Genomic DNA, 115,343 nt, shown 5'->3' on the forward strand with positions numbered 1-115,343 from the left:
TTTAGCTAATGATACTGAAGTTAAAATTTCTGATGATAAAAAAAATAGCTCTGAAAGCAAAAATAATGTTAATGTTGATAAGTCTGAAACAAATGAAAAAGAAGAAATAAAGACTAGTAAATCTTCATTCGATATTAATAAGAAAAAGGAAACGTCTCAAGAAAATACTTGCCAACCAAAAGAAACAGAAGATTCAACAGACGTATCAAGTGACGATAATTCAAATCAATCGGATTTAGCTAATGATACTGAAGTTAAAATTTCTGATGATAAAAAAAATAGCTCTGAAAGCAAAAATAATGTTAATGTTGATAAGTCTGAAACAAATGAAAAAGAAGAAATAAAGACTAGTAAATCTTCAAACAAAAAGAACGACAAAGCTTATAAATTAGGTGAAAAAGACTCCGTTACAACAGTTGAAATCAACAAGACTACTGACAAAACAAATTCACCTAATAAAATTGATAAAAGCAGAAATATTAAAGGTAATGCGATTAGAAAAAATCAGCATATATTACCAAAAGCTGGGAATATTAGCGAAATCTTAATGATGTCGGCAGCAGGATTTATGTCAGTAGCAGGTGCATTCTTTGGATTTAAGAAAAAAGACAAAAACGAAGAGAAATAATAGTATAGCAATACAAAAGTTTTAGTTTTTAAGATTAAAAGAGTGTGAGATAATTTGCGTATCAACTCTTACCAGAGACTGTGAAATAGTTTGTGTATAGAATCCTCCTGATATAATAGTAATCAGGAGGATTTTAAAATGCCAAGAAAAAGACCAGAAACAAGACTCAACAAAATATCCAAGATGTTAATTGAAGAATATCAACCAGAAACAGTACAAGATTTACAAGAAGCTTTGAAAGATCTTCTAGGAGACACAATGGAACAAATGTTAAAAGCAGAGTTAGATGAACATCTAGATTATGAATATGGTGAAAAACCACTGTCATTAAACACAAGAAATGGATCAAGTAAAAAAACAGTTAAATCATCATACGGAAACATAGACCTAAACATCCCACGAGACAGAGAAGGATCCTTTGAGCCACAAGCATTGAAAAAATATCAAAAAGACATATCAAACATAGAAAACCAAATAATATCTATGTATGCAAAAGGAATACCCTCGCCTAATAATATCATAAACTCATTTCATTCGTTGGATATTATTGGCTGGGGCAGGCCCTGACAACAAGAGACATATCAACACACATAAAAGAAATCTATGGATTTGGAATATCAGAATCCATGGTAAGCAAAATAACAAATAAAATACTACCAACTATTTAAGAATGGCAAAATAGGCCACTAGAAAAAGTATATCCATTTGTATTTTTAGATGCAATACACTATCATGTAAGAGAAAATAACATAGTAGTAAAAAAAGCAGTATATATAGCACTAGGATACAATACAGAAGGATACAAAGAAATACTTGGAATGTGGGTAGGAGAAAATGAATCAAGTAAATACTGGCTATTGGTATTAAATCAATTAAAAGAACGAGGATTAGAAGATATATTAATAGTCTCAACAGATAATTTATCAGGATTTAGCCAAGCAATAGAAAGTGTATATCCAAAAACAGAAATTCAAAAATGCGTAATTCATCAAATAAGAAATTCAACAAAATTCGTATCATATAGAGATATAAAAGAGCTAATGAAAGACTTAAAAACAGTATACAAAGCATCAACAGAAAAACTAATACTAAGTAATCTAGATATATTTGAAGAAAAATGGGGCAAAAAATACCCAATGTGTGTAAATTCATGGAGAAACAATTGGGCTGAATTAGCAACGTATTTCAAATATCCAGAAGGAATAAGAAAACTAATATATACAACAAATAGCATAGAAAACTTTAATAGACAACTTAGAAAAGTAACAAAAAACAAAACAATATTTCCAAGCGACTACGCCCTACAAAAAAGCTTGTATCTAGCGATGGTAGATGCTTCAAGTAAATGGATGAGTAGAATAAGAGGATGGGATCAAATATTGTCACAATTATCAATATTTTTTGAAGGCAGAATCTAAATTTTGCCATAAAGATAATAAAAAAGGTAGATTTTGAAAAATCTTGACCTTTTAGTTTAATTGTGCCAAAATTATGTTACAAATATCTGAACTTTCAGATTTTAGTAATAAAAGTATATTTTAAAAAAATATCAGCTCACAACCTATCAGGAGGATCTGATATACAAAACTTTTCACATACCCAAAATATATTAAATGGTACAATGAAGATAGGATTAAAACAAAATTAAACGGAATGTCCCCTGTTATGTACAGATTACATTACGCTTAAAATATTATTAAATTATTCCGTGTTTACGGGTTCAGGTCATAGTTTTTTTCTTCTAATTTCTTTATTTTTTATTTTAATTGTGCCTGTGTTAATGAATTATCTTCTAAATTTTTCTGATAAATATTTATATGATATGCTAGATTTTAAATATTCTTTTGCTACTTTTACTTTAAATTATGTTCTATATTTTGCCATTAAAAACTGACCTCCTTAAGTTAGTTTTTAGGTCAAACTTTTGAGGTCAGTTCAGATTTTATACATAAATTATTTTGCTATTAAATTTATTCTGTTATATCTTCGCCGTTGTAAGCGTGAGTATATATCATTTTTACTATTTCTGGATTTGATTCACGTGGATTTGTCAAAGTACATGGATCTTCGTAAGCATTCTTGCTCATTTCATCCAATACAGCGTCAAATTTTTCTTTGTTAAATCCGAATTTTTCTTCAACTTCTTTCAATGTTGGTGGAATGCCAACTTTCTTAGCTAATTCTCTAACAGCAATTGGATAATCTTTTACGTTTAATTCTTTTTCAATCCAATCAACTTTATTAGTAGCTTTTCTGTTAAATTGTGTGATGTATGGAAGTAGAATTGCGTTAGCAAGTCCGTGAGTAATTCCAAATTCGCCACCAATTTTGTGTGCTAATGAGTGAACTAAACCAAGTGAAGCTGATGTAAATGCAATACCTGCCATTGTTGATGCATTATGCATTTTTTCACGAGCTTCCATGTCGTCTGGATTTTCGCAAGCTTTTGGTAAATATTCAAATACCAATTTCAATGCGTGAATTGCAAGTGCGTCAGTATAATCGTTAGCGATATTAGATACTAATGCTTCTGTAGCGTGTGCTACAACGTCCATACCAGTATTTGCTGTAACTGATTTTGGCATCTTAGATGGTAGAACAGGATCTACTATAGCGATGTCTGGAACAATGTGATCAGATACTAATGGATATTTGATGTGTTTTTCAGTATCAGTGATAACTGAGAATGCAGTAATTTCACTTGCAGTACCTGAAGTTGATGGTATACCAACGAATTTTGCTTTTTTACGAAGTTCTGGAAGAGATCCTGGTTCAATGATATCTTCGAATTTTAATTCAGGATGTTCATAAAAAGCCCACATGCATTTTGCAGCGTCCATTGCAGAACCGCCACCTAATGCGATTATCCAATCTGGTTGGAATTCTTGCATTTTCTTAGCGCCTTCTTCAACAGTTTTAACTGATGGATTTTCTTCAACGCCATCAAAAACACATACTTCCATATTTGCATTCTTCAATTCTTCACAAGCTCTATCTACGAAACCGTTTTTCTTCATAGAATTTCCACCTGTAACTATAATTGCTTTTTTACCTTTCAATTCACTTAATTTTGAAAAAGTTCCTTCTCCGAAATAAATGAAACCTGGAATATGAAGTACTCCGTTTGCCATAATAAATCACTCCTTTTGTAAGTTGTACAAAAACAATATGTTTCTGTTATAATAATATTATAACAATATTTGGATCGTTTAGTCAAATAAAAAACGAAATTTTTAACAGATAAATAGTATCATATTAAAGTGTTTTATCGTGATGAATAACAACGATATTTTAAAACGTAGTTTTATATTTTGGAAAGCGTTTCACAAAAATTTGGACAAATAAATAAGGAGAGTAAAATGTCAGAAGAAAACAAAACGAAAAATATAAAAAAGAAAATATGGATAATTTTAATAGTTGTACTTATTTTCTTGGCATCATGCAGCGCATTAGTTTTTAAATCAGCAGGATTCCAAAGATTTAAGAAAAATGTAAAAAGTGAGTACAGCGGTGGAATAAAACGAGAAATCATAATCTACAATGCAGAAGGAAAAGAAATTTTCAAAAAAGAAGGCAAATTCGATTTTACTTACGATGACAAATGCATTGAATACATCGACACGCAAACTAATTTAAAACACAACGTTTTTGCGGGAGATAATTCAACGGTAATTATTAATGAATTGAAATAATAAAATTTTGGTATTAAATTTTAGAAATAGAGAGTTTAGCGACTCTCTTTTTTTTATATTCAAAATCAGACTTGAATATGCAACAAACTGTATAAAATCAGTGCAGAAAAATTCTTACCGAAAGTTTTACCGAAAAATTTTGAAAAAACTTGAGATATTTAGGCAAAAATACTGATGTTTAAAAACAAAAAAGCCCATTTATCAACGTTTTGAGTTGTAATGAGCTAATTTAAAATTATATGGTGGAGATGAGGAGAATCGAACTCCTGTCCAAAAATATATCCCTAAGAACTTCTCCGAGTGCAGTCAATTAATTTTTATTCGTCGATCAAAATTTAACTGACAAAACTATGATCGATATATCCTCTTAAATAATCTCATATACCAGAGGAAAATATACGAGATGTTCCTGCTCATTAGTTGAGATTCAAAAAGAAAACGCAGGACGATTTTCTAGTTTTTGAATCGGCCGCCGTTATTAGGCAGCTAATGCGAAGTTATTATCTTCAGCGTTTATATTTAGTTGTCCCTTTTTAACGTTTGTAGACGAAAACGACTCGCTATTCAAACTTCAATATCCCTGTCGAAACCAAGACATCCCCATATTTTTACAACTATATTTTACCACAAAATGTGTAATTCTTCAAATAATTGATAAATATATGAACATATTATAAAATGTAGGTAATAATATATTTGGAGGTTTTTATGAAAATAGCAATAGCAGCCGATCACGGTGGATTTGAATTAAAAGATTCAATGGTTGAATATATAAAAAGTTTGGGAAATGAAGTTGTGGATTTGGGAACAAATTCAGCAGATTCAGTAGATTATCCAGATTATGCAAAGAAAGTTTGCGAAGAAATCCAAAAAGGAAATTCTGATTTGGGAATTTTGATTTGTGGAACAGGTATTGGCATGAGCTTGGCTGCGAACAAATTCGAAGGAATAAGAGCGGCTTGTGTGTCTGATGTGTACAGTGCGAAAATGAGCAGAAACCACAATAATGCAAATGTGCTTTGTATCGGAGCGCGTGTAATTGGAGATGAGGTTGCTAAACTTATCATCAAAACTTTCTTGGAAAATGAATTCGAAGCTGGTCGTCACCAAAGAAGAGTTGACAAGATAATGGCTTTCGAAAAAGAAAACAAGGGATTATAAAATGTCAAAAAAAGCTTTAATTATTGACGGTTCATCTCTTTTATTCAGAGGTTTTTATGCTATCAGAGATTTGACAACAAAAGATGGAATTCACACTAATGGTGTGTTTGGATTTATGAATATGTATTATTCTGTTATGGGAAAAATCAATCCAGATCTTGTAGTTGTGTGTTTTGATAGAAAAGAACCAACTTTCAGACACGAAAAATATTCTGAATACAAGGGAAATCGTCAAGAAACTCCAGAAGAATTAATCGGCCAATTCGATATGTTAAAAGAATTGTTGAAAGCGATGGGGGTTTCATACATTGATTTGAAAGGATATGAAGCAGACGACATCGCAGGAACATTGGCAAAACAAGCTTCATCAAAAGATTACGATGTGTATTTGTTGACTGGTGACAAGGATTATTTGCAACTTATTGACGACAACACAAAAGTTGTCCTTACAAAAAGAGGAATCACCGAAACAAAAATCTACGATGTAGATGCTTTGAAAGAAGAATACGGAATTACGCCTAAACAAATGATTGATTTGAAAGGTTTGATGGGAGATAAATCGGACAATATTCCAGGAATTGATGGAGTTGGAGAAAAGACTGCGCTTAAATACATTCAAAAATATGGAAGTATTGAAGGATTGTACGAGCATGTCGATGAAATTTCCGGCAAGAAAACTAAGCAAAAAGTCATTGATGGAGAAGACATTGCATATTTGAGTAGAGAACTTGGAACGATTAATACAGATGTTCCTGAAGATTTAATGGGATTTGGAATCGAGGATTGTACTATAAAAGAAGCTGACAATGATCATCTGATTGAAGTCCTTACTAAACTTGAATTCAACAGTTTTATCAAAAAACTTCCAAACGAAGAATCCAATGAAAAGTTCGAATATGAAAACTTAGATGGAAAAGTAGATGAAATTAAAGCTTATATTAAAGAGAACAAAAAGTTTACTTTTGCATTGTTCAATGATGATTATTATGTGGACAATGAGCCTGTGATTTTTGCTATTTACACTGACAAGGTGTACATTACAAGAAACGTAGATCTTGTAGAATTATTCAAGGAAGAATTCGAATCGAAAGATATCAACAAGCTTTCATTTGATATAAAACCATGTATTTATCATTTGATGCGATATGGTATTGACATTTCGTACAATTATGATGATGTCGTTATAATAGAATACTTGCTCGATCCATCCAAGACAAGTTATAGCATGGAAAGATCTGACCCTAAAGTTATCGGATATGATTTCAAGCCGCTTGAAGATATTACAGGAAAAGGCAAATCCAAGAAGACTATTTTGGAATCTGACGAGAAAGAAATCGACAATTACGTTGTGAAATACATGATGTTCACGAACAAATTATACGAAAAGATTTCGGAAATAGAAGAAGAAGATATGATGCATCTGTACAGAGATGTTGAAATTCCTTTGATAAAAGTGTTGTGCGACATGGAATTTACAGGAGTTTGTGTCAAAAAAGAAACTTTGGTTGAGATGGGAGAACTTTTCGAAGACGAGATAAAATCAATTGAAGACAGCGTTGAAGAACTTATCGGAAAGAAAATCAACATCAACTCATCAAAGCAATTGGCAGAAGTGTTGTTTGAAGATTTAGAGCTTCCTGTGATAAAAAAGAACAAGACAGGCCCATCGACAGACCAAGAAGTTTTGGAAGCTTTAAGTGGAAGACACGAAATCATCGACTACATTTTAAGATATCGAACAATTACGAAACTTAAAACAACATATATCGATGGAATGGTGGATTTAATCAAGGAAGACGGCAAAATCCACACGACTTTCCAACAAACTATCGCACAAACTGGAAGAATTAGCTCTACTAATCCTAACTTGCAAAATATTCCTATAAGAACTGAAGAAGGAAGATTAATTAGAAAAGCATTTGTTCCAAGCGAAGGAAATATGCTGTTGGATGCGGATTATTCACAAATTGAGCTTAGAGTGTTGGCTGATTTGGCAAATGATGAGGTTATGATTGATGCATTCAAGCATGGTGCAGACATTCACAGAAAAACTGCCAGCGAAGTGTTCAAGGTTGATTTTGATAAGGTAACATCACTTCAAAGATCCAACGCAAAGGCTGTAAACTTCGGTATTGTTTACGGAATTGGAGATTATTCTTTGAGTAAAGATTTGCACATAACTAGAAAAGAAGCCAAAGAATACATCGAAAATTATTTGGACACTTACAAAGGTATCAAACAATACATGGAAGATATAGTTGCAATTGGCAAGGAAAAAGGCTACGTTGAAACTATTATGAACAGAAGAAGATACATTCCAGAATTGAAATCCAAAAACTACAATGTTAGAAGTTTTGGGGAACGTGTGGCACTTAACACGCCAATCCAAGGATCAGCAGCGGATATCATCAAAGTTGCAATGGTCAAATTCTACAATAGATTGAACGAAGAAAAACTTAAAGCAAAATTGATTTTGCAGGTTCACGATGAGCTTATTGTTGATTGTCCAAAAGACGAACGAGAAAAAGTTCTTGAAATAATGAAAGATGTCATGACACATGCTGTTGATTTGAAAGTCGATATGAAGATTGATGTAAACAGTGCAGATAATTGGTATGATGCAAAATAAAAAAATCATCGTAGTTTGTGGAAATATCGCAAGCGGGAAAAGTACGGTGTGCAGAAGAATTAGAGAAAAAGGCTTTGTTGTAATAGATTTGGATGAGATTACTCACCAAATCTATGAGCAAGGTACAGATCTTTATTACAAGCTTATTGATGAGTTTGGAAAAGGAATTTTAGATGAAAATTCTGACATAGATAGAAAAAAACTTTCCAAACTTGTATTTAATTCAAAAACATTATTAAAAAAGCTTGAAGAATTGACACATACTGATATAATATTAAGAGTAGTAAAAAGAATTAAGAAGGAAAAGTCTGATTTGATTTTTCTAGAAATTTCTATGTATTTGGAAAGCAAAAATTTGGTTGACAAATATATCAACGTCGATGAAGATTGGGTAGTTGTAGCTGATAGGGACATTAGAATTCAAAGAATAATCGATAGAAACAACTTTGATTACGATACTGCGGTTACAAGAATTAATTCTCAGCTAGATTATGAGAAAAGAATTAATGAATTTGACGAAGTTATTGTAAACAACACGTCTGAATCAGATTTAATACTCAAAGTTGACGAACTAATAGATAGGAAAAAATTATGAAATTTATTAAAAGATTTTTAATCACGATTATTTCTATTATTGTGATTGTGTTTTTAGTTGGATTTGGCGTGAGCGCTTACTCTACAGTGACAAGGCCAGTTAAATATGTCGATTTAGTTAATACATACTCAAAAGAATACAACGTTGATCCACTTTTGGTTATGAGTGTCATTAAAGTTGAATCTAACTTTGATCCAAGTGTAAAATCAAAGGCTGGAGCTTTGGGGCTTATGCAATTGATGCCAGACACTGCTGAAAGTATTAACAATATGAGAAATACTTACTTTACAGTGGATGATTTGAAAAAACCTGACAAAAACATCGAAATGGGTACTGCATATTTATCGTACTTGTTGCATCATTTCAAAAACCACGATTTGGCGATTGCAGCTTACAATGGTGGGATAGGAAATGTAAAAGAATGGTTGTCGAACGAATCTTTTTCAAAAGATGGTCAAACTTTAGACGATATTCCATCTTCTGAGACGAAATATTACGTTGTAAAGGTTGAAAACCAATACAATATTTACAAAATTTTCTACGAAGATACTAAGCTAGAAGAAAATATGCACAAAAGTTTCAAGGTTTGGGCGAAAAACTACATTAAATTAATCAAAAATATTATTAATAAATATTAAAAGGCCTTTTTATAAAGGTCTTTATCACGCAGGGGTGGTGGAATGGTAGACACGCTGTCTTGAGGGGGCAGTGGGAGTAATCCCGTAAGAGTTCAAGTCTCTTTCTCTGCACCATTTTTTATTTTATTAAAGGGGTGAAAAAATGAGTTTAGAAAATCTGACTTTTAAAGGCGGATTTCACATGGATGACCATAAATCCTACACTCAAAATTGTCCTTTAGATACAAATTTTGAACCTAAAATGGTTTACATCCCATTGCATCAACACATTGGTGCGCCTTGTACACCTATAGTAAAAGTAGGCGACGAGGTTAAAGTGGGCCAAAAAATTGGTGAATCTAAAGCGACTATTTCAGCGCCTGTTCACAGTTCAGTTAGTGGAAAGGTTATGAAAATTGAGCAAATGGTATTGTCAAATGGTCAAAAGGGTGAAGTCGTAGTAATCGAATCAGACGGTTTAAACGAGTTAGGATACACTGAAACAAATGATGATTTTACACAATTATCAAAAGAAGTTATCCTAGAGAGAATAAAAGAAGCTGGTATAGTAGGTTTGGGTGGAGCAGGATTCCCTACACATCTTAAGATGAATAAAAAACCCGATGTAAAAATCGAGCAAGTTATCTTAAACGGGGCAGAATGTGAACCTTATTTAACTAGTGACCAACTTAACATGGAATTATATCCTCAAAAAGCTATCGGTGGATTGAAAATTATCATGAAATTGATGGATTGCGACAAAGGATACATAGGGGTTGAGGATAACAAACAAAAAGCTATCGGAATTTTGAAAAATGCCGCTAAGGATGAGAAAAATATTTCGATTTGCTCTGTTAAAACAAAATACCCACAAGGGGACGAAAGAAGACTTATCAATGCAATTACTGGTAAGAAGATTTCGAAAGCTCAAAGATCAAACGAAAGAGGAGTTCAAGGTTTGAATATTTCAAGTGCTATGGCGATTTACGATGCTGTAGTTCATAGTATTCCTTTGACTCATAGAATTGTGACAATGACAGGTTCAGCTATCAAAGAACCTAAAAATATATACGTTCCAGTAGGTACTAAATTCAAAGATTTAGTAGATTATTGCGACGGATTCAAAGAAACACCATATAAGATTGTAGTTGGTGGACCTATGATGGGTGCTTGCCAATACAATTTGGAAGCTCCAACTGTTAAAACAACAGGTGGAATTATTTGCATGAACGAAAAAGATGCAACTCTTGCTTCTCCAGAACCTTGTATTAAATGTGCTAAGTGCGTGGATGTATGTCCTATCGGCTTATTACCATTGTTCTTACAATTAAAATCATTGAATGGTGATTTTGAAGGAGCAGAAAAAATGCATTTGAATGATTGTATCGAATGTGGTACTTGCAGCTATATTTGTCCATCAAACAGACCATTAGTTGAAGCAATTGTACACGCAAAGACTCAATTAAAAGCACAACAAAGGAAAAGGGGATAGTCTATGGAAAATAAAGAAATTATACAAAAAGAATACGACTTATCTCATTTAATCGTAGAAGCTGCTCCTCATCAAAGAAGTGCAGTATCTATTCAAAGAATTATGCTTGATGTTATCATCGCTTTAATTCCTGCTTTGATAGTGAGTGTTTACGAATTCGGAATGAGAAGTTTAGTTTTGGTATTATCAGCAGTTATAGCTTGTGTATTATCAGAATATTGTTATCAAAAAATAATGAAACAACCTTCTACAATTAGCGATTTATCAGCTGTTGTAACAGGTATGCTTTTAGCTTACAACGTTCCAGTTACTTTGCCAATTCCAATGATCATCATAGGATCGGTATTTTCAATCATAATTGTAAAACAATTATTTGGAGGAATTGGTTCAAACTTCATGAACCCTGCATTAGCAGGACGTGCTTTCTTGATGGCAAGTTGGGCACAAGCAATGAGTAACTACACTGCTCCACTAACACAAAAAGCAGTGGACGCTGAAAGTTATGCGACAGTTTTATCAGGTGGTCAACCAGTTGGTTTTATGAATGCCATCATAGGACACATGGGTGGTACAATCGGGGAAGTAAGTGCAATAGCATTACTTATCGGTGTAGCTTATCTATTATACAGAAGAGTAATCAATCTTAGAATTCCATTAGTTTACATCGCAACAACATTTGTTACATTACTTGTTTGCGGCGTGGGAATTCAAGATGCTTGCATGAACATATTTATTGGTGGTTTAATCTTGGGTGCATTCTACATGGCTACAGATTATTCAACTAGTCCAGTTACTCCAAAAGGACAAATTATATTTGCAATTGGTTGTGGTTTCTTTACAGCGATCATAAGACAATTTGGTAACCTTCCAGAAGGTGTATCTTATGCGATAATCTTCATGAACTGTGCTGTACCATTTATCGATCAATATACAGTTCCAACACCAATTGGTAGAGGAGGTAAACAAGGAATATGAGAAGTTCAATAAATTTAGCTATTAGATTGTTCGTAATAACAGCAATAAGTGCGTTAGTGCTTGCATTTGCAAACCAAGTTACAGAACCGATTATCGAAGCTAAGAGATTAGAAAATTATAAAAAATCTTTGAAAGTAGCTTTTCCTGAAGCGGAATCTTTTAAACCACTTGATGAAGCAAAAATTAAAGATTTGAAAGCAAAAGACGAAAATTTAGATGACGTACAAGAAGCTATCAAAGGTGGAAAACCTGTAGGTCATGTATACAAAGCAATTGGAGCTGGTGGATATTCAGGAAATGTTGTTTTCGTAGTTGGTGTAGACAATGAGAACAAAATCGTTGGATATTCAATTCTTGAATCACAAGAAACTCCAGGAATTGGAAGTAGAATTGGAGATCCAGAATTCGTAGATTCAGTTATTGGGAAATCTATGGAAAAAGAAATATCAGCTGTGAAAAAACCTGAAGCTGACAACGAAATTCAAGCTCTAAGTGGTGCGACTTATTCCACTACAGCAGCCAAAAACGCATTGAACGTATCTCAAAAAGCTAATGCGGGATTAAAATAGGAGGGAAATTATGGAAAAAGGTAAAGCGGCTAAAGTTTTCAAAAGCAGCATTCTTAAGAACAACCCAGTTTTAATCCAATTGGTAGGTTTGTGTTCTGTACTGGGTGTATCAACATCTGTAGAAAATGCAATTGGTATGACTGCGGCGTTCGCATTTGTTTTGATTTGTTCAAACATAGTAATATCATTACTTAGAAATTTTATTCCGGATAAAGTAAGAATTCCGGCATATATAGTTGTAATCGCAACATTCGTAACATTAGTTTCAATGATGCTTCAAGCATTTGTTCCAGCATTATACACTTCATTAGGAGCATTCGTTCCTCTAATCGTTGTAAACTGTATAATCTTAGCGAGAGCCGAATCTTTCGCATCTAAAAATGGCGTATTCTTATCATTGTTAGATGGTATCTCAAATGCATTGGGATATGGTATTGTAATCGTATTGGTTGCATTCATCAGAGAGTTATTAGGTTCAGGAAAAATCTTAGGTAAACTTGTAATAGGAGATATTCCTCCAATTGGTATTATGTCAGCAGCTCCAGGAGCATTCATAGTACTTGGAATATTGTTAGCTACTTACAATTCTTTCTTATCAAGACAAGAAAGAAAGAAGAACAATATGAGAGGTGAAGACTAATGTTAGCAAATATATTTAAAATAATAGTTCTTTACTTATTAGTAAACAACTACATATTTGGTCAATTCTTAGGACTTTGCCCATTGATAGGTGTATCTTCAAAAACAGAAACAGCTATTGGTATGGGTATGGCAGTATTCTTTGTAATCACAATAGCATCTGTCGTTACTTACGTTCTACAAATTCAAATACTAGAAAGATTTCACATTGAATACTTACAAACGATAGTGTTCATATTGGTTATTGCGACATTGGTACAATTCGTAGAAATGGCATTAAAGAAAATGAGTCCAAACTTGTACTCCGCACTTGGTGTGTTTTTGCCTCTTATAACTACAAACTGTATAGTATTGGGTGTTGCATTAGCAAACGTAAAAGAAAAATACAACTTAATTGAAACATTAGCAAGTGCTATTGGTGCTTCACTAGGTTTCATTTTAGCGATAACTTTATTAGCTGCAATCAGAGAAAGAATCGCATTGAACAAAAATATTCCTGAAAGTTTTAAAGGTGTACCAATCGCATTTATTACTATTGGATTAATGGCGATGACATTCTTCGGATTCGGCGGATTGGTATAGGAGGTAATAAATGACAATTTTAACTCCATTTATAATCTTAGGAGCACTAGGAATTTTATTTGCATTGCTTTTGGGTTTTGCATCTAAAAAATTCGAAGTTCAAGTTGATAGAAGAGTACTTAAAGTAAGAGAAATGTTACCTGGCGCAAACTGTGGTGCCTGTGGATTTCCAGGTTGCGATGGACTTGCAGATGCCATCGTAAACAAAGGAGCACCTTGTAATTCTTGTCCAGTTGGTGGAAAAGAAACTGCCGACAAACTAGCAGCATTCATGGGAGCTGATGCAGTAGATTCTGCAAAGCAAGTTGCATGTGTAATGTGCCAAGGAACTCCAGAATACGCTACTGAAAAATTCAAATACAAAGGTATTATGGATTGTAGAGTTAACCACAATCTTCAAGGTGGAAGCAAAACTTGTCCAGACGGATGTTTGGGTTGCGGAAGCTGTGTAGATGTGTGTGAGTTCGATGCGATTCACATTGTAAATGGCATTGCATTAGTAGATAAAGAAAAATGCACATCTTGTAAAAAATGTATTGAAATCTGTCCAAGAAATATTATTAAACTTGTTGACTACGATCAAGACGTTTATGTAAGATGTAACAGTCACGATAAAGGTAAAGATGTAAGACAATACTGTAAAGTTGGATGTATTGCTTGTGGAATTTGCGCTAAGATGTGTCCAGATGGATTCAGCGTTGAAGATAACTTAGCTCACTTCAACAATGCTGAAGGATTAGATCCAGAACAAGTTCAAAAAGCAGTAGACAAATGTCCTACAAAAGCTATTTATCCAGGACTTAAAATAAAAGAAGAACAAGCTAAAGCAAAAGCTCAAGAAGCTCCTGCTAAAGAAGCTTAATATTTTACAGACCGTAAGTTTTACGGTCTGTTTTTTTTGAGATTAATTATTATAAATTTAACGAATAAAAATAATGCAACAGCGAAATTGAAAACATAATGTAATTAAAAGTTTAAAATAAAAAAGTATCGGGTATAATCTTAAGAAGCTAAAATCTATTTGGCTAATAAAAATTAAGGAGTAAAGTATGGGAGAATATTTAGTTTTCATAGGAATATTAATTATTGTCGTTGGATTCGCACTAAAACTAGATGTTTTGGGAATAGTTCTCTTAGCAGGTCTTGTTACAGGTCTTGCAGGAGGTCTCGGATTAACAGGCACTTTGAAAATTATGGGAGAGGGATTTGTCAATAATAGACTGATGAGTTTGTTCTTGATTTCATTCCCTGTTATCGCGATTATGGAACGATACGGACTAAAGGAAAAAGCTAGAGATTTTATATCGAAATTCAAAATGGCTAGCGCAGGTTCTGTTTTGTGGATTTACTTGTTCATTAGATGGATTGCAGCTGCATTTTCTTTAAGACTTGGTGGACATGTTCAATTTATTCGTCCATTGATTTTACCTATGGCAGAAGGTGCTGCAAGAAAGAAAGTTGATTTGACAGAAGTTAGACTAGACGAATTAAAAGGATTAGCTGCTGCTGTTGAAAACTATGGTAACTTCTACGGACAAAATATATTTCCATTGGCATCAGGCGTGCTTTTAATGCAAACTACATTGAAAGATGCAGGTTACCCATTGGATACTGCAGACATTGCCAAGTGGTCCATATTTGCAGGTGTTAGTATGTTGATTATTGCACTTATACAATGTGCTGTTTTTGAAATGAAACTTAGAAAGGATATAAAAAATGTTTGATTTTTTTGTAGATAACCAAGTTGTTCTTGATGAGATAGCGTACATCTTATGTGGAGTTATCTGCATAATGACAGGTATCCGTGCAAGATTCAACAAAGAAGCAAAGATTGGTACAATGCTTTTTTGGATATTACTGGGAGTATTGTTTGCTGGTGGAGGATTTTTGGTAAGAAATGTAGAATCTGGTGGAATAATTGTAGGTGTTATACTTTTATTCTTAGGAGTATTATCAATTGCAAATCAAATCAAGCCAGCAGAATTTAAAGAACTAACAGAAGAAGAAAGAATGAAAAATGCTGAAAAAGTTGGAGGTAAGATTTTTATTCCAGCTTTAGTAATGGGAATTAGTGCGATGCTTCTATCGCAATTGAAATCATTTAAGATTCCGTTGAAAAACACAGAAGGAATATTCTCATTGTCGGCTGCACAAGTTCTTACTATTTCATCATTATTGGCTTTGATTATTGCGATTATTATCGCAAAACCAAAAGCAAAAGAAACTGCAGAAGACACTACAAAAATGCTGATGCAAGTTGGATCTTCATCATTACTACCACAATTATTAGGTGGTTTGGGAGTTATATTTGCATCTGCTGGGGTAGGTAAGCTAATAGGTAGCTTGGCTGTTGGAATTGTAGGCGATGCGGGAGTATTTGCAGCAGCTGTTGCATATATTGTTGGAATGGTTGTATTTACGATGATAATGGGTAATGCATTCGCTGCATTTACCGTTATTACTCTAGGAATTGGTGTTCCATTGTTGATGGCAAAAGGAGCAAATCCCGCTGTTGTATCATCACTTGGTATGACTGCTGGTTACTGCGGTACTTTAATCACACCAATGGCGGCAAACTTTAATATAGTCCCTGCTGCAATCTTAGAGATGAAAGATAAAAACGGAGTTATCAAAGCGCAACTTCCTGTTGCTTTAGCTCTAGTAGTTGTTCATGTTGTATTATTAATGATATTAGCATTTTAGGAGGTAAATTTATGAAAATTTTAGTTTCTGGATTCGATCCATTTGGAGGAGAAAAGATTAACCCTGCTATTGAATCAGTTAAGCTATTACCTGATGAAATCAAGGGAAATGAAGTTATTAAAATAGAAATTCCTACAGTTATTGGAAAAAGTGTAGATAAATTAAAAGAAAAAATCGCAGAGGTTAAACCAGATGTTGTTATATCAGTTGGACAAGCTGGTGGACGTGAAGACATCACTGTCGAAAGAGTTGCAATCAATGTTGACGATTGTAGAATCAAAGATAACGAAGGAAATCAACCAATCGACGAAAAAATCGCGGAAGATGGTCCTGACGCATATTTGTTGACATTGCCAATTAAAGCAATAGTTGAGAATATTAAATCAGCAAACATTCCAGCATCTGTTTCAAATACTGCGGGAACTTTCATCTGTAACCACGTTGCATACGGAATGGCTCATGTAAGAGCTACTGAATATCCTAATATGAGAACTGGATTTATTCATATTCCATTTTTGCCAGAACAAGTTTTAGATAAACCACACACTGCTTCAATGAACTTGGATACAATTGCAAAAGCATTGGAAAAAGCAATTGAAGCTGTAATAGACAATGATGAAGACATCAAAGTTACAGGTGGAAAAACTCATTAAAACAAAATATGATTTTAAATCATAAAAATTTTGATTGAAGAACTTCGAAACATTTGAGTTTCGAGGTTCTTTTTTTATTTGGAAATGAATTTTCATTTTTGTTTAATCTTGAAAAGATACACGATAAAATGATAAACTATAAGGTAGTTTAAAGGAGAATTTAATGACTAAATACGATAAAATTTTGATTGGATTTTTGTTGTGTTTTTCAGCTGTATTGTTTGTGATTTTAAATATTAATAACGTAAATTCACAAGACAAATACGTTTCAATTCAAGTGAATGGAAAAGAAATCAAACAAATTACACTTCCAATCGATAACTATGATTATAAAATCGATAATAAATACGGTCACAACGTTGTTCATATTAATGGATACAGCGTTGCAGTTACTGAATCCGATTGTCCGGAGAAGTTGTGTATGTTAAAAGGAAAGATAGATAAACCAGGGGATGTTATTGTTTGTTTGCCTAACAAATTAGTTGTAGAAGTGAAGGCTAACAAGCAAAACAAAGATGATATTGATGTGGTGAATTATTGATGAAAAGATTACATATTCCTATTTTAACGGCAGTTGCATTGGTAGTAAGCTTGATTGAGTCAATGATTCCACTTCCAATCGTAATGCCTGGTGCAAAACTTGGGCTCAGCAACATTGTAATACTAACATGCTTAATTGTTTTTGGTTTTAGGGATTCTCTTGTAATAGGAATCTTAAAATCATTTTTACTAATGCTAATCACAGGGGCTGTTATAAGCTTTTTCTATTCATTGGCAGGGGCTGTAAGCTCACTTGTTGTAATGTATTTGGTCAACAAATATTTGAGAAAATATTTTTCGTTGATTGGTGTTAGCTTGTTTGGAGCTTTTACCCACAACTTATCGCAAGTTTTGGTGTGTGCAATTATGCTGAACAATCTTAGAATTTTGGTTTATTTGCCAATTTTGGTGTTTTTGAGTATATTTACAGGTGTATTTGTTGGACTTACTTCAAATTACCTAACAAATGCACTTTCTAAGCAAAAAAATTATTTGTTTAATAACAGGAGATAACAATGAGAGTTAAGGAAATGAATGAGTCCCTAAGACCTAGAGAAAAAATGAAAATCAATGGTATTTCTTCAATGAGTGATGAAGAATTGATGCAAATCATATTGAAGACTGGAATCAAAGAAGAGGGAGTAGAAATTCTCTCGAAAAGAGTCATTGATTATATTAATGAAAATGATTATAAGGATATTTGCGTTGAGGATTTAATGAAGATAAAGGGAATTGGGATGGCAAAGGCTACATCAATCTTAGCTGGAATTGAAATAGGAAGAAGACTTGCCTTGAGAAAAGCCATGGACAGTTTCAGTCTGAACGATCCAGATAGCGTTGCAGAGATTTTTTGTAACGAGATTGGAAGTTGTGATGTGGAAAACTTCTACGCACTACTTTTAGATACTAAAAACAGAATTATTTCCAAAGAGCTTATTAGCAAAGGTACTATAAATCAATCTATCGTTCATCCTAGAGAAGTTTTCAAATCTGCTATTAAAAAGGGAGCGAATTCGATTATTTTGGTACATAATCATCCTTCGGGATCTCTTATTCCATCAAGTGCGGATATTGAAGTCACAAAAAGGTTGGATAAAGTGGGAGATTTGGTAGGAATACAAGTGTTAGATCATATTATCGTTAGCTCAAACGATAGTCTGAGTATGAGGAAAGGAATGTATTTTTAAATGAAATTATTTAAATTTCAACAAGAGGGTTTGGGGATTGATTTGGGAACTTCTAATTCCATTATTTCCGATGAAAATGGAAAAATAATAATTAACGAACCTAGCGTTGTAGCTATAGATATAAATAACTACGAAATTGTTGCAGTGGGTACTGAAGCGAAAAGTATGATTGGAAAAACCCCTGACAATATCGTGGCGATAAGTCCAATTGAAAACGGCGTTATAGCTGATTTTGAATCGACTGTTAGTATGCTTTCGTATTTTATAAAAAAAGCGAGACCAAATTTTTCGGTTTTTCAACCAGAAGTGTGTGTTTCGGTGTCTGCATCTTTGACGGATGTTGAGAGAAGAAGCGTGGAAGATTTGGCGCTAAATTCTGGAGCGAGAAGTGTAAAATTGGTTGAAGAAAACATCGCTTCTCTTAAAGGATTGGGTATCGATGTAGATGAACCAACGGGACACATTGTTTTAAACATAGGCGCAGGTACAATCGAAGCTTCTGTGATTAGTTTGGGTGGAATTGTTACAAGCTACTGCATCAAAAGCGGTGGAGAAGATATTGACCAAGAAATAAAACAAATTTTGAAGAAAAAATTTGGAGTTAACATCGGTATTTCAACAGCAGAAGCGATTAAGTTTAAGATTGCGACATTGAATTCTGACAGGGAAAACAACACGATGATTGTCGGGGGAACTGATGTGATATCCACGATGCCAAAATCTGTTGAGATTAGGGCGAAGGATATTACACCAGCAATTGTGCCGATAGCAGATATGTGCATCGAAGCGTTGAGAAAAGTTTTGGAGAAAACTCCACCGGATATCGCAAACGACATTATCGCTGAAGGAATTTACATTGTAGGTGGTGTTAGTCTTATCGACTACATTCATGAATACATCACAAATGTTTTGGGAATTAAAGTGTTGAAAGTGGACAGTCCGATGGATTGCACGGGAATTGGTATTGGCAAATTCTTAAAGAAGGGAGACAAATAATTGGCTAAGTTTGGATATAATAAAAAGCTTAGAAAAAGATTGTTCTTCTTCTTTGTTACTTTGATTCTCATATTGACGATTGAAATATCAAATAGCAATAAGGAGTATATGTCTATCGGAGAAAATGCTATAGGAACAGTGATTTCTCCTGTAAACAAAGTGTTTTATGTGATTGGATCCAAATTCAAAGAATCTTTTAATTATGTTTTTGGAACTAAAAAAATGCGTGAAGACAATCAAAAACTTATTGTAGAAAACGCAAAGTTGAAAAAAAACGTAGATAATTTGAACAAAGTTATAGGTGACAAGAGATATTTGCAAGAAGAATACGAACTTTTGAGTAAGGATAGGACTATAAAAACAAAAGCTTTCATAACAGGAAAAGATCCTGGAAATATTTTTACGAGATTTAGTATAGATAAAGGCTCAATGGATAAAATCAAAAAAGGTGACATCGTGATAGAGGCTGTGTCTTCAAATGATGGAATCGAAAAAGGTTTAGTTGGAGTTGTAACGGAGGTTGGACTTAACCATAGCAAAGTGGACACTATTATGAATAGTGGAAACAACGTAGGGTTTAGACTAGCAAAGAGCGAAGACGTTGGGATTTTGAATGAAAAAGAAAATGATATTTTAAAAGGATATATGTACGATTCTAATGCTGATGTAAAAGTTGGAGATATTATCACAACATCGGGACTTGGAGGAGTGTATCCGAGAGATATCAAAATCGGAGAAGTAACAGAAGTTATCAAGACAAAGGATAATTTCACCAAAATTGTAAAATGCAAATCCCAAATCAACTTCAACAATATGTACCGCGTTCTTATAGTTGATGGACAAGGAGTGAATTAGATGAACAAATTAAAAATATTTTTGATAGTTTTGTTGGACATCATAATCCAAGCGACACTTCTTTCCAGAATTTCAGTGTTCAATGTGTACACGAATATTTCCATACCGATAGTAGTGTTATTGTCCATTGGGTTTGGTGCATACACAGGCTCGTTAAACGGTATGATAATTGGGCTAATTGAGGATGCGATATTCAGTCCAGTTATTGGAGTAAGAGCGTTGATTTATTTTACATCAGGGTTTTTGATTGGAAATAGCGAAGCAGGAATTAACAAAGAAGATCCAAGAAGTGGTATGATACTTACGTTTTTTGTGACTTTGTACTACACTCTCGTTCATTATTTTGTACTCTATATTACAGGAAATGGATTCAATAAAGCTTATTTAAAAGGACCGATTTTAATAGAAATGATTTTAAATGTTCTATTGTATTATGTTTTGTTCAAATTGTTCAAAAAGATATTTAAATTTCCAAAATTTAAGTTTATTTGAGGTACAAAATGAAGAAATTTGACAATAAATTTTTAAAAAAACTTGAAAAATACGATAGATTTACGATAATTATTGTGATATTGGCGATAATGATGGCCGTACTTATTTTGAAATTGATGAATTTGACATTAATTAAAGGAAACTACTACAGGGATATTGCCAAGAATAATAGACTTCGTGAAGTCAAAATCCCTGCTCCTAGGGGAAATATTTACGACAGAAACGGAGAATTGTTAGCGACGACGAAAAATGTGTACGTTGCTAATTTGTACAAAGATCAAATCAAACAAATGAAGCTTGACGATAGTAATGACGCATTGTTGAATTTATCGAGAATTTTGGAAAAAGATGGTTCAATGAACACTGAAGATTTTCCAATCGCACTTAACGCTTTTACTTACAGAAATACAGACGATTATTTGAAAGAAGATAAATCACCGCTTGACAAAGTGGCATCAATTGTCATGGATAAAAACATAATGGCAAATCTAATCGACAAGACTTACTCACAAGAAACTAATCAAGGAATTTATAAGAAAACAGTCTTGGATTATTGCTTGAATGCACTTCGTTCAAAAGGTTTGACTTTGAAATTGGATCGTAAAGATAATACAAAGTTCGATACAAATGACAAAGAAACTGTGAAGTTACTAAAAAAACACGGATTAAAGGAAACTTCAGATGTTAATTCTGCTATTGCTACGATAATTCAAAAAGACAAATCAATTATCAGAAAACTTTTGAACGACAGTGTCATTAGGTCGATGGTTTACAAGGAATTGGAAAAGGAAAATCTTCAAGATAATATCGTTCTTAAAGATATGGAACTTAAAGACAACCAAAAACTTTTGGAGAAAAAAGTTGAAATGATGAAGTTGTCCAACAAAATTGATTTTAAAACAGAAGCTGCTGACGATTTTGTAAATATTGTAAAAGACAATACTATAGTTGAGCTTTTGAAAAAAGTAGATGTAGAAGATGACAAGAAAACTGTAGTGTTGGAAAAAGCCCTAAACTTACTCAAGAAAAACGGAATACAAACAAATGTAGAGTTTAGCTTGGATGAAAAAGACAAGCAAAATCCAAAAGTTAAGGCTAAGTTTGTCACAGAAAGTAAAAAGTCTACAGATCCATACAAACACGTTGCAGATTTATTGAATTCGAATAATTTATCATACAAGTTCATCACAGACGATGATATAAAACTTATTGCTCAATCGGTAAACACTGAAAACAACATCAATCCTTCGATTAGTGTTAATGATTGGAAGTACATTTACGAAAAAAATATGGAAGATTTCTACAAGAGTTACGACAAGGAAATAAATTCAGATGTTAAGCTTTTGTATGAAGAAATTTTGAAGAATAATAAATGCGAAAAATATTCAAAATACGATGCGTACAACATCGTAAGTATTTACAATCAATTAAAAAACAAAGGACAAAAAGGTTATGAGCCAATCGCTCTAAGCTACAATTTAACGGAAGAATCTGTGAGTAGCATCGAGGAAAGATTTGGAAAGAACCAAGGAATAGAGGTAGCGACAAGGTCAGTTAGATATTATCCTAATGGTGAAGAACTTAGCCACGTATTGGGATATATCGGAAAGATTTCTACTGAGAAAGAAATTGAAGAATACGTAAAACAAAAAGGCTACAGCAAGGATGCTTTGATAGGTAAAACTGGAATTGAAGAAAGCAAGGAAGATGCATTAAAAGGACAAGACGGATCTTTAAGGGTTATGGTCGACAGCAAAGGAAATAGAACTGAAACTTTGTCCGAGAAAAAAGCAATTCCTGGCGACAATGTGTATTTGAGTATTGACACTAATGTTCAAAGAGTTGCCGAAGAATCTTTGAAAAAATCTATAAAAGCCGTAAGCACTGGTGGAACTTATGTATCTGAATGGGGCGACAAAACTTTAGCTGGATATAAAAATGCAAAAAGTGGTGCAGCAGTTGCAGTAGATGTTGAAACTGGAGAAATACTTGCAATGGCTTCATTCCCATCTTATAATCCAAATTTGTTTTCAACGGGGATTTCACAAACTGATTGGGAAAGTTTACAAGCAGAAGATCCGAAAGATCCAATATCTCCAAGACCTTTGTATAACATACCAATGCAAGCGGCGATGCAACCAGGTTCTATTTTCAAACTTAACACTTCTCTTGCAGCATTAGAAGGTGGGTTTGATCCTTATCACGAAATAAAATGCGGAGGATACGTCGATGTTGGAGGTTCAATATTTGGTTGTTGGATATGGAATGAACATAAAGGAACTCACGGTAGCGACAATGTGATGAAAGCACTAAGAGACAGTTGTAACTACTATTATTATTCTCTAGCGCTTGGAAAGGATCAAAGACGTTCCAGGGATTTGGGATATCAATTGAGTGTTGACGAATTAGTGTCTACTGCAAGAAAACTTGGACTAGGCAGTAAAACAGGAATAGATATAAATGTTCCAGTCGAAAGTACAGGAACGGTTCCAGATCCATTAATAAAAGAAAATAACTTTAAAGCAATATTCAGAAGATTTTTGGAAAAAAACGCTGATAAATACGTTAAAGAAGGAGAAGTATTTACTGCAAAGGAAATGAAATCCAAAATCGACAAAATAATGTTACTTGCAGACGACAAAAATCTTCAAACTAGAAATAATATTATAAGCACATTGGATAGTTTGGGATTTGATGCAGAAAAGAAATTGGACGGAGAGAGAAATTCGTTCGCCGATAAAATCAAATTCGATTATTTGAGCCAATCAAAGTGGAATATCGGTGATATGTTGAACGTGGTTATAGGTCAAGGACAAAACGCATACACGCCACTTCAAATGGCAAGATATATGTCTGCATTTGCAAATAATGGATACTTGAACAAGTTATCGCTTGTAAATGAAGTAAAATCCAATGACAATTCCACATCGCTATTTAAAAACGAAAAGAAAAGCGAAAAAATCAAATTGAAAAATTACGAAAATTTGGAATATATCAGAAAAGGGCTTCACTTGGCTACGACTGAAGGCTACGAAAAAAATACTTTTAAAAACTTCCCAGTTTCTGCTGGAGTGAAGACGGGAACAGCACAAGTTGGTGTCAATCCAGTAACTGGAGAGACATATGATAACCATGCATGGATGATTGGATTTGCTCCAGTTGAAAATCCTAAAGTTGCAGTGGTAACAGTTATTATGCAAGGTGGAACGAGCACGAATAATGGACCAATGACAAGAGATATAATGGCAGAAGCGTTGAAATTAAAAAAAGAAAAATACGAAAAACAAGAAAATACTGAGAGTGAGAATGATATGCATGAAAACAGTACTCGTTAATTCACAATTACAAAAAAAGGCTTTGTTGATACAAAGCCTTTGTAATTTATTAGATGGAAAAATTTTAATAGTAAATTCAGAAAATTCAAGACAAATAGAATACGCATTAGGGGTGGAGGATTACTGCGTTTATGACACACTGGATGTCTTGAGTCAGGTTGTTGATTATAAGAAATCCATGGTCAAAATCACAGAAGATAGATACATTATACCTTCAACCATAAAACCTGAAAAATATTCTGCGTCAAATGAAGATTACGAAAATTTGCTAGACAATTTAAGTGAGTTTGACATTGTAATATTCACTGAAGATATTGGAATAGAATTTGATGAAGAAATAATGTGGGGAAATGAAGAAAAATCTCACGCAAAAAAATTGTATCAAATCACGGATTCATCATTTAAAAGGAAATCTGATTACAAATACATTGGAAAATTAGAGTTCACAAAAGAATACGAGAAGAAAATTAATTCCTATTCTGGAAATGTCGATGAAAAACTAACTGAAATTATCCAAAATTACAAACAAGACAAAGAAGCGAAAATCGGATTTTTCGATAGGATTTTCAAAAGATGAAATATCTATTCATAGACAAAAACACTTGGGGATATTATGATGATGAGCTTAAATTATTGGGAGATTACGATAGTGAACTTGGAAACATTTATGTAGCCAAAATCACAAAATACGATAAAAAACTCGACGCGTTTTTTATAGAATACGACAAAAAGAAAACAGGATTTCTGAATAATACAAAGTTCACCAAAAATTTGAAACCATCTGACGAAATAATAGTTCAGATGACAAAAGAATCAATAGGTGACAAATACCCCAAATTCACAACGAAAATTACGATTGAAACAGAAAATTTGAAATACACAAACGGCGACAAATTAACATTTGAAGGAAAACAAAAATACAAAGATATCGATGATTTCAAGCAAAAACACATATTTACAGGAATTGTCAAAGAGAATTTCTTCAAACAAGAAAATTCTCAACAAGAAAAAGAAATGAATTTCATTGTAAACAAATTACACTACATTGAAACAGAGAAGAAATTCCTTCCGATTCCTAAACTTTTGTACAAGAAAAATCCTGTAGACAAAATAATTCAAGAAGAAGATGTAGATTATTTGATAACTAATGACAGAATATTGTACAGACAGTACAAGGGGATTTTAAATGTAAAATTTGATGAAAATTACGATTATCACTATGATAATTTGATAAGTCGTGATATAATAGATAAAAATTCAGAAATAATAAAACTGGACAATAACGCAGAAATTGTCATTCAAAAAACAGAGGCAATGTGGGTTGTGGATGTGAATTCTTCGCAAATGATAATGAGTGAGGATTATTTTCACGAACTAAACACAAAAGCTTTGAAGAAAATTCATCAGATGATTTATTTGAAGAAAATGGTGGGAATGGTTATTGTGGATTGTGTCAGAGAAGGTGACAACAAAAAGTTATCAGATTTTATTGAAAATGAATTTTGTGAACCGAATATAAATTTCCATGGATTTAGCAATTTAAATCTATTAGAATTCACAGTAAAACTTGACAAATAAATGAAATTACTGTACAATTATTTGGTGTGTAACCGCTCGAATCGGGTTTTCAAACTTCAAAAGTACCTTGATTTGGCGAGTCTTAAAAATGAGGAGGTGCACTAAATGTTCGCAATTATTAAAACTGGTGGAAAACAATACAAAGTTTCTGAAGGAGATATCATTAAAGTTGAAAAAATCGAAGCTGAAGCAGGCGACAAAATCGAATTTGATCAAGTATTAATGGTAGCTGGAGACGATGTTAAAGTTGGAAGCCCTGTAGTAGAAGGAGCTAAGGTTTCAGCTGAAGTTTTGGATCAAAAGAAAGACAAGAAAATTGTTATTTTCAAGTTCAAAGCTAAGAAAAACTACAGAAAGAAAAAAGGTCACAGACAACCATATACATTAGTTAAAATCGAAAAAATTGATGCTTAATGGTAACTGTCGATATTTTTAGAAAAGACGAAAAATTTGTAAAAGTCAAATCAACAGGTCACGCTGATCATGGATCCTATGGAAATGATGTGGTGTGCAGTGCTATCAGTGTTTATTTGATTAATACTGTCAACACATTTACTGAAATACTTAAGCTTGGCTCTGATAAGTTGAAATTTCATTTTGAAAGCGGAGATGCTTCATTTGAAATAAACTATGACTTACTAAATGAGACTGAAATGATTCAGGTGGATATTTTGATGAAATCATTGGTATTCGCTCTGGAATCAATACGAAACGAAAATATAAAACACTTGAAAATTAACTATCGGGAGGTGTAATGATGATAAAATTAGATTTACAATTATTCTCTAGTAAAAAGGGAGTAAGTTCTACTAAGAACGGTCGTGATTCCGAATCCAAAAGATTAGGAACTAAAAAAGGTGACGGCCAATACGTTCTAGCTGGTAACATATTAGTTAGACAAAGAGGAACAAAAATACATCCAGGCAACAACGTTGGAAAGGGTGGAGACGATACACTTTTCACTAAAATTGACGGAGTAGTTAAGTTCGAAAGAATTGGTAAAAACAGAAAGCAAGTTTCTGTATATCCAAAAGAAGCTTAATTTTTTAGCAACACCTTTGTTATGATTATAAATTGGATTTCCTTTTTATAATCGTAAGGTGTTGCTTTTTTAGTGGGAAATAATGTAAACTTACAAGTATAGTGAGCATTAATAAAGAGGTGAAAAATGTTTATAGATGTAGCGAAGATAGAACTAAAAGCTGGAAAAGGTGGAGACGGTTCTGTTGCATTTAGAAGAGAAAAATACGAACCATCAGGAGGCCCTGCAGGTGGCGACGGCGGAGATGGCGGTAGTATTATAATTGTCGCAGACAAAGACATTAAAACTTTGATGGATTATAGTTACAAATCCATTTATAAAGCTGAAAATGGTGGCGACGGCAGAAACAAAAAACAATTTGGTAAAAAAGGTGAAGATTTAATTCTTAAAGTTCCAGTTGGAACTTTGATAAAAGATTACGATACAGATACGGTTATCTACGATGTAAAACACGACAAGGAAGAGTTTGTAATTTGCAAAGGCGGCAAAGGCGGAAAGGGAAATGTTCATTTTAAATCATCTATAAGACAAGCGCCAAGATTTGCAGAGCCTGGAGCAAAAGGTGAAGAAAAAACAATTAAGTTAGAATTAAAACTCTTAGCTGATGTTGGATTGATTGGTCTTCCTAATGTTGGGAAATCTACACTGTTGTCTATAATGTCAAACGCAAGACCTAAAATTGCAAATTATCACTTCACAACACTTGAGCCAAATCTTGGAGTGTGCAAAGTAGGAGAAAAAAGTTTCGTGCTTGCAGATATTCCTGGATTAATTGAAGGAGCAAGTGAAGGGCTGGGACTTGGTCACGATTTCTTAAAACACATTGAAAGAACTAAAATTTTAGTTCATGTGTTGGATATTTCTGGAAGTGAAGGAAGAAATCCAATCGAAGATTTTGAACTTATCAATAGTGAATTGGCTTCATACAATATCAAATTGAACGACAAGAAGATGCTCGTGGTTTTGAATAAAACTGACCTAGGGGCAGAAGATAATATAAAAGAATTTAGGGAAAAATATTCTGACAAAGTTGTTGAAATCGTAGAAATAAGTGCTGCTACAACTGAGAATGTGGACAAACTTATGTATTTGATTGCAGATACTTTGGATAGTATAGAAGATGATTATTCTACATTGGATGAACAATACGTTTACTTTGAAGAGGAAAAAGAACCTGATTTCAAAGTTCGAAAAGAAAACGAAAACTACATTGTCGAAGGTCCGTTGATTGAAAACTTAATTTACAGAACAAACTTTGAAGTGTACGAATCTGTTAACCACTTGCAAAAAGTTCTCGAAGACAAGGGAGTTATCCAACAATTAAAAGATCTTGGAATTCAAGATGGAGACAACGTAGTTATCGGTGATGTAGAATTTGATTTTTACGAATAGGAGATAAAATGATAACACCAAAACAAAGAGCGAAATTAAAAAAGATTTCTCACGGTTACAAACCACTTGTAAATATCGGCAAAGGTGGAATTTCAGAAAATACTTTGAAACAAATAGATGATACTTTGAACAAGAGAGAAGTCATGAAGATTAAAATTCTCAACAATAATTTGGACGATAGAGATATGTTGATAGATGAAATATTGACAAAACTTGACTGTGAATTTGTCAGATATATGGGAAATATTCTAACAATTTACAGAGAATCTAAAAACAAGGTAATAGATTTAGATGATTAAAGTCGGAATAATGGGTGGGACTTTTGATCCCATTCATATAGGACATTTGATATTAGCTATGGAAGCTATTAATTACAAAAATTTGGATGAAGTGTGGTTTATTCCTACTGGTAATCCGAATTTTAAGCAAGATAAAAATGTAACAGACAAACAAAAAAGATTTGAAATGGTGAAGATTGCCACACAGGATAACAAGAAGTTTAATGTATGTGATTATGAAATCAACAAAAATGGCGTGACGTATTCATGGGAAACTATGAAATATTTGAGAGAAAATTATGACTATGATTTTTATTTCATAATGGGCGAAGATTCGCTAATGAGTGTGGAAACTTGGGAAAATGCAGAAGATTTTTTAAAAAATACTAAGATTTTGGCTTGTATTAGAAGACAAGAAGAGATGTCCAAAATATATATAAAAATCGATGATTTAAAATCAAAGGGATATTTTGTGGAGAAAATTCCCACAAGTTTTATAGATATTTCTTCTACAAAAATCAGAGAGAAAGTTCAAACAAATCAGGATTTTAGGTATTTCGTGCCAAATCAAGTTTTTGAATATATTGTGAGAAACAAATTATATGAAAGTTAAAGAAATAGAAAATAATTTGAGTAAAATGCTCAAAAAAACAAGATACGAACACGTTTTGAGAGTGAGGGACAAAGCTATTGAATTAGCAAAGCTTTACAATCAAGATTCTGTAAAAATAGAATTAGCGGCGCTTCTCCACGACTGTGCAAAAAACAACGAAGAAATGTATTTGGATAAGTACAAGAAAGAATTTGAAGAGCTTAGAGATTTGAGAGGGAAAAATTCTGATATGGATAATCCTAAGTTGTTGCATTGCTATTTGGGTAGAATTGTCGCTAACAAAGAATACGGCGTGAATGACGATGAAATTTTGGATGCGATAGAATTTCACACAACTGGAAGAACTAATATGACTGATTTCGAAAAAATAATTTACTTGGCTGATAAGACCGAAGATAAGAGAGATTATGATGACGTTGATGAAATCAGAAGATTATCCAAAATAAATTTGAATAAAGCAATTGTCAAATCACTAGATGATACGATAAAATATCTTATAGAAGGTGAGAGGGAAATATCTATCACTAGTGTTAATGTCAGAAATTATTTATTGAAGGGAGTATAGATGACTGAATTAGAGTTAGTTCAAAAAGCAATAGACGATAAGATTGGAAAAGACATTGTAACTTTGAAATTAGATTCAGCTGTTGCAGATTATTTTGTGATTGCAACTGCCAATGCACCTAACCACGCTCAATCTATTATTGATGAAGTGGAAAAAGTGTGCGACGAAAATGGTTTTGAGATTTTAGGAAAAGAAGGTTACAGCGAAGGTAACTGGATTTTGCTAGATCTTAATGATATTATAGTACATGTATTTACAGAAGAAGCACGTTCTTTCTACGATATAGAAAGATTGTGGAATTAGGAGGACAGTATGAAATTTTTACATTCAGACAAAGCACCTGCTGCAATTGGACCATATTCACAAGCAACATCTGCTAACAAAACAATTTATGTATCAGGACAACTTCCAATCGTTGATGGAGAGTTACAAACTGATATAAAAAAAGCTACAAAAGCATCATTAGATAATATTTTACATATTATCGAAACGGAAGGCGGAAAAGTAGAAAACATCGCAAGAGTTGGCGTGTTTATGCAAGATTTATCACAATTTTCTGATATGAACGAAGTTTATGCAGAATTTTTTGGAGATCACAAACCAGCAAGAAGTGCAGTTCAAGTTGCAGCTCTTCCAAAAGGAGCAATAATCGAAATAGAAGCGATAGCTGAATTAGACTAAGAATTTTTCCTCTGGGTAGATTTTACTCAGGGGATTTTTTTTGCTTAAATCGTATTAAATTGTTAAGCAATTGTATTAATTCGTTTTGAATGTCAACAATTATCAAAATTGATACCATTTTGTAACTTTTTATGATATTATGTATGTATATTAGGAGGTTGTATCTATGAAGAACTTAAAAGATATTGCTAAGGTATCGTTTGTCGCACTGTCTGTGTCATTAATGATCTCAACAGGATCTATGGCTCAAACAGAAAATGATAAGAAAGATGTAGAAAACGAGCTTAGTGCCAAATATACATCAATTAGCACACACAATCAAAGTAAGTTGACTAAGAAAGCTAAATTGGGATACGCTAACGTAGACAACTTACAAAATGAAAAAAAGGAAAATGATGATTTGAATCGCAAAGATTTAAAATCAACAGATTCAAATAAAGATATTAAGGAAAAATCAGAAAAAAAAGAAGCTTTAGAGTCTACAAAAGATGAAGAAGAAACTGAAAAAGAAGTTGTATCTGAAAAATCAGATATAAAAGATACAGAAGAAGTCTTAGAAGATTCGCCTATTAAGACTGAGAAACCTGTATCAAAGGAAAATTCAGAAGAACAAGTTTCTGAAGAAACTGATGACAAAAAAGCGCAAGATGAAGAAGTAAAAGCATTAAATTCTTCTGGACAAATCATTCCTTCTAGAATTGCAGGTCAAAACAGATACGAATCTGCTGCACAAATTTCAAGAGAACAATTCACTAATGCTAAGAAGGTTATTGTTGTTAATGCACAAAAATACGCCGATGCATTGAGTGCAACGACTTTGTCTGATGGAAAATATTCTATTTTGTATACAGAAAAAGAGTCTCTTCCAACAGCTACAAGAAATGAAATTCAAAGACTTAACCCTGTAGAAGTGTATCTTCTTGGTGGTCAACAATCCATTAGTTCTGGAATTGAAAACATATTAAAGAAATACTCAAATAAAGTTACTAGAATTGCCGGAAGAGACAGATACGAAACTAGCGCAAAGGTAGCAGCTATGAGTAAGAAAAAGAACGTAGTTATTGCAAGTGGAGAAAACTTCAGTGACCCACTTTACGCATCTTCTTACGCTTATTCAAATAACGCCAAGATTTTGTTGAGTTCTGGAAAAACTTTGTCCAGACAAACAAGAGATTATTTAGCTAGAAATAAATCTAGTATTGGAAAAGTGACAGTTGTTGGTGGAGGACAATCCATCTCATCAGCTACAGTTAAATATATTCAATCAGTCACTGGCAAAAATGTTAGTAGAATTAGTGGCAGAAACAGATACGATGGATCGGTAAAAGTGGCTAATTCTATGAACAAGGACAAAGTGTTCATCGCAAGTGGTGAAGATTTTGCAGATGCACTTGCTATAAGTCCGTTGGCCCAAAAATTAAATGCACCGATTTTATTAAGCTCAAGAAGTAAACTAGACACAAGTGTAATTGCTTTTTTGAATAATTTCAAGAATTCAATCAAGGATGTATTTATTGTTGGTGGTTATAGAACAATTGATAACAATGTGTATGGTACTGTTCAAAATGTTTTGAAAAAACAAATTGCAAAACCAAAACCACAACCAAAACCACAAGCAAAACCAAAACCACCAGTTGTCAAAGATGAAGTATCAGATATAATTGAAGAAGATAAAGCGATAGGTTTGCACGATTTCGTGGTTGCCAAACACTCAACAAAACTTTACAATGATGCAAATAGTTCTGCAAAATCTGTGAGAAATATCAACACTTCAACAGTTATGCAAGTTATAAATATTTTAAATAATGGATGGATGCAATTGGATATAAATGGATTTAAAGGATATGCAAAAATTGATGATTTTGGAATGTTTAATCCTAACAAATACAGATTAGTATTTCAACAAGGAGCAGATCTTTCAAAATTCAACCGCAATGTAAATATGAAACTAGCTAAGCAAAACGGAATGGATTTTGTAATATTAAAAGCAGGTTCCGGATACAGTGGTGAAGATCCAAAATTCCAACAAAACTACAGAAATGCAAAAGCAGCTGGATTGAACGTTGGAGCATATTGGTATTCATACGCTGTAAATGTTGAAGAAGCTAAGGAAGAAGCTGTAAGATACTTGAAAATATTGGGCAAAAAACAATTTGAATACCCAGTATATTTGGACTTCGAAGATCCTTCACAACTTAGAATTCCAACGAAAACAAAAACAGATATGGCGATTGCCTTTATGAGTATTCTTGAAAAGAATGGATACTACACAGGATTGTACAGCTCGGGATCTTGGATTAACAATCAATTTGAAAGAAATAGATTGAAAGATTACGATATTTGGATTGCACATTGGCACGTTACATGTCCTAACTGCTTCACACCTGATTATGGAATGTGGCAATTTACAAATAAATCAAAAATAAAAGGCGTTCCAGATACCGGAGAAGGCGGAGTAGACATGAACTATTCCTACAAAAACTATCCAAAGATTATCAAAAATGCCAAACTAAATAATTTTTAAATTAGAGCTCTGAAAAAGGGCTCTTTTTAAATGCGTATAATTTACAAAAAATATGGTATATGGTAAAATTTGAGTTAGTTAAAAGGAGTGAATGATATGAAATTAGGTATTGTGGGGCTTCCAAATGTAGGAAAGTCCACACTTTTTAATGCGATAACAAAAGCAGGTGCAGAAATGGCGAATTATCCATTCTGTACGATAGATCCTAACATCGGACTTGTAAATGTTCCTGATGAAAGAGTGTATAAATTAGCAGAACTTTTTAATTCCAAGAAAGTTATTCCAGCGACTATCGAATTTTACGACATTGCGGGTCTTGTAAAAGGCGCAAGTAAGGGCGAAGGTTTGGGAAATAAATTTTTGGAAAATATTAGAGAATCCGATGCGATTGTAGAAGTTCTAAGATGCTTTGAAGATGAAAACATAGTTCACGTTGATGGTTCAGTTGACCCACTTAGAGATATTGAAACTATAAATTACGAACTTATTTTGTCTGATTTGGAAATGGTAGAAAGAAGATTGGAAAAATCCAGAAAAGCTTTGAAAGGTAATAAGGATTTGAAGGAAGAAGTGGATCTTCTTGAAAAAATCTACGACGTTTTATCAGAAGGAAAATCAATCAGAATCTTGGATTTGGACGAAGATGAAATGAAACTTATGAGAAGCTTCAATCTTTTGAGTGTAAAGCCAATAATTTACGTGTGCAATGTAAGTGAAGACGAAGTAGCAGATGCTTACGAAAACAACGAAATGGTTCAAAAAGTTAAAGATTTTGCAAAATCAGAAGATGCAAAAGTAGTTGTAATCTCTGCGCAAATTGAATCAGAAATTTCTGCGTTGGATAGCGAAGAAGACAAGAAGGAATTTTTGGAAGCAATTGGACTTGAAAAATCAGGGATTGATGATTTGATTACACAAAGTTACGATTTGCTTGGACTTATGAGCTTCTTGACAACTGGTGAAGATGAAACTCGTGCATGGACTATCAAGAAAAATACTCCTGCAGTACAAGCAGCTGGTAAAATCCACACAGACATTCAAAGAGGATTCATCAGAGCAGAAATCGTAAATTACGATGATTTGATCGAATTAAAATCTATGCCTGCAGTCAGAGAAAAAGGACTTATGAGATTGGAAGGCAAGGAATATTTGATGCAAGATGGAGATGTAGTTCATTTTAGATTTAACGTTTAAAATAAAAACACATATAAGTATCAAAAACCAGTTAAAGGGATTGGTAATATATTAGAATATAAATCAAAACCGTATTAGCTAAGAATATCATTCGTAAAAAATAATTACAAATTCTAGCGAAATGAAGCGTTAAAAAATCTCATTGTTTGAGTGCGTAGCACGAGTTTGAGATTTTAGCTTCATAAGCTTTGAATTTGTTTATTTTGGGAGACAGATATTTGTGCTAATTGGTTTTGGTTTTTTTATTAGCATAATTTACAAACTAGGTATTAATTCACCTAGTTTTTTTGTTAGCGTGAAAACAAACATCGTTATTTTTTGTGATATAATTATTATAACTACGAGGAGGTAATTTATGATTACAGAAAGATTAGAAAAGCTAAGAAAAAAAATGAGTGAAAGAAATATCGATGCTTATGTTGTATTATCGAGCGATCCTCATACATCTGAATATTTAGCAGATTATTATAAGACTAGAAAATATATTACTGGATTTAGTGGTAGTGCAGGAACTGCTGTAATTTTGAAGAAAAAAGCGGCTTTGTTTACTGACGGAAGATATTTTATTCAAGCTGCAAAAGAACTTGAAGGTTCTACTGTAGATTTGATGAAAATGGGAGAACCTGGCGTTCCTACTTTGATTGAATATTTGAAAGAAAATGTTCCTGAATGTGGAAAAATCGGCGTTGACGGACTTACTTTGGACTATAACGATTATTATCAATGGTTAGAAAAATTAGGCGACAGAATGATAATCACTGATGTGGATTTTGTTGGTGATATTTGGGAAGATCGTCCTGAAAAGCCAAACTCAAAAGCTTATGCATTTGATGTAAAATACTGTGGAAAAGATACTAAGACCAAATTAAAAGAGTTAAGATATTTTATGGATTCTAACGATTGTGATTACAATTTTATAGGCTCTTTGGATGATATTTGCTACCTTTACAATATTAGAGGTAACGATGTTTTGTACAATCCTGTTATCATAAGTTATGCATTGGTTGGAAAAGATTTTGCTAATTTGTACATTGATGATGAAAAAATCGACGATGATTTGATTGAATTATTAAAAGAACAAGGTGTTACTGTAAAAGGTTACGAAAAAGTGTTCGAAGATTTGAGTGAGCTTCCAGGAAAAAGTGTTTTATTCTTGGATCCTTCTAAGACAAATGTAAGAATTTACAATTCAATTAATTCAAATATCAGAATTTCAAAAGGAATTCAACCTACAACTTTGATGAAGGCTCACAAAAACGAAACAGAAATTAAAAATCAAAAGAATGCTTACATCAAAGATGGTGTTGCGTTGGTTAAGTTTTTCAATTGGGTAGAAACAGGTACTCCAACTGGAAATGTTACTGAAATGAGTGCAGCAGATAAGTTGAGATATTTCAGAGAACAAGGCGATTTGTTCATGGATTTAAGTTTCGGTACTATATCTGCATACGGAGAAAATGCGGCACTTCCTCATTACGAACCATCAGTTGATCATCCAGTCACTTTACAACCAAAGGGATTGTATTTGGTTGATAGTGGTGCGCAATATTTGGATGGAACTACTGATATTACTCGTACGGTTGCTCTTGGTGAATTGACTGATGATGAAAAACTACACTATACTTTAACATTAAAATCACACATCAATTTGATGACTACAATCTTCCCTAAAGGAACAAAATCATCGAGCTTTGATCCAATTGCAAGAAGACCTATTTGGCAAGAAATGTTGGATTTCAGACACGGCACAGGTCACGGTGTGGGATTCTACCTTGGAGTTCACGAAGGTCCACAAAGAATTGCATCAGTAAATAATGATATCGACATGGACGAAGGAATGGTTACTAGTGACGAACCAGGAATTTACATTGAAGGTTCACACGGAATTAGAATAGAAAATATTATGCACTGCATCAAAGTTGGAGAATCTGAATTTGGAGAATTCTTGGGATTTGAATCATTGTCTATTTGTCCAATTGACACAAGACCTGTTATCAAAGAAAAGTTACTTCCTTTCGAATTAGAATGGTTGAACAATTACAATAAAGAATGCTACGAAAAATTATCACCATACTTGGAAGGATCTGACTTAGAATATCTTGAACAACAAACAAAAGCAATATAGAAATGTTTGATATAAAAAAAGAACTGCAAAAAGTACCTCACAAACCAGGCGTGTACATTATGCACGATAAAACAGACGATATAATCTACGTTGGCAAGGCGATTGATTTGAGAAGACGTGTGGGTCAATATTTTGATTCATCAAAAAAACTCGCAAAGGTTGCTGCAATGGTAAGTCACGTAGAATATTTTGAATATATTATCGTGAATAATGAATGTGAAGCTTTGGTTCTGGAATCAAACTTAATCAAGAAAAACAGCCCGAAATACAACATCGTTTTAAGAGACGATAAGCAATATCCATACATCAAAATCACGAACGAAAAGTTTCCAAGAGTCTTGAAAACTAGACGTGTTTTGAAGGATAAGGCAAAGTATTTTGGGCCTTTTCCTAATGCTTATGCAGTTAATGATATTATAGATTTAATTCATGAAACGTACAAAATCAGAACGTGTAATTTGAATTTTGACAAGGGTCAAAAGCTTAAGAGACCTTGTTTGAATTATTATATCAATCGTTGTGACGGAATGTGCGTTTATGATGTTAACGAAGAAGATTACAACAAAGAATTGTTAGAAGTGGAAAATTTCTTGAATGGTCGTGAAGATGACTTGACTAAGAAATTGACCGATAAAATGATGGCTGCATCCAAGAATTTGAACTTTGAATTGGCAGCGAAACTCAGAGATTCTATCGCAAATATTCAAGTGATTTTGGAAAAACAAAACATTACCAACACCAAGGGGTTGGATTTGGATATGATATCTATGGCTAGAGAAGCGGAGACTGTATGCGTTCAAGTATTTTTCATGAGAAATGGCAAAATCATCGAAAGACAACATTTCATTATCGACAATAAATACGAAGAATCAAACGAACACATTGTAGGAGAATTTTTTAAACAATTCTACATTGATTTGACTTACGTTCCGAAGCAAATCCTAACCGATATTGAAATCGAAGACAGAGAGCTTATCGAAGAAATGCTAACTGAGAAAAAAGGTTCCAAGGTCGAAATTAAAATTCCTAAAAGAGGTAACAAGACTGATCTCTTGGAAATGGTTCGAGTAAACGCAAAAGAAGTACTGGACAAATACATTTCCAGACATTTGAAAAGAGAACGTAATCGTGAGAACGCAATCTTAGATTTACAAGACATCACAGGGGTTAAACCAATTGATAGAATTGAATGCTACGATATTTCCAACACAAGTGGTGTAGATTCTGTGGGAAGTATGATTGTGTTCAAAAACGGGGCTAAATCTTCCAAAGATTATCGTAAATTTAAAATAAAAACTGTAGAAGGTGCCGATGATTATGCATCGCACAGGGAAGTATTGACGAGAAGATTCAGAAGACTTTTGGATTCTGATAAAAGAGACAACAGCTTTGATGAAATGCCTTCTATAATTTTGATGGATGGTGGCAAAGGTCAAGTCAACATCGCAAAAGAAGTGTTGAACGAATTCAACTTGGATATCCCGATTTTGGGTCTTGTAAAAGACGATAAGCATAGGACGCGTGGAATAATTTACGAAAACGACGAAATCAGGTTGAAAGTGAACACTCCTTTGTACAGGTTGTTGTTTGCGATTCAAGAAGAAACACACAGATTTGCAATCAATTATCACAGAAAACTTCACGAAAAAAACTTCAAGAAATCTGAATTGGACAATATAGCTTTAATAGGAGAAAAAAGAAAAAAAGCTTTGATGAAACATTTTAAAACTATTGACAGAATAAAAAAAGCCAGTGTAGAAGAGCTTTGCGAAGTTGATGGAATGAATGAAAAAGCAGCAGAAAATATAGTGAATTATTTTAAGCAATAATTTGCTATATTTTTTATTGTAAAGAAATATTGATTGATGGTAATATATAAGGTAGTGAAGGATGGATGGTTTATGACAAGAAAAAATTCTACTTTAATTAAAATGATAATGCTTTCAATATTTGTAGCAATAGGAGTTGTTATATCTCCAATTTTGAGAGTGGTTGGATTTTGTCCGACACAACATTTTGTAAATATCGTGTGTGCGGTATTTTTGGGACCATGGTATGCACTTTTGTGTGCTACGTTGATTGGGATAATCAGAATGTCACTAATGGCAATTCCACCGTTAGCGCTGACTGGAGCTGTGTTTGGGGCGTTTTTATCAGGTGTGCTATATAATAGAACGAACAAATTAATTATGGCTTGTATCGGAGAAGTTATTGGAACTGGAATAATTGGATCGATAGTAAGCGTTCCTGTTATGAAGTTTTTCTTCGGAAAGAGCAATTTGACGTTGTTTTTCTACACGCCATCATTTGTGCTTGCGACTTTAATGGGAGCGACTGTAGCATTTGCATTTTTAAAGGCTATGCAAAAAAATAAAATGCTAGATAAATTAAAGGACAGTATCAATGGATAATTTAGTTCAAAAAATGTCAGAGATTTACTCTGATTTGTACAACAGTAATAATCTAATTCATTGCCTTACGAATGCGATTTCTATCAATGATATGGCAAACGCTGTACTAAGTATAGGCCAAAGTCCATTTATGGCAGATAATCCACGAGAAGTTGAAGATGTTACTAGAAATTCTGATTCCCTGTTGGTAAATTTAGGAAACATTACGGATTATAGGATAGAGTCCATCAAAAAATCAGTAAGAATTGCAAATGAAAACAACATTCCAATTACTTTGGATTTGGTTGGAGTTAGTGCATCAAAATTAAGACTGGATTTGACTTTAGATATTTTGAAAAATCACACAATAACTTGTATTAAAGGAAATTACAGCGAGATAAAATCACTGTTTATTAAAGATTTAAGTACAAAAGGTGTGGATTCCAAAAAACTGGAAGTAGACGATGTGATTAATTATTGTAAGAATTTACACGGAAAATACGATTCGATAATTGTGGCAACGGGGCAAACTGATATTGTGTGTTCAGATGAGATTTATCTGCTTAATAATGGCGATGAAAGGCTATCAAAAATCACTGCGACAGGTTGTGTTGTGGGAAGTTTGATAGCGTGTACACTTAGCGCATCCCAATCGATAGAAGCATGTGTTCTAGCAATTAGCATGATGAATATTAGCTGTGAAATGGTGGATAAAAGTGTTGGACTTAGTTCTTTCAAAATCGGTTTGTACGATAATTTATCCAAAATAAAATGGGAACAAATAAAGGAGAATATAAATGCGAGAAAAGTTGAATCTTAGCTTGTACTTGGTTACTGATAGGACAAATGTTAAAGATGAGGAAGATTTTTTAATAAAAATTGAAGATTCTCTTAAAGGTGGAGTAACATTGGTACAACTAAGGGAAAAAAATATCTCTACAAGAGAATACATAGACTTGGCGAAAAAAGTGAAGGTAATTTGTGACAAGTTTGATGTGCCGCTTTTAATTGACGACAGAATTGACGTTTGCTTGGCAAGCGAGTGTGCAGGAGTTCATCTTGGAGATGAAGACATGGAAATAAAAGATGCAAGAAGAATTCTTGGAGATAATTACATTATTGGCGCAACTGCAAAAAGTGTTGCCAGAGCTATACAATGTGAAAAAGAAGGCGCAGATTATCTTGGAGTTGGGGCGATTTATCCGACGAAAACCCACGTTAAAACGAAAATAACATCGGTTGAAACTCTAAGAGATATCAACAATAGCATAAGCATAAAAACTGTCGCTATTGGCGGTTTAAATGAGGATAACATAGATGTATTAAAAAACAGTGGTGCAAGTGGGATAGCAGTCGTAAGAGCGTTGATGAATGACGACAATCCACAAGAAAAAGCGCACAGATTATTAGAAAAATCAAAACAAGTTTTAGAATTGAGGTAATTATGAAAAACAAATTTAAATTAGTATTGTTAGTTATGGTGTTGATGTTGGTTATGGTATCTTGCAAAAAAGCAAATCCAATCACACTTCCAAATATAGATGATTCACAAGTAATCACAGTTACAAAAATCGAAGAAAACAAGGAAGGACCAACAGCATCCATCACTTCGAAAAAAGATATCGTAGACACAATTAAATTGATAAAAGAAAAAGCAAAACCAACTAGAAAAAAATCAAACAACGACACACCTGCGAATACAAAAGATTTTAGAAAAATGGAAATCTACTACGGAAAAGACGAAAAAATGACGTTGTATTTGTATCAAAACAAAAAATACTACATTGAAAAACCATACGAAGGAGTGTGGGAAATCGACAAGGATACGTTTAACAAATTAATCGGTGCAATGTAGTTTTATAGAAGAAATTTATTGTGTAGATAAACCATCATACACGAATATCTAGACTTCAAAAATTGTTGATTTCTAAATCTCAAATTCCTAAAATTGCAAACTCGTTTACACTCAAACAATGCAATTTTTAACGGATTTATCGATTTGAAATCAAATCAATTTTTTCCGTATGATATTCTTAGTATGATTGGTTTACTACTAAATACGAGTAATGATTTAGAGTGCATTTCGATGCGCTCTTTTTTCTTTGAAAAAATATTGCATCTGTGTCTAATTTGTATTATAATAAGTAATACAAGGAGGGCAGAATGATTAACATAAATACGACGAGTGATGTTCCAATTTACACTCAAATTCGAAACGAGATTATTAGAGAAATTGCCAATGGGAACTTACAAAATGGCGACGAACTTCCTTCTGTTAGACAATTTGCAAATGATTTGGGAATTAATCCTATGACGATTAGCAAAGCTTACAATATTTTGAAGGACGAAAAAATAATTGTAATAGATAGAAGAGTTGGTGCGAAGATTTGCGTGGACGAAGGTTATTCACGAAATTCATTTGAAGATGAATTGAAACTACTGTTAATGGAAGCGAAAATTCGTGGCAAATCACAAAAGGATATTAAAAATATAGTGGAGGAAATTATAAAATGATGTTGCAATTTATTTTATTTTTTAGTTTGGTGTTTATTTTGTTTATCATGCGAAGATTTAACATATATACATTGAAAATAAACGATACATTTATGTTGTTTACAAATTTTCCAAGAGGTCATGAAGATGATGAGTTCATCGTCGATTTGCTGGGAAAAACTAAGAAAAAATTGAATATTTTATTTGCAGTGAGTATTGTTTTATCTTTAATTGTGTTACTTGATTATGATTGGATAATGCTTGTGTATTACAATTTAATAGTCGTTTATCTTGTGAGTGCAAATATTATCGAATACAACGCAATGAAAGTAATACGACAATACAAAAAGGACAATAATATATCGACTGAGAGTAGTATTTTGACGTATGATTTGAAGACTTCAAGAGATATTGAAAAAAAGAAAATCAAACTAAAAGCCTGGATAATTCCGCTGGTAGTTCAAATCGTATTGTTGGTAGCTTTTTTCAAAAACAGCGAGATGTTCTTCGTCTACATTTTGTTGCTAGTCGCAATGAGTGTGAGTACAATATTAACGGGATGGTTTTTGGGAAGGAAAAACACCAAAGTTTATTCGACTAATTCTGAAGAAAACTTAAAGTTGAATGAAGAAAGCATCATAAAAGTGCAACAAACAATGTATGCGATATATATTATGTTTATAGTTTTGGGGTTTGTTGTAGCTTATTACTCATCAAAAGACATTTACAAGATATTTCCAATATTTTCGTATATTGTTTTGTACACGTTAGCGATAATATTGGCTCTTTTTAAATATCAAACCATAGCAAAAAACTTAACTGCGATTAATAGCGACTTGTACAATGGGGACTTCTTTGATCCGTGGGGTTATTATAATCCGAAAGATGACAGGCTTATGGTTGAAGATGTAAGCGTAAGAAATGGGAATATGACATTTAATAGGGCAAAATTATCAGGCAAAATACTATATGCATTGACTGCTGTATTATTGATTTCAGTTGAATTTTTGATGATAAATATGAGTTTACCAAAAACGTATACTGTAGATAACACGCCAAGCACTCTTACAATCACTGAATCTATTTATACTACTGTAATCGACAAAAAATCAATCGAAAAAGTTGAGCTAATCGAAGATATCAACAAAACAGATGGCGTTAGATTAAATGGAACATCATTGAAACACTATTCCTATGGGAAATTTAATATCAAAGGAATAGGAAATTGTGATGTGTACATTCATAACGACACTCCAAAGGCTATTTGGATTAAGACTAAGGATAACAAAAACCTTGTGTTTAATTTCCCAACTGTAAAAGAAACTGAAAACTTTTATAAAAACTTACGCTAAGATTTGTATTTGTGGTAAAAAAGTTTACTAAAAAATAGGCAGAATAGGTAATAAAAAAGCAATGATTCTCCGTGAATCATTGCTTTTGAATTTAACCTAATAATCTTCTTGCTGTAACGAATGTTCTTAGGTAATAGCTTGAGTTGATATCTGATAAGATAACTCCTGTTGATGGTGTAGAAGCGTGTATTAATTTGTTGTTACCAACGTAAATTCCAACGTGACTTATTCCGCCACCACCTGTTGCAAAGAACATCAAATCGCCTTTTTTCAAGTTTGATTTGGAAACTTTGTGTCCATAAGAAACTTGTGCTCTTGAACTTGGGCTAATTCCTATACCATAAGCTTGTTTATAAAGGTAAGATGTAAGTCCTGAACAGTCGAATGATCTAGGGCCGTGAGTTCCCCAAACGTAAGGTTTACCTAATTGTTTGTAAGCAAGATTTACGATTTTGTCTAATTTACTAGTTTCTTTTTGAGGTTGTTTTTTAGGCACATTTACTAATGCATCTACTTTTGGTTTTGCTTGTAGTGATTTACCAGCTAACAAATCTTTAATTCCATTTACTACGAAATTATCTATAGTGTTTTTGCCGCCAAATACCATTGTGTACATGATGTTTGATTTGTTTTGTCTGAAGAAAGATTCCACAGAGTTTGATTTTTGTTCTTGTGTTTTGTAATCTTCGTTTCTTGGAACGTCCATCTTCTTAACCAAAACAATTGGGGCGTTGTATTTTTGAGCTACAGGAGATGCAGCAAGTACATCTACAAATTTTTCTCCACTAGCTACGATTGTTCTTTCAGAATTTACACCTACTTGTTTTGCAACTTTTACAGATGTTTGGTATCTGTCAGATCCTGCAATTCTAGTAACTTTTGCAAGTTTTGAAAGTTCGTTTTCAACAGCTTTTGAAACAGAATTTTCTCCACCTACTATAGTGATGTCTCCCAAAAGGCCTTTTTTGCTAAAAGAATTTAAGTATTCTTTGATTGATTTTGGCACTTCATTCTTTTTAACTAAAAGAACAGGAGCGTTCTTTTTCTTAGCTAAAGAAGTTGAAGAAATAGAATCTGCAAAGTTTTCACCAGATGCGATAACTACGTTTTGTTTCTTGTTAGAAACTGGGTGAGATGTAGTAGCTGATTTTGCATTAACTTCGTATCTGTCTTTGCCTTTAACTCTGATGACTTCAATTCCCAAACCATTTAATTCTTTAACTACTTTTGAACTAATAGTTTTTTCGCCACCAGTTATGTAGACTTTTTTGACACCTTTCAAAGCTTCTTTTGTCAAGTTGTCTAGTTTGTTGGAATCAGTGTAAAGAATAGGTGATTTACCATTTGAAATGTTTGTTGCACTGATTGAATCCGAAAATTCGTTTGAATTAACAACTACAGCAGTGTCTGCGTTTTTGAATTCTTTTTCTTTGATTTTCTTAGCTGTTTCAAATCTGTTTTTTGCGTCTATTCTTTCTGTTTTTGCACTTTTTTGTGATTTAACTTCAGCTTCTTTTTTTTCTGTATTATTTTGATTTTTATTAGATATTACTTTATTATTTTCATCTAGCTTTACTTGTATTTTGATTGCTGTTTCAGTTTTACTTGAATTATCTAATATAGCTTTAACGTTTGTTTCTGACTTGTTATTTTCATTATCTGCAAATGAAATATTTGCTCCCAAAGATAATGATACAGCCAAAGTCATAACAAGAAGTGGCTTCTTAAAATTATTCATGTATCCTCCTAATATACTTCAATGAGCTAATTTTAATTGCTCATTATTTTTGTAACCGATTTGTAACTTATTCAAATTACTCTAATAGTTTACAAGAATTTTTCATAACTTTCAAACAAATTTGACATTTATTGGTTTAATTTGCACAATGTGCTAGATTTTATGTAAAATTTGCTCAAAACTATTTACAAATTGAAAAATTTGTGAATTGCTTGAAAATCATACTTCCCATAAAATAGGGAATAGTTTGTAACCAATTTGTAACTTTTAGGGGAAAATATGAAATGCGCCACTCAAAAGCTTAATTATTTAAAAAATGTAACAATTGCTGGTTTTTATGAAAAATCGCTTAAAATTTATTTGGTAACGACTGAAAACAGACATTATTTCACAAAATCATTGTAAAAAATTACATAAAAAAAGCACTGATACATCAGTGCTTAGTAGTTTATATTATAAGATGTAGATTTTGACGTTTCTAACTCCCCAGTTACGAGATTGAGCTCTAGTATCCATAACTACATCAATTTTATTTCCTTTAATAGCTCCACCAGTGTCTTCTGCTGTAGCAAATCCATATCCTTCTACATATACTCTTGTTCTCAAAGGAATAACTCTTGGGTCTACTGCTATAACACCGCGTCTAATTTTAGTTCCGATTGCTGTTACATTCCATCCACCGTTTTCTCTAGGATCAGAAGTGTAAGCTGTGGATCTTACTGTAAATACTCTTTTTGCTTTTGCAAGTTGAGCTTGTAATGAATCTACAGGTTTTTTAACCTTTTTAGATTTTTCAGTTGTACTTTTTCTTAGTTCAGCTTTTTCTTTTTTGTATAATGCATCTGCTTTTGGTGCAGTTTTAAGATTTTTACCTGCTAACAAATCAGCGATTGATGATGATACGAAATCGTGTACGGAATGATTTCCTTCACAAACTATAACTTGGTCTATCGATTTGTTGTTCTTAAAGAATGCTTCCATAGTAGAGCTTTTGTCGTTTGAAGAATAATCTTTTGCTCTTGTTACATCGTTAGGTTTTGTCAATATTAAAGAAGCATTTAACTTTGTAGCAACAGGTGACATTAATAATGCATCGTTATAACCATTACCTTCAGCTACGATTACTCTTTTTGCGTTAGGGTTAACTTGTTTTGCAACTTTTACGTTAGTAGTGTATCTGTCATGACCAGCAATCCTACTTACATTGTTGCTAAAAGTTCTTAAGTAAGATTCTACTTGTTGAGATACTGATAAGTTACCACCAACGATTGTTATACTTCCTATAGCATTGTTTCTCTTTAAAGATAACAAATAACCTTTTATAGATGTAGGAACTTCATTTTTTCTAACGAAAAGTATAGGAGCTTTTTTGTTTTGAGCTAAAATAGCAGATGATATAGCGTCACTATGATTTTCGCCTGAAGTTATAAGTATATTTGTTTTTTGTTTTGTATTTGGATTATGTGTTTTTGCTGCAACTTTAGAATTAACTTCATATCTATCATGTCCAGCAATTCTTTCAACAATTATTCCCAAACTTTTAAGTTGATTTACTACAGAATTGCTAACGGATTTTTCTCCACCTAAAATGTAAACTTTTTTAGGTTTGTTAGCTTTTAGGTTTGCTAATGTTTTACTATCTAATGAAGATTGGTTAGTAAATAATATTGGAGTGTTACCTCTTGATAGTGAAACAGCAGATAGTGAATCTACAAATGTTGAGCTATTTGTCAAAATAACTGTATTTGATTTTGAAAAATATTCATTTCTTATCTTAGTAGCTGTTTCAGACTTACTTGATGAAGTGATTTTCTTCACATCGGCTCTTTTAACTGCTTTTACTTCAGCAGGTTTTTTCAAAAGTTCTTTTGAATCTTCAAAGCCTTCTGTCAAATCTTCTTTTGTAGTTTCTTTTTTATCTTCTTTTTCAGTATTTTCAGTATTAACTTTTTCAGTTTGTTGTGTACCATTGGATTTGATGGAATCCTCTGTATTCACATTTTCTTGATCTTTAATTGTATTTTGCAAATTTGTAGTGTAATTTAAAGCGTCGTGTTTTACTTCTTCTACAAGCTTTGTATTGTCAACATCAGCAAATGAAGAAGTTGCATTTAAAGCAGAAAAGGTAAACATTAATCCCATCACTAACAATGGTTTTTTTAGATTGTTCATTTTTCCTCCTAATTTTACGATTAAAAGTTTTTAATCTGCAAATTTAATATAATATATTGTAACACATTTGTAACTTGTTGTAACTTTTTTGTAATAAATTAGGTTAAAAAAACGTTAAATATTACAAAAACGTAACAATTAAGTTGTGATTTCGTCATTTATTATCGAAGATTGTTTGCTTATATACAGATTAGATAATAAAATATAATAAGGAGGGAACTTATGAAAACAGTAAAATTAAGTGCGGTTGTTAAAAAATTAGATTTGCACGTTGTAAGGACAAGTTCTGATTACGAAACAATTGAGATTACAAATTCTGAAATAAACAGACCAGGGTTGCAATTATCTGGTTTTTTGGAAGAATTTCCATACAAAAGGATACAGTTGTTCGGAAAAGCTGAGCTTGCGTATTATATGGCGATGGATATGGAGCTTAGAAAAGAAAGAATAAGAGCAATGATGGAATATGATATTCCTTGTATAGTGTTTTCTCATTATGCTCAAATTCCTGATGAAGTTAGAAAATTAGCTGAAGAATACGACAAAACTCTATTAATTTCTGACAGAACAACTACCAGACTTATCTCAGCATTGGATGAAGTATTAGAATATTTCCTAAGTGAGGAGGACACAATACATGCTTCTTTATTAGACGTATTTGGTATGGGAGTTTTATTGATGGGAGACAGTTCTGTAGGCAAAAGCGAAACGGCTTTAGATTTGGTTACTAGAGGTCACAGACTTATAGCCGATGATGTTGTCGAAATAAGAAAAATTGAAAAAGGTTTGTTGGCACAAGCTCCTCTTAACATCAGACACTATTTGGAAGTAAGAGGTCTTGGAATTTTAGATATTCAAAGATTATACGGCACAGGTTCTGTAAGATTGACTACCTTTATAGATTTGGTTATCAGACTTGAAAAATGGCAAGACGACAAAGAATACGACAGGATTGGACTAGATGATCACACTACTGAACTTTTGGGGGTTGAACTTCCGTATCTTGAAGTTCCAGTTAAACCCGGAAGAAATATCGCTATGATTGTAGAGGTTGCAGTTAGAAATCAAAGACAAAAACTTTTGGGCTATAATGCCGCACAAGAGTTAAATGATAAGTTAATTGCAAATATGAAAAAAGATACTGAAGAACACAGAAAAAAGTTAAAAAATAACAAAAATTAATTTCGCAATAAAATTTTTTGATGAAGTTTGTTATTCTTGCAATGAGGATTTTATTGAGTTATAATAACTCATAGAGCGGAGTTCGTCCGTTTTAAATTAAACAATTTATTTATTTATATATAGGGGGTTAAATAAATGGCAAAACACATGAAAACCATGGATGGAAATACAGCCGCTGCTCACGTAGCTTATGCATTTTCAGATGTGGCAACTATTTATCCAATTACTCCATCATCACCAATGCCTGAAGCAATTGATGTATGGGCAGCAGATGGACGTAAGAACTTATTCGGTGAAACTGTACAAGTAACTGAATTACAATCAGAAGGTGGAGCAGCTGGTTCAGTACACGGGGCTTTAGTTGCAGGGGCTTTGGCATCTACATTTACAGCATCACAAGGTTTATTGTTGATGGTTCCAAATATGTACAAGATTGCCGGAGAAAACTTACCTGGCGTATTCCACGTATCAGCAAGAGCTTTAGCATCACATGCGCTTAGCATTTTTGGTGACCACCAAGACGTTATGGCAGCAAGACAAACTGGTTTTGCATTGTTATGTTCAGGTTCAGTACAAGAAGTTATGGATTTAGCAGCAGTAGCTCACCTTTCTTCTATTAAAGGTAAAGTTCCATTCTTACATTTCTTCGATGGTTTCAGAACAAGTCACGAAATTCAAAAAATCGAAGTTATGGATTATGAAGACTTAGCTAAGATTGTTGATTGGGAAGCTATTGATGAATTCAGAAGAAATGCTTTAAATCCAGAAAACCCTAAGACTATGGGTACAGCTGAAAATCCAGACGTTTATTTCCAAGGTATGGAAGCATCTAATACATACTATGAAGATATCGTTGGTATTACTGAAAGCTATATCAATGAAATTAACAAGATTACAGGCAGAAACTACGGATTATTCAACTACTATGGTGCTGAAGATGCTGAAAATATTATAGTAGCTATGGGTTCAGTAACTGAAACTATTGAAGAAACTGTTGATTATTTAGTTTCTAAAGGAGAAAAAGTCGGAGTATTAAAAGTTCACTTATACAGACCATTCTCTAAAGAACATTTCTTAAATGCTATTCCAAAAACAGTTAAGAAGATCGCAGTTTTAGATAGAACTAAAGAAAAAGGTTCATTAGGAGAACCTCTATATCTTGACGTTAGAGATTGTTTCTATGACGAAGAAAATAAACCAGTTATCGTTGGTGGTATCTACGGTTTAGGTTCGAAAGATACAACTCCAACACACATTAACACAGTTTACGAAAACTTAAAACAAGATCAACCAAGAACACAATTTACTATCGGTATAGTAGATGATGTTACTCACAGATCATTAGAAGTAAAAGATACTATAAATACTTCACCTGAAGGAACTATCAGATGTAAGTTCTGGGGATTCGGTTCTGACGGTACAGTAGGTGCTAATAAATCAGCTATCAAGATTATAGGTGATGGTACTGACATGTACGCTCAAGGTTACTTCGATTATGACTCTAAAAAATCTGGTGGGGTTACAATGTCTCACTTAAGATTTGGTAACAACCCAATTCACTCAACTTACCTTTTAGATGAATCAGATTTCATTTCCTGTTCAAAACAAGCTTATGTATATCAATACGATTTATTAAGAGGTTTAAGAAAAGGTGGTACATTCTTACTAAACTGTATCTGGAATGAAGAAGAATTAGACACTCACCTTCCAGGTAAATTAAAGAAATATATCGCTGAAAACGACATTAAATTCTACACAATCAACGCTTCTAAGATTGCAGCAGAAGTAGGATTAGGTGGAAGAACTAACATGATTATGCAAGCTGCATTCTTCAAATTATCTAAAGTATTACCTATAGATGAAGCTATTAAGAAATTAAAAGAATCTATAGTTCATAACTACGGTAGAAAAGGTGAAGACATTGTAAATATGAACTACGCTGCAGTAGATCAAGGTATCGATCAACTTGTAGAAATCAATGTTCCAGCTGAATGGAAAAATGCTGAAGAAGACGTTGAAAAAGACGCTAACGTTCCAGAATTCGTAAGAGAAGTTGCAAGTGTAATGAACGCACAACAAGGTAATGATTTACCAGTATCTGCATTCAAAGACAGAGCAAATGGTGAATTCCCAATGGGAACTTCAGCTTATGAAAAGAGATGTATCGCTCTTAACGTTCCAGAATGGCAAATGGATAAATGTATCCAATGTAACCAATGTGCTTATGTATGTCCGCACGCAGTTATCAGACCGTTCTTATTAAACGAAGAAGAAAGAAAGAACGCTCCTGAAACATTCGAAAGCAAAAAAGCAGTTGGTAAAGGATTTGAAGATTTAACATTCAGAATCCAAGTTTCACCAGCAGACTGTACAGGTTGCGGTAACTGTGCTGATGTATGTCCAGCAAAAGAAAAAGCATTAATAATGAAACCTTTCGAAGAACAACATCTTGCACAAAAAGACAACTGGACTTACGCTGTAGAAAAAGTTGGATACAAAGAAGACTTAATGCCAGCAGAAAAAACAGTTAAAGGTTCACAATTCAAACAACCATTATTTGAATTCTCTGGAGCATGTGCTGGTTGTGGAGAAACTCCATACGCTAAATTAATCACTCAATTATACGGAGATAGAATGCTTATAGCTAACGCTACAGGTTGTTCATCAATCTGGGGTGCAAGTGCTCCTTCAACTCCTTACTGCACAAATGCTGAAGGTAAAGGACCAGCTTGGGCTAACTCATTATTCGAAGACAACGCTGAATACGGATATGGTATGCACTTAGCTATCAAGAAAATCAGATTACAATTAAAAGAAAAAATGCAAGAATTCTTAGACTTGAACATTGAAAGTCCATTGAATGCACCATTTAAGAAATTTGTTGAAAATATGGACGATGTAGCTACATCAAAAGCATGTGCAGCAGAAATCTTAGAACATTTAGATGACAATACAAACAACGAAGAAGCTGAAGAATTATTGAAATATATAAGAACAGATAGAGACTACCTAATTAAGAAATCTGTATGGATCTTCGGTGGAGATGGTTGGGCTTACGATATCGGATACGGCGGATTGGACCACGTATTAGCATCAGGTGAAAACATCAACGTAATGGTATTCGATACAGAAGTTTACTCAAACACTGGTGGACAAGCTTCTAAATCAACTCCAACAGCTGCTGTAGCACAATTTGCTGCAAGTGGTAAGAAAGTTAGAAAGAAAGATTTAGGTGTGATGGCATCTTCTTACGGATACGTATACGTAGCACAAATCGCTATGGGTGCTAACCAAAATCAAACATTAAAAGCTATTAGAGAAGCAGAAGAATATGATGGACCATCATTAATCATCGCTTACTCACCATGTATCAACCACGGTATTAAAGCTGGTATGGGTAAGAGCCAACGTCAAGAAAAATTAGCTGTAGAAGCTGGTTACTGGCACTTATACAGATTCGATCCAACTCTTGCAGAAGAAGGAAAGAATCCATTCCAATTAGACTCTAAAGAACCAACTGGATCATTCCAAGACTTCATCAGAGGAGAAGTAAGATACTTGTCATTACAAAAATCATTCCCTGAACAAGCTGAAGAATTATTCCAAGAAGCTGAAAGAGATGCTAAGGAAAGATACAACACTTACAAGAGAATGGCAGAAATGGATTATTCTAACTCAGTAGAAGATACAGAAGCAGCAGAAAAAGAAGAAAACCTTGAAAAAGAAGGTAAAAAAGTTGAATCTGTAGAAAAAGCTAAGGAAGAAGAAGGCGCAAAGAAAGAAGACGTCGTAAATCCAAATTCTACAAATAGATAATATAACGAAAACACTGTGAGAAAATCTCGCAGTGTTTTTTATTGCAAATTTTTAACAATTTGAAAAATCATTTATAGATTTTTTCTATAAATGAATTAAAAAATTATAACGTTGATTTTTCAATGATAAATGAATAAAAAAAATTGTAAAATTTTCTAATTTGTTAAAATTAGAATGAAATTGGTAGGATTTATAGAAAGTTTCAATAAATGAAGAATTTTTAACAATATTTCTGGTTTTATTAGAGAATTAGTGATATTATAGAAATGAAATAAAAACTTTAGGAGGGTTTTATGAATTTTTACGAAGAATCAAAGAAATTTGCATTGGAACACATTGAACCATATGCAAAAAGTTCAGATGAAGAAGGTAGATTTCCTGTAGAATCATTTGAAGAAATGGGAAAAGCTGGCTACTTCAAATTACTTATTCCAGAAGAAATGGGTGGTTTAGGAAAGACTGCTGTTGAACACCAACAAGCTGTTTTAGCATTCGCTGAAAGCAACCCAACTGCTGGTCTTTGCTACATGATGCACAACGTTGCATTAATGACTGTTCTTACTAATGGTAATGAAGAATTAAAGAAAAAAGTTGTTAAAGACATAGTTGAAAACAACAAATTCATGGCTTTAGCATATTCTGAATTCGGAACTGGTACTCACTTCTACATTCCAGAAATCAAAGTTACTAAAGACGGTGGCAAATTCGTATTCAATGGAACTAAATCAATGGTAACAAGCGCAACTCATGCAAGCTACTACTTAATTTTAACTCCATCAACTGAAAAAGAAGGAGACATCAACAACTGGTTAGTTCCATTGGAATCTGAAGGTTTAGAATTCAAGATGAGCCACTGGAAAGGCATTGGTATGAAAGGTAATGTTTCATGCCCAATGACTATGACAGATGTTAAATTAGACGAAGTTAACAGAATCGGCGAAGAAGGTTCAGGTGTTGACCAAGTATTTAACGTTGTAGCTCCATACTTCATTTTAGGTTTAGCAAGTGTTTACACTGGATTGAACTTAAGATTATCAAAAGTTACTAATGATTACGCATTGAAGAGAAAATACCCTTCAGGAGATTCTTTAGCTAACATTGAAACAGTACAAGTTCACTTAGGTAAGATTTATTCAAATGGTATGAGTGCAAAAGCTCTTACAGAATTAGCAGCTAGATCTTTAGTTGATGGTGAAGAAGATGCAGTATGCAAGATTATCGCAGCAAGAGTTTGTGCTATCGAAAATGCAATTGAATCTTCAACACTTGCAATGAGAGTAGGTGGAGGTAAGACTTACAACTGTGCATCTGAAATCCAAAGATTAATGAGAGATGCTTATGCAGGTCAAATCATGGCACCATCATTAGACATTCTAAATGTTTGGTTAGGAAGAGCTATAACAGGACAACCACTATTATAATATTGTAAATTTATCGGAATTTATGAACAGTAAAGTTTTTGCTTACAAACAAATATTCTAGCTGTTTGTAAGTTCCGATTTTTATTTGAAAATTTTATCAAACTTTTATAAAATAATATAGTAGAAATTTTTAGGAGGAATTAAATGAAAAAATTAAAAGTAGGTGCGGTTATTTACGCTCCAAGAGTAACAGTTATATGGGATTTAATTACAAAATTCTACGAAGAAAATGGCGCTGAAATCGAAGCAGTATTCTTCAAAGACTACAAATTACAAGTGGATGCTTTAATGAATGGTGAAATCGATGCAGCTTGGAACTCTCCATTAGCACAATTAGACGCTCACTTGAGATCTGAAGGAAAAGAAAAAATCGGATGTATGAGAGATACAGACAGAGATAGACAAACTTACCTTGTAGTTAAAAAAGGTAAATTCGAAAATATTTCTGATTTAAAAGGAAAAACAATAGGATTTGGAGCTATTGATTCTCCACAAGCAAGACTTATTCCTATTAACTTCTTACACAACAATGGTTTGGAATTTGGTAAAGATTATACTGATAAGAGATTTGATATCGGTGTTGGGTTACATGGAGACCACGTTGGTGGAGAAAAAGACAGCATGATGGCTATGGTAAATGGAGAAGTTGACGCGACATTCTGCTTAGACTTAAACTATGATGCTTGGATTAACGACGGTACAATCGACAAAAACGAAGTTGAAGTATTAGCTAAAACTGATAATTTTGATCACTGTGTATTCACATTTACACCAGAAACTTCTGATGAAGATATCAAAGCATTTGATGATATTATGTTCAAGATGGATTACAACAACGAAAGAGATAAAGAAATTATGGATCTTGAAGGATTGAAACAATGGGTTCCTGGAAGAAGAGATGGTTTCAAACAAATTACAGAAGCTAATGAATATTTAGGAAATTTCATAAAGGAATTCAATAGTGAACAATAAATTATTCAAGACCTCTTTGATAGGATCTATGCCAAGAGGTAATGAAATATTGAAAGCTCGTAGGATGTTAAAGGCTAATATGATTAGCCTTTCTGACTACGAACAATTGGTATATGATAAGACTAAAGAAGTTGTAAAATTACAAGAAGATTTGGATATCGATGTAATCACAAGTGGAGAAATAGAAAGAGATAATTACGTTTCTTTTATTTCTGAAAAACTAGGTGGAGTAACTCAAATGAGTATGGCCGAAATGCTAGATTACGTCGATGATAAAAGAGAGTTCGAAAATATTTTGACGACATTGGATGTTCCTGCTACATCTATTAAGAACGCTATTTGTACTGGCAAATTGGAATATAAAGGAGACATTGTATCAGAAGAATTAAAACTTTTGAAATCATTAACTGATAAGCCTGTTAAGATTACAATGCCTGGCCCTTACTTGGTTACAAGAAGTATGTGGCTTGCAAATGTTAGTTCCAAATACTACGACAGTAAGGAAGATTTGGGAGAAGATGTAATTGATATTTACAGAAAAGAAATCAAAAAACTTCAAGAAATCGGAGTAGATGTAATTCAATTTGATGAACCAGTTCTTACAGAAATTGTGTTCACTGAAGGTAAACCAAGAACATTCATGTGTGCATCTTTGTCTACTAGAAAAGATCCAACTGAAGAGTTAAAGTTTGCCACACATTTGATAAAAAGCGTGATGGATAGTGTCGATAGGGACAAATCTATCTGTTCACTTCACGTGTGTCGTGGAAACTGGAGTAAAAACGAAAGTATTTTATTGACAGGACCTTATACTCCGCTTTTAGATTTATTTGCAGATATCAATGCTGATTTATTGGCGTTAGAATTTTCAACTCCAAGGGCTGGAGAATTGAAAGCGCTACTAGCTGATGAAAGAATCAACAATAAAATGATTTTGGGACTTGGAGTGTTAAATCCAAGATTGGATGACAAGGAAGACACAGAAGGAATTTACAAAAGAGCCAAGGAAGCTCTAACATTTATCGACAAGGATAAATTGTGGCTAAACCCAGACTGTGGGTTTGCAACATTCTCCAATAGACCAGTAAATGAATACGACCACATAAGAGAAAAACTACAATCGATGATTGATGCTAGAAATAAATTGAGGAAAGAATATGAATGATGATATAAATTCATTCCAAAAGAGTTTCAGAGCTATTGTATCCGATGATTTGGTTAAAGTTTACAACGAAAAATCATGTATTCCTGTGGACTCATCTATTTCATTTGATTCAGAAAAAGAAGAATTTACATCAATTGATTTCTTCGTAAGCTCCATCGTTTCAGAGTTGATTTTGACTATGATGAGAGTTGCGAAGAAAAGAAACACTATATTGCAAGATATCGAAGCTAAGGTTAACTTAGATATAGACAATCCAATGTATCTGTTAAATGTTATAGGTTTTGAAGATAAGAGTATTATTAATAAAATCAATATCGACATTTATTTCTTCTCATTTTATGAAGGAGAAGAACTACAAGATTTTTTGGATGAAGTTTTGGATAGAACTTTGATTTACAATTCTATAAAAGATTTGGTAAATGTTAATTTTAAAACTGTTTTATAACTTGTAAATTATTTTATTTGTGATATAATATTAGAAAATATTTAAAAATATTAAATTCAATAGATAAGATAGTAGTATAAATGAAACTTCAAGAGAGGAAATGTTTGGTGTGAATTTCTAAGGGAAGTTTATATGAATGGGGTTATCTGAATTTTGAATGAAAAATAGTAGTTCAAAAAGTGATTCTCACTTTACAGGGATAGGATATGGAAGTATCTGAAAGAGATGTGTGCATTTGCACATAAATTAGGATGGTAACGCGAGTTTTGACACTTGTTCCTTTTGGGGAACAGGTGTTTTTTTATTATAAAGGCAGGTGAGTGTAATGAAATGAACTTATGAAATGATTTTAGAAGAGAAAAATTTTAAGAAAAAGAAAGGAAGATATTATGGATTCAAAAAAATTAACAGTAAGTTCGATATTTTTAAGTGTAGGATTATTGCTTCATTACGTTACACCTGCGTTGGTTATGGGAGTAAAGCCAGATTTTTTATTAGTAATGATGTTTTTAGCAATATTATTTATGGATAATGTAAAAGAAGCTTTTGTGTTGAGTTTGTTTGCAGGGACAATTGCAGCTTTTACAACAAGTTTCCCAATGGGACAGCTTCCAAACATAATTGATAAATTAGTTTCAGGAATTATTGTGTTTTATTTGTTTAAATTAATGGGAAAAAATAGCAGAAAATCTAATCTCATATTTGCGATAGGAACTTTGATAAGTGGATTTGTATTTTTATCTCTTGCAATTCCAATGGGAATGGGTACAGAAAACTTTTCAAATCTACTACCTTCAATGTTTGTTGCAGTGTGTTTACCAACTTCAGTTTTGAATACAATTGTGGGAATTTTCTTCAAAAAAATAATTTATCGCACAAATTACGTCAAAATCAACGCTCAATAATGCTATTTATCTAAAATTAGTATATACTAGTAATATAGATAAAAAAGAGGTGATTTTATGAAATACGCAGAAGAAGGCGTACAATATCATTTAAATATTAAAAATGGAGATGTAGGGAAGTATGTAATCCTTCCAGGAGATCCAAAAAGATGCGAAAAAATTGCAAAGTATTTTGACAATGCAAAATTAGTAGCAGATCATAGAGAATATGTAACATACACTGGAACTATAAATGGAGAAAAAGTTTCCGTAACTAGCACTGGAATCGGAGGTGCATCTGCAGCAATTGCGATTGAAGAACTTGTCAAAGCAGGTGCAGATACTTTTATAAGAGTTGGAACTTGTGGAGGAATTCAAGAAGATGTCAAAAGTTCTGATGTGGTTATAGCAAATTCTGCTATAAGAGCTGAAGGAACGAGTAAAGAATACGCTCCTATAGAATTTCCTGCAGTTGCAAACTTAGATGTGACAAATTCATTGGTAAAAGCTTCAAAAGATTTGGGGCACAATTACCACGTTGGAGTTGTTCAATGCAAAGACAGCTTCTATGGACAACACGAGCCAGAAAAAATGCCTGTGTCATACGATTTATTAAACAAATGGGAAGCTTGGAAAAGGCTTGGTACATTGGCAAGTGAGATGGAATCAGCAGCTCTTTTTGTAGTTGCAAATTACCTTCGAGTAAGATGTGGATCTTGTTTTTTGGTTGTAGCAAACCAAGAACGTGAGAAAAAACACTTAGACAATCCTGTGTGTCATGATACTGATGTAGCTATTAAAGTTGCAATTGAAGCAATAAAAAACTTGATAGAGAAAGATAAACAAGAATAAATGTTAGAAATTTGTTTTTAAATTTTGACAAATTATATGTAGGATGATATAATAAAAACAGTTAATAACGTTTTCATTTTATCCATTAAAATGGGTATCTCCTTATGTTAAAAAAACAAAACTAGGTCACATAACCTAGTTTTGTTTTTTTATTTCATCTTGAAGTTTTTCTAATTGTTGATAAATTTCATCATCTATAGTAACAATATTTTCAGTAGATTGTTTTCTTTTCCTTAGCTTAGATCTTCTGAGGTTTTCTTTTAAAGTTAGATAATTTTTCCAAAGTTCATTGGCGCTAATTCTAATTCCTCCACGCGATAAAATAATTCGTTGAATCATTCCATCGTTGCTTGCCACATACATTTTGTCGTGCTTTTTCATATCGTTTACTTTTCTCTCAATGTATCTGTCTGCAGATTCGTGTTCTTTTGTGTAAACCACCGTCAAATTATCACGCTTTTCTTCAATGCTCATTCCACCTTTTACAAGATAAGCATCAAAAACTACATAAACTTGTTCTCCGCTTAGATTTTGATACTCTTTCATTATATCAATGAGCTCTTCACGGGCACTATCCAAATCCACATCGTTTGATAATTTGTACAAATTAGGCCATGCATTTATTATATTATAACCATCGACATAAAGATAAATCTGTTTATTTTTCATACCTTTGGCGTATGACTTCATAAATTAGAATGCTCGCAGCATTTGATGCGTTGAGTGATTCTGTTTTTCCATACATAGGGATTTTAATTAACTGATCACAATTTTCTCTGACTAATCTCGAAATTCCTTTGCCTTCGTTTCCGATTACAAGGCCGATAGGTCCTTTCAAGTTAGCTTGTGTGTGAGTTTGTGAAGCTTCGCCACAAGCCCCGTAAATCCAAATGTTATGTTCTTTTAAATAATTAATTGTCGTGGTTATGTTGGTTACACGTGCGATTTTGATATTGAAAACAGCTCCTGCACTTGTTTTGATTGCAGTTGCATTGACTTCACAAGCTCGGTGTTTTGGAATTATAACTCCGTGGCATCCTGCAACTTCTGCAGTTCTAATTATGGATCCCAAATTGTGAGGATCTGTTATTTCGTCCAAAATTATCAAAAATGGATCTTCGTTTCTTTTTTTGGCGTAAATTATCATTTCATCAACGCTTGAATATCCGAAACTTGGCATTTTTGCCATAACACCTTGATGAGCAGTGTTTTCTGCGAATTTTTCGATGTATTTTTTATCGACATATTCAATTTTAATTCCCATATCGTAAGCTTTTTTTTCTATTTTTTTAATAAATCCTTTTAATTCGCCTTTTTGTATGTATAGATTGGTTACTCCCATATTCATTTCCAAAGCTTCCATAACAGGATTTCTACCGACTAAATATTGCATTTTTTCTCCTTATTCTTATCATTTTAATGGTATAATCTTATTAGATTATACAATATAAAGCAATTTCTTACAATTAATAGGAGGAACAAATGGGAAACGAAATAATGATGCAGGCTTTTGAGTGGTACTTACCAGACGATGGAAATTATTATAAAAATTTGACGAAAGAAGCGAAGAATTTAAAAGAAAAAGGTATTGATGCGTTGTGGCTTGCTCCAATGTTTAAAGCAACGGGAACTAACGATGTTGGTTATGGTGTGTATGATTTGTACGATTTGGGAGAATTTGATCAGAAAGGATCTGTGCGTACAAAATATGGAACTGTAGAAGAATTGAAAAAATTAATCGAAATTTTGCACAAAAATGACATAAAAGTTTACGCAGATGTCATTTTAAATCACAAAGCTGGAGCAGATTTCTCAGAAACTTTTAAGGCTTACGAAGTGGATCCTAACGACAGGGCGAAAAGAATTACTGATGCTTATAATATTGAAGCATGGACTGGATTTGATTTTAAAGGTAGGAATGGAAAATATTCTGAGTTTGTGTGGCATTTCCAACATTTTAATGGAGTTGATTTTGATAATAAACAACAAAAGAAAGCAATTTTTGAAGTCGCTGGAGAAAACAAAGGATTTAGCAAGAATGTTTCCAACGAAAAAGGGAATTTCGATTATTTGATGTTTGCAGATATTGACCACAAAAATCCTGATGTTAAAGATGAACTTTTTAGATGGGGAGAATGGTTTGTGAATTATGTTAATGTGGACGGCTTCAGATACGACGCGCTTAAACACATTGACGATGAATTCATAATTGATTTCACCAAACATATACAAAAAGTTGCAAATCGCGATTTTTATTTCTTCGGTGAATATTGGTTACAAGATAAGGACAACACCAATCATTATTTGTACGATACGAAATACGATGTGGATTTGTTTGATGTGGCACTTCATTTTAATATGTATTCTGCATCAAAAATGGGCGATAAATTTGATATGAGAAAAATTTTCGACAATACTTTGGTTCAAGAACATCCAACCATTGCGGTTACATTCGTGGATAATCACGACAGCGAACCTGGTCAATCGTTGGAATCATTTGTTGAACCTTGGTTTAAAAAGATTGCGTACGGTTTGATTCTACTAAGAAAAGATGGATATCCTTGCGTGTTTTACGGTGATTATTGTAAAATAGGTGGAGAATTTAATATCGAAGGGCAAAAGGATATTATAGATAATTTGATGTACATCAGAAAACACTACGCATTTGGAGAACAGACAGATTATATGGAAAATGAAAATTTGATAGGTTGGATTAGACACGGCGATGATTTTCATAATACAATGGCTGTTGTAATCAGCACTGGTGACATCAACACCTTGAGAATGAATGTAGGAAAGGAAAATGCAGGTAAAAAGTATACGGAAATCACTGGAACAAATTCTAATGAAATTGTAATCGATGATGAAGGATTCGGAGATTTTGAAGTGGGAGCTGGAACTTTGAGCGTGTGGGTATGTAATGAGTAAATTTTATGCAGTAAAAATTGGGAGAAATCCTGGGATATACAATAGTTGGTCAGAGTGCCAACAACAAGTAAATGGTTTTAAGGGAGCGATTTTCAAATCTTTTAAGACGAAAGAAGAGGCAGATTATTTTATAAATGGCGAAGATAATAAAAAAGTAGCGTCCATTGATAAATTAAATGAAAATGAGTGTGTGGCTTATGTAGATGGATCATTCAAAAAAGATACGGGAGAATATAGTTTTGGTTGTGTGTTGTTTCACAATAGTAAAATCGACAAATTCAATCAAAAATTTCCTAAATCAGAATTCTCAACGCATAGAAATGTATCGGGAGAAGTAAGTGGGTCGGTATTTGCAATTAAAAAAGCAGTAGAACTTAAAATGGACAAAATCACGATTTTTTATGATTATCAAGGGATTGAAAGTTGGGCTAATGGCGACTGGAAAACAAACAATAATTTAACCAAAAGCTACAAGAAATTTATCGACGAAATAAAGCCTCAAATCGATATTAATTTTGTAAAAGTTAAAGGTCACTCCAACGATACTTATAACGATATGGCTGATGAATTGGCAAAAGAGGCGTTGGGAATAGGGAAACAATAAAATATTAAAAGAATTAAAGTAGATTACATTTTTGCTAAGAATATCATACGGAATAAATTATTGTGATTTCTCATCGAAGAACTACGTTAAAAAATCCAACTGTTTGAGAGCCTTGCTCGAGTTTTGGATTTTAGTAGTTCGAGATTTTGAAATCACTAATTTATGTAGTCAGATGTTCGTGCAAAAATGATTTTCTACTTTTTGTTTATGCTATTATATTTGGAACTTTTCCCACAAAAAAACTCTCACGAATATCGTGAGAGTAAATTATTTGAATATTATCATTAGTTGTGTAATTTTTCTTTTATCAACATTAACTACGACGAATTTTAAGTTTTCAAATTCAACCTCATCTTTTGATTTAGGCATTCTGTCCAATAATTCGATTACAAATCCTCCGATTGAATCGAATTTGTCGCTTTGAATGTCAAGGTCAAATCTTTCGTTTACTTCATCGATTCTCATTTCAGGATCGACTAGGTATTCATTGTCGCTAAGTTTAGTTACTTCTTTTTCGTTGTCGTATTCATCGTCGATTTCTCCGACAAGTTCTTCCAAAATATCTTCCATCGTTACAATTCCACTAGTTCCACCGTACTCATCGATAATTATACTGATGGAAATATTTTTAGTTCTCATTTGTTTGAACAAATCCACTACTGGAATGTATTCATAAGCATAAAATGCTGGTTTTAGGATATCTCTGACCTTAAAATCTCGGTCATCTTCGATGATTTTGTGCGCTAATTCTTTTATGTGAAGAACACCTATAATATCGTCGATACTGTCCTCGTAAACAGGAATTCTAGAATAAGTAATATTTTTGATAATTTCCTTCAAATCACTCTCTGCATCTTCGATATCCACTGATGCCATACTAGTTCTTGGAGTCATAATATCAACTGCTAGAGTTTCCTTTAACTCCAGTGCATTTATCATGATTTCAGTTTCTTGGTTTTTGAGAACTCCTTCTTCTTCACTAACTTCCACCAAAGTTTTTAGTTCTTCTTCGGTAAGTGTAGAACTATCTTCGTCTTCTCCAATGAAAAGCTTGATTACCAAACGAGTTAAGATGTTCAATACTTTCACAATTGGTTTAAAAATTATCGTCAAAAAATAAATGAATCTAGAAAATTTCAACGCTACGGATTTGTTTTTATATTGTGCAATTGTTTTCGGTATAACTTCACCGAAAATCAATACAAATACAGTCATTACAACTGTAGATATCAAAGCTCCGTTTTGATGAAAAATATTTGTAAATAAAATTGTAGCTATAGAACTCGCTGCGATATTTACAATGTTGTTACCAATTAAAATAGTAGATATGGTAGTTTGCATATTATCGTGCAGTTTTTTCAGTAAATGTGCATTTTTGTTATCCTTTTGGTCTAATTGTCGAACTTTTATTTTGCTTACAGATGTTATCGCCGTTTCACTTGATGAAAATACGGAGGACATTGCAACCAATAACACTAACGCAATTATTTGCGAGACACTCGAACTGTCCATTACATCACTCTCCAAACATATCGTAACATATATAAATATAGTTGTAAATAAAATATTTTGACAAAATTTTTAAATAAAAAACATAACAATTTAGAAAACTAAAAATAATTTAACAACAAACAAATCCATCAATATGGTATACTATAGATGTAGATAATACAGTAAAAAAGAAACGGTGATGAAAATGGATTTAAAAGAGAAAATTAGAGTTATAGACGGATTTCCAAAAGAAGGAATCTCATTCAAAGATATTACTACATTGTTAAACGATAAAGAAGCCTATAAACACGCAGTAGACCTTATGGTAGAAGATTTAAAAGACAAAGGAATAACTGTGATAGCAGCTCCAGAAGCTAGAGGATTTTTGTTTGGATCAGCTGTAGCATATGCGCTTGGAGTTAGATTTGTTCCTGTTAGAAAACCTGGAAAACTTCCTGGAGAAGTGTCAGAGTATTCTTATGATTTGGAATATGGTACCGACAAATTAGAAGTACACAGAGACGCGATTCATGAAGGCGACAAAGTTGCTATAGTTGACGACTTATTGGCAACAGGTGGAACTGTGAATGCAGTAGCTAAGTTAGTTGAAAAAAACGGTGGCGAAATCACTGCTATGGAATTTTTGATTGAACTTACTGAGCTTGGCGGAAGAGATGTCAACAAAAATTATTATATCAACACTTTAGTACAATACGATATCTAAATCTTATCCACATGTCATGCATGTGGATTTTTAATTGCAAAAAAAGCACAACCAAAATTTTATGGTTGTGCTAAATTTACTATTTGCTTTGCATTAATAAATTGTATTTTATATCCCACAATTTTTGTGACAAATCGACGTGGAACAAATGAGGATGTTCAAATCTTTTTACTTCTTCCCATTGTTCAGCAATTTGTTCATTTTTCCTTTCGATTATTTTATCTAATGTTGGAAGCTCGTACACCAATTCTCCCTTGTCAAACACTCTAACCAACAATTCTTTTGTTGTGAAGTTGGTTAATGTTTTTCTCTTCCAAGTGTGAATAGGGTGGAAGATTTCCAAATCCTTTGATTCGTCGATTTTTTCATCGTGAAGAGTTATCAAATCAGCTTCTGCTTTGCCACTATTTTTGTCGTAAATTCTGTAAACTGTTTTGAATGCAGGAGTTGTGATTTTTTCGATATTTTCACTGATTTTAATCTTAGGAATGATTTCTCCGTTAGGTTTTTCCACAGCACATAATTTGTACACGCCGCCTAAAACTGGATCTGATTTTGCAGTTATTAATCTTTCCCCAACGCCAAATCCATCTAGTTTTGCTCCTTGTTCAATCAAATCAGAGATTGTGTATTCATCAAGTGAATTACTTGCCATGATTTGACAGTTTTCATATCCAGCATCATCCAACATTTTACGGGCTTGTTTTGATAAATAAGCAAGGTCACCACTGTCAATTCTGATGGACATATTCTTAATTCCACGAGGTTTCAAAACTTCGTCAAAAACTTTTATCGCATTTGGAACACCGGATTTTAAAACGTTGTAAGTGTCCACTAAAAGTGAGCAAGAATTTGGGAAAATTTCGGCGTATTTTTTGAAAGCTTCGTATTCTGAATCAAACATCATAATCCATGAGTGAGCCATTGTACCAAAAGCAGGAACATCGTAAGTGATATCTGTCAAAGTATTGCTTGTAGCAGTAGCACCACCTATGAAAGCTGCTCTTGCACCTAGAACTGTAGCATCCACACCTTGCGCACGTCTTGCGCCAAATTCCATAACAACTCTTCCTTCAGCTGCATGAACAATTCTATTCGTTTTAGTTGCAATCAATGATTGATGATTGATTGATAAAAGTGCGAAAGTTTCTATCAATTGCGCTTGTGGAGCAGGTCCACGAACTATCATCAAAGGTTCGTTAGGAAATGCAACTGAACCTTCAGGCATTGCCCATACATCACATTCAAATTTGAAATTTCTAAGATAATCTAAGAATTTTTCGCTGAACATATTCTTGCTCTTGAAATATTCGATGTCTTTTTCGTCAAACTTCAAATTTTGAATATATTTAACTACCTCTTCTAATCCCGCAACGATAACAAATCCTCCGTTGTCTGGAATTCTTCTAAAATACAAATCAAAATAAGCATATTCATCTTCCATATTGTTTTCCAAATATCCATTCATCATTGTAAATTCGTAGAAATCAGATAACATGCTTAAATTTTCATAATTTTTCCAATCCATAATCTGCCTCCATATTTTATTATGAATATTATAATCCAAATCCAAATGTTTGACAAAGTATTTTAAATATTATATAATAACCATACCACCAGTAGGGGGGTAGAAAGGAGAACAAATGGAAGAAATAAAATTAAAAATACAAGGCATGAGCTGTGAATCATGTGCGGCTAGAATAGAAAAAGTATTAAGTAAATACGAATATATCGACACAGTTAACGTGAACTTGCTTCAAGAATACGCATATTTGAAATTAAAAGAAGGATACGATATAGAAACTATCGTAGGCAAAATAAAAAAGGCGGGATATGATGTTCCTGTGAAGACATCGAAGTTTGATATCGAAGGAATGAGTTGTCAGTCATGTGCATCTAGAATAGAGAAGGTTTTGAACAAAAATAATTTTAAAGATGTTAACGTAAATTTGTTGCAAAACTCACTTACAGTAAGTTTTTATGAGGGATACAAGACCAATTCTGATGTAAAAAGATTAGTTGACAAAGCAGGATATTCTGCAGAAATAAAAACAGACAATAAAATAGCTAACGAAAAAAATATAACTGAATACGAAAAATTGAAACGTGATTTTATAATTTCTGCGATTTTTTCAATTCCTTTATTTTCAGCGATGTTTTTTCACATGGCAGGAGTTCACACGATTTTAAATAACGGATATTTTCAATGGGCGTTGGCAACTGTGGTTCAATTCTACATCGGAAGAAGATATTATGTGAATGCATACAAATCATTAAGAGGTGGAGGAGCAAACATGGATGTTCTAATAGCATTGGGAACAAGTGCTGCCTACTTCTACTCGATTTATCATGTATTAATAGGATCTGACCAATTGTATTTTGAATCGTCTGCTGTTGTTATCACTTTGATTTTACTCGGAAAAGTTTTCGAAAAAAGAGCGAAGACTAGAACTACTGATGCTATAAGTAAATTAATGGGACTTCAAGCGAAAAAAGCTAACGTAATAAAAAATGGTAAAACTATCGAAACTGATATTGAAGATGTAATGGTTGGAGATAAAATTCTCGTAAAACCAGGAGAAAAAATCGCTGTTGATGGAATAATTGTTGAGGGAAGTTCATCAATTGATGAATCGATGATTACTGGAGAATCGATGCCTGTACAAAAACAAGTTGGAGATGAATGTATTGGCTCTACGATTAATAAAAATGGATCATTTGTATTTGAAGCGAAAAAAATTGGCGAAGATACAGTTCTAAGTCAAATCGTAAAATTAGTGGAAGATGCACAATCCAACAAAGCGCCAATCCAAAGACTAGCAGATAAGATTTCATCTGTTTTTGTGCCCATCGTTATTGTAATCGCTGTAATTACATTTGTCATCACTTATTTTGTGACAAAACAATTTGACAGGGCGTTGTTAAATTCTGTTTCAGTTCTTGTAATAGCATGTCCATGTTCATTGGGACTTGCAACTCCTACAGCTATTATGGTAGGAAGTGGCAAAGGCGCAGAGTTGGGGATTTTAATAAAAAGTGCTGAAGTTTTGGAAACTGCGAACAAAATCGATGCAGTTATTTTGGATAAAACAGGAACAATAACAAATGGTAAACCAGAAGTTGTAGATTTCCAATCAAAAGATACAGACTTCTTAAAAATTGTATCCTCAATTGAAAAAAATTCAGAGCACCCACTTGCAGATGCTGTGGTTAAAGAATATGAAAAAAATAGTTCGGAGTTCTATAAAGTTCAAAATTTCGATTCGATTACTGGTAAAGGACTTTCAGCTAAAATAAATAATGACAATTACTATATTGGTAATGAAAAATTGATGAGAGACAATAATATTGATGTCAATGTAGATATTCAAAAACATCAATCTCAAGGAAATACAGTTGTGCTTGTTGGAAAGAACGATGAATTTTACGGATATATTTTGATTGCAGATAAAATAAAAGAATCTTCACCAACAGCTGTTTCAAAATTGAAGGACGATAATATCGATGTATATATGATAACTGGTGATAGCGAAAATACTGCAAAACATATCGCAGAAAAAGCTAACATCGACCATGTAATAGCAGAATGTTTGCCAAAAGACAAATCAGATAAAGTGTTGGATTTGAAAAATAAAGGCAAAAAAGTTGGAATGGTTGGAGATGGAATAAACGATGCTCCAGCATTGGCGACAAGTGATGTTGGATTTTCTATTGGAACTGGTACAGATGTTGCGATTGAGGCAAGTGACATCACAATTATAAATGGCGATTTAAATAAAGTTAATACTGCGATAAGATTAAGTCACAGAGTAATAAAAACAATAAAACAAAATTTGTTCTGGGCGTTTTTCTACAATGTTGTTGGTATTCCGATTGCTGCATTTGGATTTTTGAATCCAATGATAGCAGGTGCTGCAATGGCGTTCAGTTCGGTAACCGTAGTTACAAATTCGTTAAGAATCAAAAATTTTAAGGAGGAAAAATAATGAAAAAAGAATTTGAAGTATTGGATATGGTGTGCAATCATTGCGTAGAATCAGTGACAAATGCTTGTAAATCAGTCGATGGAGTTACAGATGTAAATGTTTCATTAGAAGACAAAAAAGCCGTAGTTGAAGGCGATTTTAATGAAGATGACATCATCAAAGCTATTGATGAAATAGGATTTGAGGCTACTGTGAAATAATGACCGAACACAAACAAAACGCCCTCAAAAAAATCAAAACAGTTCGTGGACAACTCGATGCAATTGTAAATATGATTGAAGAGGACAGATATTGTGTGGATATTTCCACTCAGATTTTGAGTTGTATTGGTCAATTGAAAAAAGCGAACATCGACATTTTAAACGGACATATGAGAACTTGCGTTAAACATGCAGTAGAAAATGATAATGCAGATGAAAAAATCGAAGAAGTAATCAACATTATTGACAAATATATCAAATAATGAAGACTTCCCCAGAGCAAATGAAAATTTGTAAGGGGAAGTTTTTTGCTTTTTTTGGTTTAGTGATTAGTATCGTTTGCAAAAATGTAAATTGGGTATATATAGAATAAGAAAATAAGAAATTATTTCTTAATTCATAAACAGGAGGAATTTTATGAAACTTAATTATGTAACAAAAGATATCAAATTGACTGATGATTTGAAACAAATGGCAGAATCTAAATTACACAAGTTAGATAAATATTTCCATGACGAACAACAAGCTCGTGTAGTATTCAAAAAAGAAAAAGACAAAGCGAGAGTTGAAGTCACTATAATTTTAGATAAAGGAGTTGTTTTAAGAGCGGAAGAATCCAACGAAGAAATTAAAACAGCTATAGACAAAGTTGAAGATGCACTTGCTAGACAAATTAGAAAACACAAAACAAAATTACAAAAGAGATTTACAGAAAGCAATTCAATAAGATTTGAAGCTGTTGAAGAAAACAATGACAAAGAAATCCCAGCAGGTGCTATCGTTAAGACAAAAGAATTCGGAATCAAACCAATGGACAAGGAAGAAGCTATCATGCAAATGGAATTAATCGATCATGATTTCTTCGTATTCTTGGATTCAAAAACTAATAATGTAAATGTTGTTTACAAGAGGAAAGATGGCAACTACGGATTATTAGTTCCAGGATTTGAAAAATAGCAAAAATGTTCAAATTGATGATATAATAAGAGAGAAATAAGATTTCTCTCTTATTTGATTTGATGGAATATGAAAATAGAATTAAGTTTTGATTTGGGAGAATATGAAAATAGAATTAAGTGAAAAATTAAAAGAATATTGCAATCAAAAATCTAAGCACAAAATTTTGTTGTATATGGGGCAAAGTCCATGTTGCACAATTGGAGAAGCTAAATACTACGCCAAATTTATTTTAAAATCTCCACATTTGAAAGAGGTGAATATTGATGGGATTAGCGTGTATTATGAAGCTTACATTGAAAAATACTTGGAAGATTGTCAGCTAGATTTGGTAAAATTTTTGAATATGATTATAGTAAATTATTAGGAGGCTATTATGTCAACACCACATATCGAAGCGAAAAAAGGAGATATCGCAAAAACTGTTTTATTGCCAGGAGATCCATTGAGAGCGAGATTTATTGCAGATAATTTCTTGGAAGATGTAAAACAATTCAACGCAGTTAGAAATATGTTCGGATATACTGGAAAATACAAAGGAAAAGAAATTTCTGTTATGGGAACTGGAATGGGAATTCCATCTATAGGAATTTATTCTTACGAACTTATCAACGAATACGGAGTAGAAAATCTTATTAGAATTGGTTCAGCAGGAGCTTACAGTAAAGATTTGGATTTGTACGATGTCGTAATAGCGATGGGAAGTTGTTCAGATTCCAATTTTGCTCATCAATTTGATTTGGAAGGAACTTTTTCAGCGATTTGTGATTATGATTTGTTGAGAAAAGCAGTAAATGTTGCAGAAGAAAAAAACATCGACGTTCACGTTGGAAATGTATTCTCAGCAGATATTTTCTACAACCAAAAATCTGAAGAATGGAAAAAATGGGAAAAAATGGGCGTGTTAGCAGTTGAAATGGAAAGCTACGGATTGTATTTGACAGCAAAAGCAAACAACGCAAGAGCTTTGACTATTTTGACAATTTCTGACTCATTCCATTCAGATAAGCAAACTACTCCTGAAGAAAGACAAACATCATTTACAAAAATGATGGAAATAGCATTGGAATTAGGTGAATAATATGGAATTAAATAAATATATCGACCACACTTTATTAAAAGCAGATGCAACATCAGCTGACATCAAAAAAATCTGCGATGAAGCAGTTAAATATGATTTTAAAAGCGTGTGCGTAAATTCTTGTTACACATCTTTGGTTAAAAAGTCTTTGGAAAATTCAAGCGTTTTGGTGTGCACTGTTGTGGGATTTCCACTTGGTGCTATGAGTATCAAATCAAAAGCTTTTGAAGCAAAGACAGCAATCGAAGATGGTGCAGATGAAATCGACATGGTTATCAATATCGGCAAATTAAAAGAACAAGATTATGATTATGTTGAAAAAGATATCCAAGCTGTAAGAGATGCTACAAAAGGAAAAGTTTTGAAAGTAATTATCGAAACTTGTTTATTAACTGATGAAGAAAAGAAAAAAGCTTGTGAAATCTCCGTGAAGTGCGGCGCTGATTTCGTGAAGACTTCTACAGGTTTTTCAACAGGTGGAGCAAAAGTAGAAGATGTCAAATTGATGAAAGATACTGTTGGAGACAAAGCTATGGTAAAAGCAAGTGGTGGAATTCATTCTAGAGAAGAAGCTTTATCTATGATAGAAAATGGAGCAGATAGAATCGGAGCATCAAGCGGTATTAAAATAGTAGAAGGATAATTGTAAAAGATGCTAGTTATTTAGCATCTTTTCGTTCATTTAAGGAGTAATATGTATTATAGAGATCAACATTGTCATACGGAATTTTCATTCGATAGTAAAGAAAAATTTGAAAATTATTTGAAACTTGTCAAAGGTGACATTATCACAACCGAACACTTGGATTATGGATTTACCTATAATGATGGTAGAGTTGAGGATGTGGACATTGATTATGACAAATACGTAAAAGTGATTGAAGAACACAACCAAAAAAGTTCACAAAAAATCTTAAAAGGAATAGAAATAGGATACACAACTGAGAATTTGGATAAGATAATAAAAACTGTTAATGGCAGAGATTATGACATTCAACTTCTGTCAGTTCATCAATATGGAGGCAAAGATTTTATGAATCCAAAGCCAGAAGATTATTCTCAAAGAGAGTTTCTTACAAATTATTTTGAAAAAATGCTGGAAGCTGTGAATAATTTCAAAGATTTTGATGTGTTAACACACATTGATTACGCATTAAGACTTAATAAATTGGAATCTAAAAATATGGACATTGTAGATGAATATTTGACAAAAGTTTTTGCAGAACTCATTAATGATGAAAAAGCCTTGGAGCTTAACACTAGAAGCGTGTACCAATACGACAACTTAGAATATTACACATTTGCGCTCAAAAAATATGTGAAAATGAAGGGCAAATTATTCTCAGTTGGTAGCGATGCGCATTATGAAAATTATTACAGATATCACTTTGATGATGCTTTCAAATTATTAAAAACCGTGGATGCAAAGTATTTGGCGATGTTTGAAAATAGAAAAATGACTACAATAAAAATGGAGGATATGTAATGAAAGTTTTGATTACTAATAGAATCCCTGAAGAAATTATTAAAAAATACGAAGAGAATTTTGAAGTAGATTATCACGATAGTTTGGACTTTTTGTCAAAAGAAGAATTGAAAACCAGAATAAAAGATGTCGAAGGATTAGTGTGTCCTTTGAGTGAAAAAATCGATTCAGAAATTATCGATGCAGCTAAAAATTTGAAAATAATTGCAAATTACGGCGCTGGTTTTGACAATGTTGACATTGATTACGCAAAAGAAAAAGGAATAATTGTCACAAATGCACCGGCATCTGCATCTACAAAATCGACAGCAGAATTGACTTTTGGTTTGATGATAGATCTACTCAGAAATATTACAAAGATGAATTCTGATTGCTACGATAATTCATTCGAAGGATGGAAGCCTGTGTACGGTTTGGGAGAAACATTGGAAGGGAAAACTTTGGGAATAATTGGACTTGGAAGAATTGGAACTGAAGTTATGAGAAAAGCCAAAGCGTTTGACATGGATGTGATATTCTACAATCGTAGCAAAAAAGAAGTTGATGGGGCAAAGCAAGTAGATTTAGATTATTTACTTGAAAACAGTGACGTAATAACTTTACACACAGCTTATAGCGACGAATTGTATCACTTAATAGATGCAAAAGCATTCTCAAAAATGAAAAAAACTGCTTTTCTAATCAACGCATCTCGTGGCAAAGTTATTAGCGAACAAGATTTGATAAATGCATTAAATAATGGAGAAATTGCTGGTTGTGCATTGGATGTGTACGAATTTGAGCCCAAAATTTCAGAAGATTTGAAAAATGCTAAGAATATTTTATTGGCGCCTCATTTGGGAAATGCTACTAAACTTGCACGTGTTCAAATGGGAGAATATACTTTTGACAATATTATGCAATTTAAAAACGGAGAGATCCCTAAAAATAAAGTAAATTAGTTTATTATCGCGTTTAATTATGGTATACTAATTTAGTAAAAAAATGAAAAGGGGAATTTATGACTGATGATATAAAAGCATTGTTCCAATCAAAAGGGTTTTTTGTGTTTTTATCATTGATGTTTAAATTGTTTTTGGATTTGAGTTATTCTTATGCAATAAGTCCGTTGTTTTCGTACATGGGGCTTGTGAACAATTTAAATATTTACAAATTGATAGAATCATACGCTTTGGTTGTGATAATGTGTTATACGATAAGGCATAAAGTAGAGAGAGTCAGTGATTTTTATCTGATGCTATTTTATGTTTTGATAATCATACCATGTTTAAATATATATCCTTATAAGGATTTCTCCAGATTATATATGTACATGTTGATAGCATCGTTTTATACAATTCAAATTTTCGCTAATTCACCGAAATTGAGATTATCTTTCTCGGATAAAAAAATCAACGAAAATTTCATAGTCTATGCTTTTGCACTGGTGGGAATATTGATGTTTGCCTGGATAATAATGCGAGGCGGACTAAAATATTTGAATTTCGATTTTGGAAAAGTATACGACACTAGAAGGGAAATCGCGGAAGTAATCTTCCCAGGACCATTTGCATATTTTATGAACTGGTATGGTAAAATTATCAACCCAACTTTGTTGGTGTTCTGCCTTTGGGATAGAAAAAAATTAGGAACTGTAATCACATTGATTTGCCAAGTATTTTTCTTTGGATTTACTTCACATAAGTCAATGCTATTTTATCCGGTTTTGGTAATTTTTATAGCTATCGTAAAGGGAAACAAATACACTGGAAATTTAATGACTATGGGACTAGCGGGGCTTACATTTTTGTGTTTAGCTTTTTATTTGATAACTGATAATTGGCAACCGATAAGTGTAATTGTAAGACGTGTTTTCATGGTAACTGCAGATAATCATTTCAGATATTATGATGCATTCAAAAACATTGATTTCGTGTATTTGACAGACAAATCTTGGGTATTTGGGGGAAGATTGTATCCATATAATTATCCAATACAAGCATTGATTTCGATGATTTATTACGGTCATCCAAATACTTGGGTAAACACTGGATTCATTGCAAATGGATACGCTAACTTTGGTTTTTACGGAATGTTAACTTATTCTGCAATAACTGGTTGGTTAATTGGAATTATGGATGAAATCTCATACAAAAAAATGCCTTTGTGGGTAGCAATAGCAATAACTATTGTTCCTGTGTTCAATCTTATTAGTGTAGATTTACTTACAGGACTTCTATATCACGGATTGATTATGAGCATAGTTTTAATGTGGTTATTGAGTAAAAGAGATAAAAAAGTTAAGGAGATATAAACTTGGAAGAATTAAATTTAAAAGAAGCGTGGCAAGCAATACTTAGAAAATTGCCACACATTATAATAATAATGCTTGTGTGTGCGTTATTGACAAATGTTTTTAATAATGTTTTGGGAAAGGACTCTTACTCATCAAAAGTTTCAATAATGGTGGGAAGTCCAGAAGATTTTGAAAAAGAAGGAGCAGTTGTTTCCAAAGTAGACGCAATGATCAATACACAATTGGTTTCAAATGTTGAACAATTGATTAAATCAAATTCTGTTTTGGATACAGTAGCAGAAAAAGTAGGAAATGGTGTTAGCTCTTCTGATTTAAGAAAAGATTTGAAAGTAAAAAGCGTTCCATCTACATCAATTATTGAAATGGAATATTCAAGCGAAAGCGCTGAACAAACTAACAAAGTATTGGAAGAATCATTAAAAGCTATCACAGATTTGACTAAAAAAACAATGAAAAAAGATAACATTCAAGTCGTTGATGCGCCTAATGCCAAGAAGAAAATCAAACAACTTGTCAATAAAATGGACACAGCAATAGGATTGTTCTTGGGAATGTTAATAGGTCTAGCATATGCATTTGCTTCTTACTACAAAGACCCTAATATTTTCAGCAAAGAACAATTGCAAAACAAATTGGGACTTGAAACAGTTAGCGTACTTTCAAATGATTACAATGAAAGTTCAAATAGCGCATTGAGCTTATTGAACAGAAGAATAGATAGTTTTGACAATGTTGGTGTGTTTAGTTTTGATCAAAACACATCAAATTTAGCCAAAGCATACAATTCAAATTTCGAAAAGAAAATTACAGCTGTAAGTCCAATTTCAGAAAAAGTAGACCTTACAGATTTGACAAAAGACATTCAAAACGCAATCGTACTTTACAAAAAAGACGATTCAAGATTAGGAGAAATCAAAAACACATTGGAAGCCATAAAATCTTTGGGAATTAATCCAGTTGCAGCAGTTGAAATCTCCAAATACAATTCAGACGACAAAAAATATTTACCATACGCTTAAAACCAAACGCATTAGAATGAAAATTCTGATGCGTTTTTTGTTGTACATAAAAAATTATTGGGTATAAAAATAATGGTGATTAAATGATAAATTCAAAACTTTTTAAAAATTTTACAGAAGAAGAATTTAAACAATTTCTTATTGAATCAAATTCAATAATAAACAAATACAATAAAAATTCGTACGTTTTTACTCCGGGAGATATTTGCAATAAAATCTACGTTTTGAAAAGTGGAAAGCTCAGTCTTGAAAAGACGGATATTAATGGGAAAAACACTGTCGTGAATATTTTCAAAAATCATGGGGAAGTAATGGCTGAGGTGTATTCATATTTGAATAAAATCAGCGATTTTACATTAGTGTGCAACACTGATTGCGAAATTCTTGAAATTCCTGTAAGTTTTTTCGATATATCTGAAAGCTCCACTCCGATTAAAAATAAAATTATGACTAATCTTATAACGATTCTTGCAGAAAAAGCATTTTTCTTAAATAGCAAGGTAAGATTGTTGTCTAGTTTTTCTTTGAGGCAAAAAATCGCAACTTTTTTAATTCAAACAGAAAAAAAAGACGTATCAAATACTGGAATGACAAGGCAGCAGATGGCAGATTTTATGGCTACGACCAGACCTTCATTATCAAGGGAATTGTTGAGCATGGAAGATAGTGATCTTATTGAATTAAACGGATCTGAAATTAAAATTAAAAACAGAGAAGAATTGGAAAACTTATTGTAATGAACAAATGTAACTTATGTTACAGAAACCCAAACTTTAAATTAATTATAATTAAACCATAAGTTAGAAAAAATCAGGAGGAAAGAAAATGGAAAAAACTATTGAAAAAAATGAAGAAATGTTTTGTTATCAATGTCAAGAAACTGCAAAAAACATTGCATGTACAAAACGAGGCGTGTGTGGTAAAACATCAGATGTTGCAAACATCGAAGATTTGCTTGTTTGGGTTACAAAAGGATTGGGCGAAATCCTAACTAGAATGAGAAAAGAAAACAAAGATATCTCTAATTTACATTCTTATGTCAACAATAATTTGTTTACTACAATTACAAACGCAAACTTCCACTACGAAGATTTGTTAGAAAAAGTAAAAGAAACTATCGATTTGAACCAAAAATTAATCGAAGGCTTAGATGACAAAGAAAACTTGTCAAAGGCAGCTTTGTATAACGAAAAAGACGATGATGAATTAAAACTAAAATCACAAATTATAGGCGTGTTGAATACTTTGGATGACGATAAGAGAAGTCTTAGAGAACTTATTACTTACGGATTGAAGGGAATGGCAGCCTACAATAGACACGCTAATGTTTTGGGAAAATTCGATGAAAATGTAGACGAATTTATGGAAATTACTTTAGCAAAATTAATGGACGATAGTTTGTCCGTAGAAGATTTGATAGCTCTTACATTAGAAACTGGATCAAATGGTGCAGCAGCAATGGCTCTTTTGGATAGTGCAAATACATCTGCTTACGGAAATCCAGAAATTTCAGAAGTAAACATAGGAGTTAGAAACAATCCTGCGATTTTGATTTCAGGTCATGATTTGAAAGATATGGAAATGCTTTTGGAACAAACTCAAAACACAGGAGTAGACGTGTACACTCACAGTGAAATGTTACCTGCAAATTATTATCCAGCTTTCAAAAAATACGACAATTTCGTAGGAAATTACGGAAATTCTTGGTGGTTACAAGACAAGGAATTTGAATCATTTAATGGTCCAATCTTGATGACTACTAACTGTATAACTCCACCAAAAGATTCTTACAAAGATAGAGTATTCACAACTGGCGTTGCAGCATATCCTGGAATGAAACACATTGCAGCAGATGAAAATGGTCACAAAGATTTCTCAGAAATAATCGAACTTGCAAAAAAATGTGATTCTCCAAAAGAAATCGAAAACGGTAAAATAGTTGGTGGATTTGCACATAATCAAGTGTTAGCTTTGGCAGACAAAGTTGTTGAAGCTGTTAAAAATGGAGATATTCAACAATTTGTAGTAATGGCTGGTTGTGACGGAAGACAAAAAGGTAGAAATTACTACGAAGATTTTGCGAAAGCATTGCCTGATGACACAATTATTTTAACTGCTGGTTGTGCAAAATACAGATACAACAAATTAAACTTAGGAGATATCAATGGAATTCCAAGAGTTTTAGATGCAGGTCAATGCAACGATTCTTACTCATTGGTTGTCATAGCTCAAGCTTTACAAAAAGCTTTTGGTTTTGATGATATCAACGATTTGCCAATTAGCTACAACATTGCATGGTATGAACAAAAAGCAGTAATCGTACTACTTGCACTTTTGAGCTTAGGCGTTAAAAATATTCATCTTGGACCAACTCTTCCTGCATTCCTATCTCCAAATGTAGCCAATGTTTTGGTAGAAAATTTTGGAATTGCTCCAATAGGAGAAGTTGATGAAGATATGGAAAAATTTGGAATAAAAACAAAATAATTCGTGAAAATTCATTTAATTAAGAGTCCGAAAGGTCTCTTTTTTGTTTGAAGAAATCTTGTTTTAAAATCGATTGACTTCCAATTTTTAAAGATATATTATTATATAGATTGAAAAAATTTGGAGATACAAATGAAATACGAAGATTTTATTTTAAAATGTGAATATGTAGAAATAAAAGCGTTGGAAATGAAATATTTGAGAGATTTTTATGAATACGCTATGCAAAATGAGGTGGGACCATCTGCGGGATGGAAACCACACAAATCCATCGAACAATCCAAGAAAATTCTCAACGATTTCATCGATTCAAAGTTAGAATATGGTATTTTTCAGGAAGACAAACTAATAGGAATGATTGGAGTTTACAAAGACGAATATTTGTACGAAAAACCAGAGTTTGAAGATAAGATAGGCGTTGAAATTGGCTACAGTCTGAACAAAAATTATTGGAATCGTGGGATTATGACAAAGGTTGTGAAGTGTTTTGTAAATCATTTGCTAAAGGATTTGGATTATGATTATGTTTCTTGCAATTGTTTTGTTGAGAATAAAAAGAGTGCAAGAGTTATTGAAAAATGTGGGTTCAAATTTTATGGTGAACATCTGTATGAGAATTTTGATGGAACAAATAAGCTTTTCAACTATTATTACATAGAAAATTTGAAGGAGGGATAGATTGAATTTAGCATTAAAGAAGAGTAAGTTTTTCGGGGATAAAAATTTCTACAAAGGTGTGTTGGTACTAGCAATTCCAATTATTATTCAGCAACTTATTACATCGTTTGTAAATATGTTGGACAATATTATGGTTGGACAGACTGGAACTTTTGCGATGAGTGGAGTTTCTGTTGCTAACCAATTGATTACTGTATTTAACTTGGCAATTTTCGGACTTGTGTCAGCGGCTAGTATTTTTGCGGCACAATTTGCAGGTAAGAAAGATTACAAGAATGTACAAAACTGTTTGTATTTTGATGTGGTGTTATCTTTTATCGTTTCTGTGATTAGCGTTTTAATTTTCTGGGTTTTTGGCGAGAAATTATTGTATTTATTTATGAATCCAGATACAGATACTGTAAAAAATATTAATACGACTATGAAGTTTGCACTAGATTATACCAAGATAATGACTATAGGATTTATTCCTTTTGCTTTTTCACAATCCATCTCATCCTCAATGAGAGTGAATGGCGAAACTAGACTTCCGATGATAACGTCGATTATTACTGTTTTAGTAAATTTTGCGTTCAACTTGGTTTTGATTTTCGGACTTTTAGGATTTCCAGCATTGGGACCAAAGGGCGCTGCGATTGCGACTGTTATTTCAAGATTTGTTGAACTTTCATTGTTTATTTATTTTGCAAACAAAAACAAACTTAGGTTTACATTTTATTCTAATTTTTTCAAAAATTTCCATGTCGATACAGGACTTTTCAAAAATATAACTGTTGCGGGAATCCCTTTGATAATAAATGAAGTTTTGTATTCTTTAGGGATTGCTGCGATCACACAATCTTATTCAACAAGAGGAATTGAAGCTTTGGCTGCGTACAATATTTCTCAGACAATTATAGGACTTTTCATCGTTTTTAATTTGGCGATGGGAGATTGTATTTCAATTATGGTAGGAAGACTTTTAGGTAGTGGAAATGTCGATGAAGCTGTGGACACAGACAGGAAATTAATTGTGTTCTCATTGATGTTAGCACTTGTAGTTGGAATTGTGTTGGTTATTTTGGCGCCACTTTTTCCTGAATTTTACAACACAACTGATGATGTAAGATCGATGGCGACAAATATGCTTAGAGTTGGTGGAGCATTTTTGTGGATATCTGCTTTATACAATGCGTCATATTTTACGCTCAGAAGTGGTGGCAAAACTGTTCTGACTTTGCTTTTTGATTCTGTAGGAATTGTTTTGATTTCGTATCCAATTTCGTTTTTGTTGGCAAAATTTACAGACTTAAATGTCGTCTTGATGTATTTGATAATTTCTGTGATTGATTTGTACAAGGTTATTTTGGGATTGTATTTGGTTGGAAAGAAAATTTGGGTAAAAAACTTGGCGAAATAATCGCTTTGGGTTTATTAATAAATGTTGAATTTGGCTATTTGTGATATAATAAAATAAGTTAAATTTATTTTTTATGGAGGATATTATGAGTGAAGTAAGAGTAAGATTTGCTCCAAGTCCAACAGGATTTTTGCACATTGGTGGACTTAGAACAGCTTTATATAATTATTTGTATGCTAGAAGAAATAACGGAAAATTTCTTTTGAGAATTGAAGATACTGATAGAACTAGATATGTTGATGGTGCTATCGAAAATTTATTGGAACAATTAAAATGGGCAGGGCTTGATCCGGACGAAGGAGTTGTTCTTGATGATGAAGGAAACGTAACTGAAGTTGGAGAATGTGGCCCTTACGTTCAATCTGACAGAGTAAAACAAGGTTTGTACCAAAAATATATCGATGAATTAATCGAAAAGGGTTACGCATATTATTGTTTCTGCTCAAAAGAAAGATTGGATCAAGTAAAAGCACAACAAAAAGCAGATGGTTTGATGCCAAAATATGACGGTCTTTGCAGAGGAATTAGCGTTGAAGATGCTAAGAAGAGAATTGCAAATGGCGAAGAATATGTTATTAGATTGAAACTTCCTGAAAACAAAGAAATCACATTTAACGATGCGATTAAAGGTAAGATTACTTTCAACACTAATGATATGGACGATCAAGTTTTGATAAAATCAGACGGATTTCCAACTTATCACTTCGCAGTTGTAGTTGACGATCATTTGATGGGAATTACTCATATTGTTCGTGGTGATGAATGGATTTCTTCAACAGCAAAGCATGTGTATATGTATCAATGTTTCGGATGGGATGTTCCAGAATTCGTTCACTTACCAGTTGTTTTAAACAAATCAGGCAAGAAATTATCTAAGAGAAATGACGACGTTGCAGTCAAAGATTTCCGTACAAAAGGATATTTACCAGAAGCTATCGACAATTATCTTGCACTAGTAGGTTGGTCAAGTGAAGATAACCAAGAAATTATGTCAATGGATGAATTAGAACATAAATTTGATTTCGGCAGAGTTTCAAAATCTGGAGGAGTTTTCGATACAGAAAAATTAAACTGGATTAACAGACATTATATAAAAGAAATAGAAAACGAAAAATTAGCATCAATGTTAAAACCATACTTGGTTGAAGATGGTGTGATTTCTAAAGATTATCCAGATTACAAATTATTAGAAATTGCTTCATTATTCAAAGAAGAGTTGGATTATTTACAAGAAATTACTGAAAAAGTTGAATTCTTGTTCAAGGATTACGAAATGGATGATGATGCTAAGGAATTCCTAAACTACGAAAAATTAGACGAATTGATGAATGCACTAAAAGAAGAAGTCGAATCAGTTGATGAAATCGAAAAAGAATTTGCATCAGGAGTTATGAAGAGAGTTCAAAAGAAGACAGGAATCAAGGGCAAGGATTTGTGGATGACTACAAGAGCCATTGTAACAGGAAATGTTCACGGACCAGACTTGGATTCTATTATGGTAGTTTTAGGAAAACAAGAAGTTTTAGATAGGATAAACAAAGCTTTAAATAGATAGGAGAAGATATGAAGTTATACAATACACTGACACGAAAAAAGGAAGAATTCAAACCAATAAAAGAAAAAAATGTCGGTATATACGTATGTGGTCCTACAGTTTATAATTATATTCACGTTGGAAATGCAAGACCGATTGTGGTATTTGATACTTTACGAAGATATTTTATTTACAAAGGATATAATGTTAAATTTGTAAGCAACTTCACTGATATCGACGACAAAATCATAAATAAAGCAAAAGATGAAGATATAGACTTCAGAGAAATCACCAAGAAATACATTGAAGCTTACTTGGACAATGTGTCGGGACTTAATTTCGACGAAGACGACACTATTCATCCAAAAGCTACTGAATATATCGACGAAATGATTAAATTCGTGAAAACTTTGGAAGACAAAGGCGCAGCTTACAATGTAGATGGCAATGTGTACTTCGATATAACAAAAGCAAAAGATTATGGTAAATTATCCAAGAAAAATATCGATGATTTACGTGCTGGAGCAAGAATTGATGTAAATAGCGAAAAGAAAAATCCAATGGATTTTGCTTTATGGAAAAAGAGAAAAGAAGAAAGTGAACCGGCTTGGGAAAGTCCATGGGGAATGGGAAGACCTGGTTGGCACTTGGAATGCTCTGTAATGAGTAAATCAATTTTGGGTGACACTATTGACATTCATGCTGGTGGAGAAGATTTGCAATTCCCACACCACGAAAATGAAATCGCACAATCAGAAACATGCACTGGGGCTCACTTTGCAAATTATTGGTTACACAACTCAATGATAACTGTAGATAAGGAAAAAATGAGCAAATCAAAGAACAATTTCTTCTTATTAAAAGATATCGAAAAAGAATTTGATTTGGAAGTCATCAGATTATGGTTGTTGTCTGTTCACTATAGAAATCCAATTGATTTTAGTCACGATACGTTAGTAGCTACTAAGAATTCTCTTGATAGATTGTATACAGCCAAGAAATTCTTGAATAGAATTTTGGAAAACTCTTCTGAAAAAGAAGAAAAAGATGATAATATAAAAACATTCAGAGAAAAATTCGAACAAGCTATGGATGATGACATCAATACGGCCGATGCAATTAGCGTATTGTTTGATTTCATTAAATATATCAACAAAAATTACAATGAAAATACATCGAAAAATATCTTGCTTGACGCTAAGAAATTGATGGATGATATTTCTTATGTTTTGGGAATTTTATTCAAAGAAGATGACGATGATTTGGATTCTGAAATAGAAGATTTGATCGAACAAAGAAATGCTGCTAGAAAAGAAAAAGACTTCAAAAAAGCAGATGAAATAAGAGACAAACTCTTATCTATGGGAATTGTGTTAAAAGACACAAGAGATGGAGTTATATGGGAGAGAAGTAATTAATGAAGGTTAATCTAATTAGATACACTCCAGATGCACAAAAACTTGTCGCATCAAGTGCAAAACTTTGCTATTCAGATAGTTCTGTTATGGAGATTGAAGAAGGACTAACTGATGAAAATGTAGAAAATTTCATAGATAAATTAATGGATTTGGGACACATGTCACCGGTTGAACACATTAGTTTTACTTTTGCAATAGAGGGTGTATCTAGAACCTTGACCCACCAATTGGTCAGACACAGATTAGCAAGCTACTCGCAAAAATCTCAACGATATGTGAGAGCAAATAATTACGAGTATATTATCCCTCCAAAAATAAAAAACAATCCAAAGGCTTTAGAAATCTACGAAAAACACATGCAACACACAATTGACGCTTATAACGAACTTACTGAGATTCTTATTGAAGAAGAGTACGACAGATTAATCGAATCTGGTGTTGACGAGAAAAAAGCAAAATCAATGTCAGAAAAAAGCTCCATTGAAGATGCGAGATATGTTTTTTCAAATGCAACTGAAACTAAAATTGTCATGACAATGAATGCTCGTGAATTGTTGCATTTCTTTGAAGCGAGATGTTGTCAAAGAGCGCAATGGGAAATTCGAGAAATGGCGACACTAATGCTTATCGAAGCGAAAAAAGTGTGTCCACAAATTTTCAAAAAAGCAGGACCAGGTTGTATTAAAGGAAGTTGTCCAGAAGGAAAGATGACTTGTGGTAAAATAAAAGAAGTAAGAGAATATTTTAATAGCCTTGACTAAGTAGGAGATATTATGGGAAAGATCGCAATTTTAACAGATTCAGGTAGTGAAATTACACCAAAAATAGCTGAAGAATACGGCATAGAATTGATACCACTTCAAATAAACTATTCGGATGTTTCATACGATGATTACACTGTTGAACCTAAATATATATACGAAAACATCGATAGAGAAGTTCCAAAAACTTCTATTCCATCAATTGGAGATATAGTTAATAAATTAAATGACATAAAAAATAGGGGATTTGACAAGATAATCTGCATTTCAATTTCTTCAAAATTGAGTGGAATGTACAATGCTTTTATGTTGGCAAAAGACCAAGTGGAAGATGTGCAAGTAGAAGTATTTGACTCAAAAAATATTTCGATTGGTACGGGATTTTTTGCAATATTTGCGAGAAAATTAATTGATGAAGGATTTTCATTAGAATCTATAATAGAAACAATGAAATCAAAAATCAAAGATTCAGTACCAGTTATAACTTTGGATACTTTGAAATACTTGACATTAGGTGGTAGAATAGGTAAAATCACAGGAGTAGTTGGTAATTTACTAAATTTGAAGCTTATAATCTCTTGTAATGAAGATGGAGAATATTATACAGTAGAAAAAAATCGTGGCACAATGAAAAACATCAACCACGCTATTGAGATAGTGAAAAAAGAATTAAGTGGTATCAAGGATTATTACTTGGTTTTATTGAATGGAGATAATAAAAGTGCTATGGAAATTGCCAAGGAAAGTATGAAAGATTTGATTGAGGGGGCAAAGTTCTATTACGAAGGTCAAATAGTTTCGACTTTGAGTATTCACACTGGACCTGGATTGTTTGGAATAGGATATTTTAAATTATAATCTAGTAGGGGGCGAGTAAATGGGAAACAAAAAAAGCAATATAGAATTTATTACTAATGGAAATATTACTGATGTGATTTTTAAATTAAGTATCCCATTGATGATTAGTAATCTAATCAAAACCCTTTATGGTATAACTGATGGAATATATGTAGCTCGAATTAGCTCGGAAGACTATGCTGCGACATCTTTTACTTGGCCTGTGCTGTATTTGTTTATAGCAGTTGGACTTGGAGTAAGTGTGGCAGCTACTTCTTTAATGAGTCAAAGACTTGGCGCTAGAAAACTAAAAGACTGCTCAATTTATGCTGTGCATACTTTAATTCTCACGACAGTACTTGGAGTTATCTTTAGCATTCTAGGTGTAATTACCGCACCATTTATTGTAAGATGGATGGGAGCGACAGGAAGCTTTGAATATAAATCATACATATTTCTTGCGATAAACTCTGTAGGGCTATTGTTTGATATGATATTTTTTGGATATCAATCGATACTCAATTCTCAAGGAAGAACGAAATCTATGACGATTATATCGACAATTTCATCTGTGACAAACGTCGTTATAGATCCATTCTTTATTTTTGATAATGTTTTGGGAATCCCAGGACTTAACATGGGACTTGCAGGTGCCGCATGGGCGACTGTTTTATCCAAAGTATTGCTAGTAGTATTTGCAATAAGAGTTGTAAGAAAAGAATCCGAAATTGAAGTTAGTTTCAAAAACTTCAAGCTGGATATGGGAATAATCAAGCACATATTTTCCATTGCAATTCCTGCATCACTTGGTTCAAGCGGAGAAGCGATTGGCTTTACTGTACTTAACGGATTCATTCAATCATATGGTACAACTACGCTTGCAGCTTTTTCAATGGGCAACAGACTTTCCGATATCTTCAACCAAGGAGCTATAGGAATTGGAATGGCTCTGACATCAATTACAGGACAAAATATTGGAGCAGGTAAAAAAGAAAGAAGCAAGGATATTTTCAAACGTGCAAATATTATAATAACTTTCTTCTCTTTGGCTTCTGCGATAATTATTTTGCTTTTAAAAGATCAATTGCTATCCATATTCATCAAAGATCGTTCAGATATAGAACTATGGAGACAAGCAAGTGAGTACATGTACTTCTCAGCGATAATTACATTTTTCATGGGATATTTCTCAGCGATTAATGGTTTCTTCCAAGGAGTTGGGAAAACAAAACTTACAATGTACTTGTCGCTTGCGAGATTGTGGGTTCTAAGACTTCCACTAATTATGATACTAAAAAAATTGACAGATCTTGGATCAACTGGAATTTGGATATCTATGTTAGTGTCCAATGGACTAACAGTTTTGATAGGATTTATAATATACAAACGCGGCAAATGGGAAAGATAAGACTGATGTTAAACATCGGTCTTTTTTTATTGAAATATTCTATATATTTCAAAATTGAAATAATTTATGAAAATTTATAAAATAAATAAAAGCTCAAAAAAATAGTGAAATATTAACGATAAACTACAAAAAGCTCTTGAAAAATAATAAAAATTATTCCATATAAAATTTTTGTGAATTTGAAATAACCTTTAAATTTAAAGGAAAAAGTGATATATAGAATAATACAATAAATAAATTTTTGTGAAAACGATAGCTTAAAGTACAAATGATTGTTTATCTTCAGACAATGTGATAAGATTAGTGTGACAAAAATATAAAAAGGAGATGTAGATATGATTAAAAGCTTAATCGCTTTAGTTGTAGCTTTTGCGTTATGCGTTGTCATTGATCGTTTGAAGAAAAAAGGTACTTCATTCATGATTAGAATTTTATTAGCTACAGCTATGGGTGCGATAGTAGGACTTATTTTCAAAGGAAGCACAGATTATGTAGCGATATTTGGTCGTGTGTTTGCAAGTTTATTACAAGCATTTGTAATTCCATTATTATTATTTTCAATTATTACTACAGTTGCATCTTTGGAAAGCTCAGAAAAATTAAGATCAATGGGTGGCAAAACAATTCTTATTTTAGCTTTACACAATGTTTTAGCTGCTATATTGTCTATAATTTTAGGTAAATTAGTAAACATAGGAATGAATGCCAACATTAAAATGGATGTTGCAGATAAGGTTAAGGAAGTTCCACCTTTTGCAGATGTATTTGTAAGTTTCTTCCCTAAGAATATCATCGACAGTATGAGTCACAACAAAATCGTTCCAATTGTAATTTTTGCAATTATTATCGGTATTGTTGTACTTAGATATACTAACAAAGAAGAAATTAAACCATTCATGGATTTTGTAGAAGCTGGTAACAAAGTAATGAACAAAGTTATTGGAGAAATCATCGAATTTACTCCTTATGCTGTTCTTTCATTATTAGCAAACCAAGTTGCTACATTGGATTTATCATTCGTTAAATCATTATTATTCTTATTATTAATGGTTTATGTAGCATGTTTGTTCCACACATTCATCACTACATCAGCTATGATGAGTTTGATTGCACACATCAATCCATTCAAGTTCCAACGTAAATTCTTCCCAGCATGGTTGATAGCATTTACTACACAAAGTTCAATTGGATCTTTGCCAGCAAATATTAAAGAACAGGAAGACATGGGTGTACCTACAGAAACTGCATCATTTGCAGCATCAATTGGTACAACATTTGGTATGCCAGGTTGTGCAGCTGTTTGGCCAATTTTATTAGCCATGTTCACAATCAACGCTCTTAATATTCCGTTCTCAGCAACTCAATACCTTATCATGGTTGGTTCATGCTTGTTCGCATCAATTGGAACAGTAGGAGTACCAGGAACAGGAACTATTCAAGCTACAGCTATTTTTGCTACAATGGGATTACCAGTTGAAATGATTTTGGTACTAAGCCCTATCCAAGGTGTTGCAGATATGGCACGTACTTCAACTAACGTTCACGCAGGTGGATCTACTGGTGTTATGGTAGCAGCAATGCAACACGATTTAGATTTAGAAAAATTCAATGCATAATTGAAAAAAATAGAAGCTTTTTGATTTTTCAAAATAGCTTCTATTTTTTTGATTTTAATTTTACAAAAATACAAAAGATAGCCTAAACAAAGCCTATCTTTTAAATTCTCTTAAATTCTAATTTGTTTTCGAAATAATACGAGTATATTTCATTTTCATTTGGTATATCATCAAAATCTATCAAATATGTTTGAGTATTGGAATGCGTTCTAACAGCCATAGAAGCTGTTTGTGTGTCGAAAGCACTGATATACCTAGTAAATGTATAGTAATCGTGTGAATCGTTCTTAAAAAAGCCCTCAGTGATTTTTAGAGGCTCTAATATACTAAATGCTGATGAGTATGCTTCATTTACATTATTAGATTTCTTGTGAGTTGACAGGATGTATTTTGCTCTGATGAATCTACTCACAGGATCATAGGCTCCTGTCAAATCTTTTATCTGATTAAACTTGGACAAATCACCGACGGATTTTTCATATCTTTTAACGTGTGAAGAATATTTTGGTGAATTAGTCATTACTTTAGGATTATCTCCACATGGGACTAATTTGTGATTTTTGTATTCCAAAACCGTTGAATCACCTGTTCTGTCGACAAACATAAAGTGGAAATCAGGGCATATCACAGAATTGCCATCAACATCTTTGTTAGCTAGGTGAATATTGTCCAAATCATTTAACAATTCTTCAACTGTTTTGTAATTTCCAAGTGCAAAATTCATAAAATCTAGTGAATTTGTGTTTATTTTTCCTTCAACTGGATGATTGCTAAACAAATTATTTGCGATAAACATATTCGTACAACCGCACAGTCCGTGTTCATTTACACCATCTTTGATAGGGTACAGATTTCTAAAACACATTCCCATCATTTTATATTTTGAACGCAGAGGTTTGTAATATAAATCATCCGCATAGTGAAATCCTCTTGGAAGATAAATCATGTTGTACTCCAAAGGAACTTCAAAATCAAGCGTACGAGCCATAACAGAGCCTTTAGGATAATCTACGATAATTGTTGTACACATATTATTCTACAATCATTTTGGCAAGTACATCAGGGTTTCCACAACCAGTAGTCAATACCATGTCATTCTCAGAAACTTTAGATCGGATATAATCACGTGCTTCTTCAAAAGTTTTGTAGTATTTTGCATTCACGCCATTTTTAACTAGTTTTTCGACCAAATCTGTAGAATGAATGCTGCTGTCGAATTTTTCCCTTGCAGCGTATATTTCAGTTACTATAACCTCATCACAATCGTAGAATGCATTGGCAAAATCATCCAATAGCATCTTAGTTCTTGAGTAAGTGTGGGGTTGGAATACGCAGTAGAATTTACCCTTTTTGTGCTCATCTAAAGCTTTCAACGTATTTTTGATTTCGGTAGGATGATGACCATAATCGGTCTTTATTTCACAACCTTTGTAAAATCCTACAGTTTCCATTCTTCTATGAAGATTTTGGTATTCCTTCATATTTTTTCTTATAGTGTCGATATCGATGTGGAATTCGTAACATGCGATAATCGCAGCCGCTGCATCGTATATGTTATGACGTCCAATTATAGAAAGTGAGAATTCTTCATCTTTATCGAATTTTTTAGATGAAATTACAAAAGTAGGATTGCCATTTTCATTAAAAGTTATATCGTGAACGTTGTAATCAGCCTTTTCGTTTTCTATACCAAAAGTTATGATTTCACCTTTAATATGAGATAACAGAGGTTCGCAGTTTGGATCGTCTATATTTATAATCGCTTTGGAATTTTCGTCTAAGTTTTTCATGTAGCCAATGAATGTTGCAACGATATGATTTAAATCTTTATAGTAATCTAAGTGATCTTCGTCGATATTCAAAATAATAGCCATTGAAGGATAGTAATTGAGAATATTTGCTTTGTATTCACAGGCTTCAGTAAGCATGTATTCGCTATTTCCACAGTGAACATTGCCTTGGATTTCGTCAAGTTTTCCACCTAAAAGTATAGACGGATCAACTTTTGCATCAATTAAAATTTTCGCGATCATTGAAGTTGTCGTTGATTTACCATGAGATCCACTAACTCCTATGGAGTATTTGTAATTTCTCATGAGTGCTCCAAGGAAGACACCCCTGCTTACAACATCTACTCCAAGTTCTCTTGCAGCAACTAATTCTTCGTTGTCATCTAAGATTGCATCAGTGTATACAATTAAGTCAGGATTTTTGATATTTTCTCTTTTTTGTCCGATAAATATTTCAACGCCTAGACTTTTTAGTCTATTAGTTTCATCTGATTCTTCTCTGTCGCTTCCAGATATTTTGTATCCGTAGTGGTTTAACAACTCAGCGATACCACTCATTGATATTCCACCGATTCCTATAAAATGTATATATTTAAATTTGTGCTCTTCTATATTAAAATTGAACATAAGCCCCTCCTTATTTCCAACTGTTATTATATCACAAAAAATTGAGAAATAATGAGCTTTTAAGAGCCTAAAAATCTACAAAAACATTAAGATTTATTTGATATACAAATGTAGTTTTAGTGTTATAATTAGATGGAGGAGAAAACATGAAAGATATATTACTAATAAACGATATGCCAGGATATGGGAGAGTCGCTCTTAGTTGTATGATTCCTGTGCTAAGCAACAAGGGTAAAAGCGTTTTTAATTTGCCAACAGCTGTTGTGAGTAACACTTTGGATTATGGCAAATTTGCGATATTAGATACGACAGAATACATGAAACAAGCCACAAAAGTATGGGAAGAATTGGATTTTAGTTTTGATTTAATAGCTACAGGATTTTTATATAGCTTAAAACAAGTGGACATAATTAAAGACTTCATAAAAAAACAAAAAAACTCACCAGATGTTGTCGTGGATCCAATAATGGCAGACAATGGGAAACTCTACAATGGTTTGGATGAGAAAAACATCGAAAATTTCAGAAAACTTATCGATGTAGCAACTGTTATAATCCCAAATGAAACAGAGGCCAGATTAATAACATCCATGATGAATGATCCAATAAAAGATGTTGCAGAAAAACTTATACAAATGGGTGCAAAATACGCCGTTATTACAAGTGTAGAAGAAAATAATGAACATTTTGTTTTCTGTATGGATGAGAATTTTGTATCAGATAAAATATATTATGAATACATCGACACATCTTATGCGGGAACAGGGGATTTGTTCTCAGCATTATTCATAAGTCAATATTCAGAAAACAAATCAATATTTGAGTCAGCAAAGTATGCTAGTTTAAAAACAACTGAACTACTGAAACTTTCCTTGGATATTAAGGATAAGGCTCGTGGACTACCAATAGAAAGATTTATAGATATTTTGTGATTTGAAATATTAAAACATTTAATAGAAAGGATTGAATATTTCATTGTAAATTGTATATTCAATTGTTATAATATTATTGCATAAAAATACTAGGGGGATAATATGATTGATTTAGACGCTTTAGAAAAGAGAAATAAAAGAAAAAGCGTAATTATGATGGCGGTAGGCGTAATCCTTATTGCATTGGGAATTCATTTCTTCTTGGCACCAAATAAATTGTCATTAGGTGGGGCAGCTGGTATGGCAATTGTTATAGGTAATTTCGTTCCTATTTCAACGGGTCCAATTCTGATTATCATAAACACGATTTTATTTATAGTAGGATTTATAATGCTTGGAAAGGCTTTTGGACTTAAAACTATAATTTGTTCTTTGGGACTTAGTTTATTGGTTTGGATTTTAGATATTGTATTTCCTATGGAAAAACCATTATTTGAAGGAAAAATGATTCAATTAATAGCAGCAGTAATGATTTACGGATCAGGAGTGGGAATTGTACTTAATAATTACGCATCAACAGGTGGATCTGACATATTCGCTAAGATATTGAATAAATACTTGGGAATTGAGTTGGGTAAAGGATGTTTGATGGTGGATTTCCTTATCACATTATCAGCATGGTATGCCTACGGAACAGAAATAGCGATATACTCACTTGTAGGTACTGTACTTAACGGATTAATAATAGATTTTACAATTAATGGTATGAACACATCAAAACTTTGCACCATTACTACTTCAAAGCCTGATGAAGTAAGCAAATTCTTAGTAGACAATCTTACAAGATCTGCTAATATTTACACTGCAAAGGGTGCTTATTCTGGATTGGAAAAAGAAATTGTTCAAACAGTTGTAAGCAATAGAGATTTTATTATGTTAAAAAAATACATCCAAGAAATAGATCCATTAGCATTCGTTATTGTATGTAATGCGAGCGAAACATATGGTTGGAGATGGAGAAATATAATAGAATAATTTAATTAAAGATAACCTTAGATTATTAGTTTGATTAAACTTTTGGCCTAAGGTTTTTTTATTGGAAAAAAAGTAGGGGAAAAATAATTTGGGGAAAATCTAAAAACAGCTCAAAAAAAAGATGTGTGAAAAATCACACATCTTTTTAAAAGCCTATAGAATTATTCTATATAACCATTTTGTTTTAGTATTTGTGATGCTTTATCTAAGTTTGCATCAGACACTTGAACGATTGGACCAGTACAGCCCATACCGCTTTCAGCGTATATATTTTCTTTCCATAAAGCTTGAACAGCATCTTCAATTTCAAGAATGTCAATTCCTGAGATTGTTGCAGATACAACTTCTTTGTCTGGCATTTTAACTTCTTCAGAAGATTCCTTTGGAGCTTCTTTCTTAGTTAAAGAATCTAAGATGCCTTTGAAGTCAGCCTTTTCAGCTTGTTTATAGATAGATTTTTTATTGTTATCAATTCCACCAGCTACTGTTTGGTAAGCATATTTTAAAGCATTTGCAACTACAGGAGCACCTGAAGCACGAGATACTATAAATATGTTTCTTTCGTAGCCTTCACCGATACCAGGACCATATCCAAAACCAGTAGTTTCGTAGTTACCACCTGATGTGAATGAACCGAACATCTTCATTAATAAGTTACCTGTTAATGAATCAGTTACCATTACATCACAGCTTCCCATAAGAAGGTCATTACCTCTCATTACGATACCACCATCAGCTCTTTGGCTTTCAGCAAATTCGATATCGAATCCGTTGTCTTTGAAGTGTTTCAAAGCTTTTTCTACTTGTCTTGCACCATCGATGTTTAAAATACCAACTGTTGGTTTTGCGATACCACAAGATTTAGCTGCGATAACACCTGCAACTGCATTTCTTACCATAGCTTTTGTTCTTTCTGTATCACTAGTTCCTGTAGTAGTAGCTAAGAACATTTCTTTGCCAGTACCAGGAGTGATTACTCTACCAACTGTTGAAACACCGATAGGGAAGTTGTAGTGAAGAGTTACACAGGCTTGAATTTTGCCACTGTCAAGTAATTCTTCCATCTTTTTGTACATATCTTCATCGTTATCAACTTCATAAGTTTCATGTTCGTCATCAACTTTTTCACCGATAACAACTACTTCAAAAAGATCAGAATCAGCTAATTCAATAGTTTTTTTCATGTTTTCAACACCGTGTTCACTACCTAAAGTAGTAAGACCGATTTTTACTTTCTTACCAAATTTTCCGCTTTCGATAGCTTCAGATATTTCAAGAAATACTTCGGAAATTTTTTTATTATCCATGTCTACACCTCTATTCTGCTAAAAGATTTTCAGCTAGTTTTCTCATGGATTCTGCGATTACTTTCTTAATTTGATCCTTTTCTGATTCAGATGAAACTGATGATTCATCTTCCATTTTACCATCATTTCTTTCCATAACGATAGATACACCATCAAATAAGTTAGTCATTCTACCTAGGAACAAACTACCTTTACCAACGAACATTACTCTGTTGTAATCTCCTTCTGTTAAGTCTTTAATAGCATGTCCTGCATAAGGAATACCTGATGGGATGTGTCCTTGTGTTGGAGCCCAACCTACTAAGCCTTTTTCTTTAATGAAATTAGCTAATTCTTTTCTGTCTAAGTCTCCTTGTTTAACAGCAAGGGCAGCGATCATCTTATAGTTAGCTTCAGGAACATTTCCAGCTCCGGCAGGTTTAGTGATATCTGGGTTTTGCATTTCTACAGAGTATTTATCTACATCAGTAATCTTTAATCCATTTTCTTCTAATGAATGAGATACTAAGCTTGAGATAACTGCTTGTGGTGAAGAACCAGTTTTAACTGTGTGACGTCCTACGATGTCAGTTCTTAATACTGGGTGAACACCATCATTTTCTGAGATTAAAATTGCAAATCCACCAACTACGTCTTCAAGAACTGGGAAGCCCTTCTTAACGTGGTCTTTAGCGTTCATACCTAATTTAGCAGTTGAACCACCTGCTACTACCATAACATTCTTATAAACACCAGATTTAACTAAAGCACTTGCTTCGATTAATGAGTGAACAGGAGCTGCACAGAATCCTCTTGTATCAGAGCCTGTTGCATTTTGTAATCCTACGATTTCAGCGATAGATTTAGCGAAGTTACCGCCACCTCTTTGGTTAACGTCTCCGCAGGCTTCTTCTGAACATTCGATTACATAATCTATATCATCTCTGTCAATGTCGTTCTTAGTAACTAATTCAACAGCTGCAAGAACACCTGAAGCTTTTACTACTAAGTTTTCGAACATTGTGTGAGCGCTTAAGTTTACGTCGATATCATGAGCTGCTTTGATATAACCACAAACTTTTCCGTCATGGTATAAAGCTTCTGCCATGTGAGTGTCGAATAATTCTTGAGCATTTGAAATATCAGATCCTTTTAGGTGACCAAAATATGGTTCTAAAATAGGATATTCTTCTTCGATAACTGGTTTAATTTCGTTTACGAATTCTTCAGAAAGTTTTACTAAGTCGAATGCATCAGACATTTGTAATAATGCAATGAATACATCTTGTTTTACGATTTTACCCATTTTACCATCAGCCTTACCTTCTTCGTAAGAATGATTAGTAAATGGCATTTCGTAATTTTCAAGTTCTTGAGGAGCAATATTTCCTATATAAACTTGGTTAGGAAGATATTTTACTACCTCATCAAAACTTCTAATGTGTTTTCCAACTTCTTTTAAGAATTCAGAATCTGGGTTTACTACTCTTTCAGTTTGACATGTTGATCCGTTTTGGATAATCATATCAGGAGTGTTGACTAATACATAGCCTGCTCCCTTTAATACTGGAAAATTCATCTGTTAACTATTCTCCTTTATTATTTATTTATATTTGAATTAGTCTTCAAAAACTGTTTGATCTTCTACCTCTGTAGTTAAAGCGTTTAATGCTTTCATAACAATCTTTTTACGAAGACTATATTCTTCTTCTTTAGTTAATGCTGGGTTTCCTAATGGGTGAGGAATAGCAATAGCTGGGACAATTCTGTTAGCACCTACTGTTAATGAGATAGGAGTAACTGTACAAATATGAACAACAGGAAGTCCTGTACGTTCAATTGCTTTTACCATCGTTGCACCGCAACGTGTACAAGTACCTCAGGTACTAGTAAGAACAACTGCGTCTACATTGTCAGCTAATAATTTTTCACCAATTTCAGTACCGAAAGCATCAGCATTAGCAACGGCAGTACCATTACCTACAGTTGAATACCAAGTTTCGTGTAATGAACCAATAACGCCTTCTTTTTCTAATTCTCTCATAACATCGATTGGTAATACTCTGTCGCCATCTTCATTAGCGTATACTGGGTCGTATCCACCGTGAGCTGTTTCAGAGTTTTCAGCTGTCAAATCATTGATTCCTGAGAAATCATAAGAACCGTATTTAGTTGCTGAAGATGATTCGATGTGATCTGGGTTTCCTTTTGGAACTGTACCACCAGAAGTTACAAGAGCGATTCTTGCTTTTGATAAATCTTTGATAGCTTTACCAGGTTCAACCCTGTCGAATGCAGGCATTGGATATTCTGTTTCGAATTCTTCGCCATTAATTTTCTTAATAAGCATTTCAACAGCTCTTTGAGAACCGATTTTGTCTGAGAAGAAGTTAACACGAACTCCTCTTTCAATATATCCTTCTTCTTTAGGAGCGCCAATTTCTTCTCCCTTAGCAACCTTAGGACCTAATTTACCGATTTTCTTCATAGCGTCTCTCATACCAGCGGCACTATTCTTAGTTTCTACGATATAAACGTCCTTTTTGTACATATCTGCACCTGGGTTTTCAGGATACATACCTGTTAATACAGGAATATTTAATTCATCTTTAACTGCTTTAGCCATAGTACCAGCAGCAACACCGTATCTACCAGCGTTGAATGCAGGACCAGTTACTACGAAGTCTGGGTTAGCTTCTTTGATCATTCCCAATACTTCTTTTTGAGCAGATTCCATATTTTCACCGAAATATGAGTCACCACATACTACAGTTCTAACTACTTCAAAATCTTCTCCCAACGCTTTTTGCAATTGAGCAGAGATAGGAGGTAATTGTTCTGCTATAAATGGTTTTGTATCAGCTTTTTCTTCTCCACCAATACCAGCGAAGAATTGGTTTATATAATGAACAACTTTAATTTTATCCATTAAGCTTACTTCCTTTCTTTATAAAAATTTGCAATAATCGCTTCTGATATCGTTCATTTCTTCAGCGATTTCATCAACGTCAAGAACCATTTCCATCATACCAACTTGTTCATCATAAACGTCAGCATCAAATTGTTCTTTACATTCTTCTTCTACAACATGGTAAACTAACAATCCAAGTTCAACGCCTGCTAATGGGCCTGCGAATGTTGGGTCACCTGCTGTTACTGTTTCAGCTGCAAGACCTGCAGCTTCAGCTTCTGCGGCACCTAGAAGAACCACTACGTTTTCAGCTCCGTATTGTTCAGCGAAGTCTTTAACTCTCTTTTGGTTTTCTAAGTCCATAGCTCCTGCGCTAGTTCAGACGAAACATTCTGTAGATGAGAAAATTACTTCTGTGTTAGGAACTGTGTTTACACATGTTTCAATTGCAAGACCTGGAATTCCATCACGGTCTCCAATTATGATAACTTTTTTATTTTCTAAAAATCCCATAATTATCCTTTCTTAAGTTTGTATTTTATTTAGTTTTGAATAAATCTTCTTTATATTAATAAGTTTTTGCTGTTAATCTGTTGAATCCAGTTTCGTTAGTAGCTCCTGTGATTGCTTGGATTTCTACTTCGATAGTACCGTCATCTTTTAATGCTCCATCAGATCCACCTGCGATAGTGTCAACGAATTGGATATGACCAATTACTTTGTCCATCTTTGGTAAAGTGATGAATTGGTTAGCATTACCACCAGTTACTACTGCGTTTGCAGCTGGGTCAGCATCTGCTAATGATTGAGAAGCACCGTCACGTCCTGCATATTCATCAGTGATGATAACAGTTTGGATTCCTTTGCCTTCAATCTTCTTACAGTTCATGATTAAGTCAGTATCTGGGTTACCGAAACCTTCTTGTGATACGATAGCAGCGTCAGCTCCTAAGAATTCACAAAGTTTTGCAGTCATGTCAGAGTGTCTGATCTTATCCATCAAGTATACATTTTCGTTAGTAATTACAACTCCTAAGAAGTTGATTGATTTACCGTGTTCTTTGTATAATTCTCTGATTACACCATTGTTTAAGTGAACGTAAGTTGGGTTTTTGTCACAAGCACTTACACAGTTACCTGAACAAATTGCTCCGTCCATAATTTCAGTTGGGTATAAGAAAGTTGGAATAATTTTCTTAGCGTCAACTCCATAAACATAAGTGTCGTGTAATAAACCTTGAGTTTGTAACATGTAAACATATACAACTTTTGGTAATTCTGGATATTGTTTAACTTGTTCTAAGATTGGAAGAGTTTCGAATGTTTCCCATTCATCTGCTTCTAAATCTTTTGCTAATCTACCGATGAAATCAGTGATTCTTAAACCAGCCATTCTAACGCCAGCTTCGTGATTGTGTTGTTTAACACCTTCAACTGGTTCGATAGTTACTACTAAGTTAACTGTCTTAGAGAATGGAGTATATTCAGCACCTAAACCTGACATATCGATGATACCTTCTTGGAATCCTACGATTTTACCTGTTGTAACAACAGCCATGTCTTTAAGAGCGATAGTTTTACCTGAACCAACAGGATCAACTTTATTTAATATTCCTGGGAATATTTCTCCACCTTCAACTTTAACTCTTGGTTCGTTAACATCCTTAACTGGTGTTATACGAGTGCTTTCGCCTGGATGAGCGATATCAAAATCAATTGATTCTAAGTGTTCATCATCAGCTACACCTGATACATCTGCTAATTCTTTCTTATTAAGATACAAAATGTGGTCTTCGATTCTTGACTCACCTTCATCAAAGATGATGTCTTTAATAAAAATCTTACCTAATTCAAGACGCATATCTTAACCTCCTATAATAATTTTTTATTTAAACTCAATAGGGGAGTGACCCCTAATGAGTTTTTAACTAATTTTCTTCTACTTTAATCTAGTTTAATCTAGCTTTAGATTAGTTGTAGTGTTTTTGGATCATTGCTTCTATGTTTTCCAAATTAGCGTCATCTTTATTGATTTCATCAATTTTTTGACCGTCTTTGTACATTAACATAGTTGGTAATCCTAATACTTGTTGTTTGATAGCAACTCTTCTAGCTGAAGTAATGTTTAGTGAACAGAATTTAATTTTGTCACCGTATTTTTCAGCTAATTCATGAACGCCTGGCATAAGTGCCTTACATGGTTCACATCCGTCACTCCAGAAGTCTACGAATACTAATCCTTCAGCTTCTAATACTTCTGGTTCAAAAGTTTTCTTGTCTAATTCTAACATTTCAAATGCCTCCTAAAATTTTTATATTAATATTCTATCCAAAGTTTGACTAATGATGTCGAAATCGACAACTCTGAAATCATCTAAGATTTCAGCTGGCCAACGTTTTGGTTTAGAAATATTCATAAACTTAGTTGCAGTATTGATAGATTCTTCAATCATCATCAAGGAATCGGTATCAAATTTGTCACTCTTTTCCAAAATAACAGATCTAAAAACAGTTTCGTTTGGTTTTACTGATCCATAAAGTGGGTGAGTGACTAGGCGATAATTTTGATGAATTAAATCGCGAGCTTTTTTCAAAATTCCGATGTAGTCGATATCAATGTATTCAACTGTTACATCATTCCTTTTGATAGCATCTTTAAAAAATTCATTGTTTGTGATTAATAACATCTTTTACCCTACCTGTCTTTTGATTCGTTATAAGCTATTTTCTAGCTCAATATTATTATATAACAAAATCACTCAAATGTAATCATATATAGGAAATCATAATAACCGCTCATAAAAAATCACAAATTACTTTATCGAATGAAATTTATTTTGTTAAAACCAAAACATTAAAACGTAAATAAAAAATTCGAATTCTATTCTGATTTAAAAAGCGATTACGATCTTCCAATCGCTATATGATAGACAATTCTCTGCTCTTATATTATAATTTACTCATAAGTTAATGTCAAATACGTATATAATATATAGAAGAAAATGGAGGGCAAATAAAAATGGGAGCTAATTTACAAGAAATGTTCAAGAAACTTCCTCAAGTTTCAGAAATTTTAGAATCGGAAGAAATTTTAAAAGCTTATGAAGAATATCCTGAAAGTTTAATTAAAGATTCTGTTAGAGAATCCATAGAATTTTTTAGAAATAGAATATTAGATAAAGAAGATTTTGATTTTTATAACAAAGATGTTATTGATAAGGCATTTGAACTGATGGACAAAAATTTTTCTCCATCATTGAAACCAGTAATAAATGCAACAGGAGTTATTTTACATACAAATCTTGGTAGATCATTATTAAATGAAAAAGTTGTTGATAATTTGTGTAAAATCGCAGGGAATTATTCTAACTTAGAGTACGACTTAGATGAAGGCAAAAGAGGCTCAAGATATGTCCATGCTGTAGAACTTTTAAAAAGAATCACAAAAGCAGAGGATGCTGTAGTTGTAAATAATAATGCGGCTGCTGTTTTTCTTGCCTTAAATACTTTAGCTCAAAACAAACAAGCTATTATAAGTAGAGGAGAACTTGTTGAAGTCGGGGGATCTTTTAGAATATCTTCAATTATGGAAAAATCTGGTGCAAAATTAGTAGAAGTTGGTTCAACTAACAAAACACATTTATACGATTATGAAGATAATATTAATGAAGAAACTGCTCTTATAATGAAAGTTCATACTTCCAATTATTCTGTAGTAGGATTTAGCGAAAGTGTAAGTGGAGATGAATTGAGAGATTTGTGTGATGAGAAAGGCATACATTTAATAGAAGATTTGGGTTCAGGTTCGTTGATAGATTTGTCAAAGTTTGGACTTAGTTATGAAAGAACTGTGAAGGATTGTATAAATGAAGGAATTGATTTGGTATCATTTTCTGGCGACAAGATTTTAGGTGGACCTCAAGCAGGAATTATTGTTGGAAAGAAAGAATTGATATCTAAAATCAAGAAAAATCAATTATTGAGAGCTTTCAGAGTTGATAAATTTACATTAGGAGCTTTAGAGGAAACTCTAAAATTCTACTTAGATGATGAAAAGGCAATTGCAAATATCCCAACTTTGAAGATGATATCCATGCCAAAAGAAGAAATTCTTAGAAAAGCAGAAAAACTTAAATCTATGATAGAAAAAGAAGTGGACTTGAATATGGAAATTATGGAATCTCAAAGCGAAGTTGGAGGTGGGGCATACCCGTTAGACAAACTAAATTCGTATTCTATTGCCGTTAAACCAGAAATGAAAGTATCAGAATTTGAACGTAGACTTAGACTATCTGATGAACATATTATTGGAACTGTTCACGATGATACATTCTTCATGGATTTAAGGTGTGTTTTTGAAAAAGATTTTGAAAGAATTGTAAAAGTAATAAAATCTAATTTATCGTAGAAAACTATGAGGAAAATCCCGGATTTTTAATTCGGGATTTTTGACTATTTGAACAAAAAATTTAGAAAAAATGCAGGAAAATATTTACAAAGTTAGAATTAATATGTTATAATGACTAAAAAGGATTTTATCCTTGTTTTTTTACTGTTTATTGTTTTAATGTAAAAATTTTAAGTTAAAAATATTTAACTCTTTGCATTTTTTGGAAAACGATACACATTAAATAATGTCAATCAGAAGAAAAATCAATAGGAGGTAAATTATGAAACAAAAGTATAACATAGGTCAGGTAATCACCTATGCTGGAGCTTTTATTGCATTACTTATAGGCTCTGGATTTGCAACGGGCCAAGAAATTTTACAATTCTTTTCTTCATATAGATTATATGGACTTATAGGAATTATGATTTGTTTTGGGCTGTTTACGTTTGCAGGATTATCATTCTTAAACGACGGTTATTATTCAAAATTTGAAAAACCAAACCAAATTTACAAATTGATGTGTGGAAATAAGATAGGGGCTGTAGTAGATTACTACGCAGTATTTTTTATTTTCTTATCTTATACAGTTATGATTGCCGGTGCACAAGCGACAGCTGTTCAACACTTTAATGCCCCAAAATATGTTGGTGGAGCTATTATGGCTGCGGTTGTTATTTTAGTCGTAATGCTTGGATTAGGCAAGATTGTAGATGTTATCGGTAAGATTGGACCAGTTATTGCGATAATGGCAATAGTAATAGGGTTAATTTCTATATTCATGAATATGGGTAATTTACAATCAAGTCTTGATCTTATTGAGAAATTAGTTAACAGTGGAGAAATTAAAGTAGCTAGTAAGAACTTCTTCCTATCAGCTGGATCATATGTAGGGTTTAATATGATATGGCTAGTTGCGTTCTTGGCAGAAGTTGGAAACACTGCAAAAAGCTTAAAAGATGCAGAAGCTGGAGTTTTCATAGGTTCTACTGGATTTTCAGTTGCAATATTCATCATGAGTATAGCAATTATTTTATCAATTCCTGATTTGTACGATTCACAAATTCCAGTATTGGTTTTAGCTGGTAAAATTCATCCAGTTCTTGCAACAATATTCTCAATATTTATAATGTTGGGTATATTTACAACATCTGTTCCATTGTTGTGGACTGTAACAGGAAGATTCTTTGATGAAGGAACTAAGAAATACAAATTATTTACTTTAATAGCTGGAATTGTTGGAGCAATCATTGGATTGACTTTGAAGTTTGACTCATTAGTAAACATCGTTTACGTTGTTAATGGATATATAGGAATGGTTCTATTAGCATGGATGATTATAAGAAGTGCAACAGGAAAAGCTAAAAAACAAAGAATGGAAGCAGCACAAAGAAATAATATTGAATTTGAAGATTAAATTAGTCGGCGATTTGTATCGCTGACTTTTTAATGAGTTTATTTATAAAAATTTACTATTAATCAGATAAATTATTAACAAAATAATTTATTATAAAAATCGAATATCCAACAAAAAACAGCCTAATTAAAGGCTGTTTTCTTTTTAAATAATAATAAGAAGAATATTCACTTTAAGTGAAATGTTAGATTTTATAAAAATTTACAATATTCGCTTCTGATATCGTTCATTTCTTCAGCGATTTCATCAACGTCAAGAACCATTTCCATCATACCAACTTGTTCATCATAAACGTCAGCATCGAATTGTTCTTTACATTCTTCTTCAACAACATGGTAAACTAACAATCCAAGTTCAACGCCTGCTAATGGGCCTGCGAATGTTGGGTCACCTGCTGTTACTGTTTCAGCTGCAAGACCTGCAGCTTCAGCTTCTGCGGCACCTAGAAGAACCACTACGTTTTCAGCTCCGTATTGTTCAGCGAAGTCTTTAACTCTCTTTTGGTTTTCTAAGTCCATAGCTCCTGCGCTAGTTCAGACAAAGCATTCAGTACTTGAGAAAATTACTTCTGTATTTTCTACTGTGTTTACACATGTTTCAATTGCAAGACCTGGAATTCCGTCACGGTCTCCAATGATTATAACTTTTTTATTTTCTAAAAAACCCATAATACATCCTTTCTTTATTTTAAAATATATTTTTCATTCTAATAAGAAGAATGAAATTACCACAATCGAACGCCTATCGTTCGTTGACATCATTATAATATCATAATAAAAAAAAATTGCAAATTTCACAGCGGAAATCTGCAATTCTTTTATAGAAAATCTCAATAAATGAAATTTAGAATTTATCTACGTATTTTTCAGCTTGAGTAGCAGCGATAGCGCCGTCTGCAGCAGCTGTAACTACTTGACGTAGAGTTTTTTGTCTAACATCACCAGCTACATAAACGCCTTCAACGTTAGTGTGCATTTCTTCGTCAGCTAAAACATATCCGTAATCATCTAATTCGATTTTACCTTTGAATACATCAGAGTAAGGGATTGTACCTACGAATACGAATACACCCATAGTTCCGTCATCTTCGTCACAGTGGTATTCTTCTTCGTTACCTGATTCTTTGTCAACCATAACGATTGATTCCAAGATTCCTTCACCTTTGATTTCTTTAATAGAAGTGTTGAATCTCATAGATAAGTTATCACATTCTTTTGCTTCGTCTTCAGCAGTCTTATCACATTTCAAGTGATCGCCTCTAACTAAAAGAGTAACTTTTCTAGCAAATTTTGTTAAGTAAGTAGCTTCTTCAACTGCAGAGTTACCACTACCAACAACAAATACTTCTAAGTCAGTAAAGAAATCTGCATCACAAGTTGCACAGTAAGATACACCTTTACCAGTGAATTCTTTTTCACCAGGGCATCCTAATTTTCTTGGAGCAGCACCAGTAGCTATAATAACAGATTTTGCTTCTAATACATCTCCGTTTTTTAATGTAAGTTTTTTAACTTTGTCAGAAAAATCAACATCAACAACATCTGCTCTTCTAATTTCAAGACCGAAGTTGTCGATTTGGTCAGCCATTTTTTTGATTAAGCTTGGGCCAGATTCTCCAACAATTCCACCTGGATAGTTTTCAATAGAATCAGTAGTAGTGATTTGACCACCAGTTTTTTCTTTTTCAACTATCAATGTGTTCATTTTAGCACGTGCAGCGTATAAACCAGCTGATAAACCAGCAGGGCCAGCACCAATAATAATTAAATCATACATGTAAATTCACTCCTTAAATTTCTTTTGAGTAAGAACTCTATAAATAATAATATCATAAAAGGTCAAAAAAATCACTATTAAGCGTTTAGTTAATGTTAAAAAATAATTATAACAAAAATGTAACAATTAAGTTGTTAGCATAATATAGCAGTTAGTTTACAATAAAACAATAAATATCTGTAAAATAATAAAAATTTTAGTAAAGTTATTGCATTTTACTAAAAACATAGTATAATAATAGTAAGAGATATGAAAAGATTTTCATAAGTGATTTGGTTAGATTTACTTAGTCAAGCATTAGCATTAATTTATTTAATAATCCAGGATATAAGATTTTAAATGCTTGACAGAGGCAAATTTGAGAGAAGATTTGTTGTATCATAGTATAATCACAATAAAGGTTTTCAAGTATCTCAAAAAATTTAAGGAGGAAATTTTATGGATCAAAAAGCATTAAACGATACCATAGTGGCCATCAACAGTTTTCTAAGTAACAACATTTTATTGATTGCGCTTTTAGGTTGCGGTATATTCTACACAATCTATTCAAAAGGCGTTCAATTTAGAAAATTAGGCGCAGCATTTAAACAAACTTTTGGAGGAGTTTTCTCAAAAGAAAAGAAATCTGAAGATGAAGGAGTATCTTCTTTCCAAGCATTAGCAGTAGCAATTGCAGCACAAGTAGGTACTGGAAACGTTGCAGGGGTTGCAACAGCAATCATGGCAGGTGGTCCAGGTGCAATATTCTGGATGTGGCTTGCAGCAATATTAGGTATGGCAACAATATATGCCGAAGCAACTTTAGCACAAAAATTTAGAGAAAAAGACGATGAAGGTAACTTCGTCGGAGGTCCTGCTTACTACATTAAAAATGGTATTGGACCAACTCATCCTGGATTAGCAAAAGTAATGTCAGTAGCATTTGCAGTTTTAATAGTAATTGCATTAGGATTTGTAGGAAACATAGTTCAATCAAACTCAATCGCAACAAGTGTTGTAGCAGCAGTTGAAGGAGCAGGCGGACACCTTAACCCAATAATTGTTGGTATAGTAGTTGCAGTTTTAGCAGGTGGAGTATTCATTGGTGGTATTAAGAGAATTGCAAACTTTGCTCAATTAGTAGTTCCTATCATGGCATTGATTTATATCGTTGCAGCAATAATAATGATGGTTAAATTCCATGATCAAATTGGACCTGCATTTAAACTTATATTCCAAGCAGCTTTCAATCCAGAAGCAGCTCTTGGTGGTGCATTAGGTATCACAATTAAGGCAGCAGCAGCAAAAGGTGTTGGTAGAGGATTGTTCTCTAATGAAGCTGGTATGGGTTCTACACCACATGCTCACGCTACAGCTCATGTAGCTCACCCTGTATTACAAGGTTACACAGCTATGGTTGGTGTATTCATCGATACAATTGTTATTTGTACAGTAACAGCTTTAATGATTTTAGTAACAGGTGCATGGACAGACAAAAGCTTGAACGGAGCATTGGTTACTCAAGAAGCTTTCACAAGAGCATTTGGTACAGGTGGTACAGTTCTACTTGCAGTTGCATTAGGATTCTTCGCATTTACAACAATAGTTGGTTGGTACTACTTTGGTGAAACAAACATCAGATTCTTATTCGGTCATAAAGGTTTGTGGCCTTACAGAATTTTAGTAATATTATGTATCATCGCAGGTTCTTTACAAGAAGTAGACTTAGTATGGAACACAGCAGACTTAACAAACTCATTAATGGTTATACCAAACATTATTGCTATCATTATGCTTCATAAACACGTAAAAAATATGAGCTTGCATTATGAAACAAATGGTAAAGAAGGTTCATTATAAAATAAGTCAAGATTTATTTATAAGAGATAAAAAACATCACGAAAGTGATGTTTTTTATTTTCCTAAAATTCTATTGAAGAATAAATGTTGTTTTTTGTGTAAAATGATAAGAATTTGATCTGGAATATGAGAAAATAAATGGGAATTTAAAAAGTAAGTATTCAAAACTTGAAAATTAAACAAGAAAATTAAAAAGTGAATTGTATTTAAAAAAATGCAAAAAAAATTACCAGATAAATCTGGTAAATATGTAAGCACACCCGAGTCTGTTAGAAAAAGCGGAGGCGATTCCTAATAGTTAGCTCAAAATAGGCACCCTCACATCACACAGAAATAACTGCTTATGGCTGCTACCTTCCGATCCTGACCAGGTTCACAGGTTCCTGTTGCGTGAGACCCACTTCTCAACACCACTTTTTAAGTTCATACCAACACTTTTAATCCCGCGCTCGGGAATTCGATCCTGCTGTAGCGATTGCAGGTTACAGGGCATCGCTAATTCCCCATCTAGTGCATGGCGGAGAGTAAGGGATTCGAACCCTTGAAACACGTTAATGTTTACATGATTTCCAATCATGCTCCTTCGGCCAACTCGGACAACTCTCCATATATCATATTGTTAAATTATAATATGATAATTTAAATTTGTCAAATTTTTACATAGTTAACAATAATACAAGAATTTTCAAATATCAAGCAGATAATTATTATAATTACTGAATTAAAGGAAACAAAAAAAGTAGTATGCCCTAGTTGACATACTACAGAAAATTCTATTTATTTTTTCTTTTTGATTGCGTTTATTATAGATAGTAGGATTACTGAACCTAATATTGCAACTAAGATGCTGTAAATGTTAAAACCATTTACTCCGCTTTTTCCGATAATGCTCATTACCCAGCCACCAATTGTAGCTCCGACAATACCGCAAAGAATGTTAGCGCCTGCTCCCATACTTGCATCATTACCAGTTATTTTAGATCCTAACCATCCTGCTAATGCTCCTACTATAATCCATGATAAAATTCCCATATATAATACCTCCTTGTTAGTTATAATTTCTTACAGTTTTATTTATACCCTCGGTTATCCAATTTTAAACATAGATCGTAAAAAATATTTGATAAATTGTAAAATTAACGTAAATAATTTGAAAATTTATTGTAAAACACTTATGAAAACAGATAAGATATAGTAAAATTAAATAAAGAGGTGTTATTAATGATTTATGCAGTCATAGATATAGGTTCAAATACAATAAGATTATCAGTATATAAGGTGATTAAAGATTCTGTAAAAAATCTTTTTAATGAAAAGTCCACAGCATCTTTAGCATCGTTCATTGAAAAAGGAGTCATGAATGAGCACGGCATTCAAAAACTAATCAATACTTTAAATGAATTCAAGAATTTAATATCAAATTTCGAAGATATTTCAAAAACCTTTGCAATTGCTACGGCGTCAATTAGAAATTCTTCTAATAGACGAGAGATAATTGAGAGGGTTAGAACAGAAGTTGGAATGGATATTGAGCTAATAAGTGGAGAAGAAGAGGCTAAGTTATCTTTTTTAGGTGCGGGAATTGATTCAAAAAGTGGAATTCTTACTGATATAGGAGGAGGAAGTAGCGAAATAGTAGTTTTCGAACAAGGAAAAGTTGTTAGAACTTCAAGTTTAAATATCGGATCGCTTGTAGCATTCGATAATTTTTCAAAAAATTTGTTTATGACAAATGATGAGAAGAAATTGTTAGAAGATGATATCAAATTAATGCTTGCTTCTAATAATCTCAACAGAGTACAACACGATATCGTGTGTGCGGTCGGAGGAACTGCTCGTGCTTGTCTGAAATTATACAATGAAATTTATGACAAAGAGTCTGGTAATGTGATTATTACGATGGATGGACTAAAAAAATTGATTAATACACTCATGAGTATGCCTGATAGGGAAAAAATGAAGCTTATTTTAAAAGTTAAGGCGGATAGGGTTCACACATTAATTCCAGGAATGATTATTTTGTATAGAATTTCTAAATATTTTTATGCCGATATTATTAGAATTAGCATGACAGGAATTAGAGAAGGTTTTGTTTATCATAGAATTTTAGGAAGGGGATAAAATGTACGATATTTCGTTTACGCAAAATAGGGAACTATCGTGGTTGAAATTTAACCAAAGAGTTCTTGAGGAAGCATCTGAAAAGAATGTAGAATTATTTGAAAGGTTGAAGTTTTTTTCTATTTTTGATACTAATTTTGAAGAGTTTTTCATGGTTAGAGTGGGTAGTCTTACTGATATCAACGATATGAAAAAGAAAGTTATTGACAATAAGACTTTGATGAATGCACAAGAGCAATTAGATTGTATCATGGATGAATCTAAAAAGCTGTATGAGAAAAAAGATTCTGTTTATGAAGATTTAAAAAAAGATTTACAAAAAGAAAATGTAAATATTTGTAAAGTTGATGATTTGGATTATAAAGAAAAAAGGCTTGTTTATTATTACTTTAATTCTACCATTGCTCCTGTATTGAGCTTTCAAATTGTAGACAGGGTTCATCCATTTCCTCAAATTCCTAATTTAGCTATTGTAGTTTTGTTTCAACTGACTTCTCAATCTAAGAGCAAAAAACAATTTATGGGATTGATCCAAATTCCAGATAAAATTAAAAGATACTTTAAACTATCTGACACTAAAGTTGTTCTAATTGAGGATATCATAAGAGAATTTGGTCAAGAAATATTCGATAATTATGAATGTCAATCAAAATACATTTTGTCTGTAACCAGAAATGCTGACATCGATTATGATGATGAAGACTTAGAATTAGACGATGATTACAGATCTTATATGAAGAAGATGATAAAACTCAGAAAAAGATTGAGACCTGTAAGACTCGAAATTAATGAATTTCCTAATGATGATACTAAGGATTTTTTGTTGAAAAACTTGAATTTGACACAACATCGTATGTTTGTCACAAAAAGTCCAATGAGATGTGGATTTTTGTTTGATTTGGTATACGATATGCCAAAGGATGTAATTCAGAAATATACTTATGAAGAATTTTCTCCACAAGATTCTTCGATGATATCAAAAGAAAAATCTGTCATAGAACAAGTTTACGATAAGGATTTGTTTCTTTCTTTTCCTTATGAATCAATTGATCCATTCATAAGACTTTTGAATGAGGCTGCTGAAGATGAGTCGGTAGTTTCCATCAAGATTACAATTTACAGGTTGGCAAAGAATTCTGAAATCACTAAAGCCTTGATAAAAGCGGCTGAAAACGGCAAAGAGGTCGTAGTTCTTATGGAATTGAGAGCGAGATTTGATGAAGAGAATAATATTTTGTGGTCATCTAGGTTAGAAAATGCTGGTTGTAGAATTATTTATGGATTTGACCATTACAAGTGTCATTCTAAGGTTTGTCTGATTACTAAGATAAAAGATGAAAAAATTTCTTATATAACACAAATTGGAACAGGAAATTATAACGAAAAAACAGCGAAACTCTACACCGATTTTTCGTATATGACAACAAGACAAGAAATAGGTGAAGATGCGAAGGAACTTTTCGATAATTTTTTGTTAGGAAATTTGAATGGTGAGTACAAACATTTGATGGTTAGTCCTCATTCTATGCAAGTTGGACTAGAAAAATTAATCAATGAGCAAATAGAGAAAGCTAAGGTTTCTGATGATGGTTATATTAGAATCAAAATGAATTCCATTTCAGACAGAAAATTAATCGATAAACTATCTAAAGCATCTTGTAAGGGTGTAAAGATTGATTTGATGGTGAGGGGAATTTGTTGTTTGGTTCCGGGAATAAAAGATAAGACTGAAAACATCAATGTTTATCAAGTTGTAGGTAGGTTTTTGGAACATCATAGAATTTATCAATTTGGAAAGGCTGAAAATTGCAAACTATACATTTCATCGGCAGACTTCATGACTAGAAATATTAGAAAAAGAGTTGAAGTTGCAGTTCCAATTTACGATGATTTTATTAAGCACAGAATTTTAAATTTTATGGATATAATGTTTGATGATGATACTAAAATCAGAAAATTAAATCCGGACAAATCATACTCAAGAATTGAAAATACTGAGAATAAGAATGCGCAAGAAATATTGATAAATATTGCAAAAGAAAATTCTGAAAAACAAAAATCAGAAGTTAATGATGATGACAGAGTTATTAACTCAAAATGCAATAATAATGCAAACCAAGATAATAATGATAGTAAAAGAATAAATTTATTCGACAAAATTAAGAATTTCTTCAAAAACTTGACACATTAATAAATTATGTGAGAATATTTAGGTATAATTTTTAATGGGGTGAAATTATGACAGAAAGAAAAGTTCCTAATTTTTTGATCGAATCAAATACAGGAAGTAATATAAAAAACATCGTTGGAATAGTAAGTGGTAAAGGCGGGGTAGGAAAAAGCCTTGTCACATGTCTATTGGCAAACGAAATGGCAAAAAAAGGATATAAAGTTGGTATCATGGATGGTGATATTACAGGACCATCTATTCCGAAATATTTTGGATTAACTGAAAAGGCGACAGCTGACGCTGAGGGTCACATCAACCCAGTTACGACATCTAATGGAATCAAAGTTATCTCAATGAATTTGATGCTTCCAAAAGACGATGATGCAGTAATTTGGAGAGGACCTGTAATCGCGGGCGTTGTTAAACAATTTTATCAAGATGTAAATTGGGGAGATTTAGATTATTTGTTTGTGGATATGCCACCAGGAACTGGTGATGTTCCATTGACAGTATTTCAATCAATTCCGATTAAAGGAATTGTTGTAGCGATGTCTCCATCAGGACTTGTCGAAATAATTGTAAAAAAAGCATTGCACATGGCAAAAATGATGGGCAAAAAAGTCATAGGATTAGTTGAAAATATGAGCTACTTGGAATGCCCTGACTGTGGAAAACACATCGAAGTTTTCGGAACAAGCACTGTTGATAAAATTGCACAAGAAGAAAATATCGATACAGTTTGCAAACTTCCAATTAATCCAGAGATTTCAAAATTAACTGAAACTGGAAAGATAAGTGAAGTCGAAACAAATTATTTGGAAAATATTACAGAAAAAATAGAAACTTTATAAAACTTATAAAACTAGCTCGTTTGGGGCTAGTTTTTTTCATAAATGACGGAAATATCATAAATGCAACCGGTAGTTGCGTAATTTCAAATCAAAGTTTGTAGCAATCAACTGCAAGATTTCATAAAATTAAATTAACAAAAATTCAAGGAGGTTTGAAATGATATTAAGTGACAAGATAATTCTTCTTAGAAAAAAGAATAATCTAACACAAGAAGAATTGGCAGAAAAATTAGGAGTTAGCAGACAATCTGTATCGAAATGGGAAATGGGAAACTCAATTCCAGATATTAATAAGATTATTCAATTGAGTGATGTTTTTGGAGTAAAAACAGACTATTTATTAAAGGATGAAATTGATGATATTGAATATTCGGATGATACTGTCGAAGAGTTGGAGGCTAAGAAGACAATTAGTGTAGAAGATGCTAATGATTTTATGAGTGCATATGAAGAATATTCAAATAACGTTGCTGAGAGCATAAGCTTATTCATAATATCTCCTGTTGCAGTTTTGGTATCTCAAATCATAGCATTAACAACAAATGTTAAGAGCGAAGATTTTTTCGTCATAGGAGGAATTGTTGTATTATTTCTTATAATTGCTTTTGGTGTATATAAATTGATAGTGAAGGCGAATTTAATTGAAAAATATGACTTTATTTCAAAAGAATCATTTAATTTATCATATGGCGTAAAAGGATTAGTTGAAAAGAAAAAGGAAGAAAGAGAACAAAAAGATAATAAAGCAATAGCCGCTGTGATAATAATGTATATATTATGTGTGATTCCTGTCATACTTGTATCTATATCAGAAAGCGAAGTATTGCAATTATCGTCTGTAATATTGTTGTTAATTATTGTATCAGTAGCTACTAATATTTTAATCAAAAAGCTTTCTGTGATATCAAGTTATAACATGTTACTTCAAGTAGAAGATTACACTATGAAAAATAAAAAATTGAGAGAAAAGATGAGCGGATATGTTACAGCTTATTGGCTAATAATCACAGCAGTATACCTTGCAGTTAGTTTGTATACGAACAGATGGGAAATCACTTGGGTGATTTTTGCAGCAGGAGCGGTTTTATTTGCGGCATTTTATTTCATCTTAAAATCTCATTTCAACAATAAAATGAAATAATAAATCAAAAAAACATTCTCTAATATTGAGCAAAACTCAAAATAGAGAATGTTTTTATTTTTATAAATCGCTAACTGTAGTATCGTCGACTTCTTCTTTTTTCACTGTGTTTTCATCTATTTCAGATTTCTTTTCATCTTCAAGATTAAGAATTTCCATGAATTCTTCTCCAGTGATAGTTTCTTTTTCTAGCAAGAATTTTGAAATTTCGTGAAGTTTATCGATGTTTTCAGTTAAAATATTTCTAGCTTTTTCGTGAGCAGCTTTTATTATAGATTCTACTTTATTATCTATTTGACCTGCTTTATGATCACTTGCAGCTAAAGTATTGCCACCGCCAAGATATTTTGAGTTTGTAGTTTCCAAACTCATCATGTCGAATTCGTCAGTCATACCGTACTGAGTGACCATCGCACGAGCGATTTTTGTAGCTTTTTCTATATCATTTGAAGCTCCAGTAGTTCTTGTGTTAAACACAACTTCTTCTGCACTTCTTCCTCCTGTTAATGTAACTATCATGTTAAATAGTTCTTCTTTGTTCATGAGGAATTTTTCTTCTTGATCTACTTGCATTGTGTAGCCCAACGCACCGCTTGTTCTAGGAATAATTGTAATCTTAGTAACTGGGGCGGAATGTGATTGCATTGCAGCAACTAATGCGTGTCCAACTTCGTGATAAGCTATAAGTTCTTTTTCTTTTGGAGTTATAACTGTGCCTTTTCTTTGTTGACCAGCTATTACAACTTCAACAGATTCTATCAAATCTTCTTGTGTTACGATATTTCTTCCCATTCTAACAGCTCTTAGTGCAGCTTCATTGACTATATTTGCCAATTGAGCACCACTTGTACCTGCTGTCATCAAAGCAACAGCTTTGTAATCCAAATCTTTTTCGATTTTGATTTTACGCGCGTGAACTTTAAGAATATCGATACGTCCTTGTAAATCTGGAAGTTCAACAGGAATTTGTCTGTCAAATCTACCAGGTCTAGTAAGTGCTGGGTCTAAAATTTCAGGTCTATTAGTAGCAGCGAGTATAACAACTCCTGAATTCCCACTGAAACCGTCCATTTCATTTAATAATTGGTTAAGAGTTTGTTCTCTTTCGTCGTTACCAGAAATTCCTGCAGTATCACGTCTCTTACCGATTGCATCGATTTCGTCGATGAATACAATACAAGGAGCTTTTTCTGCTGCTTGTTTGAACAAATCACGAACTTTACTAGCTCCTAATCCTACAAACATTTCAACGAATTCTGAACCACTCATTGAAAAGAATGGAACTTTTGCCTCACCAGCAACAGCTTGTGCAAGCAAAGTCTTACCAGTTCCAGGAGGACCCACTAATAAAACACCCTTTGGCAACACTGCACCAATTTCGTTGTATCTTTTTGGATCGTGCAAGAAGTCAACAACTTCCAACAAAGCATCCTTGGCTTCTTCTTGACCAGCAACATCTGTAAATTTCTTGCCAGTTTGACTTTCAACGTAAATTTTTGCGTTGCTCTTACCAAATTGTAATGCGTTGCCTCCCATTTTCTTAGTAGCTTGGCTCATTGCTAATTGCAAGAATCCAAATATTATTATAAATGGCAAGACAAATTGCAAGAAAATTGATAAAAGTGGTGCGTATTTACTAGGTATGTCGCTTGAAAATTGGACTTTGCTTTCCAATAGACGATCGACTAATTTTTCGTCTCTAATCAAACCTGCTTTATAAATGACGTTGTTTTTATCCTTTGCTTTGAAATTGATATGAGTGTCTAATATTTTTACCTCTTTAACTTCTCCTTTATCGAGCATTTCGATAAATTTATTATAAGGTACTTCTTCTTCTTTTGTTTTTGAAAAAGTAGGGAAAAGCAAGCCGGCAACCACAGCATAAAGAACTATAGCTAAAAGATAATAAATTATTATCTTCTTCTTATTTTGCTTGTTTTCTTTCATATTTTGCCACTACATTAATTCAACGTTTAATTTTTCGTTTAATAAATTCAAACTTTTGATAATACTATTGTATTCTTCGTTAGTTAATTTAATTTGTTTTTTGTATTTTTCAGAAATTTCTTCAACGATATTGTTGATGATTTTCTTACCTTTTTCTGTCAAGCGAACAGTAACAATTCTTTCGTCTTTTTCAGATCTTTTTCTTGAAACATATCCTTCTTTTTCTAGTGCTTTACACAAGTTAGAGATGTTTCCACCAGCCATACCAACTAAAACTCCGATATCACCGATAGTCAAATCATCATTTTTGCCTAATTCAAATAAAGTTTTAACTTTCATAATAGTTAATCCGTATTTATCTGAAATTGGTGCCAATAAAGCGTCTGTTTTACGATAAGTTTCTCTCAACAATTGAGATAACTCTGTGTTAATTAAATTGTAATCCATATTTTCCTCCATTTAATTTTTAAAATATTATGTGTTTTGATATAATAAAATACACATAAGTGGTTATCCACTAATTACAGTATATATGTTAATTATATAGAAATTATGGAGATAAATGTAAAATATGGAAAATTTTAATAAAAAAGACTATAAAAAATTGTGGGTGAATTTTGAATCTAGTACACAAGCTATGGATTTACTCGTAATTTTGAATAATATAGAAATTTTTGAAATATCTTTAATCACAATAGAATCTGATGTAAATAATAACGTTCTAGATTTGATGGATAATTTGGATTGGGATGTAGAAGTTGTATTTTTGAAAGATTTTATGAGTGAAAATGATGTCGTATTATCAAGATTTTTAGGTGATTTTAAAAATATTGATTTGCTGAATTTCTCTAACATGAAATATTTGTCAGAATTTTTTGCGGAAAACACTGAGGCTCTTGAATCATTAGATGATATTTTCATGTACGATAAATATGTCAAATCAGAAAACAGCGATTTGAATGTATTAAATGGTAAAAGTGTGTTTATGATTACGAATGACACATTTAACAAAAATGATTATACTGATATTTTGAATGAAATGTTTGATGAATCATCAGAAAAACTAATTGAAGATTTGTTCTTGTTGTACGCATACTCCAAAAAAGATCATTTTATTTATGCACAAACAAATTTAAAAATTGATGAAGAAAATAATTTGATTGAAGGAGAGGGCATTGAAACGTACATTTCAATTACATATAATATCGACAGATTTAGAGAATTTTTAGAAAGCGTGATTATTTAATGAAAAAAAAGTTTAAAATAGGCTCTTCTATGTCGCTTTTCTTAGGAAGTTTATCCATCGGAGTATTTTCAGGTGGACTGGCTGTCTTTTACAGATATTTGTTAAGTAAATTAGAAGTGGTTAGAAATGCCGTTTATTCTAACAACAGCTTTCCAAGAGCTATTTTAATTATCGCAGTATCATTTGTCCTAGGAATTGTGGTTAGCAAATTACTTAAATGGGCTCCACTTTCTGGTGGTAGTGGTATTCCACAAGTTCAGGGAGAACTTATTGGAGCATTTAACCAAAATAGTTTCAGAGTTACTGTTTCCAAAATTGTAGGAGGAGCAATTGCCTCATTAGTGGGACTTTCTTTGGGAAGAGAAGGCCCTTCAATTCAATTGGGAGCTAGTAGTGCTAAGTGGCTATCAGAAAAATTTGGAAAAAGCAAAACGGATGAGAAATTGTATTTAACTGCAGGAGCTGCGGCAGGTCTTTCAGCTGCTTTTTCAGCACCAATTTCAGGTCTTGTTTTCATATTGGAAGAACTTCACAAATCTTTTTCAAAAAAAGTAGTTGCAATAAGTTTTGCAGCAGCGGTTATTGCAGATGTTATTGCAGTTTGGGTTTTCAAAATCAAACCAGTGTTTTCGTTTGGAATGACCTATGCACTGCCAACAAAATACTATTTATTGATTATTCCGATGATTATACTTTGCTGCGCCGTTGGGAAACTATTTAATTATTCAATCACGTTTTTCCAAGATGTATTTGCGAAGATTAAGCTTGAACAAGATTTGAAAATAGCAATATTTTTTGTATTTGTATCTGTAGTTGGATTATTCTACAAAGATATTTTAGGTGGCGGACATTCATTTATAGAAAACATGGCAACACATAATTACCATTCATTTTTGCTTTTAATAATACTTTTGTTATTCAAAATGTTTATGACATCGACATCTTATGCAACTGGAACTCAAGGCGGAATTTTCTTGCCAGTTTTGGTTCTAGGTGGAATTACTGGATTATTTTATTTTAATTTGATGAGTGCTTTCGGCGTTGTACAAGATGTTTATTTGTCAAATTTTGTAGTTCTTGCAATGGTTTGTGTTTTGACAGCTGTTGTTAGAAGCCCTCTTTTGAGTGTTGTATTGGTATTAGAATTGAATGGAAATATGGCTCATTTATTGGGGTTGGCATTTTGTTCAATCATGGCATATTTTATATGCATGGCATTAAATTTCGAACCAATTTACGATATTTTATTGAAGAGAATGTTGAACAAAAGGGTTGTCGGTAAAGGCGTTAATGACAAATTCACTATGTTTGATATTAAACTTGGATATGAAAATTGTGTTTCTAATAAAAAAATCAAAGATATTGATTTTCCAAAAGATGCTTTAATTGCAGAAGTGGATTCAAATGGCGAAAAATACGTTCCAAATGGAGATAGTGTACTGAAAACAGGAGATATCGTCACTGTTTTAGTAAAAGATGAACAACTATACGATACCAGAATGAAAGTTCTTGAAGTTTTTGGAGAAAAAAATGAATAAAATAAAGGAAAACTTAAACTATATTCTTCTAGCAATAGTTGCTCTTTTAGTATGCATCTTGATAGTAATGATGTTTTCTAAGAAAAATGTATACAATATTAACACTGGAAATAGCACCGTATTGAAGAAGAATTACGTAGTAACTCACTACGATAACAAGATTTTGATGTACCAAAATGAAAACTTAATTCTAAAACAAGATTACGACGACAAAAAGCCTTATTATTTTGATGGCAAATTTCTTTATTTGATTGATAAAAAGGAT

The 115,343-nt window shown here is 32.8% G+C and carries 109 protein-coding genes, 2 tRNA genes, 2 other RNA genes, 1 pseudogene and 1 other annotated feature (1 of these 115 running past the window's edge); of the genes and pseudogenes, 90 read left to right on the forward strand and 24 right to left on the reverse strand.

Features of this window, described 5'->3' with window-relative positions; all coding sequences use genetic code 11:
- From ACU68W_RS03150 to ACU68W_RS03160, 3 genes and pseudogenes are all read left to right on the forward strand, one after another.
- The coding region (locus tag ACU68W_RS03150; RefSeq protein ID WP_446756108.1) for a hypothetical protein at nt 1-628 on the forward strand (628 nt) is incomplete at its 5' end.
- A gap of 183 nt (nt 629-811) precedes the next feature.
- Nucleotides 812-2,046: pseudogene (locus ACU68W_RS03155) on the forward strand (IS256 family transposase).
- A 190-nt stretch (nt 2,047-2,236) separates the two neighbouring features.
- Complete coding sequence (locus tag ACU68W_RS03160) at nt 2,237-2,317, forward strand: IS3 family transposase (RefSeq protein WP_094223267.1); 81 nt, start codon at nt 2,237-2,239, stop codon at nt 2,315-2,317.
- A gap of 281 nt (nt 2,318-2,598) precedes the next feature.
- On the opposite strand, the gene ACU68W_RS03165 is transcribed toward ACU68W_RS03160, so the two are convergent.
- Complete coding sequence (locus ACU68W_RS03165; protein WP_002840542.1) at nt 2,599-3,759, reverse strand: iron-containing alcohol dehydrogenase; 1,161 nt, start codon at nt 3,757-3,759, stop codon at nt 2,599-2,601.
- A 228-nt stretch (nt 3,760-3,987) separates the two neighbouring features.
- Between ACU68W_RS03165 and ACU68W_RS03170 the strand changes: the two genes are divergently transcribed.
- A complete protein-coding gene (locus ACU68W_RS03170; protein WP_094223208.1) occupies nt 3,988-4,320 on the forward strand; it encodes a hypothetical protein in 333 nt (110 codons plus the stop codon).
- Between the two features lie 240 nt (nt 4,321-4,560).
- Here ACU68W_RS03170 and ssrA read toward each other — a convergent pair.
- Nucleotides 4,561-4,922: a transfer-messenger RNA gene (ssrA, locus tag ACU68W_RS03175) on the reverse strand.
- Nucleotides 4,923-5,028: 106 nt separating this feature from the next.
- Between ssrA and rpiB the strand changes: the two genes are divergently transcribed.
- The 42 genes from rpiB to ACU68W_RS03385 all read left to right on the forward strand — a co-directional run bounded on the left by rpiB (nt 5,029) and on the right by ACU68W_RS03385 (nt 42,567).
- The gene (rpiB, locus tag ACU68W_RS03180; protein ID WP_002841275.1) at nt 5,029-5,481 is read left to right on the forward strand and encodes a ribose 5-phosphate isomerase B; all 453 of its coding nucleotides are present in this window, start codon (nt 5,029-5,031) and stop codon (nt 5,479-5,481) included.
- A 1-nt stretch (nt 5,482) separates the two neighbouring features.
- The gene (polA, locus tag ACU68W_RS03185; RefSeq protein WP_094223209.1) at nt 5,483-8,110 is read left to right on the forward strand and encodes a DNA polymerase I; all 2,628 of its coding nucleotides are present in this window, start codon (nt 5,483-5,485) and stop codon (nt 8,108-8,110) included.
- On the forward strand, nt 8,097-8,705 hold the full coding sequence (gene coaE / locus ACU68W_RS03190) for a dephospho-CoA kinase (RefSeq protein ID WP_242427973.1): 609 nt from the start codon (nt 8,097-8,099) through the stop codon (nt 8,703-8,705). The genes polA and coaE overlap by 14 nt, the downstream gene beginning before the upstream one ends.
- A complete protein-coding gene (locus ACU68W_RS03195; RefSeq protein WP_094223210.1) occupies nt 8,702-9,343 on the forward strand; it encodes a lytic transglycosylase domain-containing protein in 642 nt (213 codons plus the stop codon). Before coaE ends, ACU68W_RS03195 begins: the two co-directional genes overlap by 4 nt.
- Before the next feature lie 28 nt (nt 9,344-9,371).
- A tRNA-Leu gene (locus ACU68W_RS03200) sits at nt 9,372-9,457 on the forward strand.
- Between the two features lie 28 nt (nt 9,458-9,485).
- Nucleotides 9,486-10,814 (forward strand): electron transport complex subunit RsxC, encoded by a 1,329-nt coding sequence (rsxC, locus tag ACU68W_RS03205; protein ID WP_002841223.1) that lies wholly within the window; start codon nt 9,486-9,488, stop codon nt 10,812-10,814.
- 3 nt (nt 10,815-10,817) lie between these two features.
- Nucleotides 10,818-11,789 (forward strand): RnfABCDGE type electron transport complex subunit D, encoded by a 972-nt coding sequence (locus tag ACU68W_RS03210; RefSeq protein WP_094223211.1) that lies wholly within the window; start codon nt 10,818-10,820, stop codon nt 11,787-11,789.
- On the forward strand, nt 11,786-12,358 hold the full coding sequence (locus ACU68W_RS03215) for an FMN-binding protein (RefSeq protein WP_094223212.1): 573 nt from the start codon (nt 11,786-11,788) through the stop codon (nt 12,356-12,358). The genes ACU68W_RS03210 and ACU68W_RS03215 overlap by 4 nt, the downstream gene beginning before the upstream one ends.
- Before the next feature lie 10 nt (nt 12,359-12,368).
- Nucleotides 12,369-12,998, forward strand: coding sequence for an electron transport complex subunit RsxE (rsxE, locus tag ACU68W_RS03220; protein WP_094205309.1), 630 nt, complete (start codon nt 12,369-12,371; stop codon nt 12,996-12,998).
- Complete coding sequence (locus tag ACU68W_RS03225; protein ID WP_094223213.1) at nt 12,998-13,579, forward strand: electron transport complex protein RnfA; 582 nt, start codon at nt 12,998-13,000, stop codon at nt 13,577-13,579. Before rsxE ends, ACU68W_RS03225 begins: the two co-directional genes overlap by 1 nt.
- Before the next feature lie 10 nt (nt 13,580-13,589).
- A complete protein-coding gene (locus ACU68W_RS03230; RefSeq protein ID WP_094208305.1) occupies nt 13,590-14,441 on the forward strand; it encodes an RnfABCDGE type electron transport complex subunit B in 852 nt (283 codons plus the stop codon).
- Between the two features lie 187 nt (nt 14,442-14,628).
- Nucleotides 14,629-15,303, forward strand: a complete 675-nt coding sequence (locus tag ACU68W_RS03235) for a DUF969 domain-containing protein (protein ID WP_094203296.1) — start codon at nt 14,629-14,631, stop codon at nt 15,301-15,303.
- Nucleotides 15,296-16,282: a 5-oxoproline transporter, DUF979 family subunit gene (locus ACU68W_RS03240; RefSeq protein ID WP_446756109.1), complete on the forward strand. Its 987-nt coding sequence runs from the start codon at nt 15,296-15,298 to the stop codon at nt 16,280-16,282. The genes ACU68W_RS03235 and ACU68W_RS03240 overlap by 8 nt, the downstream gene beginning before the upstream one ends.
- Before the next feature lie 11 nt (nt 16,283-16,293).
- On the forward strand, nt 16,294-16,935 hold the full coding sequence (pcp, locus tag ACU68W_RS03245; RefSeq protein WP_094205317.1) for a pyroglutamyl-peptidase I: 642 nt from the start codon (nt 16,294-16,296) through the stop codon (nt 16,933-16,935).
- A 163-nt stretch (nt 16,936-17,098) separates the two neighbouring features.
- On the forward strand, nt 17,099-17,476 hold the full coding sequence (locus ACU68W_RS03250; RefSeq protein WP_446756110.1) for a NusG domain II-containing protein: 378 nt from the start codon (nt 17,099-17,101) through the stop codon (nt 17,474-17,476).
- Nucleotides 17,476-17,988: a Gx transporter family protein gene (locus ACU68W_RS03255; RefSeq protein WP_002835538.1), complete on the forward strand. Its 513-nt coding sequence runs from the start codon at nt 17,476-17,478 to the stop codon at nt 17,986-17,988. Before ACU68W_RS03250 ends, ACU68W_RS03255 begins: the two co-directional genes overlap by 1 nt.
- 2 nt (nt 17,989-17,990) lie before the next feature.
- Complete coding sequence (radC, locus tag ACU68W_RS03260) at nt 17,991-18,662, forward strand: RadC family protein (RefSeq protein WP_094208309.1); 672 nt, start codon at nt 17,991-17,993, stop codon at nt 18,660-18,662.
- On the forward strand, nt 18,663-19,658 hold the full coding sequence (locus tag ACU68W_RS03265) for a rod shape-determining protein (protein ID WP_446756111.1): 996 nt from the start codon (nt 18,663-18,665) through the stop codon (nt 19,656-19,658). It abuts the gene before it with no gap.
- Nucleotides 19,659-20,513, forward strand: coding sequence for a rod shape-determining protein MreC (gene mreC, locus ACU68W_RS03270; RefSeq protein WP_446756112.1), 855 nt, complete (start codon nt 19,659-19,661; stop codon nt 20,511-20,513).
- A complete protein-coding gene (gene mreD, locus ACU68W_RS03275) occupies nt 20,514-21,005 on the forward strand; it encodes a rod shape-determining protein MreD (RefSeq protein WP_002838856.1) in 492 nt (163 codons plus the stop codon).
- Between the two features lie 8 nt (nt 21,006-21,013).
- Nucleotides 21,014-24,340, forward strand: coding sequence for a penicillin-binding transpeptidase domain-containing protein (locus ACU68W_RS03280; protein ID WP_446756113.1), 3,327 nt, complete (start codon nt 21,014-21,016; stop codon nt 24,338-24,340).
- Nucleotides 24,321-24,917: a cell division inhibitor gene (locus tag ACU68W_RS03285; RefSeq protein ID WP_094223221.1), complete on the forward strand. Its 597-nt coding sequence runs from the start codon at nt 24,321-24,323 to the stop codon at nt 24,915-24,917. The genes ACU68W_RS03280 and ACU68W_RS03285 overlap by 20 nt, the downstream gene beginning before the upstream one ends.
- Nucleotides 24,914-25,918, forward strand: coding sequence for a ribonuclease E/G (locus ACU68W_RS03290; RefSeq protein WP_306479356.1), 1,005 nt, complete (start codon nt 24,914-24,916; stop codon nt 25,916-25,918). Before ACU68W_RS03285 ends, ACU68W_RS03290 begins: the two co-directional genes overlap by 4 nt.
- A 20-nt stretch (nt 25,919-25,938) precedes the next feature.
- Nucleotides 25,939-26,011 (forward strand) — a sequence feature (ribosomal protein L21 leader region).
- A gap of 12 nt (nt 26,012-26,023) precedes the next feature.
- Nucleotides 26,024-26,332, forward strand: coding sequence for a 50S ribosomal protein L21 (gene rplU, locus ACU68W_RS03295; RefSeq protein ID WP_002838776.1), 309 nt, complete (start codon nt 26,024-26,026; stop codon nt 26,330-26,332).
- Nucleotides 26,332-26,673: a ribosomal-processing cysteine protease Prp gene (locus tag ACU68W_RS03300; RefSeq protein ID WP_316450192.1), complete on the forward strand. Its 342-nt coding sequence runs from the start codon at nt 26,332-26,334 to the stop codon at nt 26,671-26,673. The genes rplU and ACU68W_RS03300 overlap by 1 nt, the downstream gene beginning before the upstream one ends.
- Nucleotides 26,673-26,960 carry a 50S ribosomal protein L27 gene (gene rpmA / locus ACU68W_RS03305; protein ID WP_002835526.1) on the forward strand — a complete coding sequence of 96 codons (288 nt, stop codon included), beginning with the start codon at nt 26,673-26,675 and terminating at the stop codon, nt 26,958-26,960. The genes ACU68W_RS03300 and rpmA overlap by 1 nt, the downstream gene beginning before the upstream one ends.
- 126 nt (nt 26,961-27,086) lie before the next feature.
- A complete protein-coding gene (gene obgE / locus ACU68W_RS03310; protein ID WP_102164524.1) occupies nt 27,087-28,352 on the forward strand; it encodes a GTPase ObgE in 1,266 nt (421 codons plus the stop codon).
- Between the two features lie 8 nt (nt 28,353-28,360).
- The gene (locus ACU68W_RS03315; protein WP_446756114.1) at nt 28,361-28,651 is read left to right on the forward strand and encodes a YhbY family RNA-binding protein; all 291 of its coding nucleotides are present in this window, start codon (nt 28,361-28,363) and stop codon (nt 28,649-28,651) included.
- Entirely contained in the window at nt 28,644-29,243 is a 600-nt protein-coding gene (nadD, locus tag ACU68W_RS03320; protein WP_446756115.1) for a nicotinate-nucleotide adenylyltransferase, read from the forward strand. The genes ACU68W_RS03315 and nadD overlap by 8 nt, the downstream gene beginning before the upstream one ends.
- Nucleotides 29,233-29,808, forward strand: coding sequence for a bis(5'-nucleosyl)-tetraphosphatase (symmetrical) YqeK (yqeK, locus tag ACU68W_RS03325; protein ID WP_446756116.1), 576 nt, complete (start codon nt 29,233-29,235; stop codon nt 29,806-29,808). The genes nadD and yqeK overlap by 11 nt, the downstream gene beginning before the upstream one ends.
- Entirely contained in the window at nt 29,809-30,111 is a 303-nt protein-coding gene (rsfS, locus tag ACU68W_RS03330) for a ribosome silencing factor (RefSeq protein ID WP_002835520.1), read from the forward strand.
- 9 nt (nt 30,112-30,120) lie between these two features.
- Entirely contained in the window at nt 30,121-30,489 is a 369-nt protein-coding gene (locus tag ACU68W_RS03335) for a RidA family protein (protein ID WP_094223227.1), read from the forward strand.
- A 166-nt stretch (nt 30,490-30,655) separates the two neighbouring features.
- The gene (locus ACU68W_RS03340; RefSeq protein WP_446756117.1) at nt 30,656-33,013 is read left to right on the forward strand and encodes a cell wall-binding repeat-containing protein; all 2,358 of its coding nucleotides are present in this window, start codon (nt 30,656-30,658) and stop codon (nt 33,011-33,013) included.
- 96 nt (nt 33,014-33,109) lie between these two features.
- Complete coding sequence (ychF, locus tag ACU68W_RS03345) at nt 33,110-34,207, forward strand: redox-regulated ATPase YchF (RefSeq protein ID WP_446756118.1); 1,098 nt, start codon at nt 33,110-33,112, stop codon at nt 34,205-34,207.
- A 355-nt stretch (nt 34,208-34,562) separates the two neighbouring features.
- Nucleotides 34,563-36,332, forward strand: a complete 1,770-nt coding sequence (locus ACU68W_RS03350) for an aminopeptidase P family protein (protein WP_446756119.1) — start codon at nt 34,563-34,565, stop codon at nt 36,330-36,332.
- 2 nt (nt 36,333-36,334) lie between these two features.
- Nucleotides 36,335-38,161, forward strand: coding sequence for an excinuclease ABC subunit UvrC (uvrC, locus tag ACU68W_RS03355; protein WP_446756120.1), 1,827 nt, complete (start codon nt 36,335-36,337; stop codon nt 38,159-38,161).
- 72 nt (nt 38,162-38,233) lie between these two features.
- A complete protein-coding gene (gene thiW, locus ACU68W_RS03360) occupies nt 38,234-38,743 on the forward strand; it encodes an energy coupling factor transporter S component ThiW (protein ID WP_094223231.1) in 510 nt (169 codons plus the stop codon).
- On the forward strand, nt 38,736-39,542 hold the full coding sequence (gene thiM, locus ACU68W_RS03365; protein WP_102164630.1) for a hydroxyethylthiazole kinase: 807 nt from the start codon (nt 38,736-38,738) through the stop codon (nt 39,540-39,542). Before thiW ends, thiM begins: the two co-directional genes overlap by 8 nt.
- Nucleotides 39,520-40,164, forward strand: coding sequence for a thiamine phosphate synthase (gene thiE, locus ACU68W_RS03370; RefSeq protein ID WP_094223233.1), 645 nt, complete (start codon nt 39,520-39,522; stop codon nt 40,162-40,164). The genes thiM and thiE overlap by 23 nt, the downstream gene beginning before the upstream one ends.
- A gap of 2 nt (nt 40,165-40,166) precedes the next feature.
- Nucleotides 40,167-40,577 (forward strand): DUF5301 domain-containing protein, encoded by a 411-nt coding sequence (locus tag ACU68W_RS03375; protein WP_316522396.1) that lies wholly within the window; start codon nt 40,167-40,169, stop codon nt 40,575-40,577.
- A 308-nt stretch (nt 40,578-40,885) separates the two neighbouring features.
- Nucleotides 40,886-41,236, forward strand: a complete 351-nt coding sequence (locus tag ACU68W_RS03380; RefSeq protein ID WP_094206842.1) for a GntR family transcriptional regulator — start codon at nt 40,886-40,888, stop codon at nt 41,234-41,236.
- Nucleotides 41,233-42,567 carry a PH domain-containing protein gene (locus ACU68W_RS03385; protein WP_446756121.1) on the forward strand — a complete coding sequence of 445 codons (1,335 nt, stop codon included), beginning with the start codon at nt 41,233-41,235 and terminating at the stop codon, nt 42,565-42,567. Before ACU68W_RS03380 ends, ACU68W_RS03385 begins: the two co-directional genes overlap by 4 nt.
- A 91-nt stretch (nt 42,568-42,658) precedes the next feature.
- On the opposite strand, the gene ACU68W_RS03390 is transcribed toward ACU68W_RS03385, so the two are convergent.
- Entirely contained in the window at nt 42,659-44,305 is a 1,647-nt protein-coding gene (locus tag ACU68W_RS03390) for a cell wall-binding repeat-containing protein (RefSeq protein ID WP_446756122.1), read from the reverse strand.
- Nucleotides 44,306-44,758: 453 nt separating this feature from the next.
- The gene (locus ACU68W_RS03395; protein ID WP_278736237.1) at nt 44,759-46,477 is read right to left on the reverse strand and encodes a cell wall-binding repeat-containing protein; all 1,719 of its coding nucleotides are present in this window, start codon (nt 46,475-46,477) and stop codon (nt 44,759-44,761) included.
- Between the two features lie 222 nt (nt 46,478-46,699).
- Here ACU68W_RS03395 and hprK point away from each other — a divergent pair, with 222 nt between their 5' ends.
- The 8 genes from hprK (at nt 46,700) to udp (ending at nt 57,214) form a co-directional block, all read left to right on the forward strand.
- Nucleotides 46,700-47,659, forward strand: coding sequence for an HPr(Ser) kinase/phosphatase (hprK, locus tag ACU68W_RS03400; protein ID WP_094205344.1), 960 nt, complete (start codon nt 46,700-46,702; stop codon nt 47,657-47,659).
- Between the two features lie 135 nt (nt 47,660-47,794).
- Nucleotides 47,795-51,475 carry a pyruvate:ferredoxin (flavodoxin) oxidoreductase gene (nifJ, locus tag ACU68W_RS03405; RefSeq protein ID WP_094205345.1) on the forward strand — a complete coding sequence of 1,227 codons (3,681 nt, stop codon included), beginning with the start codon at nt 47,795-47,797 and terminating at the stop codon, nt 51,473-51,475.
- A gap of 293 nt (nt 51,476-51,768) precedes the next feature.
- Complete coding sequence (locus ACU68W_RS03410) at nt 51,769-52,896, forward strand: acyl-CoA dehydrogenase family protein (protein WP_308611438.1); 1,128 nt, start codon at nt 51,769-51,771, stop codon at nt 52,894-52,896.
- 144 nt (nt 52,897-53,040) lie between these two features.
- Entirely contained in the window at nt 53,041-53,868 is an 828-nt protein-coding gene (locus tag ACU68W_RS03415; protein WP_094223240.1) for a phosphate/phosphite/phosphonate ABC transporter substrate-binding protein, read from the forward strand.
- Nucleotides 53,858-55,033 (forward strand): cobalamin-independent methionine synthase II family protein, encoded by a 1,176-nt coding sequence (locus tag ACU68W_RS03420; RefSeq protein WP_308611437.1) that lies wholly within the window; start codon nt 53,858-53,860, stop codon nt 55,031-55,033. Before ACU68W_RS03415 ends, ACU68W_RS03420 begins: the two co-directional genes overlap by 11 nt.
- A complete protein-coding gene (locus tag ACU68W_RS03425) occupies nt 55,026-55,478 on the forward strand; it encodes an OsmC family protein (RefSeq protein WP_446756123.1) in 453 nt (150 codons plus the stop codon). The genes ACU68W_RS03420 and ACU68W_RS03425 overlap by 8 nt, the downstream gene beginning before the upstream one ends.
- 389 nt (nt 55,479-55,867) lie before the next feature.
- Nucleotides 55,868-56,383, forward strand: coding sequence for a tryptophan transporter (locus tag ACU68W_RS03430; RefSeq protein ID WP_306479194.1), 516 nt, complete (start codon nt 55,868-55,870; stop codon nt 56,381-56,383).
- A gap of 57 nt (nt 56,384-56,440) precedes the next feature.
- Nucleotides 56,441-57,214 (forward strand): uridine phosphorylase, encoded by a 774-nt coding sequence (gene udp, locus ACU68W_RS03435; protein ID WP_446756124.1) that lies wholly within the window; start codon nt 56,441-56,443, stop codon nt 57,212-57,214.
- A 135-nt stretch (nt 57,215-57,349) separates the two neighbouring features.
- On the opposite strand, the gene ACU68W_RS03440 is transcribed toward udp, so the two are convergent.
- Together ACU68W_RS03440 and rlmB are read right to left on the reverse strand one after the other, a co-directional pair.
- A complete protein-coding gene (locus tag ACU68W_RS03440) occupies nt 57,350-57,883 on the reverse strand; it encodes an NYN domain-containing protein (RefSeq protein ID WP_094205354.1) in 534 nt (177 codons plus the stop codon).
- Nucleotides 57,873-58,607 carry a 23S rRNA (guanosine(2251)-2'-O)-methyltransferase RlmB gene (rlmB, locus tag ACU68W_RS03445; RefSeq protein ID WP_094223244.1) on the reverse strand — a complete coding sequence of 245 codons (735 nt, stop codon included), beginning with the start codon at nt 58,605-58,607 and terminating at the stop codon, nt 57,873-57,875. Before rlmB ends, ACU68W_RS03440 begins: the two co-directional genes overlap by 11 nt.
- An 89-nt stretch (nt 58,608-58,696) precedes the next feature.
- On the opposite strand from rlmB, the gene ACU68W_RS03450 reads away from it, so the two are divergent.
- Together ACU68W_RS03450 and ACU68W_RS03455 are read left to right on the forward strand one after the other, a co-directional pair.
- Nucleotides 58,697-60,142: an alpha-amylase gene (locus ACU68W_RS03450; RefSeq protein WP_446756125.1), complete on the forward strand. Its 1,446-nt coding sequence runs from the start codon at nt 58,697-58,699 to the stop codon at nt 60,140-60,142.
- Nucleotides 60,135-60,746 (forward strand): ribonuclease H1 domain-containing protein, encoded by a 612-nt coding sequence (locus tag ACU68W_RS03455; protein WP_446756126.1) that lies wholly within the window; start codon nt 60,135-60,137, stop codon nt 60,744-60,746. The genes ACU68W_RS03450 and ACU68W_RS03455 overlap by 8 nt, the downstream gene beginning before the upstream one ends.
- 267 nt (nt 60,747-61,013) lie before the next feature.
- On the opposite strand, the gene ACU68W_RS03460 is transcribed toward ACU68W_RS03455, so the two are convergent.
- Nucleotides 61,014-62,258 (reverse strand): hemolysin family protein, encoded by a 1,245-nt coding sequence (locus ACU68W_RS03460; protein WP_446756127.1) that lies wholly within the window; start codon nt 62,256-62,258, stop codon nt 61,014-61,016.
- Between the two features lie 184 nt (nt 62,259-62,442).
- Here ACU68W_RS03460 and ACU68W_RS03465 point away from each other — a divergent pair, with 184 nt between their 5' ends.
- The gene (locus ACU68W_RS03465) at nt 62,443-62,961 is read left to right on the forward strand and encodes an adenine phosphoribosyltransferase (protein WP_094224436.1); all 519 of its coding nucleotides are present in this window, start codon (nt 62,443-62,445) and stop codon (nt 62,959-62,961) included.
- 79 nt (nt 62,962-63,040) lie between these two features.
- On the opposite strand, the gene ACU68W_RS03470 is transcribed toward ACU68W_RS03465, so the two are convergent.
- The gene (locus tag ACU68W_RS03470) at nt 63,041-64,489 is read right to left on the reverse strand and encodes a nicotinate phosphoribosyltransferase (protein ID WP_446756128.1); all 1,449 of its coding nucleotides are present in this window, start codon (nt 64,487-64,489) and stop codon (nt 63,041-63,043) included.
- A gap of 115 nt (nt 64,490-64,604) precedes the next feature.
- On the opposite strand from ACU68W_RS03470, the gene ACU68W_RS03475 reads away from it, so the two are divergent.
- The 21 genes from ACU68W_RS03475 (at nt 64,605) to ACU68W_RS03575 (ending at nt 86,124) form a co-directional block, all read left to right on the forward strand.
- The gene (locus tag ACU68W_RS03475) at nt 64,605-66,947 is read left to right on the forward strand and encodes a heavy metal translocating P-type ATPase (RefSeq protein WP_446756129.1); all 2,343 of its coding nucleotides are present in this window, start codon (nt 64,605-64,607) and stop codon (nt 66,945-66,947) included.
- Nucleotides 66,947-67,147 (forward strand): heavy-metal-associated domain-containing protein, encoded by a 201-nt coding sequence (locus ACU68W_RS03480; protein ID WP_094208341.1) that lies wholly within the window; start codon nt 66,947-66,949, stop codon nt 67,145-67,147. Before ACU68W_RS03475 ends, ACU68W_RS03480 begins: the two co-directional genes overlap by 1 nt.
- Nucleotides 67,147-67,410 carry a metal-sensing transcriptional repressor gene (locus tag ACU68W_RS03485; RefSeq protein WP_446756130.1) on the forward strand — a complete coding sequence of 88 codons (264 nt, stop codon included), beginning with the start codon at nt 67,147-67,149 and terminating at the stop codon, nt 67,408-67,410. The genes ACU68W_RS03480 and ACU68W_RS03485 overlap by 1 nt, the downstream gene beginning before the upstream one ends.
- Nucleotides 67,411-67,564: 154 nt before the next feature.
- Nucleotides 67,565-68,104: a ribosome hibernation-promoting factor, HPF/YfiA family gene (gene hpf / locus ACU68W_RS03490; protein ID WP_094205363.1), complete on the forward strand. Its 540-nt coding sequence runs from the start codon at nt 67,565-67,567 to the stop codon at nt 68,102-68,104.
- Nucleotides 68,105-68,207: 103 nt separating this feature from the next.
- Nucleotides 68,208-68,471: a hypothetical protein gene (locus ACU68W_RS03495; protein ID WP_094205364.1), complete on the forward strand. Its 264-nt coding sequence runs from the start codon at nt 68,208-68,210 to the stop codon at nt 68,469-68,471.
- A 9-nt stretch (nt 68,472-68,480) separates the two neighbouring features.
- The gene (deoD, locus tag ACU68W_RS03500) at nt 68,481-69,185 is read left to right on the forward strand and encodes a purine-nucleoside phosphorylase (protein ID WP_094205365.1); all 705 of its coding nucleotides are present in this window, start codon (nt 68,481-68,483) and stop codon (nt 69,183-69,185) included.
- A 1-nt stretch (nt 69,186) separates the two neighbouring features.
- Complete coding sequence (gene deoC, locus ACU68W_RS03505) at nt 69,187-69,828, forward strand: deoxyribose-phosphate aldolase (protein WP_094208345.1); 642 nt, start codon at nt 69,187-69,189, stop codon at nt 69,826-69,828.
- Between the two features lie 51 nt (nt 69,829-69,879).
- The gene (locus tag ACU68W_RS03510; protein WP_094205367.1) at nt 69,880-70,671 is read left to right on the forward strand and encodes a PHP domain-containing protein; all 792 of its coding nucleotides are present in this window, start codon (nt 69,880-69,882) and stop codon (nt 70,669-70,671) included.
- Nucleotides 70,671-71,612: a 2-hydroxyacid dehydrogenase family protein gene (locus tag ACU68W_RS03515; RefSeq protein ID WP_102164606.1), complete on the forward strand. Its 942-nt coding sequence runs from the start codon at nt 70,671-70,673 to the stop codon at nt 71,610-71,612. Before ACU68W_RS03510 ends, ACU68W_RS03515 begins: the two co-directional genes overlap by 1 nt.
- Before the next feature lie 59 nt (nt 71,613-71,671).
- Nucleotides 71,672-72,964, forward strand: a complete 1,293-nt coding sequence (locus ACU68W_RS03520) for a hypothetical protein (RefSeq protein WP_446756131.1) — start codon at nt 71,672-71,674, stop codon at nt 72,962-72,964.
- Nucleotides 72,965-72,966: 2 nt separating this feature from the next.
- On the forward strand, nt 72,967-73,986 hold the full coding sequence (locus tag ACU68W_RS03525) for a YveK family protein (protein ID WP_094223255.1): 1,020 nt from the start codon (nt 72,967-72,969) through the stop codon (nt 73,984-73,986).
- Between the two features lie 83 nt (nt 73,987-74,069).
- On the forward strand, nt 74,070-74,723 hold the full coding sequence (locus tag ACU68W_RS03530; RefSeq protein WP_094223256.1) for a Crp/Fnr family transcriptional regulator: 654 nt from the start codon (nt 74,070-74,072) through the stop codon (nt 74,721-74,723).
- A gap of 88 nt (nt 74,724-74,811) precedes the next feature.
- Nucleotides 74,812-76,473 carry a hydroxylamine reductase gene (gene hcp / locus ACU68W_RS03535; protein WP_094223257.1) on the forward strand — a complete coding sequence of 554 codons (1,662 nt, stop codon included), beginning with the start codon at nt 74,812-74,814 and terminating at the stop codon, nt 76,471-76,473.
- Nucleotides 76,474-76,605: 132 nt separating this feature from the next.
- A complete protein-coding gene (locus tag ACU68W_RS03540; RefSeq protein WP_446756132.1) occupies nt 76,606-77,151 on the forward strand; it encodes a GNAT family N-acetyltransferase in 546 nt (181 codons plus the stop codon).
- Between the two features lies 1 nt (nt 77,152).
- Nucleotides 77,153-78,550, forward strand: coding sequence for an MATE family efflux transporter (locus ACU68W_RS03545; protein ID WP_308611419.1), 1,398 nt, complete (start codon nt 77,153-77,155; stop codon nt 78,548-78,550).
- 85 nt (nt 78,551-78,635) lie between these two features.
- The gene (gltX, locus tag ACU68W_RS03550) at nt 78,636-80,105 is read left to right on the forward strand and encodes a glutamate--tRNA ligase (RefSeq protein WP_094205375.1); all 1,470 of its coding nucleotides are present in this window, start codon (nt 78,636-78,638) and stop codon (nt 80,103-80,105) included.
- Between the two features lie 8 nt (nt 80,106-80,113).
- Nucleotides 80,114-81,502 (forward strand): cysteine--tRNA ligase, encoded by a 1,389-nt coding sequence (gene cysS / locus ACU68W_RS03555; protein WP_308611418.1) that lies wholly within the window; start codon nt 80,114-80,116, stop codon nt 81,500-81,502.
- On the forward strand, nt 81,502-82,263 hold the full coding sequence (thyX, locus tag ACU68W_RS03560; RefSeq protein WP_308611417.1) for an FAD-dependent thymidylate synthase: 762 nt from the start codon (nt 81,502-81,504) through the stop codon (nt 82,261-82,263). The genes cysS and thyX overlap by 1 nt, the downstream gene beginning before the upstream one ends.
- Nucleotides 82,264-82,275: 12 nt before the next feature.
- Complete coding sequence (locus ACU68W_RS03565) at nt 82,276-83,121, forward strand: DegV family protein (RefSeq protein ID WP_446756133.1); 846 nt, start codon at nt 82,276-82,278, stop codon at nt 83,119-83,121.
- Between the two features lie 19 nt (nt 83,122-83,140).
- A complete protein-coding gene (locus ACU68W_RS03570) occupies nt 83,141-84,508 on the forward strand; it encodes an MATE family efflux transporter (protein WP_316531480.1) in 1,368 nt (455 codons plus the stop codon).
- A gap of 335 nt (nt 84,509-84,843) precedes the next feature.
- Nucleotides 84,844-86,124, forward strand: coding sequence for a dicarboxylate/amino acid:cation symporter (locus ACU68W_RS03575; protein WP_308611414.1), 1,281 nt, complete (start codon nt 84,844-84,846; stop codon nt 86,122-86,124).
- A 100-nt stretch (nt 86,125-86,224) separates the two neighbouring features.
- Here the strand turns inward: ACU68W_RS03575 and ACU68W_RS03580 are convergent, their stop codons facing one another.
- A complete protein-coding gene (locus ACU68W_RS03580; protein WP_094208360.1) occupies nt 86,225-87,154 on the reverse strand; it encodes a linear amide C-N hydrolase in 930 nt (309 codons plus the stop codon).
- 1 nt (nt 87,155) lies between these two features.
- A complete protein-coding gene (murC, locus tag ACU68W_RS03585) occupies nt 87,156-88,541 on the reverse strand; it encodes a UDP-N-acetylmuramate--L-alanine ligase (protein WP_094208361.1) in 1,386 nt (461 codons plus the stop codon).
- Nucleotides 88,542-88,687: 146 nt separating this feature from the next.
- Here murC and ACU68W_RS03590 point away from each other — a divergent pair, with 146 nt between their 5' ends.
- A complete protein-coding gene (locus tag ACU68W_RS03590; RefSeq protein ID WP_094223260.1) occupies nt 88,688-89,473 on the forward strand; it encodes a PfkB family carbohydrate kinase in 786 nt (261 codons plus the stop codon).
- A 102-nt stretch (nt 89,474-89,575) separates the two neighbouring features.
- Nucleotides 89,576-90,448, forward strand: coding sequence for a YitT family protein (locus ACU68W_RS03595; RefSeq protein ID WP_094223261.1), 873 nt, complete (start codon nt 89,576-89,578; stop codon nt 90,446-90,448).
- Nucleotides 90,449-90,609: 161 nt separating this feature from the next.
- On the opposite strand, the gene grdD is transcribed toward ACU68W_RS03595, so the two are convergent.
- From grdD to ACU68W_RS03630, 7 genes are all read right to left on the reverse strand, one after another.
- Nucleotides 90,610-91,755, reverse strand: coding sequence for a glycine/sarcosine/betaine reductase complex component C subunit alpha (grdD, locus tag ACU68W_RS03600; protein ID WP_446756134.1), 1,146 nt, complete (start codon nt 91,753-91,755; stop codon nt 90,610-90,612).
- A 10-nt stretch (nt 91,756-91,765) separates the two neighbouring features.
- Nucleotides 91,766-93,313 (reverse strand): glycine/sarcosine/betaine reductase complex component C subunit beta, encoded by a 1,548-nt coding sequence (gene grdC, locus ACU68W_RS03605; RefSeq protein ID WP_094223263.1) that lies wholly within the window; start codon nt 93,311-93,313, stop codon nt 91,766-91,768.
- A gap of 39 nt (nt 93,314-93,352) precedes the next feature.
- Entirely contained in the window at nt 93,353-94,663 is a 1,311-nt protein-coding gene (gene grdB / locus ACU68W_RS03610) for a glycine reductase complex selenoprotein B (protein ID WP_094223264.1), read from the reverse strand.
- Between the two features lie 18 nt (nt 94,664-94,681).
- On the reverse strand, nt 94,682-95,158 hold the full coding sequence (gene grdA / locus ACU68W_RS03615) for a glycine/sarcosine/betaine reductase complex selenoprotein A (RefSeq protein WP_080545251.1): 477 nt from the start codon (nt 95,156-95,158) through the stop codon (nt 94,682-94,684).
- A 55-nt stretch (nt 95,159-95,213) separates the two neighbouring features.
- Nucleotides 95,214-96,506, reverse strand: a complete 1,293-nt coding sequence (locus tag ACU68W_RS03620; RefSeq protein WP_094203371.1) for a glycine/sarcosine/betaine reductase component B subunit — start codon at nt 96,504-96,506, stop codon at nt 95,214-95,216.
- Between the two features lie 109 nt (nt 96,507-96,615).
- The gene (gene trxA, locus ACU68W_RS03625; protein WP_002835444.1) at nt 96,616-96,936 is read right to left on the reverse strand and encodes a thioredoxin TrxA; all 321 of its coding nucleotides are present in this window, start codon (nt 96,934-96,936) and stop codon (nt 96,616-96,618) included.
- Between the two features lie 21 nt (nt 96,937-96,957).
- The gene (locus ACU68W_RS03630; protein WP_094208367.1) at nt 96,958-97,332 is read right to left on the reverse strand and encodes a GrdX family protein; all 375 of its coding nucleotides are present in this window, start codon (nt 97,330-97,332) and stop codon (nt 96,958-96,960) included.
- A gap of 332 nt (nt 97,333-97,664) precedes the next feature.
- Between ACU68W_RS03630 and selA the strand changes: the two genes are divergently transcribed.
- Together selA and ACU68W_RS03640 are read left to right on the forward strand one after the other, a co-directional pair.
- Nucleotides 97,665-99,053 (forward strand): L-seryl-tRNA(Sec) selenium transferase, encoded by a 1,389-nt coding sequence (gene selA, locus ACU68W_RS03635; protein WP_094223265.1) that lies wholly within the window; start codon nt 97,665-97,667, stop codon nt 99,051-99,053.
- 262 nt (nt 99,054-99,315) lie between these two features.
- Nucleotides 99,316-100,449 carry a YkvI family membrane protein gene (locus ACU68W_RS03640; RefSeq protein WP_094223266.1) on the forward strand — a complete coding sequence of 378 codons (1,134 nt, stop codon included), beginning with the start codon at nt 99,316-99,318 and terminating at the stop codon, nt 100,447-100,449.
- 191 nt (nt 100,450-100,640) lie between these two features.
- On the opposite strand, the gene grdA (ACU68W_RS03645) is transcribed toward ACU68W_RS03640, so the two are convergent.
- Nucleotides 100,641-101,117 (reverse strand): glycine/sarcosine/betaine reductase complex selenoprotein A, encoded by a 477-nt coding sequence (gene grdA / locus ACU68W_RS03645; RefSeq protein WP_094209516.1) that lies wholly within the window; start codon nt 101,115-101,117, stop codon nt 100,641-100,643.
- Between the two features lie 175 nt (nt 101,118-101,292).
- A complete protein-coding gene (gene trxB / locus ACU68W_RS03650; protein WP_094205391.1) occupies nt 101,293-102,225 on the reverse strand; it encodes a thioredoxin-disulfide reductase in 933 nt (310 codons plus the stop codon).
- A gap of 438 nt (nt 102,226-102,663) precedes the next feature.
- Between trxB and ACU68W_RS03655 the strand changes: the two genes are divergently transcribed.
- Nucleotides 102,664-104,064 (forward strand): alanine/glycine:cation symporter family protein, encoded by a 1,401-nt coding sequence (locus ACU68W_RS03655; RefSeq protein WP_094223269.1) that lies wholly within the window; start codon nt 102,664-102,666, stop codon nt 104,062-104,064.
- 252 nt (nt 104,065-104,316) lie between these two features.
- On the opposite strand, the gene ffs is transcribed toward ACU68W_RS03655, so the two are convergent.
- From ffs to ACU68W_RS03670, 3 genes are all read right to left on the reverse strand, one after another.
- Nucleotides 104,317-104,580: signal recognition particle sRNA large type (gene ffs / locus ACU68W_RS03660), an RNA gene on the reverse strand.
- Nucleotides 104,580-104,670: transfer RNA gene (locus ACU68W_RS03665), tRNA-Ser, on the reverse strand. The genes ffs and ACU68W_RS03665 overlap by 1 nt, the downstream gene beginning before the upstream one ends.
- A 171-nt stretch (nt 104,671-104,841) precedes the next feature.
- A complete protein-coding gene (locus tag ACU68W_RS03670; protein WP_094223270.1) occupies nt 104,842-105,096 on the reverse strand; it encodes a GlsB/YeaQ/YmgE family stress response membrane protein in 255 nt (84 codons plus the stop codon).
- 189 nt (nt 105,097-105,285) lie between these two features.
- On the opposite strand from ACU68W_RS03670, the gene ACU68W_RS03675 reads away from it, so the two are divergent.
- From ACU68W_RS03675 to ACU68W_RS03690, 4 genes are all read left to right on the forward strand, one after another.
- A complete protein-coding gene (locus ACU68W_RS03675) occupies nt 105,286-106,185 on the forward strand; it encodes a Ppx/GppA phosphatase family protein (protein WP_094223271.1) in 900 nt (299 codons plus the stop codon).
- A gap of 1 nt (nt 106,186) precedes the next feature.
- Nucleotides 106,187-108,376 carry an RNA degradosome polyphosphate kinase gene (locus ACU68W_RS03680; RefSeq protein WP_446756135.1) on the forward strand — a complete coding sequence of 730 codons (2,190 nt, stop codon included), beginning with the start codon at nt 106,187-106,189 and terminating at the stop codon, nt 108,374-108,376.
- A gap of 47 nt (nt 108,377-108,423) precedes the next feature.
- A complete protein-coding gene (locus ACU68W_RS03685; RefSeq protein WP_094206896.1) occupies nt 108,424-109,206 on the forward strand; it encodes an Mrp/NBP35 family ATP-binding protein in 783 nt (260 codons plus the stop codon).
- 157 nt (nt 109,207-109,363) lie between these two features.
- Nucleotides 109,364-110,347, forward strand: a complete 984-nt coding sequence (locus ACU68W_RS03690; protein ID WP_102164355.1) for a helix-turn-helix domain-containing protein — start codon at nt 109,364-109,366, stop codon at nt 110,345-110,347.
- 60 nt (nt 110,348-110,407) lie between these two features.
- Here ACU68W_RS03690 and ftsH read toward each other — a convergent pair whose 3' ends face one another.
- Nucleotides 110,408-112,294, reverse strand: a complete 1,887-nt coding sequence (gene ftsH, locus ACU68W_RS03695; RefSeq protein WP_446756136.1) for an ATP-dependent zinc metalloprotease FtsH — start codon at nt 112,292-112,294, stop codon at nt 110,408-110,410.
- 9 nt (nt 112,295-112,303) lie between these two features.
- Nucleotides 112,304-112,741, reverse strand: coding sequence for a MarR family winged helix-turn-helix transcriptional regulator (locus ACU68W_RS03700; protein ID WP_035109253.1), 438 nt, complete (start codon nt 112,739-112,741; stop codon nt 112,304-112,306).
- Between the two features lie 124 nt (nt 112,742-112,865).
- Between ACU68W_RS03700 and ACU68W_RS03705 the strand changes: the two genes are divergently transcribed.
- The 3 genes in view from ACU68W_RS03705 to ACU68W_RS03715 are tightly spaced (each overlapping or abutting the next) and all read left to right on the forward strand, a layout consistent with a single transcriptional unit that may run on beyond the window.
- A complete protein-coding gene (locus ACU68W_RS03705) occupies nt 112,866-113,540 on the forward strand; it encodes a hypothetical protein (protein ID WP_102164357.1) in 675 nt (224 codons plus the stop codon).
- Nucleotides 113,540-115,078: a chloride channel protein gene (locus ACU68W_RS03710; protein WP_446756137.1), complete on the forward strand. Its 1,539-nt coding sequence runs from the start codon at nt 113,540-113,542 to the stop codon at nt 115,076-115,078. Before ACU68W_RS03705 ends, ACU68W_RS03710 begins: the two co-directional genes overlap by 1 nt.
- Nucleotides 115,071-115,343, forward strand: the start of a protein-coding gene (locus tag ACU68W_RS03715) for a hypothetical protein (RefSeq protein WP_446756138.1). It continues 690 nt past the right edge of the window; only the first 273 of its 963 coding nucleotides appear in the window; its start codon is at nt 115,071-115,073; the stop codon falls past the right edge of the window. Before ACU68W_RS03710 ends, ACU68W_RS03715 begins: the two co-directional genes overlap by 8 nt.

It is taken from the genome of Finegoldia sp. P2-F-LR (genome assembly GCF_052932265.1).

Excerpts from the sequence above, each read along its gene's own strand:
- ACU68W_RS03165 (WP_002840542.1), bottom strand. The coding sequence starts at position 3,759 with ATGGCAAACGGAGTACTTCATATTCCAGGTTTCATTTATTTCGGAGAA.
- ACU68W_RS03170 (WP_094223208.1), top strand. The coding sequence starts at position 3,988 with ATGTCAGAAGAAAACAAAACGAAAAATATAAAAAAGAAAATATGGATA.
- rpiB (WP_002841275.1), top strand. The coding sequence starts at position 5,029 with ATGAAAATAGCAATAGCAGCCGATCACGGTGGATTTGAATTAAAAGAT.
- polA (WP_094223209.1), top strand. The coding sequence starts at position 5,483 with ATGTCAAAAAAAGCTTTAATTATTGACGGTTCATCTCTTTTATTCAGA.
- coaE (WP_242427973.1), top strand. The coding sequence starts at position 8,097 with ATGATGCAAAATAAAAAAATCATCGTAGTTTGTGGAAATATCGCAAGC.
- ACU68W_RS03195 (WP_094223210.1), top strand. The coding sequence starts at position 8,702 with ATGAAATTTATTAAAAGATTTTTAATCACGATTATTTCTATTATTGTG.
- rsxC (WP_002841223.1), top strand. The coding sequence starts at position 9,486 with ATGAGTTTAGAAAATCTGACTTTTAAAGGCGGATTTCACATGGATGAC.
- ACU68W_RS03210 (WP_094223211.1), top strand. The coding sequence starts at position 10,818 with ATGGAAAATAAAGAAATTATACAAAAAGAATACGACTTATCTCATTTA.
- ACU68W_RS03215 (WP_094223212.1), top strand. The coding sequence starts at position 11,786 with ATGAGAAGTTCAATAAATTTAGCTATTAGATTGTTCGTAATAACAGCA.
- rsxE (WP_094205309.1), top strand. The coding sequence starts at position 12,369 with ATGGAAAAAGGTAAAGCGGCTAAAGTTTTCAAAAGCAGCATTCTTAAG.
- ACU68W_RS03225 (WP_094223213.1), top strand. The coding sequence starts at position 12,998 with ATGTTAGCAAATATATTTAAAATAATAGTTCTTTACTTATTAGTAAAC.
- ACU68W_RS03230 (WP_094208305.1), top strand. The coding sequence starts at position 13,590 with ATGACAATTTTAACTCCATTTATAATCTTAGGAGCACTAGGAATTTTA.
- ACU68W_RS03235 (WP_094203296.1), top strand. The coding sequence starts at position 14,629 with ATGGGAGAATATTTAGTTTTCATAGGAATATTAATTATTGTCGTTGGA.
- ACU68W_RS03240 (WP_446756109.1), top strand. The coding sequence starts at position 15,296 with ATGTTTGATTTTTTTGTAGATAACCAAGTTGTTCTTGATGAGATAGCG.
- pcp (WP_094205317.1), top strand. The coding sequence starts at position 16,294 with ATGAAAATTTTAGTTTCTGGATTCGATCCATTTGGAGGAGAAAAGATT.
- ACU68W_RS03250 (WP_446756110.1), top strand. The coding sequence starts at position 17,099 with ATGACTAAATACGATAAAATTTTGATTGGATTTTTGTTGTGTTTTTCA.
- ACU68W_RS03255 (WP_002835538.1), top strand. The coding sequence starts at position 17,476 with ATGAAAAGATTACATATTCCTATTTTAACGGCAGTTGCATTGGTAGTA.
- radC (WP_094208309.1), top strand. The coding sequence starts at position 17,991 with ATGAGAGTTAAGGAAATGAATGAGTCCCTAAGACCTAGAGAAAAAATG.
- ACU68W_RS03265 (WP_446756111.1), top strand. The coding sequence starts at position 18,663 with ATGAAATTATTTAAATTTCAACAAGAGGGTTTGGGGATTGATTTGGGA.
- mreD (WP_002838856.1), top strand. The coding sequence starts at position 20,514 with ATGAACAAATTAAAAATATTTTTGATAGTTTTGTTGGACATCATAATC.
- ACU68W_RS03280 (WP_446756113.1), top strand. The coding sequence starts at position 21,014 with ATGAAGAAATTTGACAATAAATTTTTAAAAAAACTTGAAAAATACGAT.
- ACU68W_RS03285 (WP_094223221.1), top strand. The coding sequence starts at position 24,321 with ATGAAAACAGTACTCGTTAATTCACAATTACAAAAAAAGGCTTTGTTG.
- ACU68W_RS03290 (WP_306479356.1), top strand. The coding sequence starts at position 24,914 with ATGAAATATCTATTCATAGACAAAAACACTTGGGGATATTATGATGAT.
- rplU (WP_002838776.1), top strand. The coding sequence starts at position 26,024 with ATGTTCGCAATTATTAAAACTGGTGGAAAACAATACAAAGTTTCTGAA.
- ACU68W_RS03300 (WP_316450192.1), top strand. The coding sequence starts at position 26,332 with ATGGTAACTGTCGATATTTTTAGAAAAGACGAAAAATTTGTAAAAGTC.
- rpmA (WP_002835526.1), top strand. The coding sequence starts at position 26,673 with ATGATGATAAAATTAGATTTACAATTATTCTCTAGTAAAAAGGGAGTA.
- obgE (WP_102164524.1), top strand. The coding sequence starts at position 27,087 with ATGTTTATAGATGTAGCGAAGATAGAACTAAAAGCTGGAAAAGGTGGA.
- ACU68W_RS03315 (WP_446756114.1), top strand. The coding sequence starts at position 28,361 with ATGATAACACCAAAACAAAGAGCGAAATTAAAAAAGATTTCTCACGGT.
- nadD (WP_446756115.1), top strand. The coding sequence starts at position 28,644 with ATGATTAAAGTCGGAATAATGGGTGGGACTTTTGATCCCATTCATATA.
- yqeK (WP_446756116.1), top strand. The coding sequence starts at position 29,233 with ATGAAAGTTAAAGAAATAGAAAATAATTTGAGTAAAATGCTCAAAAAA.
- rsfS (WP_002835520.1), top strand. The coding sequence starts at position 29,809 with ATGACTGAATTAGAGTTAGTTCAAAAAGCAATAGACGATAAGATTGGA.
- ACU68W_RS03335 (WP_094223227.1), top strand. The coding sequence starts at position 30,121 with ATGAAATTTTTACATTCAGACAAAGCACCTGCTGCAATTGGACCATAT.
- ACU68W_RS03340 (WP_446756117.1), top strand. The coding sequence starts at position 30,656 with ATGAAGAACTTAAAAGATATTGCTAAGGTATCGTTTGTCGCACTGTCT.
- ychF (WP_446756118.1), top strand. The coding sequence starts at position 33,110 with ATGAAATTAGGTATTGTGGGGCTTCCAAATGTAGGAAAGTCCACACTT.
- ACU68W_RS03350 (WP_446756119.1), top strand. The coding sequence starts at position 34,563 with ATGATTACAGAAAGATTAGAAAAGCTAAGAAAAAAAATGAGTGAAAGA.
- uvrC (WP_446756120.1), top strand. The coding sequence starts at position 36,335 with ATGTTTGATATAAAAAAAGAACTGCAAAAAGTACCTCACAAACCAGGC.
- thiW (WP_094223231.1), top strand. The coding sequence starts at position 38,234 with ATGACAAGAAAAAATTCTACTTTAATTAAAATGATAATGCTTTCAATA.
- thiM (WP_102164630.1), top strand. The coding sequence starts at position 38,736 with ATGGATAATTTAGTTCAAAAAATGTCAGAGATTTACTCTGATTTGTAC.
- thiE (WP_094223233.1), top strand. The coding sequence starts at position 39,520 with ATGCGAGAAAAGTTGAATCTTAGCTTGTACTTGGTTACTGATAGGACA.
- ACU68W_RS03375 (WP_316522396.1), top strand. The coding sequence starts at position 40,167 with ATGAAAAACAAATTTAAATTAGTATTGTTAGTTATGGTGTTGATGTTG.
- ACU68W_RS03380 (WP_094206842.1), top strand. The coding sequence starts at position 40,886 with ATGATTAACATAAATACGACGAGTGATGTTCCAATTTACACTCAAATT.
- ACU68W_RS03385 (WP_446756121.1), top strand. The coding sequence starts at position 41,233 with ATGATGTTGCAATTTATTTTATTTTTTAGTTTGGTGTTTATTTTGTTT.
- ACU68W_RS03390 (WP_446756122.1), bottom strand. The coding sequence starts at position 44,305 with ATGAATAATTTTAAGAAGCCACTTCTTGTTATGACTTTGGCTGTATCA.
- ACU68W_RS03395 (WP_278736237.1), bottom strand. The coding sequence starts at position 46,477 with ATGAACAATCTAAAAAAACCATTGTTAGTGATGGGATTAATGTTTACC.
- hprK (WP_094205344.1), top strand. The coding sequence starts at position 46,700 with ATGAAAACAGTAAAATTAAGTGCGGTTGTTAAAAAATTAGATTTGCAC.
- nifJ (WP_094205345.1), top strand. The coding sequence starts at position 47,795 with ATGGCAAAACACATGAAAACCATGGATGGAAATACAGCCGCTGCTCAC.
- ACU68W_RS03410 (WP_308611438.1), top strand. The coding sequence starts at position 51,769 with ATGAATTTTTACGAAGAATCAAAGAAATTTGCATTGGAACACATTGAA.
- ACU68W_RS03415 (WP_094223240.1), top strand. The coding sequence starts at position 53,041 with ATGAAAAAATTAAAAGTAGGTGCGGTTATTTACGCTCCAAGAGTAACA.
- ACU68W_RS03425 (WP_446756123.1), top strand. The coding sequence starts at position 55,026 with ATGAATGATGATATAAATTCATTCCAAAAGAGTTTCAGAGCTATTGTA.
- ACU68W_RS03430 (WP_306479194.1), top strand. The coding sequence starts at position 55,868 with ATGGATTCAAAAAAATTAACAGTAAGTTCGATATTTTTAAGTGTAGGA.
- udp (WP_446756124.1), top strand. The coding sequence starts at position 56,441 with ATGAAATACGCAGAAGAAGGCGTACAATATCATTTAAATATTAAAAAT.
- ACU68W_RS03440 (WP_094205354.1), bottom strand. The coding sequence starts at position 57,883 with ATGAAAAATAAACAGATTTATCTTTATGTCGATGGTTATAATATAATA.
- rlmB (WP_094223244.1), bottom strand. The coding sequence starts at position 58,607 with ATGCAATATTTAGTCGGTAGAAATCCTGTTATGGAAGCTTTGGAAATG.
- ACU68W_RS03450 (WP_446756125.1), top strand. The coding sequence starts at position 58,697 with ATGGGAAACGAAATAATGATGCAGGCTTTTGAGTGGTACTTACCAGAC.
- ACU68W_RS03455 (WP_446756126.1), top strand. The coding sequence starts at position 60,135 with ATGAGTAAATTTTATGCAGTAAAAATTGGGAGAAATCCTGGGATATAC.
- ACU68W_RS03460 (WP_446756127.1), bottom strand. The coding sequence starts at position 62,258 with ATGGACAGTTCGAGTGTCTCGCAAATAATTGCGTTAGTGTTATTGGTT.
- ACU68W_RS03465 (WP_094224436.1), top strand. The coding sequence starts at position 62,443 with ATGGATTTAAAAGAGAAAATTAGAGTTATAGACGGATTTCCAAAAGAA.
- ACU68W_RS03470 (WP_446756128.1), bottom strand. The coding sequence starts at position 64,489 with ATGGATTGGAAAAATTATGAAAATTTAAGCATGTTATCTGATTTCTAC.
- ACU68W_RS03475 (WP_446756129.1), top strand. The coding sequence starts at position 64,605 with ATGGAAGAAATAAAATTAAAAATACAAGGCATGAGCTGTGAATCATGT.
- ACU68W_RS03480 (WP_094208341.1), top strand. The coding sequence starts at position 66,947 with ATGAAAAAAGAATTTGAAGTATTGGATATGGTGTGCAATCATTGCGTA.
- ACU68W_RS03485 (WP_446756130.1), top strand. The coding sequence starts at position 67,147 with ATGACCGAACACAAACAAAACGCCCTCAAAAAAATCAAAACAGTTCGT.
- hpf (WP_094205363.1), top strand. The coding sequence starts at position 67,565 with ATGAAACTTAATTATGTAACAAAAGATATCAAATTGACTGATGATTTG.
- ACU68W_RS03495 (WP_094205364.1), top strand. The coding sequence starts at position 68,208 with ATGAAAATAGAATTAAGTGAAAAATTAAAAGAATATTGCAATCAAAAA.
- deoD (WP_094205365.1), top strand. The coding sequence starts at position 68,481 with ATGTCAACACCACATATCGAAGCGAAAAAAGGAGATATCGCAAAAACT.
- deoC (WP_094208345.1), top strand. The coding sequence starts at position 69,187 with ATGGAATTAAATAAATATATCGACCACACTTTATTAAAAGCAGATGCA.
- ACU68W_RS03510 (WP_094205367.1), top strand. The coding sequence starts at position 69,880 with ATGTATTATAGAGATCAACATTGTCATACGGAATTTTCATTCGATAGT.
- ACU68W_RS03515 (WP_102164606.1), top strand. The coding sequence starts at position 70,671 with ATGAAAGTTTTGATTACTAATAGAATCCCTGAAGAAATTATTAAAAAA.
- ACU68W_RS03520 (WP_446756131.1), top strand. The coding sequence starts at position 71,672 with ATGACTGATGATATAAAAGCATTGTTCCAATCAAAAGGGTTTTTTGTG.
- ACU68W_RS03530 (WP_094223256.1), top strand. The coding sequence starts at position 74,070 with ATGATAAATTCAAAACTTTTTAAAAATTTTACAGAAGAAGAATTTAAA.
- hcp (WP_094223257.1), top strand. The coding sequence starts at position 74,812 with ATGGAAAAAACTATTGAAAAAAATGAAGAAATGTTTTGTTATCAATGT.
- ACU68W_RS03540 (WP_446756132.1), top strand. The coding sequence starts at position 76,606 with ATGAAATACGAAGATTTTATTTTAAAATGTGAATATGTAGAAATAAAA.
- gltX (WP_094205375.1), top strand. The coding sequence starts at position 78,636 with ATGAGTGAAGTAAGAGTAAGATTTGCTCCAAGTCCAACAGGATTTTTG.
- cysS (WP_308611418.1), top strand. The coding sequence starts at position 80,114 with ATGAAGTTATACAATACACTGACACGAAAAAAGGAAGAATTCAAACCA.
- thyX (WP_308611417.1), top strand. The coding sequence starts at position 81,502 with ATGAAGGTTAATCTAATTAGATACACTCCAGATGCACAAAAACTTGTC.
- ACU68W_RS03565 (WP_446756133.1), top strand. The coding sequence starts at position 82,276 with ATGGGAAAGATCGCAATTTTAACAGATTCAGGTAGTGAAATTACACCA.
- ACU68W_RS03570 (WP_316531480.1), top strand. The coding sequence starts at position 83,141 with ATGGGAAACAAAAAAAGCAATATAGAATTTATTACTAATGGAAATATT.
- ACU68W_RS03575 (WP_308611414.1), top strand. The coding sequence starts at position 84,844 with ATGATTAAAAGCTTAATCGCTTTAGTTGTAGCTTTTGCGTTATGCGTT.
- ACU68W_RS03580 (WP_094208360.1), bottom strand. The coding sequence starts at position 87,154 with ATGTGTACAACAATTATCGTAGATTATCCTAAAGGCTCTGTTATGGCT.
- murC (WP_094208361.1), bottom strand. The coding sequence starts at position 88,541 with ATGTTCAATTTTAATATAGAAGAGCACAAATTTAAATATATACATTTT.
- ACU68W_RS03590 (WP_094223260.1), top strand. The coding sequence starts at position 88,688 with ATGAAAGATATATTACTAATAAACGATATGCCAGGATATGGGAGAGTC.
- ACU68W_RS03595 (WP_094223261.1), top strand. The coding sequence starts at position 89,576 with ATGATTGATTTAGACGCTTTAGAAAAGAGAAATAAAAGAAAAAGCGTA.
- grdD (WP_446756134.1), bottom strand. The coding sequence starts at position 91,755 with ATGGATAATAAAAAAATTTCCGAAGTATTTCTTGAAATATCTGAAGCT.
- grdC (WP_094223263.1), bottom strand. The coding sequence starts at position 93,313 with ATGAATTTTCCAGTATTAAAGGGAGCAGGCTATGTATTAGTCAACACT.
- ACU68W_RS03620 (WP_094203371.1), bottom strand. The coding sequence starts at position 96,506 with ATGCGTCTTGAATTAGGTAAGATTTTTATTAAAGACATCATCTTTGAT.
- trxA (WP_002835444.1), bottom strand. The coding sequence starts at position 96,936 with ATGTTAGAATTAGACAAGAAAACTTTTGAACCAGAAGTATTAGAAGCT.
- ACU68W_RS03630 (WP_094208367.1), bottom strand. The coding sequence starts at position 97,332 with ATGTTATTAATCACAAACAATGAATTTTTTAAAGATGCTATCAAAAGG.
- selA (WP_094223265.1), top strand. The coding sequence starts at position 97,665 with ATGGGAGCTAATTTACAAGAAATGTTCAAGAAACTTCCTCAAGTTTCA.
- ACU68W_RS03640 (WP_094223266.1), top strand. The coding sequence starts at position 99,316 with ATGAAACAAAAGTATAACATAGGTCAGGTAATCACCTATGCTGGAGCT.
- trxB (WP_094205391.1), bottom strand. The coding sequence starts at position 102,225 with ATGTATGATTTAATTATTATTGGTGCTGGCCCTGCTGGTTTATCAGCT.
- ACU68W_RS03655 (WP_094223269.1), top strand. The coding sequence starts at position 102,664 with ATGGATCAAAAAGCATTAAACGATACCATAGTGGCCATCAACAGTTTT.
- ACU68W_RS03670 (WP_094223270.1), bottom strand. The coding sequence starts at position 105,096 with ATGGGAATTTTATCATGGATTATAGTAGGAGCATTAGCAGGATGGTTA.
- ACU68W_RS03675 (WP_094223271.1), top strand. The coding sequence starts at position 105,286 with ATGATTTATGCAGTCATAGATATAGGTTCAAATACAATAAGATTATCA.
- ACU68W_RS03680 (WP_446756135.1), top strand. The coding sequence starts at position 106,187 with ATGTACGATATTTCGTTTACGCAAAATAGGGAACTATCGTGGTTGAAA.
- ACU68W_RS03685 (WP_094206896.1), top strand. The coding sequence starts at position 108,424 with ATGACAGAAAGAAAAGTTCCTAATTTTTTGATCGAATCAAATACAGGA.
- ACU68W_RS03690 (WP_102164355.1), top strand. The coding sequence starts at position 109,364 with ATGATATTAAGTGACAAGATAATTCTTCTTAGAAAAAAGAATAATCTA.
- ftsH (WP_446756136.1), bottom strand. The coding sequence starts at position 112,294 with ATGAAAGAAAACAAGCAAAATAAGAAGAAGATAATAATTTATTATCTT.
- ACU68W_RS03700 (WP_035109253.1), bottom strand. The coding sequence starts at position 112,741 with ATGGATTACAATTTAATTAACACAGAGTTATCTCAATTGTTGAGAGAA.
- ACU68W_RS03705 (WP_102164357.1), top strand. The coding sequence starts at position 112,866 with ATGGAAAATTTTAATAAAAAAGACTATAAAAAATTGTGGGTGAATTTT.
- ACU68W_RS03710 (WP_446756137.1), top strand. The coding sequence starts at position 113,540 with ATGAAAAAAAAGTTTAAAATAGGCTCTTCTATGTCGCTTTTCTTAGGA.